Genomic DNA, 113,692 nt, shown 5'->3' with positions numbered 1-113,692 from the left:
CTGCTGATCGGCTTCGCCACCACCATGGCCGAGCCGGCGCTGGTGGCGATCGGCAGCCAGGCCCAGGACGCCTCGCGCGGCAGGCTCAACGGCTCCGCTATCCGCATCGTCGTCGCCGTCGGGGTGGCCGCGGGCATCGCGCTGGGCGTCTACCGCATTCTCGTGGGCGGGCCATTCCACTACTACGTCATGGCGTCCTACGGCGTCGTCGTTGTCCTGGTTTTCCTGGCGCCCAAGTACATTGTTGCCCTCGCCTTCGACCTCGGCGGGGTCACGACGTCGGAAGTCACCGTCCCGCTCGTGACCGCCCTGGGCATCGGGCTGGCGACCGCGCTCGAGGGCCGCGATGCGCTGATGGACGGCTTCGGGCTCATCGCCTTCGCGTCCATTTTCCCGATCATCTCCGTGCTGCTCTACGCCATGCTCCTGGAACGAATTCCCACTCCGCGGAAGGAAACCTCATGAAATTCACCGCCATTGTCGTCATCGCCCCGGACCATCTTGAGGACCGGGTCATCGAACACGCCCAGCGTGCCGGCGCCACAGGTGTGACCATCCTGCCGGGCAAAGGCATTGGCGGTGAATCCAAGCGGACGTTCTTCGGGCTGACGTTCGAGGGATCGCAGTCCGTGCTGCTGATGGTGGTGGGCTCGCACCTGTCCACCTCGATCCTGAAGGAACTGCACACCATCCTGGTCGACGACGGCGATTCCCGCGGCCTCGCCTTCAGCATTCCCATCGAGCACTTGACCGGGATCGAACTGCGCCAAGTAGCCAAATTCGAGGAGCACATGCGCCGTGAAGACACCTGACGTTGAAGAACACGAGATCACAGGAGGAACCACATGCTGACCGTCAAGGATGTCATGGTGCGCAACATCGTCACCATCTCCCCTTACAGCACCCTGCGCGATGCGCTCGCGATGATGAAAGGCCGCCGGGTGAAAAGCCTGGTGGTGGAGCGCCAGCACCCCCACGATTCCTGGGGGCTGCTGACCTACAGCGAGCTGCTGCGCACCGTGGTTGCCGAGGAGGGCGATGTGGACTTGCTCAACGTGTACGACGCCGCGTCGAAACCGGTGATCACCGTGGGCGAGGATCTCTCCGTGCACCAGGCCGCGGCGCTGATGAGCCGCTACCACCTGAACCGGATGGTGGTGGTGGAGGGCAACACGCTGATCGGCCTGCTTGCCATGAACGACATCCTCGCCCGGCTGATGGACGATCTGATTTAGAGGAGCTTAGTGATGAACAGCGCGGCACGGCACCTGCTGGACCGGCCCGGAACCGTCCTCCCGCTGGCAAAGCTCGACGGCGGGATGCTCGCCTGGGTGGGCGGCAAGGCGGCCAACCTCGGCGTGCTCATCGCCGCGGGGCTGCCGGTGCCGGAAGGATTCTGCATTACGACGACGGCGTACCAGCGGGTCGCGGCGGAGGCCGGCCTGGATGCGGTCCTGGCTGAACTGGAGGCGGGCGCGGGTGGCGGGGCAAGCGCCGGCGCGAACCGGGACACTTCCGCCGAAGGCGTCGCCGCGTTGGCCGGGCTGGCGGAACGTGCGCGCGCCGCGCTGGAAGCCGCCCCCATGCCGGACGACATCGCCGATGCCGTACGCGCTGCCTACGCGGAGCTCGGGAACAACGACGGCGGCCGGTTGGCCGTGGCGGTGCGTTCCTCCGCCACGGCCGAAGACCTGCCGGATGCCAGCTTCGCCGGCCAGCAGGACACCTACCTCAACGTGGCCGGCGAGGACGCGCTGCTGGATGCGGTCCGCCGGTGCTGGGCCTCGCTGTGGACGGAACGGGCGGTTGCCTACCGCAGCGATAACGGCATCGACCAGCGTTCGGTGAGCATCGCCGTCGTTGTCCAAGAGATGGTGGACGCCGAGGTTTCCGGCGTACTGTTCACGGCCAACCCGCTCACCGGCCGGCGCCACGAGGCCGTCGTCGATGCGGCATCCGGGCTGGGCGAGGCTGTGGTCAGCGGGGCCGTGAATCCGGACCAGTTCGTGGTGGACACCGCCAGCGGACGGATCCTTGAGCAGACGCTCGGCGACAACCTTGGGCGGACAGCGGGCGACAACCCCTCCGGCAGCGGCGAGGCGTGCCTGAGCGATGAGCAGGTCCTGGCGCTGGCTGCGCTCGGCGCCCGCGCGGAGGAACACTTCGGGCAGCCGCAGGATCTGGAATGGGCCTTCGGGCCCGACGGCGCGATCCAGTTGGTGCAGTCGCGCCCCATCACCACGCTGTACCCGCTGCCCGCGCCCGCCGCTACAGGCCGCGAGGGCAGCAACGGGAACGCGAGCGACGACGGCGGAAGCGACGGCGCCACCCGCGCCTACCTCTGCGCGAGCCTGCTGCAGGGGCTCACCCGGCCGCTGACGCCGATGGGGCTGTCCGCGTTCCAGGTGCTGGCCGACGCCTACCGGCCGGCCGGCGGGACCTACGGCGCGCCGGTCCCCTTCAGCTACAGCCAAGCCGGGCTCCGGCTCTTCGTCGATGTGACGCCGGTGCTGCGCAACAAGGCCGGACGGCGCATTTTCCCTGCCGCGATGAGGGCGGCCGATGCCCGCTCGGTCGGGGCGTTGCGGTACCTGATGGAGGATCCGAGGTTCTCCATCATCCGCAGGCCGAAACTGGGCGCGCTCAAGGGGTCGCTCAGAGGATCGCTGAAGTCCGTGCCGCAACTGGCGATGATTCCCCAAGTACTCAACGGCCTGGTCCGGCCGGCGGCCGCACTGGAACGCAGCAGGCGGGCCGAGCAGGAATTCCACCGGATGCTGGTGCTGCCCGAGCCGGCCACGCCCGCCCGGCGGCTGGACTTCGTCGAACGTACGCTCGGCGGGATGATCACGCCAGGCCTGCTTAAGCAGCTTCCGCCGCCTGCGGCCGGCTACATCTGGCTGGGCATCGTGCGCTGGCTGCTGGGTCCGCTGGTGCAACCCGGTGACCTGCAGGCGGTCCTGCGCGGGCTGCCCGACAACGTGACCACGCAGATGGACCTAGAGCTCTGGCATGCCGCCACCATCATCCGCGACGACGACGAGGCAGCCCGCGCCCTCACGGATGAGGACCCGCAGGAGCTCGCCCGGCGCTATGCCGCAGGCTCACTCCCCGCGACCGCTCAGCACGAGCTGGCCGCGTTCCTGAATAAGTACGGCCACCGCGCCGTGGCGGAGATCGATATCGGCATCCCGCGCTGGTCCGAGGAGCCCGCCCACATCATTAATGTGCTCGCGAATTACCTGCGCCTAAGCGAGCCGGACCAGGCACCGGACCGGCAGTTCGCCCGCGCCGCCGCCACCGCCGAAGCCAAAGCCGCCGAACTGGCCCAGCGCGCGCGGCGCAGAGGCCGGATCCGCGGCAGGCTCGTGTCCTACGGCCTGCGCCGGGTGAGGACCACCGCGGGCCGGCGCGAGTACCCGAAGTTCGGCCTCATCGTGGCCCTCGCCGCCCTGCGCGCCCAGCTCCGGCAGGTCGGAACAGTGCTGGCAGACGAGGGCCGGATCGCCAGCCCCGGCGACATCTTCTTCCTGGACCTCGCCGAAGCCCGCGTGGGCCTGCGCGGCGCAGACCTGCACGAACTCGCCGCTGAACGCCGCCGCACCTACAACCGCGAGCTGCGCCGCCGCCGCATCCCCCGGCTCCTCCTCTCCGATGGCACGGACGTCGAGGCCGCCATGGGCGCCCGCGCTTCCGCAACAACGACGGCGGGAGCGCACCTTCCACCCGGAACCCTCAGCGGAGCACCAGCCTCGGCAGGCACCGTGACCGGCAAGGCGCGGGTCATTCTGGACCCGGCCGGCGCCCACCTGGAGCCTGGGGAAATCCTCGTCGCCCCGTCCACCGATCCCGGCTGGACGCCGCTGTTCCTGACCGCCGGCGCCCTCGTCATGGAGATGGGCGGACCCATTTCACACGGCGCCGTCGTTGCACGGGAGTACGGGATCCCCGCCGTCGTCGGCGTCCCCGATGCCACCACCCGCATCGCCACGGGCGATACCATCACGGTCGACGGTGCGGCGGGCACCATCACCGTCGGAACCTGACGGCCTTTCACAGCCGGTTCATAGAAAGGCCACAAGGACCGCTTAATCGGGCACCGGAGGCTGGGGGACATGACACTCTCATCGCGCTTACCTACCGAACAGTCCGAGGGCCCCGGCGATCGGCCGCCGCCCAAAACACCCCGTCTCGCCGGCGTGGACGCCGCGCGGGGCATCGCTGTGATCGGCATGATCGCCGTCCACGTCTTCAACCTGTACGACGAGCAGACGGGCTCGGTGTCCTGGCTCGCCGCGGTTTTCAGCGGCCGGTCCGCGGCGCTGTTCGCGGTGATGGCCGGAGTCGGGCTGGCCCTGGTCAGCGGAGGCCGGCACGGTCACAGGGGAAGGAATGTTTCAGCCGACCGGCGCGGAATCGCGGCACGGGCCGGCGTCATCGCCGTCGTCGGTCTGACGCTGGGGTTGTTGGAGGTCGACATCGCCATCATCCTCGTCTGCTACGCACTGCTCTTCATCCTTGCGCTGCCGTTCATCACAATGAGCATCCGGCAGCTGGCCGTCTTCACCGCCGCCTGGACGCTGCTCTCCCCCGCCATTGCCTATCTCGTGCGGCCGCTTCTTGATGAGGCTCCCTTCAATGCCTTCATTGACACCGAGCCGAACTGGACCAATCTGGCCGATCCGGCCGCGTTGCTCTCCAGTCTTTTTTTCACCGGGTCGTACCCGGTGTTCCAGTGGCTGAACTATGTACTCCTTGGTCTGCTGCTGGGCCGGTTGGCGCTGGATTCCCTCCGGGTCCAGCTGTGGTTGGCCGCCGCAGGCGCCACCGTACTCGTCGCGGCGCAGCTGACCAGCTCCCTCCTGCTCCAGGGCCTGGGCGGCGCAAATGCCCTGCTGGCCACCGGGGAAACCGATAGCGGGAATCTGGTGGACTGGAATAAACGGCTGCTGCTGGACCTCTCCGATGTGGACCAGACGACATCTCTCTGGTGGCTGGCGGTCGACGCCCCGCACACCGGGACTACGCTGGACCTGCTCAACACCATGGGCAGCGCGGCCATGGTGCTGGGACTGTGCCTGCTGCTCGCCCGCGTTGCCGGCCGCGGACTGCTGGTGCTCTCGGGTCCAGGTGCCATGACGCTAACGCTCTATTCTGCGCACGTGCTGCTGATGAGTTTCATCAACGGCAACGACACCACGGCCACCGAAAGCCTGCTCTTCTGGGGCCAGGTCCTCCTCTTCAGCGCCGTCGGCCTCGCTTACGGGCTTACCGCACGCCGCGGTCCTCTGGAACGGCTGGCATCCGCCGTCAGCAAGGCGGCCCGCGGGCCCATTTCCCTACACAGCACGTTCACAGGTTCGCCATAGCACCCGCTTATGGCCTGGTTCCAGGGTTAACACATGACAAGCAAACATCGGCAGCCCGGCGCACGGGCCATGGCCACGACGAGCGGGACCAGCAGGACCACGGACTTCCCCGGTCCCGAGGGCTCCCCCTGGACGGGGAACCGCGGGCATTTCTGGTCATCGGCGTGGTTCACGTGGACCGTCCTGTCCGTAGGGCTGATCGCCTGCGGCATCTATCTCTGGGTGACGAAAATCGAGCCGGTCATTCCGGGGCTGCTCGAATTCATCACCCAGCCGCTGTAGCTATCAGTCTTGCCGGTCCGAACCGCCCCCTTCGGACCGGCAGCCCTGCGATTCCCGTGCGCACCGCCGGATCGGCCCAACTTCGTCCCGCAGTCCAGCTATCAAACAGCTGGTTTAAGGACGTATCCCACACCGCGGACCGTGTGGATCATCGGCGAACGGCCGGCGTCGAGCTTCTTGCGCAAGTAGGAAATGTAGAGCTCCACAATGTTGTTCTGGCCGCCGAAATCGTAGTTCCACACGTGGTCCAGGATCTGGCTCTTGCTGACCACCGTGCGGACGTTGTCCATCAGGTAATGCAGCAGATCGAACTCCGTCGCCGTGAGCTGGATGTCCGTCCCGGCGCGGGTGACCTCGCGGGTATCAAGGTTCAGGACCAGGTCCCCCACCACCAGTTCGGCCGCCGCCGCTGCCGCCACACCGGAGCGCTGGACCAGCCGGTGCAGGCGCAGCATGAGTTCCTCCATGCTGAACGGCTTGGTCACGTAGTCATCCCCGCCCGCGGCCAGGCCGGTGATGCGGTCCGCCACGGCATCTTTGGCGGTCAGGAACAGGGCGGGCACATTGGGCGAGAATGCCCGGATCTTCACCAGCGCCTCCACGCCGTCGAACCCGGGCATCATCACGTCCAGCACCAGCACATCCGGGCGGACATCGCGGGCAATTTTCACGGCCGACGGGCCGTCGTGGGCTACGTGCACGTTCCAGCCGGCCATCCGCAGTCCCATCCGCACCAGGTCCGAAAGCTGCGGCTCGTCGTCGACCACCAGCGCCCGGACCGGGCTGCCGTCCGGATGCCTCAGTTTGGGCAGCCCGCTGACCAGTTCGGTGGGATCCTGTGCCGCCATTCCTACTCCCCCTGGTATCAAGTTGCGCGGATACTGAGACAACAGTAACTACTACAGTTACTACATCCCATCAGTGCGGCGGTCAGATTGAAAGAGAAGCCCATGCAGAGCGACAAGCGGCCTTCCCGCCCGCCGTCGGCGCCTGCCCCCGGCGACCGGCGCAGCGGCGGATGGCGCCCGTTCCGGAACTGGCAGCTGCGCACCAAGCTGGTCCTGATCACGCTGGCGCTGCTTGCCGCCATCTGCCTCGCAGTGGGCCTCTCCGCGCACGCCGCGATGACCTCGTTCCTGACCGGGCAGTTGGACGAGCAGTTGGCACAGGCCTCCGCCCGTGCCAACCTGTCGCAGGAAGAGTTCCGCCGGGACTCGGATGAAGACCACGAAGAGGACGACGAAGAATACGACGACGGCGGCCAGGATTCGGAAAATGTTGCGACCCGGCTGAACGGACCAGGCTCCCGGGCGGGAACGCTGAATGCCCGCATCGGGGACCGCGGTGTCCGGGGCGCCGGCATCTTCACGCCGGACGGCGGCAGGCAGGACCTGACCAAGGCGGATGAACAGATCCTCGACGACCTCGCCCTGGATGTTCCGCCGGTTGACCGAACGCTCTCGGTGGGCGACTACCGGCTGGTGGCGACTTACAACCCGGACCGCGAGTACACCATCGTTACCGGCCTGCCGCTAATAGCCAAGGAGGAAACTCTGGCCTCCCTGACCCGGACCATGACAGTGGTATCCGCGGCCGGACTGGCCGCAGCGGCGCTGCTGGGAACGCTGATTATCCGCCGCACTCTGCGCCCGCTGGAGCAACTCTCCGGCGTTGCCACCCGCGTCTCCCGGCTGCCCCTGGGTGAAGGCGAAGTCGCCATGGCCGAACGCGTGCCGGCCGGGATTGCGGTCCCGGCCACCGAAGTGGGACGCCTCGGCCACGCCTTCAACCTGATGCTGGACAACGTTGCCGGCGCGTTCAGCGCCCGCCACCGCAGCGAGACCAAGCTGCGCCAGTTCGTCGCCGACGCCAGCCACGAGCTGCGCACTCCCCTGACCGCCATCCGCGGCTACTCCGAAATGATCCGGCTGACCGAGAACCTCAGCGAAGAAGGCCGCTCCTCCATCTCGCGCGTGGAGTCCGAGTCCAAACGCATGACGGCACTCGTGGAGGACCTGCTGCTGCTGGCGCGGATGGAGGAAGGACACCGGGCGGAACAGCACGACGTCGACCTGACCCAGCTGGTGGTTGAGTCCGTCAGCGACATCCGCGCCGCCGCGCCTGAGCACCGGTGGGTCCTGCAGCTGCCCGACGACCCCGTGACGGTGCGGGCCAACCCAGGCCAGCTGCACCAGGTCCTCATCAACCTGCTGACCAACGCGCATAAACACACCAGCGCCGGAACCACCGTGGTCACCTCGCTTGCCGCCGAGCCCGGCGCTGCCGTCCTGACCGTGGCCGACGACGGTCCCGGCATTCCGGCGGACTTTATCGATAAGATCTTCTCCCGCTTCACCCGGGCGGACACCGCCCGCTCGGACCGCAGCGGCACCCACGGCCTGGGCCTGTCCATCGTGGATGCCATCGTGAAATCCCACGGCGGCCGCATCGACGTCAGCAGCAGCGAAGGAAAGACGGAGTTCACCGTCCGCCTCCCGGGCAGTGGCGCCCAGCCCGCGGGATGACTGTCAAGACGAATCTCCCGTATCGTTCTCAGCTGTAAATCTGGGCGTACAAATCCTCGATTTGGCTTGCTGTGGGGACTATAGGATTATTGCCCGGCGACCCGGACGCGAGCGCCTGCTGTGCCATCAGCGGGGTCACTTCATCCCACTTCTCCTGGTCAATGCCGTAGCTCTGGGGTGTAGGCACATCCAGGTCCTTGCAGAGGACAGCAAGGGCTTCGACCAGCTTGTCAGCGGCCAAAGAGTCGGGATCCCCCTGCCCCGCGGCCCCGAAGGCACGTGCGCAATCGGCATATCTGCCAGCGGCAGCATGCACGGAAAACGCTGTAACTGCTGGGAACAGCATGGCATTGGACAGGCCATGGGCCACGTGAAAGTGTGCCCCGATCGGCCGGCTCATCCCATGCACCAAGGCCACACTGGAATTCGAAAAAGCGATGCCAGCCTGCGTTGCGGCAAACATCATGGCTTCACGCGCGTCAAGGTCGGCGCCGTCCGCATACGCCCGACGGATATTCCGACCGATGGTGCGGATAGCGGTCAGAGCCAAGCCATCTGAGAAAGCGTTCGCCTTCCTGCTGACATACGCCTCGACGGCGTGGGTGAGTGCATCAACCCCGGTATCTGCGGTCAGCCTCGAAGGCATCGAGATGGTCAGCTCATAGTCGACAATCGTGGCCACGGGAAGGAAAGCCAGGCCCGTGCACAACATTTTCTCGTCAGTCGCGCTGTCCGTAATGACCGTGAATTGCGTGGCTTCGGATCCGCTTCCGGCAGTTGTCGGGATGGCGATTACCGGCAGGGCGGGGCCGCTGTTGTTCCGCGGCGCCTTGTAGTCGCGCATTTCGCCGCCCTGGGCCGAGAGCAGCCCCAGAGCCTTGGCCGTATCCATCGGGCTGCCGCCGCCGAAGCCGACGAGGCAATCGGCACGGTGGGCAGCAACCGCTTCCAGTCCTCCAATAAGCGAGTCGGTGGTAGGGTCCGGAACGGTTTCGGAAAACACCTCACCCTCCAGCCCCGCGTCCCTGAGGTTGGCGAGTAACCGGTCAGCTGCGCCCGTGCTGACCAGGAACGCATCGGTGACGAGCAGTGGCCGGGAAAGGCCCAACCCGGCTAAAACGCCGCCGAGCTCGCCGGCAGCTCCGCCGCCGATCCGCATGATGCGGGGCAGTGCAATGGAAGAAACCATACAAAGAACCTCTCTGGCTGAAAGTACGCATGCCGCGTGTGACGCCGGCCACGCACTCCATCCTGCCTTCTGAAGCGTCATATGCCCATCCGTCTGACCAAAATGAAGCCGCCGGCGTCTCCTCCTGAGGAGGCACCGGCGTCGTCATTGCTGCAGAAATCGAACAGCCCTTTGGCTGGTGGCGGTCAGCCGTCCGCAGGCGCGCCTAGCCCGAAGTGCATCAGGTCCTCCCCCACCACGAGGTTTCCGGAGAAGCCGACCTGCGCCTTTTCCCATTTCTCCACGGGAGTGTTTCCGGGCACCAGATGGGTCAGGACCAGCGTCTTGACGCCGGCTGCCTCGGCTTGGGGTCCAACCTGTTCGATGGCGGTGTGGGCTGCCAACATGTGCTGCATCAAATTCGGATCCGGTTTAGGTGAGTCCGGCCCCATCAACCCATCCACCCAGTCCATGTCGATGCATTCATGCAGCAGAATGTCGGCGCCCTCGGAGATAGTGACCAGGTTCCGGCAAACCCCGGTGTCGCCCGAGATCACGATCGAGCCGTCGGGAGTGTCGAAGCGGAAGGCGAAGGCAGGAAAAACCGGCCGGTGGTCCACCAGGATCGCGCTTACCCGCACGTTCTCATCCCGGTAGATCTCGAACGGTTCCATCCGCGGAGTGGGATCCCCATTGGGATCCCTTCCGGTATCCGCCGGCAGTTGGATGTCTTCGAACTCGAAGATTTCGCGCAGGTCCTGCTTGGCGTTGTCCCGCATACGGTCGTTAATGTCCAGCGCGTAGGCCTGCAGCAGCCGTTCAGTCGATTCAACCAGCCCGGGAGTCGGGGATTCCGGGTTGAACACTTCCGGCAGGTGTTCGCGCTCTTCCTCCGCGAAGATCGGCGGCAGCATGCCCCGGTCCCCCGGACCGATCACTTTGATGGGCCGCCGCAATCCGTCCGATCCGTTGTGCCAAGCCAGCAGCAGCAGGTTCGGGTAGTCGACCATGTGGTCCGAATGGTGATGGGTGATGAAAACGGCCCGCATGTTGTCCAGGCCCTTCTGGAAACCCGACGGGCCCAGACCGGACTTGCGGAACTGCGGACCCCAGCCTTCGCCGCAGTCGATCAAATAAACGGAGTCGTTGACCGTAATCGCGGTGGAAATTCCGCTGCGGTCGCTGCCGTCCCACCACGGCGGTCCGCCGGCGGTGCCCAGGAGGGTAACCCGGGTGCGGTGTTTGGCGGCTTGCTCTGCGGTCAGCGGCACGTACTGGCTGCTCATGGGATGGTCCTTTCAGCGGATGGAAGCGTGGGATTTGGCGTTTTGGATGAGTTCAAAGATGCGGCTGCGCAGCTTCGCGTATTCGGGCAGCGATTTGGTTGTGACCTGGTGCCGTGGATGTGGCAGCGGTACTTCAATGTTTTCGCTGACGGTGGTGGGCGCGCCGGAAAGTACGATCACCCGGTCTCCGAGATACACGGCCTCGTCGATGTCGTGGGTAACGAAGACGACGGTGGTATCAAAGTCACGCCGGACCTTCAGGACCAGGTCCTCGAGATCAATCCGGGTCTGCGCGTCGACGGCGGCGAACGGCTCATCCATGAGGAGTACATCCGGCTGGTAGGCCAGGCCACGGGCGATGGCGGCCCGCTGTTGCATGCCGCCGGACATCTGCCAGGGATACAGAGCCCCTTTGCCTGCCAGCCCTACCGATTCGAGCACCTGGGCGATCCGCTGCGGACGCTCCGCCTTGGAGAACTTGTTGCGCATTGGCAGTTCAATGTTCTGTTCCACCGTCATCCACGGCAGCAGCGAGCGGCTGTAGTCCTGAAAAACGACGGCGAGTTTGGCCGGCGGTTCCGAGACTTCCTCGCCCTCGAACACGGTACGGCCTCCGCTGGGTTCCAACAATCCGGCCATGCACCGGAGCAGAGTTGTCTTGCCGGATCCAGACGGGCCGACCACACAAACAAATTCTCCGCGGCAGATGCTGAAGTCGACGCCGGCAAGGATCCTGTTCTCGCCGTAATTCTTCTGCAGGTTCTCCAGCTCCAGCAGAACGTCTCGGTCAGTCGATCCCGCTGTCAGGCCGCTTACGGTTGTTTCAGTCATGTTCAAGATGCGCTTCCTGTGCTTGCTCGAAGGCCGGACTGCCAGCGCAGCACGTACCGTTCGAGGCGGGTGAATAGGACGTTGGCGAGATAGCCCAGCAGGCCGAGGATGAGGGTCCCTGCCCAGGTTTCGGCAACCGCGAAGGTTTGCTGCGAGTTCAGGACGTAGTAGCCGATCCCGTTGGTGGACGCGACCATTTCCGAAACCACAATCAGGATGATCGACATCTGCAACGTCGTCCGGAGACCGGCAAAGATCTGTGGGCCGGCGTTCGGCAGGATCACGAAGCGTACCCGCTGGCCGGGGGTCAGCTTGTAGCTGCGGGACATCTCGCCCAATTGCGGGTCCAACGAGCGGACGCCGTCGATTGTATTGAGCAGGGTCGGCCAGATGGCGCCGACAACGATGATCGCAATGTTCATGGACGGACCGATGCCGAACACCAGCAGGCCGATCGGCAGCAGCACCGGCGGCGGCAGCGAGCGCAGGAACTGGATGACCGGCTCGGTGGCCGCCCGCAGCAGCGGGAACATTCCGATCACCAGGCCCAGGCCGATGCCAAGCACGCCGGCGAGCAGGAAGCCCGCCAGGAACTTCAACACGCTGGGCACCAGATGTTCCACGAAACCTGGCCCAAGCCAGTCCTGCTGCAGGGTCTGCAGAATGGTGGCCATGGAGGGGAAGTACAACGACGTGCTTCCGGCGGAGGCCGTCGCCCAGATGACGAGCAGCAGCACAGGTAGCCAGCTGCGGACCAGCAGCAGGCGCCAGCCGGTCAGGGGCGGGCCAGCGGTCCGTTTCTTGCGGCGCGGGCGGGATGCAGCGTGAACCGACCGGGCGGTCACAGGCGTGTCGACAGTGGTCAAAGCTTGCCTTCTTCTCGGATGGACGGATGCCAGAAGAGAAGCGGCTTCTCTCCAAAGCGGAATACCAGGTTGATGCCCAGACCCAGCAGCCCCGCGGCGATGATCAGCGCATACATTTCAGCCAGTGCATTGGCCGACTGCGCTACCACGATGTTCTGTCCCAGTCCGGCGGCACCACCGATCATTTCGGTTACTACAGCAATAACAACGGCGATGGCGGCGGAGATGCGCAGCCCGGTGGTAGCAAACGGCAGCACCGAGGGAAACACGAGCCGCGTCGTCGTCAGCCATGGGCCCAACCGGTAGCTCTTCGCCATATCCTGGGCCACGCCGTTGACTTCCCTGAGCCCGTACACCAACTGGGTCAGCAGCGGCCAGATCGCCCCAAAGACGATCAGGAATAGCTTCATCCCCGGCGAGGGCCCCCACAACAGCAGCCCGAGCGGAATCAGCGCCACAGGAGGGATGGGCTTGAGGAACTCGAGGACGAACCACGTGGATTCCTGCCACCAGCGCGAGAGGCCGATGACCAGCGCGATCGGAGCAGCGATCAGGACAATCAGCACCAGGCCCAGCAGCGCCACGGACAGCGTGTCCCACAGCGCCAGCCAGAAGCCGCCCGATACAAGCTGGGCGCCGAAGGCCACGATGACGTCGCTGGCGGGCGGAATGGATGCGACCGGCAGTATGCCGGTGACGCTGGCCAGCTCCCACAGCAAGAAGAGTACGACGACGGGGCCGGTTCCCAGCCAACGTCGGCTCAGGCCCGCCACGGCCCTGCGCCTGTCACGTGTGGCCGGGGCGGCAAGTGTTTGAATTGCGTTGCTCACGGTCGGATCACGTCCGCTCCCTTGATTGTTTCAGCCAGGAAACCGAGGTCGTGCATGACGCCCGCGGCAGTATCCAGTGCGTCCGGGGAAACACCTACTCCGTAGCCGGGCTGCAGCATGGACGCGGCGATCTCGGGCTTGAGCTTGCCGTACTTGATAAGTACTTCCTGGACTTTCTCCGGATGTTCGGCTGCCGTGCTGCTGCCTTTCTCCAGCGCGGCCACGAACTTTTCCACCAGTTCGGGGTTCTTCTCCACAAACGGGGCGGCGGTGAAGAAGAGTGCGAAGGTGCCGCCGGGCAGCATGGCGTCGGTGTAGGGGTGGGCAATGGCGCGGGCGCCGCTGGCAGCACCGATCGTCGCGAACGGCTCCACTACGCTTGCCGCGTCGATGCGGCCCTGTTTAAGGGCCGTCATCATGTCGGGCAGCGGCATGGCCACGAACGTCACCTGGGACGGGTCGCCGCCGTCGGCCTCAATGCTGCGTGCTGCCGCAATGTGCAGGATCGAGGAGAGCGCGTTAACAGCCACAGTCTTTCCCTCAAGGTCCGCCGGACGCTGAACCGTCGAGTCCTCGCCGACCAGCAGGGCCGAAACGTCCTCGGCAGGGTCTTCGGCAACATCGGCAGCGTTAGCCACCGCTTGAACCGGCAACCCCTTCTGCGCGGCTGCTATAAAGGGCGTCGTGGCGGACGTCCCGAACTGAAGCTGCCCGTTGATCACGGACGGCGCGATGGCGGCCGCGTTCTGCATAACCTGGGTCTGCACGTTCAGCCCCGCTTCGGCGAAGTAGCCTTCCTCCAGGGCGATGTAGACCGGGGCGAAGTCCGCGACCGGTATAACGCCCACTTTGATCGGCTCCCCCGCGCCGATTTCTTTTGCACTCCCCTGGCCGACTCCGCAGCCTGAAAGCAGTAACGCCACCGCCCCAAGCAGCGCGAGGATGATTCTTGCTTGCATGCCCACCTCTCCTTTGAGTTCGTGCAACGACCGCCAAGCGGCCGTGATACTGATCACAAATGAGTGTGACGGAGTGGCACCCATACAGCAAATACTTCTTTTGCAGACAGCCTATATAGAATCTGTATATGAATCTCCGCCAACTGCGATACTTTTTGGCCGTCGCCGAAGAAGGCTCCTTCTCCAAGGCAGCTGCCATGCTGCATATGACGCAGCCGCCACTCAGCCTCGCCGTATCGCAGCTGGAAAAGGAGCTCGGCGCCAAACTCCTGGAGCGGCACGCGCATGGTGTCAGCAAAACCGAGGCCGGCGAATACCTGGTGGCCAACGGCTCCCAACTGATCCTGCGGGCCAGCCGGATAGAGAGCCACGTCAAGGCGCTCGGACAAGGACTCACGGGTCGGCTGCATATCGCCTCTGTTCCCTCCTTCTCCTGGTCCGGGCTCCCGCCGCTGCTCAAGAACTACGCGGAGCAAGCCCCCGGGGTAGAAGTGGAGCTTTCCGATCCTGCTCCGGCCGAAGTCCTCAGTCAGGTCAGTTCCGGCCTGGCCGACGTCGGGTTTGTTGCCACCGGCAATACCGGCAAGTTGCGGGACAGCACCGCGGGGGATCTCTGTGTGGCGCTCGTCCAGGAGATGCCGCTGGTGGCCGTCCTGCCGCCTAGCCACCGAGGCGCCCCGGAAACCATCGATCTTTCAGGCCTGCTGGACGAGATCTGGATGGTTCCACAGCGCTATGCCGGCTTTCCCGGCCTGATCGAACTGATCGAGGACGTTTGGGCCGCGATGGGCACGCGTCCCGCAACGGTACGCACCGTGGCAACACTGCAGACGGCCATTCCCTTGGTAGCGGCAGGCATGGGTATCAGCATCATGCCGAGCGCCGTAGCGGAGCTAGCTGGCGAGAACATTGTCATCCGTCGAATCAGCCAAGTGGTTCACCCGCTCGAGGGCACAATGGTGTGGCCGGAAAACCGGACGCTGACGCCTGCGGCCCAGCGCTTCGTCGACCTGGTCATGTCAATCAGCAGTTAGCCCTGCGGGCCGGACCGCCGTACACTCTACTGGTATGACCCGGCTCACGCGGAGCCCGTTGGCGGGGGTTGCCACGGGAAAATCATCTGTCACGAGACCATCCCAGGGGGTGGTCCGCTTTTCCACGGCTGGCTTGCCCGAGCCGCGCCGCGTGGAACTGTGGGAAAACCATAATGCCCGCTCGCTCATCGGCCTCGGCTGCCGCACGCTCAGCGAAGCGGCGCTCGAAGCAACCGAGCTCAACCTTCAGCTTCCGCGCATCCAGTTCGCGCATGTGGCCGGGAATCCGCACGTGGTTGAGCGCACCCAAAGTTACATCTCTGCGAACCCGGCGGACGCCGTCGTTGTCTATTTCAATCTCGACGGCGAGGCCTTCTTCTATCACCGGGACGGCTGCGAGATGCTGCGCCCGGGCCAAGCCGTTCTGTATGACGCGGACCAGCCGTTCATGCGCGGGTTTTCGCACGGGCTGCGCGAACTCGCGCTCAAGATTCCGCGGTCGGTCTACAAAGAGATTTCAGGGCGAAGCAGCCTGGGTCGCCCACAGATTTTCGACTTCCGCAGCTCCGTGGCCGCCGGGCAACATGCCAACGCGCTGGCCGGCCTGATGCAAAGCGCGCTGGCCGATCGGGAGCCGGACGGCGCCCGGCTGGAAGCGTCGGCCCTGGACCTGTTCCGGATCCTGGTCAACGGCGACGACGGCGGCGGCGTTGGCCACTTCGCGGCGGCCAAATCCTTCATCCTCCAGCGGCTGCGCGACCCACAGCTGTCGGCCCCTTTGGTGGCTGCCGCCATTGGCATCAGCGATCGACAGCTCTCAAGGGTCTTCGCGCAAGAAGGCATTAGCGTGGTGCGGTTCATCCGGGAAGAACGGCTGCAGCTGGCCCGCCGGCTGCTGGCCGACCCGGGCAATCCGCGGCAACCTTTGGCCCGGCTTGCTGCGGAACTCGGCTTCTCCTCGCAGCCGCACTTTTCCCGGGCCTACAAAGAACTTTTTGGCGTCAGCCCGCTGCAGGCCCGCAAAGCCGCACACTGAATCCATCTCTATGAAGCGGTGCCCATCGGGTACCGCCAGCACATCGACCGAGAGCAGCCGGCCATGAAACTGACACTGACCGAGTTCCTTTCCCTGGACGGAGTCTGCCAAGGTCCGGGTTCACCGGACGAGGACACCAGCGGCGGCTTCACCCAGGGCGGCTGGTTCGTCCCGCACATGGACGAGACCTTCATGCAGCAGGCCGCCGATTGGCTGGCGGAGGCAGACGGCTTACTACTGGGCCGGCGAACGTACGAGGAGTTCGCGCAGGCCTGGCCGAACATGACCGATCCAAACGATCCGTTCGCGGAAAAGATGAACAGCGTGCCCAAGTACGTCGTTTCCAACAGCCTCGCCACGGCTAAATGGTCACCCAGCGCAATCCTCTCGGGGGATATTCCCGCAAAGGTAGCGGAACTCAAGGACCAGCCTGGCCGGGAGCTGCAGATCCACGGCAGCGCCAGGCTCGGTCAGTCGATGCTCGTTGCAGGATTGATTGACGAACTGCGCCTGGTCATCGCCCCAGTACTTGTGGGCAGCGGGCGTCGCCTGTTCCCCGACGGCGGTACTCCTGCCGGGCTGAAGCTGATTAGCCATAAGGTGACGCCTGCCGGATTGGCCATCCACACCTACGAAACAACCGGCACCCCGGAGTACGGAACCTACGAGGGCAGCGCGTAGATCGTTCAAACCCGCCAGCCCGTTCTCTGAGGCGTAAATCACACGTATTGTTGAAAGATTCAATGAACTGACGAAGGAGCTGGTTTGAGTTGGGGACCACTTCTGTCACTGCCGTGACGACTGCCTTTTCCACCGCCCGTGTTCCTTTTCAGGACCGTCTGCCCCTTTGGGAGGACTACAACAAACGCTCGCTGATCGGCTTGAGTTGCCGGACGCTGGCGTCCGACGGCCTGGTTGCAGCGCAGCGGAACCTCCGCATGCCGCGGCTGCGCTTTACGGAGATCCAAGGCAACGACCATGTGGTTGAACGCTCGCAGGTGGATATCCGCAATGTTCCGGCGGAAACGCTGCCGCTCTGCCTTCTGCTAGAAGGCAACGCGTTCTACTACCACTCCGGTGGCTGCGAGACATTCTCCGCCGGAGACGCCATTCTTTATGATGCCGACCGGCCATTCATCTACGGCTTTTCGACGAACATGCGCCAGGTCATCCTCGAGGTTCCCCGAAGCCTCTACCCTGAGCGCACCGGACAGTCGGGGCTGACCGCCCCGCTGGTGCTGCGCGCCGGACCAGGTGCCCCGTTCACGGAATATGCACGCGCTGCTGTGACCACCATCCGCCATGCCCTGCAGGCTCCACCCGAGAACCCCCAGGCCATGGAGGATGCCTGCCTTGATCTCTTCGAGCTGATCACCGGCAACCATCCGAGCTCGCTCACCGGGGGCTACATGCTCAGCGCACGTGAATACATCCGCAACCACCTGCGGGAAGCTGATTTATCTGCCTCCCGCATCGCTCACGACATCGGCATCAGCGAACGCCACCTTGGCCGGGTCTTCGCAGCCGAGGACACAACCGTGGGCAAGGAAATTCTGGCCACTCGGCTGCGCCGTGCCGCGGAAATGCTCGCGGACCCGAAACTTCAGTCGGCATCGGTCGGTGCGATCGCCGCGTCCGCAGGTTTTGCCTCTGCCGCACATTTCTCCCGCTCTTTCAAGCAGGCATTCGGCTGCACTCCGCGGGAGGCGCGCGGCGCCTGATTCCCTTGCCTTTTGACCAGGCGGGACAAACAATTTGCCTGTTTCGGACATTCGCGCACTGCCCGCCCTCCCACCGTCAGGATGAGATGCACATCACATCCCCATCGGGCAAAGGAGCAAGCGATGTCGCAAACCGTTACAGAAACCACCGGCCAGCTGCACGTCAGCAGCGAAATTCCTGCGTTGCTGGAACGCATCGAGGAAATTACACCGCTGCTGATGTCCCAGGCCTCGCAGAACGAAGAGTTGGGCTACCTCACCGAGACGGCAGCCCAAGCACTGCATGATGCCGGCGTTTTCCGGTTGGGTATCCCGCAGGACCTCGGCGGCTATGAGGCCTCGCCGCGGCAGGTCATCGAGGTCATCGAAAAGCTGTCCTATGCGGATGCCTCCACCGGTTGGGCGGTCATGGCACTGCAGATGATTACCGGCACCACGGCGGCGTACCAGGGAGCCGAGGCCACCGAGGCGCTGTTCGCCGACGGCGGCTACCACCTGATGGCCGGGCAAGGTACGCGGCTGGGCACGGCCACGAAGGCCGACGGCGGCTACCTCCTCTCCGGCTCCTGGAGCTTTGCCTCGGGATTGCCGCTGGCCAGCCACATCCACACCGCTGCCCTGGTCGAGGAAACCGGCGAGGCCCTGATCTTCACCTTCCCCAAGGCACAGGCGCAGATTGTCGATAACTGGGATGTCATGGGTCTCAAGGCCACCGGCAGCATCGACTACAGCACCACGGATCTGTTTGTTCCGCAGGCTTACACCTACAACGTTGCCACCAAGGACTCGGTCCACGGGGGTGCTTTGTACCGGATGGGCCTGGCAAACATGTCCGGCATCAACCATGCCGGCTGGGCGCTCGGCGTCGGCCGCAGAATGCTGGACGAAATGAAGATGCTGGCGCAGAAGAAGTCCGGCGCCCCGGGCGCCAGCGTGGACACCGACCAGTTCGCCGCGGAATATGCGAAAGCTGAAGCCACGTTGCGTTCCGCCCGTGCCTTCGTCATGGATGTCTGGTCCGACAACGAGGCCACGCTGGACGCTGGCGAAATCCTCTCCCCGGAGCAGGAAACCCTCACCCGGCTGGCACTGAACAACGCCACGTGGTCCGCGCATGAAGTCTGCATGAGCGTCTACAAGTGGGCGGCCACCGCCGCCCTGCGCGATGGCGATTTGCAGCGCTTCTTCCGCGATATGCATGCCGGCACCCAGCATATGACCTCCGGGCCGGTGGTCCTGCAGGCGTGCGGTCGCATGCTCTCCGGACTGGCGGAGGACGCCGAATGGGTCTTCTTCTCCCTCGTTGAGAACGGGGCACAAAAGTGAGCCACAGCCAGACCGTCCAGCGGGTTGCCGAGGGCGCCTTCGAGGATATGCTCTCCGCCGACCGGTTCAAGGCGGCTTTCCGTAACCATCCGGCCGGCGTCGCCGTAGTCACCGCAGACCCCGGCGACGGGCCGGTGGGGCTGACTGCCAGTTCGGTTATCTCGGTCTCCGCAAATCCCCCACTGCTGGTGTTCTCGCTCTCGGCGTTCTCCTCGGCCGCGCCTGCACTCGCCCGGGCAGAGACTGTGGTCGTCCACCTGCTCGGCGCGGACCACGTCAACCTCGCTAAAACATTCGCCACCGCCGGCATCGACCGATTCGCGGACCACAACAGCTGGTCCAGACTGGTCACTGGTGAACCGGTCCTGGCCGATGCCCCGACCTGGCTACGTGGACGCATTGTGGAGCGCATGGAAGCCGGGGATTCGACTGTCGTCGCCGTGCAGGTGCTGCAGGCGCAGACTCCGGAACCTGAGGAAACTCCTGACCCGCTGGTCTATCACAACCGTGCCTGGCACCGACTCGGCGAGCAGTCCGTACTCGTCTAACCCACTCCCGCTGAAAAGGAAAGAACTCATGGCACTTGACCAAGCAACTTTGGGCTTCCTGTCCGGAATGGCGGAAGCCGCCGGCCCGGATGCCAAGCCGATGTGGCACCTGTCCCCCGCCGAAGCCCGGATCGCCAGCAACGGCCTCAAGGACCTCTACGGCGAGGGCCCGGACATGCACCGCAGCGAGGACCACACCCTTATCGGGTACGACGGCGGCACCTTCCAGGTACGTGTCCACGTCCCCACCGCGGAACCCTCCGCAGTCATCGTGTATCTTCATGGCGGCGGCTGGGTTCTGGAAGACATCGCAGGCTATGAAACGCTGGGGCGGCAGTTGGCCGAAAAGTCCGGCGCGGCCGTTGTTCTCGTGAACTACCGCAAGGCGCCGGAGCATCCCTTCCCGACGCCGGTGGAGGACTCTTGGACGGCACTGCAGTGGGCAGCTTCCCATTTGGAGCAGATCGCAGGCAGGGCCGTTCCCCTATTCATCAGCGGGGACAGCGCCGGCGGCAACCTCGCCGCGGTGAACGCGCTGCGTGCGCGTGACCAGGGCGGCCCGGAAATGTCCGGCCAGATCCTCATGTACCCGGTCACCGACTATGACCTCACCCGTGGCTCCTACCTCGAGCCGGAAAACCAATCCTTCCTGACCACCGAGTTTATGGACTGGTTCTGGAACCACTACGTCCCTTCCCCCGAGGACCGGCTGCATCCGGAGGCTTCCCCGCTACGCCATGAATCGCTGGCGGGCCTGCCGCCGGCCTTGGTGCTCACGGCCGAACACGACGTCCTCCGGGACGAAGGCGAGGCCTATGTCGAACGCCTGCGTGAGGCAGGAGTTCCCGTGGAGCACCGCCGCTGGCCCGGCCAAATGCACGCATTCTTCTCCATGGTGAATGTGTTGCCGGCCAGCGCCGAGGCCATGGAACTGGTGGCGGCCAAGGTCCGGGATGGCTGGGCCGCCGCGAACTAAACATTTGGCCGGTGTCGATGCCTCCTGTCATCCCAAGGAGGCATCGACGTCGTACTTTTTGACTTGTTTTGATCGAATCCGCCGTGTTTTTGCTGCTTTCCGCCATGATCCGGATCGCGCATTTAGAACGCTGCTGTGAGCTGCAACACTCGAGGGCAGGGGCTTCCAAGCCCAGCTACTGAACCAAAGGAAAAGCAATGGTGATTTTCAACGACGGGGTCGCTGAGACCGAGACCCCGGATTCCAACGTCGTCGAGACGGACGTGCTGATTGTCGGCTCCGGCCCGGCCGGTTCCTCGGCCGCCCTGTTCCTGTCCTCACTCGGTGTTCCCAACATCATGATCACCAAGTACCGCTGGACGGCCAACACGCCGCGGGCGCACATCACCAACCAGCGGACTATGGAGATCTTCCGCGATCTGGGTATCGAGGAACAGGTCCTCGCCGATGCGACGCCGCATCACATGATCGGCGACACCGTTTTCTGCACCTCGATCGCGGGCGAGGAGATCGGCCGCATCCTGACCTGGGGCAACCACCCGGCGCGGCACGCGGATTACGAGCTGGCGTCTCCGTCGCTGAACTGCGACATTCCGCAGACTTATCTCGAGCCGATCCTGGTCAAGAACGCCACGATGCGCGGCACCCAGACCCAGTTCTCCACCGAGTACCTCTCGCACGCCCAGGACAACGACGGCGTCAGCGTCCGGGTGCTGAACCGGCTCACGGGCAGCGAGTACACCATCCGTGCCAAGTACCTGATCGGTGCGGACGGGGCGCGTTCGAAGGTGGCCGCGGACATCGCGCTGCCGTACGAGGGCCAGATGGACATCGCCGGTTCCATGAATATCACCTTCAAGGCGGACATCGCTGAGCTCGTGGGCCACCGGCCGTCGGTGCTCTACTGGGTGGTCCAGCCCGGTTCGAACATCGGCGGCATCGGCGCCGGCTTGGTCCGCATGGTCCGGCCGTGGAACGAGTGGCTGATCGTCTGGGGCTTCGATATCAATGAGGGAACCCCGGAGGTCAGCGAGGACGACGCCCGGCAGGTGGTCCGCAACCTGATCGGGGTGCCGGATCTCGACGTCGAAATCACCGGCATCTCGCTCTGGGGCAACAATGAGCAGTACGCCACGCACCTGCAGAAGGGCCGTGTCTTCTGCGCCGGCGACGCCGTGCACAAGCATCCCCCGAGCAACGGTTTGGGCTCCAACACCTCTATCCAGGACTCCTACAACCTGGCATGGAAGCTGGCCGCAGTGCTCAGCGGGCAGGCCGGCGAGGAACTGCTGGAGACCTACTCAGCCGAGCGCGCGCCGGTGGCCAAGCAGATCGTTACCCGCGCCAACCAGTCCGGCCGCGAGTTCGTGAAACTGTTCGAGGCGCTCGGCATCGACAAGGCCGAAACCCCCGAGGAAATGCTCGCCCTGATCGAATCCCGCAAGGACAGCACGCCCGAGGGCGCAGCGAAGCGACGCGCAGTGCAGGAAGCCATGGAGATCAAGAACTACGAGTTCAACGCCCACGGCGTGGAGCTCGGCCAGCACTATGAGTCCTCCGCGGTGGTCGCAGACGGCAGCACCAGACCGGCACCACAGCGGGATCCGGAACTCTACTACGAGCCCTCCACCCACCCCGGTGTCCGGCTGCCCCATGCCTGGGTGGGCGACAACGTCAACAAGTACTCCACCCACGATCTGGCACCCTACGGACAGTTCACCCTCTTCACCGGCATCACAGGCGAGGACTGGGCCACCGCCGCCCAGAAGGTCAGCGACCAGCTCGGCGTGACGGTGAAAACCGTAGTGATTGGCCCCGGCCAGGACATTACGGACCTGTACTTCGACTGGGCGAAACTCCGCGGCGTGGAAGAAGATGGTGCCGTACTCGTCCGCCCGGACAAGCACATCGGCTGGCGCGCCGACCGCCTGCCCACGGATCCGGAAGCCGCTCTTCTGGACACCGTTTCCGCCATCCTGAACCGAGGAGCCTGAGCATGAGCCTGAATTTTGAACATGTCACATTGGGACAGCGCGTGTTGTTCGGCTCCGGCAAAGCCGCCGGGAACCTGGCCGCGGAAGTCACCCGCCTCGGCGCCCGGAAGGTCATGGTGATCGCCTCGGAGTTCGAGGCCCTGATCGCGAAGAAGGTCACCGCTGACATCAGCGTGACCCTGGATTACGACGACGTCGCCCCGCACGTCCCGATCGAGAAGGCCGAAAAAGCGCGGGCCGCCGCCCAGGAGCACGGCATAGACTTGCTGGTCTGTGTCGGCGGCGGGTCCACGACGGGTCTGGCCAAGGCCATCGCCCTGACTTCGGGTTTGCCGATTATCGCGGTGCCGACTACGTACGCCGGGTCCGAAGCGACCAACGTCTGGGGCCTGACCGAAGCGGCGCGCAAGACCACCGGCGTCGACGACCGTGTCCTCCCGGCAACCGTGGTGTACGACGCCGAACTGACCCTTTCGCTGCCCGCGGACCTGTCCGTCGCTTCGGGTTTGAACGCTTTGGCGCACTGCGTGGACTCGATGTGGGGACCGCGGGTGGACCCGATCAACCAGGCTTTGGCCGCGGAGGGCATCCGCGCCCTCAACCAGGGCCTTCCCCTGGTCAACCAGGACCCTTCCGGTTTGGAGGGACGTGAGCAGGCGCTCTACGGTGCATACCTCGCCGCGGTCGCGTTCGCCTCGGCCGGGTCCGGGATGCACCACAAGATCTGCCACGTCCTCGGCGGGACCTGGAACATGCCCCACGCCCAAACCCACGCCACCGTGCTCCCGTACGTGTTGGCGTTCAACGCCCCCGAAGCCCCCGACGCCGCGGCACGGATCGCCGCGGCCTTCGGCACCGGCAACGCCGTGGAAGGCCTCAACCGGCTCCGCGCAACGTTGGACGCTCCGAAGGCGCTGAAGGACTACGGCTTCACCGAAGACAACATCGCCGAAGCCGTCGACCTCATCCTGCCCGTGATCCCCGCCTCGAACCCGCGCACCCCCACCCGGGAGAACCTTACCGAGCTGCTGGCCGCGGCGACCGCCGGCACCACCCCCGGCCTCTGACCGGGAAGCACATAGTTTTAGGAGAACCACCATGACCGAAACCACTGAAACCACATCAGGGACCGGCGGCATCAGTCCCGAGCAGCAGGCCGTTGAACAGCAGCTCGTCGAGACTGTGATCGCGTCCTTCGACGCAGCGAAGGACGAGCGGTTGAAGCAGTTGATGCAGTCGCTGACCAAGCACCTGCATGCGTTCATCCGCGAAGTCCGCCTCACCGAAGCCGAGTGGAACAAGGGCATCGAGTTCCTCACCGCCGCCGGCCACATCACCGACGACAAGCGCCAGGAATTCATCCTGCTCTCCGACGTCCTCGGCGCGTCCATGCAGATCATTGCCGTGAACAACGAAGCCGTCGGGGATGCCACCGAGGCAACCGTGTTCGGGCCGTTCTTCACCGAAGACGCCCCCGAAATTCCGATCGGCGGGGACATCGCCGGCGGCGCCGCCGGACAGCCCTGCTGGGTCGAAGGCACCGTGAAAGACACGCAGGGCAACCCCGTCCCGAACGCGCGGATCGAGGTCTGGGAAGCCGACGACGACGGGTTCTACGACGTCCAGTACACCGACGGCCGCGTCGCCGGCCGCGCCCATCTCTACTCCGACGAGAACGGGAAGTACAGTTTCTGGGGCCTGACCCCCACCCCGTACCCGATCCCGCACGACGGGCCCGTCGGCAAAATGCTCGAAGCCACCGGCCGCTCCCCCGTCCGCGCCTCGCACCTGCACTTCATGGTCACCGCGGAAAACCTGCGCACCCTCGTCACCCACATCTTCGTCGAGGGCGACCCGCAGATCGAGATCGGCGACAGCGTGTTCGGCGTCAAAGACTCCCTGATCAAGAAGTTCGACCAGCAGCCCGCCGGCGCTCCCACCCCCGACGGCCGGGACCTCGGGAACCAGACGTGGGCCCGCACCCGCTTCGACATCGTCCTCGCCCCCGCAGAAAACTAAGCGAAGACCGGCGGCAAACCATCCAGCCCGGCTGCTCAATGAGCAGCCGGGCTGAACTGCTGGTGGCAGGCACCTGCAGGCACGTGTCCGAGGAGGCGGCGCTAAAGTAGGTGCAAGCCGCAAATGGATCCGGGTGACGCTGATGGCTTCCGAAACGATCAAACTGTTCCTCGCCGGGGATGTGATGACCGGCCGGGGCGTGGACCAGATCCTGCCCAGCCCCGGGTCGCCGAAACTGCGGGAGGGATATGTCCGCAATGCCCGGGATTACGTTGCACTGGCCGAAGCGGCCAACGGCCCGATCCCCCAACCTGTCGAGCCCGGCTGGCCGTGGGGCGACGCTCTGAAGATCATCGGCGCAGCCGCCCCGGATCTCCGCGTAATCAATCTGGAAACCAGCATTACCAACGACGGCGATTTCGCGCATGGCAAGGGCATTCACTACAGGATGCACCCGCAAAACATTGCTTGTCTCACTATCGCCGGCATCGATGTCTGCGTGCTGGCGAACAACCATGTGCTCGACTTCGGCGTCGCCGGGCTGACCGACACGGTGGACGTGCTGCACCGGATAGGTATCCGGACCGCTGGCGCAGGGCGGGACGTCGCGGAAGCGTGGAACCCTGCGGTGCTGAGCACCGGTCACGGGAGGGTGCTTGTCTGGTCTGCCGGCTTGGAATCCAGCGGCATCTCCCCCGCCGGTGCCGCCGGTAACCACCGGCCGGGCGTGGCCTTCCTGCCGGATCTGTCTGAGGACAGCGCCGCGCTGATTATCGAGCGCGTGCACTCCGCCAAGCGGGACGGCGACCTCGCCGTCGCCTCGCTCCATTGGGGCTCGAACTGGGGCTACAGGGTTCCCCGCGGCCAGATCGAGTTTGCCCATCGGCTGATCGACGGCGGCGTCGACATAGTGCACGGCCACTCGTCCCACCATCCGCGTCCGATCGAGGTCTACCGCGGCCGGCCGATCCTCTATGGCTGCGGCGATTTGATCAACGACTACGAGGGAATCAGCGGCTACGAGCAGTACCGTGACGACCTGCGATTGCTGTACTTCGTCACCATGGACACGGCTTCTCAGGAACTGCGCGAGCTGCGCCTCGTGCCCGTGCGCTCCCGACGCATGCGGCTGGAGCGGGCAACAGTGGACGAGGCTTCCTGGCTGCACCGCGTGCTCGGCGATGCCAGCAGCAGTTTCGGCACCACAATCGGTATGGCCAGTGACGGCACTATGACTGTCGTGGCGCCTTAGGTCTGAATAACGACGGCGCCTCATACAAGAACTGCCCGCGCATGCCTGGGAGCATACGCGGGCAGTTCTCATGGACTGATTACAGGGTTCCGGTGGTGAAACTCCAAATCGTCGTGGCGGCCGGGTTACCGGCCAGGTCCCGCGCGGCGGAGGTGCCGCCCGTCAGCGTCACGGTGTACCTCGTGTTCGAGGCCAGAGTTGCGCCCGGGTTCAGGACCCACTGGTTGGTGGTGCCGTTCCGGGTGACCGTGGCCGTCACGGCCGCACCTGTCGTGGCATTCTTCAGGTTGAACGTCGTCGCAGTGACTCCCTGCATCGGCTCGCTGAACGTGGCCGTGATGTTGTTGGCCCGCCGAACTCCAGTGGCGTTGACCGCCGGCGTCCTTGCGGTCATGGTCGGAGCGGCGCCGGTGATGAAGGACCAGCTGGTGCTTGCAAGCGGAGTGCCAATGGTGTCCCGTATCGCCGTCGTTCCTCCGGTCAGCGTCGCCGTATACCTCGTATCGGCGGCGAGGTTCGCGGACGGGTTGAGGGTCGCGACCCGCGTGGTGGCGTTGTAGCTGACGGCCGCGGGAATGACCGTGCCGGCGGCGTTCTTCAAGGTAAACGTCGTGCCGCTGACCCCAGTGACCGCCTTGCTGAAGGTCGCGGTGATGTCGCCGGCGGACGAGACCGCCGTGCCACCGGATCCCGGCGTCCGCGCCGTGACCGTAGGTGCGGCAGCCGTCGTGAAGGTCCAACTGGTGCTGGCCAGCGCAATGTTCGCGGTGTCCCTGATGGCCGTGGTGCCGCCGGTCAGGCGTACCGTATAAACAGTGTTCGGAGCGAGGTTCGACGTCGGATTCAGGGTTGCCCTTCGTGTCGCCTGGTCGTATGTCACGGTGGCCGGAATGACGGTCCCCGCAGCATTCCTGAGCGTGTAGGTGGTCCCGGAGACGCCCTGCATGAACTCGCTGAACGTTGCCGTGACGTTGCTGCCGATGGCCACGTTGGTCGCCGATACCCCGGGCCCGCGTGCCGTCACCGTGGGAGCCACCGTGTCGGCCGGTCCGATCCGCACCGTCCGGCTCGCTACGGCACCGATGTTGCCGGCTGCATCGGTAGCGCGGACGTCGAAGATGTAGGTGCCGTTTACCTGGGCATCGTACGTCTTGGGGGAGGCACAGGTTGGGTCCCAGGTGGCGTTGCTCGGCAGGAGCCGGCAGTCGAACCGTGCTCCGGTTTCGTTAGACGTGTAGTTGAAGGTGGGTGTGTTGTCGAGCGTAGGAGTGGATGGGAAGGGTGCCACCACCGAAGCGGCTGGCGCAGTGGTGTCCACCGTGAACGTCAGGGTCGGGGAAACCAGGTATTGCGGCACTGCCGGATCTGCCGGCGCACCGGTCACAGGGTCTACGGCGTAGGCGGGATTGACGATCCGGGCCTGTACCTTGTGCACGCCCGCAGCCAGCGCCGTCGCCGGTTTCAGTGAGTAGGAGCCGTTGGTCATGGCAACGGAGGCGGCAGGAGCGCTGGCGCCGTCCAGCATCAGTTCCACAGTGGCGGTGGAAGCCGGGCCGCCAGGGATGTTACCGGTGAACGTCGGCGTGGTGGCATTGGTGATGTTGTCCGTGGTGGAACGGCCGCTGTCGCTCGCCGCCGTCAGGTCCGGCGTGCTGGGGGCGCCGTCGTCGCCGTTGAACACCAATCCTTGGACGGTGAAGGTGTCCACAGTCAGGGTGTCCACGCCCGGTCCGCCGGCGTTGGGTCCGGTGACAATGACGGCGTTCGTGCCGGATGGTGCGCCCGTGACCGGACGGACAGTGTTGATATCGCCAAGGGTGCCGGCGGCTGCCCCGGTCTGCTTCAGGAAGGCAGCGGTGGTCCCCACGGCATAGTCTCCCAGGAAGGCGGCGCCTACCCCCTTCCAGTCGCAGGGAACCAGCGCAGTCGGCGCGCAGACGCCCGAGTCGAGCGTGGTCTTGATGCGCCCGAGTGCTGCGTTCTTGGGGTCGGGCTCGGCGGTGAGCGTGGTGGTGCCGTAGGGGTGCGTCACTGTGTAGGAGGCATTGGGGACCAGGTTCTCGATGATGAAGCGCAGCCGGCCGAAGCCCATCTGCTCACCCTGCTTGACCGGGCCGTTGACGTGAGCCGCTTCCAGCGCTGCCTCGTAGAGCCGCAGGTTCCCGCCGCTGGCTTCCGCCGCGAACCAGAACGCCTCCTCCGGGAAGTTGTCCGGGTAGGATGCGGGTACGGCCGTGTTGGGCGGCTCGGCCAGGCAGCCGGAGTTCGCCATGTAGCACAACTGCAGCTTCACGCTGCCGTCCGAGTACCACATGGGGAAACCGTTCTGCTGATCAACCGGGCCCACGGCGGCAACGTCAGCACTGGCGGGCAGTGCTGCGAGGGGGACCAGGGAGGCTGCCAGCGTCACCGCTGCGGCAAGCGAGGCGAAGGTCCGGCGCCTGGCCGGTTTACTGTCGGGAAGATTAGACACGATGACTCCTTCAGCTGCTGGAAGGAACGCCCCTTTGAGGCCAGGGTCCGTGGGACTCGGCAGCTTACAAGTCCTGCCTAAAGGTTTAGCCTCTTGTTCTTGTTAAAAACTTGGGTCTCACTCACGTCCGCATGCAGTTGCGCTCAGCCAAACCGGCGGCAGAAAGGATCCGCCACGTCATAGTCTCGGCGCACAAGCCGAGGGAAATCTTGGGTTACAGCACCGCGGCGACGAGAGCCACGAGAGGCGGGCCGCCTTGGGCTACGGCACTGCTGATTCCCGTTCCGCGGGGCCGGCTCAGGGCCAGCCGGTCCGCGATAAGCAGCACGATTCCGGACAGGAACATGAACAGGCAGATGTAGACGACCAGCGCCCGGCCCACGGCGACCTCACCGGCAGCCCACAGAATGACACCGAGGATCAGGCCGGCTGCCAGGAAGAGGTTGTAGAAGCCCACCCCGAAAGCCCACAGACGGATGGCCGGAACGTCGACCGCCGGCGTCGAAAAAATGCGCCCGTGCACTCCGGGGCGGCGGAACAGCAGGGCTTCCCAGACGAAGACGAGGATGTGCAGCACCGCGGCTAGCAGGGCGAAGCCCCAAACCACGCCGGTCATGGCACACGCTCCATTCCTTCGACGGTCACGTCGTGGCGCGCGAGCACCTCGCGTACCTGTGCCAGAGTCTCCTCCATTGGCCGGTTGTGCGGCACGGTCGCGTCCAGGTCGGCGTGGAACCTGCCCATGCCATCAGTCAGGCTCACAGTCAGGAACTTGACCGAGGGGCTGAGCACCGTGAAGGTATGCAGGGCTGCCGGCGGGATAGCAACGGACTCCCCCGGCCCCAAGTCGTACCCGTCGTCGTCAATCTGGACGATCATGCGGCCACTGAGTACGTAGTACGCCTTCGCCCAACCGGTGCGGTGCGGCGGTGTGGCCGGGCCGCGCGGGGCATCAACCTCGAAGACTTCGTAGTTTCCGCCAGTGTGTGCGGCGTCGATCTTCACCGTCAGGACGGCGTCCGGCGAGACGAATTCCTGGCCCTCGCCAGCGGCTGTGTGCTGAATAAGATGTGCCATGACTCCACGCTAGAAACCCGCTATGACCGCGTCGATCCCAGAATTAAGGGGATCCGTGCGGTGGCGCCCGGTGGGATACTTTTCTTATGTGGGAGGAGCGGGCCTACCGCGTCCGCAGGAACATCGCGGCACTTGCCGCCACCGGACTGGGCGTCAGCGAACTGCACGCCGAGGCCATCCGCCTGGTGTGCCGGGAGATCAGCACGGAGCTGACCTGCTGGGCCACCATCGATCCGGAAACGCTGGTCATCAGCACCATGGCCAGCGGCGAGACGAGGATTCCGGCAGCGTATGAGCCGCTGCTGGCGGAGGCCGAATATGCGACGGCGGAGCCCCACCGGTTTGCCGCCCTGGCCGCCCGCAAGCAGTCCGTGGCCGCACTGTCCGAACTGCCGGAACGCGAACGCAGGCACAGCATCCGGCTCAACCAGGTGTGGCGGCCGCTTGGCCTGGACCGCGAACTGCGCGTCCTCTTCCTGGCCGACGGCGCATGCTGGGGCGCGGCGGGCATGGTCCGCGCCGGCCGCGACTTCACAGATCGGGAAACGGAATTCCTCGTAGGCGTGGCGCCGGCCATTGCCTCAGCGACCCGGCTGGCGGTGCGCTCCGAACTCCACAGAGCCCCGCCGGGAACCGGCCGGGCCATCGTGATTACCGGGCCGCAAGGAGAACTGCGGTCGGCAACGCCCGGTGCATTGGAATGGCGGAACCGGCTGGACGAGATTTCGCCCGGACGCTTCCTGACCATGATGAGCGTGATGGCCGCCGGCGCCCGCACGTCGTCAACGGGAGAGTTCCGGGCGAAGCTGCGCGACGCCCGCGGGCAGTGGGCGATCCTCCGTGCGTCGCTGTTGCTCGGTGCGGAGGAGTCCTCGACCGCCGTCGTTATTGAGCCGGCCGCCGGACAAGAACTGGTTGCCCTGTTGCTGGCCGCCTACGGGCTGAGCCCCCGCGAGCGGCACATCTGCGCCGAGGTCATCGCCGGCCGTTCGACGGCAGAGATCGCAGACCGGCTCTTCATCTCCGCGCATACCGTGCAGGACCATCTGAAGTCCGTCTTCGCCAAGGTCGGCGTCCACAGCCGCGGCCAACTCGCGGCACGCCTGCGGCCCGACGCGGTGGAGCCCAACAAGGAAACCATCGCGCGCTGAGGCCCGCACCGCCGTCGTACTCTGTTTGCCGCCGTTATGTGGAGGCCTGTCGCCGGGTCCGGTCGGGCCGATCCGCTTCCGCCTTGGCCACCACGTGCTCCCGCAGCGCGGGCATAATGGTCTCACCGTAGACCCGCAAGGTCTCTTCTTTGTTGTCGTGCTGCAGGTAGCCGGCGAACTGGGTCACGCCGAGCGCCTTGAGCTTTTCCAGCTTCTCGATGTGCTGCTCCGCCGTGCCGAGCACGCAGAACCGGTCAACAATCTCGTCCGGGACGAAGGACGTATGAATGTTGCCGGCCCGGCCGTGCTCGTTGTAGTCATAGCTGTCGCGGCCGGCGATGTAGTCGGTCAGGGCTTGCGGCACCGTGGAGTCCGAGCCGTACTTGGCCACAATGTCGGCCACGTGGTTGCCCACCATGCCGCCGAACCAGCGGCATTGATCGCGCATGTGTTCCCAGTCCTGGCCCACGTACATCGGAGCGGCGACGCAGAACTTGACCGCCAGCGGATCCCGTCCGGCGTTGGCAGCAGCCTGGCGGACGGTCTGGATCATCCATTCCGCAATGTCTACATCGGCCAGCTGCAGGATGAAACCGTCCCCCACTTCGCCGGCGAGCTTCAGCGCCAGCGGACCGTAGGCGGCAACCCACACCTCCAGTTCGGACCCTGCGCTCCACGGGAACTGCAGGGTGGCCCCGTTGTATTCGACCGGGCGCGAGTTGGCCAGTTCGCGGATCACATGGACGGCCTGGCGCAGTGTCTTCAGGGTGGTCGGCGCACCGTTGATCACCCGCACCGCCGAGTCGCCGCGGCCGATTCCGCACACGGTCCGGTTGCCGTACATCTGGTTCAGGGTGGCGAAAGTGGACGCCGTGACGGTCCAGTCCCGCGTGGCCGGGTTAGTGACCATGGGGCCCACCTTGATGGTGCGGGTCTCGGCCAGGATCTGGCTGTAGATCACGTAGGGCTCCTGCCACAGCAGGTGCGAATCGAAGGTCCAGACGTAGTCGAACCCGTGCTCTTCGGCCTTCTTCGCCAACGCCACGGTGCGCGCGGCCGGCGGGTTGCACTGGAGGACTGTTCCGAATTCCATCGCTCGCTCCTAGATCAGGTACTGGCTGGGATCACGCCTGAGATACTGCCCGTGCGTCTTGCTGCCCAGGTACTGGTTGTCGTCGACGATGACGCGACCGCGGGACAGGACGGTGTCCACGTGGCCGTCGATCTCGAAGCCTTCCCACGCGGAGTAGTCCATGTTCATGTGGTGGGTCTTCTCCAATCCGATGGACGTATGCCCTTGCGGGTTGTAAATAACGACGTCGGCATCGGCACCGGGGGTGATGACGCCTTTGCGTCCGTACATGCCGAACATCCGTGCGGGGGTGGTGCTGGTGATTTCCACCCAGCGCTCCAGCGGGATCTTGCCGTCCACGACGCCCTGGTAGATCAGGTTCATCCGGTGCTCCACGCCGCCGATGCCATTGGGGATCTTGGAGAAATCTCCCACGCCCATGTCCTTCTGCCCCTTCATGCAGAAGGGGCAGTGGTCGGTGGAGACCATCTGGAGCTCGTTGGTCCGCAGCGCCTGCCACATGTGGTCCTGGTGATGCTCAAGCTTGGACCGCAAGGGCGTGGAGCACACCCATTTGGCCCCCTCGAAGCCCGGCGCACCCAGCTGGTCTTCCAGCGAGAGGTACAGGTACTGGGGGCAGGTTTCGCCGAAGACGTTCTGGCCGTTGTGCCGGGCGGCCGCCAGCTGGGCCACGGCCTGCTTGGCCGAGACATGGACTACGTACAACGGGGCGCCGGTGAGGTTGGCCAGCATGATGGCCCGGTGGGTGGCTTCCTCCTCCATCTGCCAGGCCCTCGCCACCCCGTGGTAGTAGGGATCGGTTTTGCCCTGGGCGAGCAGTTCGGCCACCATGGCATCGATGGCCGGACCGTTCTCGGCGTGCATCATGGTCATCAGGCCGGTTTCGGCCCCCACTCGCATCGCCTTGTAGATCTGCGCGTCGTCGCTGTAGAAGACACCCGGATACGCCATGAACAGTTTGTAGCTGGAGATCCCCTCGCCGGTCAGGCCCTCCATGGCCTTGAGAGAATCGTCGTTCACGTCGCCGATGATCTGGTGGAAGCCGTAGTCGATGGCGCATTCGCCGTCGGCCTTGTCGTGCCAGGACTGCAGCGAGTCCATCACGCGCTCACCGTACTTTTGGATCGCAAAGTCCACAATCGTCGTCGTACCTCCCCAGGCGGCGGCGCGTGTCCCGGTTTCGAAAGTGTCGCTCGCCTCGGTGCCACCGAACGGCATCTGCATGTGCGTGTGCGCGTCGATCCCGCCGGGGACAACATATTTGCCGGCGGCGTCCAGCACTGTGTCCACCGAGGACTTCAGGTCATGGCCCAGCAGGGTCGAACCGGGCGCCAGTACGGCTACGATCTTTTCGCCGTCGATCAGCACGTCCGCTTCGCTGCGGCCTGTCGAGCTGACCACGGTCCCGCCGGCGATCAAGGATGTAGACATCGGGTTACTCCTGCCAAATTCTCGGGGGCGGGCGGCTTACGGCGCGACGATCGGCCCGTAGGCATCAGGGCGACGGTCGCGGTAGAACTGCCAGCTGTTGCGGGCGGTGCGCACCAGGTCCATGTCCAGGTCACGGATCAGCAGCTCCTCTTCGCTGCCGCTGCCCAGTTCGCCCACGTAGTTCCCCTGCGGGTCCACAACATAGGAGGTGCCGTAGAAGTTCACGGCCTCGTCGCCGAACTCGTTGGCTTCCGATCCCACGCGGTTCGGCACCACCACGTAGTAGCCGTTGGCGGCAGCGGCGGTCGGCTGTTCCAGCTCCCACAACCGGTTGGAAAGGCCGGGTTTGGAGGCGTTCGGGTTGAAGACCAAGTGTGCACCGTTGAGGCCGAGCGCCCGCCAGCTTTCCGGGAAGTGCCGGTCGTAGCAGATGTTCAGTCCGACCTTGCCCACTGCGGTGTCGAAGATCGGCCAGCCGAGGTTGCCGGGCCGGAAATAGAACTTCTCCCAGAACTTGTCCACATGCGGCAGATGGTTCTTGCGGTACTTGCCCAGATACGTCCCGTCCGCGTCTATCACCGCGGCGGTGTTGTAGTAGATGCCGGGCTGTTCCTCTTCATAGACCGGAAGGATGATGACCATGTGGTGCTCGGCTGCCAGCTTGGCGAAGCGTTCCGTCAACGGACCCGGCACCGGCTGCGCGAAGTCGTAGTACTTGCTGTCCTGGACGATGCCGAAGTAGGGCCCATGGAACAGTTCCTGGAAGCAGATCACCTGGGCGCCCTCGGTCGCTGCCTTGCGCACGAAGTCTTCATGTTTCCTGACCATGGACTCCTCGTCCCCGGTCCAGGTGGTCTGTGTGAGTGCTGCCCTAACCGTTGTCATCGACTGCCTCCGATATGCCTTAAAGACTGGGCCCAACGTCCGTCACGTGCTGACACAATAGCCCCGCTGCACTGGGAAAACCATGGTTCGAAGTCCGAAACCTCCAATGGAATTTAAATGGGGCCTATACTCGGTCTCGGACCCACCGGTTGCGTATGACCGGCCCGCACGGCCTGGAATTGGGCCGCCGGTCACCGGCTGTCGCCGGTTCCCTTGAACAGCGCCCCGGCGCGCTGGCTGCCAACACCACTGCGCCTGGCCGACGAACCGAGGTCCCATGCGCAATCCCGCCTCGTTACGCTCCGTTTTGCCCCTCCTGGCCGCGGCTTCGCTGGTGCTCGCCGGGTGCGGCAGCCCGGCGCCGGCCGGTTCCGTTCCGGGTGGCTCCGCTGCTGCTGGCTCCGCACCGGCTTCGGGCTTTCCCTTCACAGTGGATAACTGCGGCACCAAGGTCACCTTCACGGCACCGCCGGAGCGTGCCGTGACGATCAAATCCACCAGCACGGAACTGCTGCTCGCCCTCGGCCTGGGCGACAGGATGGTGGGAACGGCCTTCGCCGACGGCCCCGTGCCGGAGCAGTGGCAGCAGGACATCCCGGTGATCTCCGAGCAGTTGCCGGCCCAGGAACCGGTGCTGGCGCTGGAGCCCGACTTCATCTACGCGGGGTGGGAATCCAACTTCTCCGCGGACGGCGCCGGCGAGCGCGAGGCATTGGGCAAGCTCGGCATCAACACCTATGTCTCGCCCGCGGCGTGCCAGCAGCCGGGCTACCGGCCGGCTCCGCTGACCTTCGAGAACATCTTCGCCAGCATCCGGGAAATGGGCCGGATTTTCGACGCCGATGCCGCGGCCGCCCAGCTCGTCAATGAACAACGGGAGCAGCTCGACGCAATAGAGCCGCACGGCAAGGAGCTCTCTGCGCTCTGGTACAGCTCCGGCTCGGACACCCCGTTTGTCGGCGGCGCCAGCGGAGCTCCCCAGCTGGTGATGGAGGCGGCGGGCTTGACGAATGTGGCCGCCGATGTGGACCAGGCGTGGTCCCCGTTGTCCTGGGAAGTTGTCGCGGAACGGAATCCCGATGTCATAGTGCTGGTGGATTCCAGCTGGGGCAGCACCGAGAAGAAGATCGGCGTGCTGGAGGCACATCCGGTGATCTCGCAGCTGGACGCGGTCAAGGAGGGCCGGTACCTGGTGGTCCCTTTCGCCGCTTCCGAAGCCGGTGTCCGCAGCGTCGAAACAGTCCAGTCCCTGGCGGACCAGCTGGCCGAGCTCGATCAGCCATGAGCCTGCGCGAGCACCCAAGGCTCAAGATAACGACGACGGCGCCCGGCACCTTTGCCGGTTCCCTGTCCGGCCGGCGGCCGATGTCCGGTGTGTTGTGGGGCGCAGTCTTGCTGGCCGCGCTCGTCGCCTCGGTGCTAATCACTGTCTCGATCGGCCCTGCCAACCTGTCGCCGCTGCAGGTACTCGGCTCCATACTCCGGCATCTGGGCCTTCGTCCGGAGAGCTTTGGCGCCGCCGTCGAGCTGACCGCCATCCAGGACGGCATTGTCTGGGAGCTGCGGCTGCCCCGGCTGCTCACGGCCGCGCTGGTCGGCGCCGGCCTCGCCGTCAGCGGCGCGGTCATGCAGGCACTCACACGCAATCCTCTGGCCGACCCCTACCTGCTGGGGCTGAGCTCCGGAGCTTCGCTGGGCGCCGTCGCGGTCCTCCTGCTGGGCGCCGCAGTACTGCTGCCGGTGGCGGCGTTTGCCGGCGCGATGGCCGCGATGGTGCTCACCCTCGGACTGGCTTCGGCCCTGGGCGTCATCACCCCCACCCGCACGGTGCTCGCCGGGCTGGCGGTCTCCGCGTTGGCTTCCGCACTGGCCTCCTTCATCATCTTCTTCTCCGCACAGGGCGATTCCTACCGCGAAGTGCTCAGCTGGATGATGGGCTCACTGTCGGCCGCAACCTGGGGCTCCGTCGCCATCACCGGCGTCGCGTTTGCCCTGGCCGGTACGCCGGTAGTGCTGTCCGGGCGGATCCTTGACGGCTTCGCGTTCGGCGACATCGCAGCGGCGGCCCTCGGCCTTAATGTCACCGCCATCCGATGGCTCCTGCTGGGCGGAACGGCCATACTCACCGGGGCCATGGTCTCGGTCAGCGGTTCCATCGGCTTCGTCGGCCTGATCCTGCCGCACGCCGTCCGGCTGCTGACGGGCGCACGGCACCGCGCGCTGCTTCCGCTCTCCGCCCTGGCCGGCGCCCTGTTCATGGTCTGGGCGGACACCCTGGCCAGGACGCTGTTCGACCCGCGCGAAATCCCGGTCGGCATCATTACCGCGTTGCTCGGAGCGCCGGTCTTCATCGTCATGCTCTGGCGCTGGAGGAACGCCTCATGAATCCGGTAACCGGCCCCGTGCAGCCCTTGACCTCGAGCCGGCGTTCCGGCGACGCGGCCACGCCAGCTTCTCCCGCCGCGCCGCCCGGCGTTTCGCTGCAGGGACTGGGCCTGGACTACCGGGCAGGCGGCAAGCTCATTCTCGACGGCGTGGACTGCCACGTCCCGGCAGGCACCGTGACCGCGCTGCTCGGTCCCAACGGCGCGGGCAAATCGAGCCTGCTGCAGCTGCTGGGCGCCGTCGCCGTGCCCCATACCGGTTCCGTCCAGCTGAATGGTTCCAACCTGCATGCCCTGCGCCGCAAGGAGCGCGCCCGCCAGCTGGCCTTCGTGGAGCAAAGGGCAGACACTGACCTGCCGCTGACCGTGCTGGATGTGGTGTTGCTGGGCCGGCTGCCTTACCGTTCCCTGCTGGCAGGCACCAGCGACGAGGACCTGGGCGTTGCCCGGCGCAGCCTCACCGCGGTGGGCCTCGACAGCTTCGCCCAGCGCCGGTACGGCACCCTGTCCGGCGGCGAGCGCCAGCGGGTCCAGCTGGCCAAGGCCCTCGCCCAGGAACCGGAAGTCCTGCTGCTCGATGAGCCGACCAACCATCTGGACGTCAACGCCCAACTGGCCAGCATGGAGCTGGTCCACAACCTGGCAGCCGGCGGAGTGGCGGTCCTGGCCGCGCTGCACGACATCAACATCGCCGCCGCCTACTGCGACCAGGTGATTGTCCTGCAGGAGGGCAAAGTCGTAGCGGCCGGGCCCACACCGGAAGTCCTGACGCCGGACCTGATCCGCCGGGTCTACGGGGTGGACGCCGTGGTGCTGGAGCACCCGCTCACGGGCAGGCCGCTGGTGGCCTTGAGCCCGTTGCCCGAGGCTTCACTGCGCACTGCTTCGGCCCAGCCCTCCTCCCGTGCTTCCACCCGGGCTGCCGCCAGTCCTGCTTCATAACCCTGGCGGTAGCCTTCCCGCCGGCCGGCGGCGAACCCCTCGCGGCGTCCGGCTTCGAGTCCCTCCTGCCGGCCCGCCTCCATCGCTTCCGCCGTGCCCAGCCGGAACATGTCCTGTTCGGCCGACCGGATCAGAGCAGCCGCACCCGCGTAGCCACGGCGCGCGCCGCCGTCGTCGTCGTTATTTGGAGCCAAAACCAGGCCGCCCAACCCGCGCACCACCGCAACGGGGCAGCCGCTGGTCTTGCCCTTGACCAGGTCCGCCGCCGCAGCGACCTCGTCCGCCACGGCGGTGACCGTGGCGCTCAACCGGCGGCCCGCGCTGTCCACGGAACCCCGCAGGTCGGCCAGCGGCGCCAGCCCGGACACGCCGATCGCCACGTCCGTCTGCCCGTTCCGCCATGGCCTCCCGAGAGTATCCGTGACGACGACGGCGACGTTCACGCCGCTGCGCCGGCGCAGTTCGGCGCGGAGCCGGTCCGCGGAGCCGTCCGGATCAACGGGCAGCAGCAGGACGGTCCCCTCGGGCGTATTGCTGGCGTCCACCCCGGCCGCGGCGGAGACGATGCCCAGCCGGTTCTCCACGATCCGGGTTACGCCGTTCGCATGCGCACGCGTCGCGACGACCCGTACCGTTTCCGCCGTTATCGCTTCCTCGCGGTCCGCCGCCGGCCGCATGCGCCCCTCGGCCTTGGACAGGATCTTGGAGGTGACCGCAAGGATGTCCCCGTCCTGCAGCTCGTCGCCGACCGCCTGCTGGATGATGGCTGCCAGATCGTCGCCGGCAGCGATTTCGCCGATGCCCTCGATGGCGAAGACGGACAGTGCGCGCAGGCTCATCGGATCAGCACCGGAAGGACTTTGGCGCCGAACACGTCGATCCACTCGCGCTGGTTGCGGCCCACGTTGTGCAGGTAGATCCGGTCGAACCCCAGATCCGCGAATTTCTGGATGTAGGAGCGGTGCACGTCCGGATCTTCGGAGATGACCAGCCGGCCTTCGAAGTCTTCCGGCCGGACCAGCTTGGCCATCTGCTCCAGCTCGAACGGAGACCGGATGTCCCCCTTGGGGAACTTCATGCCGCCGTTTGGCCACTCGGTCATGGCGTTGGACAGCGCTTCCTCGTAGGTCGGGGCCCAGCTCAGATGCAGCTGGAGCACCTTCGGCATTCGGGACGGATCCTTGCCCGCTTCCTTGGCCCCGGCGTCGAAACGGTCGAAGAGCATCGCCACTTTATCCAGCGGCGCCCCCACGGTTATCAGTCCGCCGGCATGCTTGCCCGCGCGCTTGGCCGTGACCGGGCCCGCGGTAGCCACCAGGATTTCGGGTGGCACCTCGGGCATGGTCCACAACCGGGTGGACTCCATCTTGTAGTAGGCGCCGTTGTGCCGGACATCCTTTCCCGCCAGCGAGTTGGTGAACAGCTTGTTGATGATCTCGATCGCCTCGAACATCCTGTTGATCCGCTCCGGCGGTTCCGGCCAGTACTGCCCGGTGATGTGCTCGTTCAGCGCTTCCCCCGAGCCCAGCCCCAGCCAGTGCCGGCCCGGATACATGGCCGCCAGCGTCGCCGAGGCCTGCGCCACCATCGCCGGATGCCAGCGGAAAGTCGGGCACGTGACGCCGGGCCCGATGTCCCCCTTGGTCCGCTCCCCCAGGGCGGAGAGCACATTCCAGACAAAGGCCGATTCGCCCTGCGCCGGCACCCATGGCTGGAAGTGGTCCGCCGCCATCACGCCGGAGAAGCCCTTCTGCTCGGCATATTCGGAGAGTTCAACTGCCTCGCGGGGGTGGAACTGCTCGAGCATCGCAGCGTAACCGATTGTCAGGGACGTAGTCATGAACGAATACTTCCACCGGAACGTTTGGGAAAACAAGAGTGCTGGTTCAGCACCCTGTTGCCGGCGCCGCCGCTGTGGCACGGTGGAGATATCCATCCCGGCGCAAGGAGCATTAGCATGGCACGGATCCTTATGGTCGTTTCGGCCGCAGACTCGCTCACGATGAAGGACGGCACCGAGCACCCCACCGGCTTTTGGGCCGAGGAACTGGTGGTCTCCCACCGTCTGCTGAGCGAAGCCGGCCACACCGTCAATATCGCGACCCCCGGCGGCAGGAAACCCACAGTCGACGCGGTCAGCCTCACCGCGGAGTCGGCTGGCAGCCAGGAGAAGGCAGACGATTTCGCAGCCTATCTGGAGGAGATCGACGCCGAGCTTTCGCACCCCTTTGTGCTCTCCGAGGTCGATGCCTCCTACTTCAACGCGATTGTGCTGCCCGGCGGCCACGGCCCCATGGCCGACCTCGCCACGGACTCGGACCTTGGCCGGCTGCTGGTCGAGGCTGACCGTGAGGAAATCATCATCGCCCCGTTCTGCCATGGCCCGGCCGGACTGCTCAGCGCGAGGAATGACAACGGCGAGTTCGCCTTTGCAGGCAGGCGTCTGACCGTTTTCACCGACGAGGAGGAACTCGGCGGCGGCACCGGCGACAACACGCCCTGGCTGGTGGAATCTACGTTGCGGGCCAACGGCGCGATCGTACAGGCGGGTCCCGCGTGGGCCAGCAACGTGGTCCTCGACGGCAATCTCATCAGCGGGCAGAACCCCCAGTCCAGCGAGGCCGTGGCCAAGGAAGTCCTCGCGGCGCTCGGGCCTGCTCCCGGCGGAGCCCAGGACGATGAAGCCGAATTCGATGCCGACCGGGACGAAGATGTTCGCGACGATGACTACTGAGCGGCGCAGGGCAGCCGGGCGCAAGGCGGCTGCCGAACCGGAGGCGGCTACACCGTGGGGCTGAAAAGCGCGTTCTTTGCCGCGCGCTACGACTCCGCCACGCGCTTCGCCGAGACCCAGGTGCTCGGTCAGCGCCGGGCGGCGCTGTTGTCCGGCCTACAGGGCAGGGTGATCGATGTCGGCGCCGGAACCGGCGCGAATCTGCCGTATTTCCCGCCGTCGTGCACTGTTGTGGCGGTGGAACCGGACCCGGATATGCGCAAGCGGCTGGAAGCGAAGCGCACCACTGCAAGGGCAGACGTGACGATCGACGACGGCGAAGCGGCCCGGCTGCCAGCCGCGGATTCCAGCGTTGATGCCGTTGTCTACACGCTGGTGCTCTGCACGGTGCCGGACCAGGCATCCGCCCTGGCCGAGGCACGGCGGGTGCTCAAGCCCGGCGGGAAGCTGCTGTTCCTCGAACATGTCCGCGGCTTCGGCGCCCATGCCAGGGTCCAGGATCTGGTCCGCCCGGTGTGGCACTTTGCCGCGCAGGGCTGCAACCCCAACCGCGACACCGTTGGGGCCATGGCTGCCGCCGGCTTTACCGTGAAGCTGGACGAAGAGTTCTTCATCGGGCCGAAATGGCAGCCGCTCAACCCGCTCGTGATGGGTGCCAGCACGCCGAAGTAACGCGGGGACGTGCGCTATGCCTGGAGGAGCGCGTCCTTTTGCTGCCTGGAGATCTCGGTCTGGCCCCCGCAGTTCGGGCATGCTGAGTAGTAGCGCCGGCTAGTGGTGAAGACAGGGATGAAGAAGATGGAGAATTTTCCCGCTTCTTCAATAATGCGCTGCGGTCCAAACACGGCACAGAACGGGCAGGTGCCCGGTCGGGTGGCCAGGACACGCGGCCTCCGGCTGAAGCCGAACAGGATCAGCATGGCAACTCCTCCGTCTGGCAGTTGATGGATCAGGCCGGCCCGACACCCCCAACTATCGTGCGGTGTGCCGGGCCGGAGCTTATTTAGATGGTGGCTGGTGGGTCTGTTGGGTCAGCGGCCGAAACCGCCGAGCTTGTCTCCGAGGCCGCCGAGCTTGTCGCCCAGTCCGCCGGGAAGTTTGCTGAGCAGTGCGTTCACGTCGATCCCGAGGTTGGAGAGCAGTCCGGAATCGCGTTCGGTGTCTACCTGGTCCGGCAGGTCCTTTTCGGCCTGCTCGGCCTTGCCTGTGTCGCCCGTAGACCGGAGGAGGTCGAGGATCTGCCGCTTGTCGATCTGCATGATGTACCCGCTTTCCTGATTGTCCTGCTGTGAGGATGTCTGCGCCAATCCATCAGCACACTTACCACTCTGCCAAGCTCTGCACTGCCCCACAACCCCGCAAGCCGTTTTGCCATCCGGCGCCGGAGGCTAAGCGACTCCGGCGGCAATCGCCGCGTGCCGGACCAGGCCGTCGTAAACGCCAGGCTCGTCGTCGTCGACCACGGGGACTTCGGTGCCGCCCTCACCTTCCTGATGCAGCTCAATCCCCGGATTCACTACATCCGTACCGTCGGCGAGGAAGAAGTGCGGGCTGCCCTGGACATCGTCGCGGTGGGCAAAGTAGGACTGCATCATAGGTCCCCGCGCCTGGCCCGAATCGAACGCCTCGCGCAACCGGTCGACGTCGACTTCCTTGCACCTGACTGCCACGTCGAGAATTTCATGGCGCATGCTGATGCAGCGGCTGTCCCGCCAGAATGCCAGCCGCAACGCCATGTCGAGTTCCTCGGCCGCCGCAAACGATTGTTCTTTAGCGGCATGAACCGCTTCGTTGGCCGGCAGGCTGGTCACCGGCCACTCATAGGGATCGTGCTGCCACTCCGTGAACTCCAGCTCCGGGGCTAACGCGTTGATGACCGGTTTCTCCGGTTCGATCATCCGGGTTGTGAGGGCGGTTCGGTTGAGATCCTCAAGCAGGAACAACTGCAGGTCAACATGCAGGCGCCCGGTCAGTCCGGCCGCGTCGCGCGCTTCGTAGAAACGGTGCAGCGCCAGCGTGGACCAGCCGCACATGACATCGGTGAAGACAGTAACGGTTCCGGGGGAAACATTTGGCCGCGTCATGCCCCAAGGCTAGCCCAGTTCCCAAGGGGACTTACCGGAATGCCTGATTCCGTGCTACTGCCAGCTATTGTCCTTCCAGCCCGTCTCCGCTAGCCTGCCACCAGCCAGTTCTCCAAACAGTCCGCCACAGGCAATCAGCAGCAGAAATGAGAATTCTCATGCGGAAAGTAACCTCAGGCCTCTTCCACTCTGTCGACGGCGTGGTTGAATCCCCGGATCAGTGGCAGTTCGACAGTTTCGATGACGAACTCGGCGCTGGTCTGGGTGATTTCATCAACAGCACATCCACAGTGATCCTGGGCCGGACGACCTACGAACAGTGGGCCGACTACTGGCCCACCGCCTCGGATCCCTTCGGCGACTTCATCAACCCGATCGAGAAGTTTGTTGCCTCCCGGACGCTCACCGGCGACCTCGAGTGGCAGAACTCTCGGCTGATCGACGGCGGACTGGAAGACTTCGTACGCGAGCTCAAGATGGGCGACGGCGACGATATCGCCGTTTGCGGCAGCATCTCGGTTGTGCGCCAACTGCTGTTCGCCGGGCTGCTCGACTCACTGACGCTAATGCAGCATCCGGTCATCGCCGGCAAGGGCAAGCACCTGTTCGAACCCGAGGACCCCACAACGCGGCTGTTCCTGCAGGACTCCCAAATCACCAGCAAGGGCAACGTGATCATGAAGTATGGGCTGCTCGGCGAAAATTTGTACTAGCAGGATCCGGCCATCCGGGCAGGCCAGAGCTACCGCTACCTTTTCTGCGCCTTCTGCTGCCGCTTGTATTCGCGCACTGCAACAAGAGACTCCGGGCTGGTGACGTCGGCGATCGACATCGCGACGTCGCTGCGGCCATAGTCCCCGGCTGCCTCCCGCCAGCCAGCGGCTTCCAGCCCAAACTGCTTACCCAGCAGCGCCAAGAAGATCTTCGCCTTCTGCTCGCCAAACCCGGGCAGCGCTTTCAGGCGTGCTAGAACCTCGGCACCATCCGGATTTCCCGCGGTCCAGATGCCCGACGCGTCGCCGTCGTAATCGTCGACGATTGACCGTGCGAGATCCTGCACCCGGCCGGCCATGGACTTAGGGAATCGATGCACGGCGGGTTTCTGCCGGAATACATCGAGGAACTCTTCAGGATCCATCTGGGCAACCTGCTGCGCATCCAGCCCGCCGAGGCGGTCGGCCATTTTTGCCGGACCGCTGAAGGCTGCTTCCATCGGGATCTGCTGATCGAGCAGCATCCCCGTGAGCAGGGCGAACGGATTGGCGTTCAGCAAATCGTCGGCAACCGGATCTCCGGACAGGTAAAGATCGGCCATGGTCAGGGCTCCCCTCGGAAGAGTTCATTGGCTATCCCTCAAGCTACACCCAGACGCTTTTTGGAACGTCCAATGCGGTCCTTAGACCATTTCGGATCCCTGCAGCTGGCGGCACGGAGACGTAATGAGAACGATTCTCATGTATGCTGGCTGGCATGCACATCACACTCGTCAGTTCTTTGGACGCTCTTTGCCGCGCCCCGGCGCTCCAGCACCTCTCCAGCGGGAAGATGAATACCGCCGTCGTCATCCATGACCTATTGGAAAACGGCACCGTGGTGCGGCAGGTTTTCCATGACGGCCGACTGCTGGAGCGGCACGAAAACTTGCTGGAGCACGGCTGCCTCAGCTGCACGGTGAGATTGGATGTGGCACCGACTGTTGAGCGCTTGCTTGCCGACGGCTACGAGCACATCATCATGGGGCTGCCGCCTACGATGGCGGCCTCCATGGCAGTCCACGGAATCACTCAGGGGGTGAAGAGTCCCTTTACCATCGGCGCAGTCGTCCTGGCGTGCGATCCTTCGTCCTTGGAAGACCAGATGTGGGACAGGCACACACTTTTTGGATCCGGCTACACCGCCGCCCGCAAAGAGGAACGAACCGCGGGCGAGTTCCTCCTGGAAGAACTGAGCTTCAGCGACACGGTCTTCGTGGCGGGGCCTTTCCCTTCCAGTGCCGGGAACCACCGAGGCAGAGGCTTGTTACTGCTGCGCGAACTCGCACCGCATTCCACCCTGATCGAAGCAGGATCAACTCGCTCCCCGGCGCGCCACGATGCCGCCGAGGCCCAGGCACGGTCCCTGCCAGGCAGGGTGCGGATTCCGGCTGCGGACACGTCCACCGTATTCACCACCGTTCTGCACCGGGTCCGCCGGCCACTGCATCCCGGACGTTTCCGGCAAGCTCTGCCCCAACTGGCCGAAGGGTGCGTCTGGTTGCGTGGGCGCCTGTGGATGGCTTCGGCGCCAACCTGCAGGATCGCAATCCAAGGCATCGGTCCGCGTGTATTGCTTGAGAACACCGGCCCCTGGGCGGCTGACCTGCCTGATGCCACCAATAGCCACCCGGCCGGAAGTACGGACGCAATCCTGGACTGGAATGCCGAATCCGGTGACAGGGCGACGGTCATAGCCGTCACCGGCGAAGACATCCAACCAGAAGAACTTCGAGAACTTCTCGATGGCTGCGCCCTAACCCCAGCCGAAATCGCCCAGCATCCGGACGGGTTTCCGGATCCCTTCGGCCTGGATACCAGCGAATCCACAGAAGCAGCAGAAATGGAGCCAAGAAGAAAATGAAGGTCCGCAACTCACTTCGGGCGTTGAAGAAGATCCCCGGTGCGCAGGTCGTGCGCCGACGTGGCCGCACGTTCGTCATCAACAAGAAGAACCCGCGGATGAAAGCCCGTCAGGGCTGAAGCATCAGCCCTGACGTTCCCCTCACAACAGACAGTCCCAACCACCGAGGTATTTTCATATGCACTCCAAACTCCGCCGATCGGCACTAGCCGGAACGGCAGTCCTGGCCCTCGCCTTAACGTCTTGCGCCGGCTCCCGATCCGAAGCGGGCACCCAAGCAGCCGCAGCATCCAGTGACAAGATCAGCATCGTCACATCCACGAACACCTACAGCGACATCGCGGAAACCGTCGGCGGCGGGAAGGTGTCGGCCACGGCGATCATCGACAGCATTAGCCAGGACCCGCACTCCTACGAGGGCACGGCCAGGGACCGTCTTGCTTTATCCGAGGCTGACCTCGTCATCCGTAACGGAGGTGGCTTTGATCCATTCATGGAACAGCTCGCGGGAGACGCGGATGTGGCGGCAGTGATCGATGCATTCGAAGTATCGGGACTCGATGCCGCACAGGAAGACGAGGCGGCGGCACACGAAGCCCACGAAGATGAGCCAGCCGCCGGACATGCCGACGAGCACGAACACGCCCACGGCGCGGTCAATGAACACGTCTGGTATTCGCTCCCGGCCATTGCCAGGATCGCCGATGAGATTGCCGCGCAGCTAGCCAAGTTGGACCCCGAGAATGCTGCCACGTATGAGTCCAACGCGGCGGTGTTCACCGATGAGCTGGCAACCCTTGAAGGTCGCGTGGAGGATCTGCGTGAGGAGCATGGGGGCAGTGCCATCGCCGCCACCGCCCCGCTGGCCGAGCATCTCCTCGCCGACGTCGGTCTTGTCGACAAGACGCCGGAGGAGTTCACTACAGCGATCGAAGCCGGGAACGATGCTCCCCCGACCGAGATCAAGGAAGCGCAGGACCTCCTGACCTCAGGAAGCGTCGTTCTGCTGGCCTACAACAGCCAGGTGGAAGGTCCACAGTCAGAGAGCCTGAAGTCCATGGCCAAAGAGACGGGTGTACCAGTGGTCGATTTCACCGAAACGCTTCCCGAGGATGTCTCCTACGTGGAGTGGATGAACGGCAACATCGACAGGCTCGAAGCAGCCCTGCGGTCCTGAAAACAGAACTTCGTCTGCCGAGGGCAATGCTCCAGTTGGACGCTGGACCATTGCCCTCGGACCTGACCGTTGGAAGGGCAGTTGCTGCTGCCCTTCCTAACCTGCGGCAGGCACCCGGATCAGCTTCTTGTTCACGAATTCGGCCATGCCGTACTTGGCCAGCTCGCGGCCAACGCCGGAGCGTTTAACACCGCCGAAAGGCAGATCAGGCTGTGAATCCGCCACAGAATTGATAAACACCATGCCGGTGTCCAGCCGGTCGGCAACTTCCTTGGCCTTCTCCACATCGGCGCTGAAGACGGCTCCGCCGAGACCATAGGGCGACCCGTTCGCCAGTTCGACGGCTTCCTCGGCATCCCGGACTTTGTAGATGACCGCAGCGGGGCCAAAGAGCTCTTCCGAGTAGGCACGCATCCCGGGCCGCACTCCGGTGAGGACCGTCGGCTCCACGTAAGCTCCCTGTCCTTCGACAAGCTTGCCGCCCGTGAGCAATTCAGCGCCCTTGTCCACCGCATCCTCAATCTGTTCGATCAGTTCTTCGGCAGCAGCCCGCGATGACAGGGGGCCGAAGCGCGTTTCGGGCTTCAGCGGGTCGCCCGGCTCGATCCTCGCCATCCGCTTGGTGAATTTATCCACGAATTCTTCATAGAGGTCCTCGACGATGATGAACCTCTTGGAGGCAGTACAGGCCTGGCCGGCATTGCTCATGCGTCCGCCGACCGCAGCCTTGACCGTTGCATCCAGACCCTCGGAGTCCAGCACAATGAACGGATCGCTTCCGCCGAGTTCGAGCACATACTTCTTAAGGTGGCGGCCAGCCACCTCCGCTACGGCAGACCCCGCACGCTCGCTGCCTGTCAGGGAGACGCCCTGGACCCGGGGATCGGCGATGATTCCAGCGACCTGCTCGTTGGTCGCAAAAATGTTGACATAGGCACCGTCGAGCAACCCGGCGGCACGGAAGATTTCCTCCATCACGAGCGCCGACTGCGGGCAGTTGCGCGCGTGTTTGAGCAGGATCGTGTTTCCCAGCATCAGGTTCGGAGCGGCAAACCGGGCCACCTGGTAGTAGGGATAGTTCCACGGCATGATGCCGAGCAGCACTCCGACCGGTGCCGAACGGACAACGGCCTCTCCGCCGCCGCGGACGATCAGCGGCTCATCTTTCATGAACGCCGGACCTTCGGTTGCGTAGTACTCGTAAATGTCCGCGACCAGTCCTACTTCGCCCCTGGCCTGGCTGATCGGCTTACCCATTTCCAGGCTGATGATTCCCGCCAGCTCATCCCGACGGTCCCGGTAGAGTTCGGCTACGCGCAGCAGCACGGCAGTTCGCTCCGGAACCGCAGTCTGCCGCCATGAGTCGTAGGCGGTCTGTGCTTTCTTGAGTGACGCGGAAATTTCTTCGTCGCCGGCAGCCGGAAATTCCCGCAGCGTTTCGCCGGTAGCGGGATTTATACTCTTGTAGTAAGTCATGCTTTCAAAAATATCGGCAGGAAGACTTCATATCCAGCAAATTCGAGACATTTCTTGATATGTCTTGCGCGGCCGGACGGCTAATATGCAGCAGTGGCGTAAAGTAGAATGATCCATAAGTGATTCGTCGGAAACCCGACATTCAGTTGTCGCTCCGCAGAAGGGAGAGAATCGTGGCATCACCGCCGGCGTTGCAGTCCCAGATTTATCGCTCCCTGCCCGAAAAGGAACGGTCGGAGGCCATCGTCCAGAGGATATCCACGGCAATTGCCCTGGGCATGCTCCGCGTCGGCGAACGGTTGCCCGTGGAGTCCGAGCTTTCCGATATGTTCGGCGTAGCGGGAGCCACCCTTCGTGAAGCCCTCGCTGAACTAAGGGAACGCGGCGTAGTTGAAACACGCCGGGGCCGCAACGGCGGAACGTTCGTGGTCAAGTCACCTGCAGCCCAGGAACAGCAGTTACGGAAATATCTCCGGGACACTTCCATTGCCGATCTGCGGGATCTCGGTGACGAGCAAACCGCCGTGGCCGCAGCAGCTGCCCGCCTGGCATGCGATCGCGCGCATCCCAAGGACCTGGACAGGCTGGAACAGTTGGCCAAGGCACTGGCCGGAGCCGATTCCCCTGAAGCACAGGCAAGGTCAGACAGCCGCTTCCACATTGAGCTGGCAGTGGTCGCCCAGTCTCCGCGGCTAACCAGCTTGGAGATCCGGCTGCAATCCGAGGTTGGCCAGCTGCTGTGGAGCCCGATTGCCGGTGTGTTCGACCCGGCCACGGCCGCCCGTGAGCATGTGCGTATTGTCGATGCGATCAGGGCGGACGAACCAGACAACGCTCAGCGCCTGGTTGTCGAACATATCCGGCGGAACACCTACCACCTCATTGACACCAAGCTCACGCTTGCCCATGCAGGCGATGAACAGGAGATCTCATGACCGCGCCCGCCTCACCCCGCGCCATCAGCAGTGCGACGGCCATCGAGGCATGGCTCAATGAGCTGTACCAGGACCTATACGACGCCGCTCACACGGTGGAAAAACAGCTCGAAGCAAGAATTCCCTCAGGCATAAAAATATCGCCGAAAGACATTACCGGATTACGCAAAATATCTACCGCATTCCTCAATTCCCACGACATTGTTGTCGGCGCTGGAGTAATCTTCTCAATCTCCGCAATCAAAGACGCGGAGGGAGTATTGGAATGGTGGTTCAGAACTGATTCCGGGAATATCGAAAAGCTGGATTTTGATTTAGCTCCCGAGGGCGAACGGTTTTACGACTACGAGCAGCTCCCCTGGTTTTCCATCGCGGCCAAAACCGGCCGGCAATCCATTGCGGGACCCTATGTGGACTATCTCGGTTTCGACGAATACATCATGACCTGTACCGTGCCGACCTATGTCCATGGAACCTTCATCGGTGTAACCGGCTGCGACATCCGGATCCGCGACATCGAAAACAAGTTCATCCCGATCATCCGCCGGATTCCTGGAGATGCCGCCATCCTGAATGGCCAGAACCGCGTGATCCTGGGCAACTCCGGACGTTTCATCGTGGGGGAACGGATCAAGGCAGCGCCCGAGGGATTCTGCTTCATACCGCTGAACGTCCCCAACCTGAACCTGCAGTTGATCTGCGCGGCCGGATGACCGCGCAGATCAACTGATCAGGCGTTGGCCGGCTCCTGCGTCCTGCCCGGCGCAGCGGCCGGATTCAGCCTGCTCTGGCGCACGAACTCTTCGAACAACAGGGACCGATCATTCGCGTCCCCGTCCGAGTCCTCCGGATGCCATTGCACGCCGACCACCCAGGTCTTCCCCGGATGCTCCGTACCTTCAACCACACCGTCCTGCGCCAGAGCGGCAACTCTCAATTCAGCTGCCACGGTTCCCACCGCCTGATGATGCCCCGAGCGCACGGTGACCGTAGGACGGCCAAGGATGGCCGCCACCTTCGAGCCGGGAGCCAGGTTCACCTTCTCGTCCAGGAACATCGGCTGTCCCGGCGCCCCGCGGTGCAGATGCCATGGATCCAGATCAGGGATCAGTGTGCCGCCACAGGCTACGTTGAGCAGCTGTGACCCCCGGCAGATGGCGAGCAACGGCTGGTCCCGCTCCAGCACACCGCGGATCAGTTCCACACAGTACTGATCCGCCCGCAGATCGACTCCGTACGAGTTCGGTACCGGCCCGGTGTGGCCATACAGCGACGCATCCACGTCACCGCCGCCCAGAAAGAGAACTCCGTCGTACTTGGCCAGCTCTGCTTCGGGAGTCAGTTGTTCCGCCGCGCTGTCCACGAGTTCGGCCCGCGCACCGGCCGCCAACAGTGTTTCAAACGCGACACGCGTAAACCGCTCCATCAACTCCAGCGTCTGCTGGGTCATCCCGGGGAACGCTAGTGAAACAACGACGGCGACGCGCGGCGCATCCGCTGGCAGGCCGCCGAAGCCGGCGGGAACTACATCCGCGGGGTTGACCCGCAGCCCGCTCACCGGGCGCCTGCCAGTGCCGTAGCGGCAGCCTTGTCACGGCGCTGCCTGGCCGCATCGACAACCCAGACGAACAGCGCATGGTCGGCGGGATTGGTCTCTGCGGTGTCTTCCGGGTGCCACTGGACGGCGAGCATTGAAGCTCCCGGCACTTCAAGCGCTTCCACCACGCCGTCCGCTGCGGCCGCCGTGACCTGCAAGCCCTCACCGAGCACACCAACGGCCTGATGATGGTACGAGGAAACATCCACCCGTCCGGATCCGACCACTGTTGCCAGCAGGGAGTCTGTCGAGACGGTGACCGGGTGGATCGCATCCTTGTGCTGGACGGTACCCGGTTCCAGATGCTGCAGCAGGGTCCCGCCCCGGGATACGTTGAGCAGCTGCAGGCCGCGGCAGATCGCCAGTAACGGCACTCCCGCTTCGATGCAGGCGGCCATAATGGCCGATTCATAAGCGTCCTGGCCTGAGTAGTCGGTGGGCCAGTAATGTTCGTCCGGTTCTGCTCCATAGAGTTCGGGCGCCACGTCGGCGCCGCCGGGAAGCAGCACGCCGTCGAAACGGGCTACCTGCTCGGCGGCGCTGTCACCGCTTCCCGGGAACATGATGACCGGTTCCCCGCCGGCAGCAACGATGCAGCGCAGCACCTTGGCGGCCACGGCAACGCCATCGAAGCGCAGGCCGTGGACGGAGTTGGACCACATGCCCGGAACGCCGATCAAGGGGCGGCTCATACAGCCACCTCCGCAGCCAGCGCGTACGGCAGGTGCGGCATCCACTTGGTCCAGATCCGCTCCAGCCGCCCGTCTGCCACTACCGTTGCCAGTGCCGTGTTGAGTTCGGCCAGCAGGAAGGGGTTGTCCTTGGCCACGCCGATCCCCCACCGGTTACCTGTGGGGTGGGTAAAAGCGACATCGTACGCCGGGTCTTCACCCAGCGGCACGGTTACGACGTCGTCGTCCACCATGGCATCCACCTCACCGTTGCGCAGAGCCGCCAGCATGTCGCCGAAGACGTCCGCGCCGGTGAAGGCAACCGGTTCGGCTCCCTCGAAGGTGACGGCCAGTTTCATGTTGGCGCTGCCTTCGATGGCCGCCACCTTGTAGCCCGCGAGGTCAGCCGGCGAACGGGCCGGATCGCCTTTGCGCACCAGCACGGTCTCGTCGAACACAGCGTACGGGTCGGTAAAGTTCACCACGGCCTGGCGTTCCGGAATGATGCCCTGGCCGCACCAAACCGCATCCACGCGGTGGTCACGGACAGCGGGCAGCATGTCGTCCCAGTCGAGGTAGGCCCATTCGATGCGCAGGCCGAGCACGGAGGCGACCAGTTCGGCCGCCTCCGGTTCGTACCCGCGGCGGTTGCCGGCGTCGTCAACCAGGTTGAACAGCGGCGGCGCCTCGGAGTCGATGCAGGCCAGGCGGAGGACGCCTGCCGAAACAGTCTCAACATGGCTCACGGAATGGTCTCCCAGTACATCTCGCGGTCCCATTCGGTGATGGCGCCGCAGTAGCGGGCCCACTCCTCCTGCTTTAGCTGGGTGTAGATCGATACCAGGTCCGCCGGCAGCGCCGAGGTGAGGTAGGTATCCGAGACGAAGGCGTCGATTGCGTCGCCCAGGGTGAGCGGCAGCTGGCCGCCGAGGGCCGGAACGTCCGCACCGCCGTCGTCGGGCATCCCCGGATCCAGCCGGCGGTTCAGACCGTCCTCCATGGCGGCGATAAGCAGCGTATGGGACAGGTACGGATTTACTGCCGCGTCCGGTACCCGGTACTCCATCCGGCCATTGGAGGAGATGCGCACCAGGCAGCCGCGGCTGTCCAGGCCCCAGTTCGCCGTGCTGGGAGCGAACTGGCCTGCGTCCCAGAACCGCTTGTAGGAGTTCACGGTGCTGGCCATGACCGCCATCGAACCGGGGGCGTGCGTGAGCAGGCCGCCGATGGCGTGCTTAGCCGTCTCGGAAACGTGCAGTTCCACCCTGCCGTCATCTTCGATCACGTTGGTGTCGCCGTCCCAAAGGCTCAGGTTGTGGTGGCAACCGTTGCCCATCTGGCCGTTGTAGGGCTTGGGCATGAAGCTGGCGGTGACGCCGAACTCGCGGGCAACCTGCTTGCAGATCTGGCGGTAGGTGACCAGCCGGTCGGCGGTGTTTTCCACCCGGTCGTACATCCAATTGAGCTCGAGCTGCCCGTCGTCTTCGTAGTCGCCCTCAATCATGTCCAAGCCCATGGCCTTGGCGTAGGTGACCAGCTTCTTGTAGATCGGACGCATGCGCTCCAGGTTCTCCACCTGGTAGGCCGGGCTGGTGCCGGGCTTCTTGACCACCTCGAGACCGGGGCCCTCCCAGGTCATCTCGGGTTCGGTCCCGGAGCGGACCTCAAAGCCTGTGCGGGCGGTGAAGGCTTCGTGCGAGCGGATCAGCAGCGAGCGGGTGTCGATCGGCAGCACGCGGCCGCCGACCTCCGGCAGGTGCGGGGGCTCGTAGGCCGTGCAGAAAATCCGCGCCACGGACGTGTCCCATGGCAGCACCACGAACGTATCCGGCTCCGGCAGCGCCCAGAACTCGCGCGCCTCGATGCCGCCGCCGATCAGGTTGCCGTGGCGGTCATTCTGCAGGTCGGACAGCGCCGTCCGGTGGAAGCAAATGCCCTTTTCCAGGTTGCGCTTGAAGTGGTTGGCCGGGACCATTTTGGCCACCATGCGGGAGCCGATGGTCGGCAGTGCGTAGTACACGTACTCGACGCCGGCCTCCTCGATCTTGCGGCCGAGCTCGCGCACGGTTTCGGGACGCAGGTTGCGCTCCTGGTGCCGTGCGAAGGCGCCGCGGTCATTGAGCGATTGCTGCAGGTCGATGGCGGCCAGGTCGGGCCGCACGGGGGTGAGTGTCATGATGGTCTTCTCTCTCGTCAGTGGGCGAAGCCGGTCAGACGGCAGCCAGGTCGGCGCCGGCGTGGATGCCGGATTCGTTCACGAGCTTGCGGTAGTGCAGTTGGCGGTCAGCCGGCAGGGCGGCGGTCACCGCGCCGATCAACCGGCCGTCGCGGTAGTAAGCCACGGCGGTTCCCTCCCAGGGGCGGGAAGGGTCGCCTTCGAGAACCTCGATGGTGTCGGCCAGGGCGGGGCTGCCCACCCCTTGGATCCGGGTCTTGAAGATGTCGGACCAGAACGACGGCAACGGTGCCGCCGGCTCCGGAACAACGTCGCCCTGGAGGGCCGCCACCAGTGCCGGCGCGGCGATTTTGGCCGTATCGGCGGGAGTGGCCCAATGCTCGACGCGGCGGGCAGGTCCCCCGGCTCGGCGGTCCGGGTAACGGGCTACGTCGCCCACCGCAACCACGTGTTCCGCTCCGAGCACCTGGAGGTGTTCGTTGCAGAGCACGCCGTCGCTGAGGTCCAGCCCGTTTCCCGCCAGCCACTCGACGTTCGGCAGCGAGCCGACGGCCTCAATAACGACGTCGGCGGCTACTTCCGTACCGTCCTCGAGCCGGACACCTGCACAGCGCCCGGCTCCTTCCGTGTGGGTGCCGGACATGTCGAGGAACTCGGTGACCCGTTTGCCGGCCACACAATCAATGCCGTGCGCCTGCAGGAAGGTGCGGATGCCGGCGCTCAGCTCGTGACCGAGCGGGCGTTCCATCGGGCCACCGGTCCCCTCAATGAGCGTGACCTGGCAGCCCAGACCGGCCGCGGTCGCGGCAGCCTCACAGCCGATGAAACCGGCGCCGATCACCACCACCCTGGTTTTGGGCTTGAGCTCGCCATGCAGGGCCATAGTGTCCTCGAGACGGCGGATCACATGGCGGCCGGCGGTGGGTCCGGGAACCGGCACCCGCCGCGGGCGCAGGCCCGTGGCAATCACCAGCCCGTCGTAGGCTAACTCTTCCCTGGTACCCAGCGTCAGCGTGCGCGCCGCCAGGTCCGCCGCGACAACCGCGGATCCGAACCGCCATTGGATATCGGTGGCCGTGCGGCGTTGCCGAAGCTGTACCGCGGCAAGCGCTTCCTCTCGGGAACCGGGCGCGGCGAGCAGGTCCTTGGACAGCGGGGGCCGGTTATAGGGCGGGTGGATCTCATCGCCAACGACGACGATCTCTTCCTCCCAGCCGGCCGCGCGCAGCTGTTCGGCGGCGCGCAGTCCTCCCATCGAGGCTCCTGCGATGACAATTCTGCGGCTCATGTCAGTCCTTGAGGAAGATGGCCTGGACCGGGCAGACGTCGATGGCTTCCTCCACCTCGTCCAGCAGTCCGTCGTCGAAAGTTGCCTCGTACTCAAGCTCGCCGTCGGCATTCATCCGGAACACATCCGGCGCGGCGATGGCGCACTGGCCGTGGTTGTCGCAGAGGCTGCGGTCTACGTCGATGGTCTTCATCAGTTTTGTCCTTCCTAAAATGTCTGCAAGTTTCCAGGGCCGCTAGGACCGTTTGGTGAAGCCGATGGGCAGGCGGATCGGACCGGTGTTGCCTGAGTCAGGCAGCCATTCGTCCCCGCCGGTCAGGTGCGGCTGGGCAATGCGGCTGGCCAGCAGCGGCAACGCCTCGCTCATGTCCGCGCGGGCCACGAAGTGCCCCAGGCAGTGGTGAACGCCGCCGCCGAATCCATAGTGCGGAGCGTGCTCGCCGAGCAGGTCCATCTCCGGATTCGGGAAAGCCTTCGGGTCGGTGCCCGAGGACTGCGTGAACAGGTGGACGGTGGTGCCCTTTTCAATGAAGAGGTCCTGGTAGGTGAAGTCCTCGACTGCTTCCCGTGTCACCCAGGTGACCGTGGGGTTGATCCGCATGACTTCCTCTACCGCCTTGCCGCCCAGATCCGGACGTTCAGCCAGCAGCTCCCACTGCTCCGGGTTGTGCATGAATGACTGCATGGCCAGTCCCAGCTGGTTGCGCGTGGTGTCCATGCCGCCGAAGATCAGCAGCACCAGTGCGTTGCGCAGCTCCTCGTCGCTGAGCCGGTCGCCGTCGCGGTTGGCCAGTACCAGGCGGCTGACGAAGTCCTCGCCTGGGTTGGCCTGGCGGTCCTTGATCAGCTCCTCGGCGTATTCGTAGAGCTCGGCGACGGCGGCGTCCACCTTTTCCAGGTCTTGCTTGAAGGTCACGCCCAGTGCCAGTCCTACGGTGGAGGCCAGCCTGGCAATCGTCGGCCATTCGCTTTCCGGAATGCCCAGCAGGATGGTCAGCACCCGCGTGGCGTACGGTTCGGCGAAGTCGCGGATGAACTCGCATTCGCCCTTGTCGATGAAGGCGTCGATCAGCTCGTTTGCCAGGGCCTGGAAGCGCGGCACCAGGTCCTCGATCAGCCGCGGCGAGAAGGCCGGGTTGAGCAGGCGCCGGATCCGGTGGTGGTCCTCGCCCTCCAGTACCAACAGGTTCTTGGTCCACCAGTCGAAGAAAAGCCCGCCGTGGACGCCGTTGTGCGCCGGCCACTTGGCGCTGCCCTGCGAGAGCTTGGGGCTCTTGAGCAGCTTGCTGACCTCGTCATACCGCAGCACGGCGATGCCGTAATTGGTCCGTGCGTACCAGCTCTGCTCCCGGGCTGCGCGCAGTTCTTCGGACTGCATGGCAAACGATGGATCCGAGATGTTCAGGTAGGGAACCTGGACGGTAGGCGTACTCATGATGTGGAACCTGTTTCTTTCTTTGCTGATGGAACTGAAGGGCGCGGCAACCGCGTCAGGGCTTGAGGGAATGTGCCGGCGCGGAGGGGACCGCGTCCCCGAAGGGTGCGTCACCCTTGAGGTAGGGCTTCTTCCACGCCATGTAGACCAGGCCAATAACGACGACGCCGACCGCCGAGATCAGCACGATGTAGTTGGAGAACCAGCCGGCTTCCGGGGTCCGCGGCCAGGCCATGTTGACCATGCCGAGCACGCCCCAGGCCAGTGCGGCGACGTAGACCGGGGTGCCCCAGGCGCCGAGTTGGAAGGCACCGCGCGGCTTCCAGCCTTTGAGCCGTGCCCGCAGCGCGGCGAGCACCACCATCTGGAAGCCCATGTACATACCCATAGCGGCGAAAGAAATGATGGTGATCAGGGCATCCTCAGAGACCTTGGAGCCGATCACGATCAGCGCCGGGACCAGGCCGGCCAGCAGCAGGGCATACGGCGGAACATGGCGGGATTCGCTGAACTTGCTGAGCAGATTGCTGGCCGGAAGAATGCCGTCCCGGGCCATCGAGTAAGCCAGGCGGGAGGACGCAGCCTGCAGGCTCAGGACGCAGGAGACAAAGGAGATGAGTACGACGGCGAGCACTACCTTGAAGCCGACCGGTCCGAAGGCCGAGAGCAGTACGTTGCCGACCGGATCGGCGTCGGTGCCGCTGATCACTGCGCCGAAGTCGGGGACGGCAAGGATCAGGGACAGGCAGACGAACATCGCTGCGAAGCCGCCGATGTAGATGGTCATGCGCATGGCCTTGGGGATGGTCCGCCCGGGGTTCGGGACCTCTTCGGCGACGTCGCCGCAGGCCTCGAAGCCGTAGTACTGGTAGATGCCGATGAGGCCGGCCGCCGCAAAGGCAATGAAGTAGTTGCTGCCTTCGCCTGCCCCGAAGCTCTGGAACAGGACGCCCAGATCGTGTTCGCGGGCCGCTACCATCAGCCAGATGCCGACCACCAGAGCGCCGCCGAGTTCGGCGAGCAGGCCGAGCATGGCTACCTTGTTCAGGACTTTGGTGCCGCCGAGATTCAGCACGGTGGCCAGCAGGATGACGGCCAGGGCGGCCATGATCACGGAGTTGACGCTGCTCTCCATGCCCAGCAGAGAGCTGAGGAAGGGCCCTGCGCCGTAGGCAACACTGGCGATCGTTGCCAGCAATGCGCACAGGTACACCCAGCCGTTCATCCAGCCCCATTTGCGGCCCCAAAGCCGGCGGGACCAGGGGTACACGCCCCCGGCCACCGGGTAGTTGGAAACGACTTCGCCGAAGACTGTGGCGACCAGCAGCTGGCCGACGCCGACAATAATCAGCGACCAGAACATGGGCGGCCCGGCGATGCCCAACGAAGCCGCGAACAGCGAATAGATACCGACAACGGGGGACAAATAAGTGAAGCCCAGAGACACGTTGCCCCAGAACGTCATTTCACGCTTGAATTGCTGATCGTACGAATAGCCAAGGCTGGCAAGGTGCGCGGCATCTTCATCGATGCCGGCCTCCCCAGCGGGCTTCGTCATTTCGGCAGACATTGCTCTCCTTCTTGAACGGTGAGTCAAAGCAGTAAGTCGGATGGAAGCGGTCGGTACGTCAACGCGGAACCCCCATGTCCCCGCCGTGATACACCTCACGTGACCGCGATCACTGAAAAACTCTACTAATGGATGTTTATTCTGGCAAGGGGTTCGCGGCGGCCATTTTGGCGGCAACTAAGTCGGTCGCTGTAAACCCCGTGAAATCAAAGGTATTCGCGGTATGGTTCTGGCAAACATGCCGTGGATCACAAATCCTGTAAACAGCAGAAAAAGCTTTGTTTCCAATGTATTTCCGTCGGACAGCAACAGAACGCCGCCAAAAACTGGTCAGAGCAGCGGCCAGGCGCGGCGGCTCAGATCATAGGCTCCCCACGCGCGGGGAACGAGGTCGAACGCGGCGTCGCAAATACGGCGGAGCTGCCCCATGCTCCCGGCCGGAAGCTGCTCCGGGCCAGGCTCACGGCCGGGGTTGGGATAGCTGTTCCCGATGGCAGTGGCCCACTCCAGCCCGTGGGAATATCCGCTGCAAAACTGCCAGACAAAGATCAGCTCGGCCGGCACATCGCCGTCGGAACGCAGGTCCTTCAGGATGGCCGTCTGCGTGCGGTTCTTGGTGGCGTAACCCCAGTTGCCGCTCGCCTTCCGGCTGAAGACCGGTGGCAGCTGCATCGACAGCGCCGCGTCATTGACCGCCCGGCGCAAACCATCGAAGTACTCCACGGTGCGCGCATGCTCGCCGGGACGGAACTCTTCCAGATAGGCATCCCAAAAGGATGACGCGTTGAAGACCTCCCGGGCGATGAGCACCAGGCTGCGGCGGGAACGTTCGCGTCCATCTTCGGGCAGCAGCGCCCAAAGAACCGTCGTCGCGCATTCGATTATGGTGCGCACCAGCGAATACGGCGCATGCGTGTTCTGCCGGTAATAGACAAGGCCACCGGGGTCTTCGACGAACATCAGCCGCCGCAGCGCGTTGGCATTGTCCGTGACCGCGGCCAGTGACTGCCGGACTATGCGGCCAACACTGTGGGAGGGGGCGAAGCGCTCGTCGAGCAGGAACAACGGGGGCTTGGGTTCGATGTGGTCGCCATCCGGGTCCCGGCCAAGCAGGGGCGAAAGGTCCTGCAGGCGTGCCAGGATGGCCCGCGCAGCGAGGCTCTCCGCGTCAGCCCCGTCCAGCCGGCCCGCACAATCAGGAGGAAACTGCGCGTCCTGCATGGGCAAGATCCTAGTCCGGCCGCTGCTGGACCAGGACATCGACAGGGGAAGCCACATCTACGTTGTGCAAACCATCTAAGGCCTGGATGGGATATCCGATGCTGCTTCCCGACAGCCCTTCCTACACTGGACGCCAGTCCCATAGCCGTCGCGGCTGCGCCGGTTGTTTTCCGCTCGAAAGGGTCTCAATGCCAACCCAGCACCTCCCGCCGTCATCATCGCAACGGCCCTTGGACGGCATCCTTGTCGCCGACTTTTCCCGTGTCCTCGCCGGGCCGCTCGCCACGATGACGCTGGCCGATCTCGGAGCCCGGGTGATCAAGGTAGAGCGGCCGGGCACCGGAGACGATACGCGAAGCTGGGGACCGCCATACTCCCCCACCGGCGCCACCTACTTCGAAAGCGTGAATCGCAACAAGGAATCCGTCTGCCTGGACCTGTCCAACCCGGAAGACCTCAAGCTGGCCCGGGAACTGGCGCGGCGAGCGGACGTGCTGGTTGAGAACTTCAAGCCTGGCGGCATGGCGAAACTCGGTCTTGGTTACGAGCAACTTGCGGCGGAGAACCCGGGACTGGTCTACGCCTCCATCTCGGGTTTCGGCTCTGCGGGCGGAGCGGACCTGCCCGGGTACGACTTCATCGTCCAGGCATTGGGCGGGCTGATGAGCATCACGGGCGAGGCGGACGGCTCCCCGTACAAGGCCGGAGTCGCGCTAGTAGACGTGCTGACAGCCAAGGACGCGACCATCGGCATCCTTGCAGCGCTCAACGCGCGGCCTGCATCCGGACGCGGCAGTCACTTGGAGGTGAATTTGCTCTCCAGCCTGCAGGGCGCTCTGGCCAACCAGGCCCAGGCCTACCTGGGCGCCGGCAAGGTGCCGAAGCGGATGGGCAACGAGCACCCTTCAATCGTTCCCTACCAGCTGCTCGAGTGTGCCGACGGACCGCTCGCAGTAGCTTGCGGCAACGACGGCCAATTCCGGCGGCTCACCGAGGTGATCGGGGTACCGGCGCTGGCCTACGATGGCCGCTTCGCCACCAACAATTCACGTGTGGAGCATCGGACGGAGTTGATCCCTCTGCTCGAAAATGCACTCGCTGCGGCGTCGGCGGAGGTTTGGCGGGACAAGCTGGCCGGCGTGAGCGTGCCGGTCGGACCCGTTGCCTCCATCGACGAGGGGATCGGGTACGCCGAGTCCCTGGGATTGAACCCGACGATCGAGGTCCAGGACACCACGGGGAAGTCAGTCGGTCGACAGATCCGCCATCCGATTTCCTGGTCCCCGGCTTTCGAACCGAGGTCCAGCGCTCCGCCGGCCTTGGGCGAGAACACCGAGAGTGTCCTTCACTGGCTTCGCGGGGACGGCTAGAGCCCGCGCCGCCGCAGCGCGAGCCACAGGTGGGCGGCGACGTCCGGATCCTCGATGCTGATCCCCAGCAGTTTCTCCGCCACGGCCATCCGGTGCCGCAGGGAGTTCCGATGTACGTCCAACGCCCGCGCGGTTTCTTCCCAGTGCCCGCGATGCCGCAGATACGCGGCAACGGTGCCAAGCAGGTCTGCGCGGTTGTAGCCGGCAAGCGTCTCTGCCCAGCGGTCCGCCCGGGCATCGTCGTCGCCTGAGGTTCCCACCAGTCGCCCGGCTGGCGCGAGCAACGCGGCTCGCCGGACGGCGGCGAATTTTCCGGCGACCTCGGCCAGCTGCAGCGGCCCGGTCCACGCTGCGCCGGTTTCTGTGGCAGGTTGGACCTGCCGCCCGGACGTCGGCCACGCAGATTTCCGGGCGGTGCCCGGTTCTGCCACCGCTGCCGGGGATTGCGCCCATGCGAGCAACTCGCCGTCGTAAATTTCGTCCTCCTCCCCCGCCACGGCGCTCTCCGCGCTCAGCGTGGCTGCGTCGATGAGGAAGTAGGCGACACCATCCTCAATGAATCTAAGCTCACAATCAGTCAGCGCCGGCGCCGGCAGGAGGGAGCCGTCCTCGACGTCGAATCCCGCAACCGCGTAAGCCGCGGATGCCAGGTCACGAGAGGCAGGGCCCATCCGGACTGCGAGGACGTGCACACGCTCGGGCAGCGGAGGAAGGCCCACGTCCGTAGCCAGTAACCGCGCGGCCTCGCTGTGTCCGCGGGCTACGAGCTTGGCGGCGGCGGATCCCAGCGCTCCGGCAGTACTGGAAAGTTCTTCCTGCTGCTGGGCCCGCATGGCCAGCAGCACGCAGACGGTCATGATGATCTGCCGGTCCGCCTTGGTTAGCGTGCGTCCCGAGCCGATGGCCAGAAAGCCCTCGATCTTCCGCCCGACAAGGATGGGATATTCGACCACCGGCGTGCCGTGCAGCCAGAACGTTGCTGCGGAGTGCGTTCCCGCCATATTCAACCGGGTGGTCTCCTCACGCAGGTGGGGCAGCAGTGCCGTGGAGCCAGCCGGCCAAATGGTCGCGGCGGCGCCGTCGGCCGGGAGATACGCAGCCCAGCCCCCGAGGGCTTGGGCGAGCCCCTGCACAACGGACGGAATCGCGTCCTGCCGCATCGCCGCCCGTGCCAGTGCCGTTTGCGTTCCGAGGCTCGCGATCAGGTCTGCCTGACCGCTCCTGGCGGCCAAGTCCCAGAAGGCGCGCGACACATCCAGGAACGGGACACCGTCGGGAACTACCAGCAGTTCGATCCCGTCGGCGGAGCAAGCCTCCACGAGTTGCGGCGGCACAGCATCGAGCCCCTCGCCCAATCCGAGGCCAAGGCCGGCCACGCCCTTGGCAGCCAGCCGTCCCACATAAGCAGAAACCGTGGACGCCGTGCCGCCCAGGGGTATCCCCGTGGTAAGCAACAGTTCGCCGCCCTCCAGATAGGCGGTGGGATCCTCGAGTTCCGAGACGTGCACGCCGGTGAGCTGAATGCCGGACACGCTTCCAGGAGTAGCGCGACGTAATGAGTCACCCAGTTCGGTGCTGAGTTGTGCCAAGGAAACCATGGTCTGATTATCCAACACCGGCGAAAGTTTTGGATGGAGCATCCAATGACCAATGGCTTGCACGGACATTAGCGTTGTCCCATGACTTCCAGCCTCACTCCGCTCCCCCAGTCCCGCCACCTGGCCACCGCCATCCCCGGCCCGCGTTCACAGGCCCTGCATGCCGAACGCCAGGCCCACGTGACCGACGGCTTCGGCATCGCCCTGCCGGTCTTCATCGACCGGGCCGACGGCGGCATCCTGCAGGATGTGGACGGCAACCGGCTGATCGATTTCGCCTCCGGCATCGCAGTAACCAGCATCGGCGCCAGCAATCCGCGCGTCCGCGAGCGGGTGGCCGCCCAACTGGAGCGCTTCACGCACACCTGCTTCATGGTCACCGAGTACGAGTCCTTCACCCAGGTAGCCAAGTGGCTCAACGAGCACACGCCGGGAGACTTCGAGAAGCGGACTGCACTCTTCTCCACCGGCGCCGAGGCCGTGGAGAACGCGGTCAAGATCGCCCGCTCCGCCACCGGCCGCAGCAAGGTCCTGGTCTTCGACGAGGCCTACCACGGCCGCTCCCTGATGACCATGGCGATGACCGCCAAGGAGAACCCGTACCGGCTCAACTTCGGCCCGTTCCCCACCGAGGTGGTACGCGCTGCCTCCGCCAATCCGCTGCGCCCCGCGGCCTCTGCAGCCGCAACCAACGACGACGGCGTTCCCGCCTCCGGCTCGGACGTCGCCGCCGCGGCACTCGCCTCCGTCGAAGCAACGCTGGCCGAGCACGGCGCGGAGAGCTTCGCCGCCATGGTCATCGAGCCCATCCAGGGCGAGGGCGGCTTCATCGTTCCCGCACCCGGCTTCCTCAAAGGCCTGCGCGAGATCGCCACGAAGCACGGCATCGTGCTGGTGATCGACGAAATCCAGGCCGGCATGGGCCGCACCGGCACCCTCTTCGCCAGCGAGCACGAAGGCATCGCCGGCGACATGACACTCAGCGCCAAGGCCCTCGCCGACGGCGTCCCGCTCAGCGCAGTCACCGGCCGGGCCGACCTAATGAACGCGGTCCACGCCGGCGGCCTCGGCGGCACCTACGCCGGAAACCCGCTGGCCTGCGAAGCGGCGCTGGCCGTGTTCGAGGCCTTCGAGGACGGCACGCTGCTGGCCAACGCCCGCGCCATCAAAGCCACCGCCCGCGAAGTGCTCGAACCGCTGGTCGCGGAGACCGAGGTTGTCGCAGAGTTCCGTGGCCGGGGCGCCATGCTCGCCCTCGAGTTCGCGGACCGCGGCACGCTGGAACCCCGGGCCGACCTGGCCAAGGAGATTTCCGCCCGCTGCCACGCCCAGGGCGTGCTGACCCTGACCTGCGGCACGTACGGCAACGTGATCCGGCTGCTGCCGCCCCTGGTCATCAGCGACGAACTGTTCCGCGACGGGCTGGCGGTCCTGCGACAGGCCATCGTCGACGTCGCGGCCGGCCGCGACGCAACCACAGCGGAAGCCGCCGCTCCGGCACTCGCCTGACACCCGCCGTCGTACGTCCCTAGACTCTGCTTAAAAAAGGAAAACCATGTCCCAGGATCATGACCTGATTGCCCTCGACTCCCTGCTGACCGAGGAGGAGCGGCTGCTGCAGAAGAACGTCCGCTCCTTCGTGGACTCCGCGATCAAGCCGAACATTGCCGGCTGGTACGAAAAGGCCGTGTTCCCGCTGGAAATCGTTCCCGAAATGGCCAAGCTCGGCCTGCTCGGCATGCACCTGAAAGGCTACGGCTGCGCCGGCCGCTCCGCCGTGGAATACGGCCTGGCCGGCGCCGAGCTCGAAGCCGGCGATTCCGGCCTGCGCACGTTCGTCTCCGTGCAGGGCTCGCTGGCGATGAGCGCCATCTACAAGCACGGCTCCGAGGCGCAGAAGCTTCAATGGCTGCCGCAGATGGCCGCCGGCGAAGCGATCGGCTGCTTCGGACTCACCGAGCCCACCGCCGGTTCGGATCCCTCCAGCATGAAAACCTTCGCCCGCCGCGACGGCGAAGACTGGATCCTCAACGGCTCCAAGCGCTGGATCGGCCTCGCCTCCGTCGCCAAAGTCGCCGTCATCTGGGCCCAGACCGAGGAGGGCGTGCGCGGCTTCGTGGTCCCCACCGAAACCGCCGGATTCAAGGCCACCCCGATCGAGCCCAAGCTCTCCATGCGCGCCTCCATCCAGTGCGACATCGAACTGACCGACGTCCGCCTCCCCGCCGACGCCGTCCTGCCGGACGCGAAAGGGCTGCGCGGCCCGTTCGAGTGCCTGAACGAGGCCCGCTACGGCATCATCTGGGGCGCCATGGGCGCGGCCCGCGATGCCTGGCAGGCCGCCGTGGACTACTCGAAGGAACGCCTGCAGTTCGACAAGCCGCTGGCCGGCTACCAGCTCACCCAGGAAAAACTGGTCAACATGGCACTGGAGATCAACAAGGGCTTCCTGCTCGCCCTGCACCTGGGCCGGCTCAAGGACGCCGGACAGCTGCAGCCGCACCAGATCTCCGTGGGCAAACTCAACAACTGCCGCGAAGCCATCGAGATCGCCCGCGAATGCCGCACCATCCTCGGCGGCAACGGGATCACGCTGGACTACTCCCCGCTACGCCACGCCAACAACCTCGAATCGGTGCGCACCTACGAAGGCACCGACGAAGTCCACACCCTCATCCTGGGCCAGAAGATCACCGGCGTCCCCGCCTTCCGGTAACCACCCGCCGCTGAGGGTTGCCCGGGCTCCACTTGCCGGGCAACCCTCAGTATTTGGCAGCAGCCTCCAGTCCCTGTTTTCCCTCCGCTACTTCAAGGAGCGCGCATGACCTCCCCGGTACAGCTTCAGCACTACATCGACGGCGCCTGGGTGCCCGGCACCGGCTCCCCCATCACCAGCTCCAACCCGGCCCGCCCGGACGAAGTTGTCGCGCAGGGACTGCAGGCCGGACCGGCCGAGGTGGAGCAGGCCATGTCCGCCGCCGTGGCAGCCAAGCGCGAGTGGGCGCGCACCCCGGCACACGAGCGCGGCGCCGTGCTGCTCCGCGCCGCCGTCGTCATTGAGCAGAATGCGGAAGCCTGGGGGCTGGAGCTGGCCCGCGAGGAGGGCAAGACACGGGCCGAGGGCCAGGGCGAGGTGCTGCGTGCGGCGCAAATCTTCCGCTACTACGGGAACGACGGCGACCGCACCGCCGGCGAGATCTTCTCCTCTCCGCGACGCGGCGAGAAGATCCTCGTCACGCGCAAGCCGCTGGGCGTGGTCGGCGTAGTCACCCCGTTCAATTTCCCCATCGCGATCCCGGCGTGGAAGATCGCCCCGGCCCTGGCCTACGGCAACACCGTGGTCTGGAAACCGGCGAGCACCGTGCCGCTGCTGGCGCTGCGGCTGGCCCAGGCGCTGGATGCCGCGGGCCTGCCGGCCGGCGTGCTGAACCTGCTGATCGGACCGGGTTCGATGGGCAACTCCATCGTGGAACATCCGGCGCTGGACGGGCTGACCTTCACCGGCTCCACCGGTGTCGGCCGCCGTTTGGCCGCCGAGGCAGCCGGGCGGGGCGTTCCGGTGCAGGCCGAGATGGGCGGCAAGAACGCCGCCGTCGTCCTCGCCGACGCGGACCTCGATCTCGCCGCGGAACAAGTCATGCTCGGTGCGTTCCGCTCCACCGGGCAGAAGTGCACCGCCACCTCGCGGCTCATCGTGGCCGAGGCCATCGCCGACGAGTTCCTCGCCACCCTGGCCGAACGCGCCAACGCGCTGGCGGTCGGCGACCCGGCCGACCCAACCGTCCAGATGGGCCCGGTGGTCAACGACGGCGCCCGCAAGTCCATCAGCGACGGCATCGACACCGCCCTCTCGCAGGGCGCGCGGCTGATCGCCGGCGGCCAAAAGTACGACGACGACCTCGCCTCCGGTTACTTCATCCCACCAACCATCCTGGAGCTCCCCGCGGATCAGGAGCTCGACGTCTGGCGCGAGGAACTGTTCGGGCCCGTGCTGGCCGTCCGCCGGGCTGCCACCGTGGAGCAGGCGTTCGAACTGGCCAACGACAGCGAGTTCGGGCTCTCCGCCGCACTGTTCACCCAGGACGTCACCCGCGCACTGGACGCAATCGACGACCTTGACGTCGGCATCCTGCACGTGAACTCCGAATCCGCCGGCGCCGACCCGCATGTGCCCTTCGGCGGCGCAAAGAAGTCCGGCTACGGCCCCAAGGAACAGGGCGCCGCGGCCAAGGAATTCTTCACCCACACCACCACCGTCTACCTGCGCGGCGGAACGGCCGGAGTTTAAGGAACGCATGAATCCCTCGATCGAGAACATCAAGCACATTCTGGTCATCGGCGCCGGCGCCATGGGCTCGCAGATCGGCATGGTCGCCGCCCTCGCCGGCTACCGCGTCACCGTCCAGGACATCGCCGAGGACATGCTCGCCCAGGCCAAGGAACAGCTGACCTCCCGGATGCAGGCCAACGTGGCCAAGGGCCGGGCCAGCCAGGCGGACGCCGACGCCGCACTCGGCCGACTCGCCTTCAGCACGGACCTCGCCGCCGCAGCCGCGGATACCGACTTCGTCATCGAGGCCGCCACCGAACGGCTCGAACTCAAGCAGCACATCTTCACCCAGCTCGGCGAACTCGCACCGGCCCACGCCATCCTCGCCACCAACTCGTCCACCCTCGGCTCCTCGAAGGTCGCCGAAGCCAGCGGCCGGCCCGAACAGGTCTGCAACATGCACTTCTTCAACCCCGCGCTGGTAATGAAATGCGTGGAAGTCGTGCGCAACGAGGCAACGTCGCAGGCCACCGTGGACACCACCCTTGAACTTGCCCGGCGCTTCGGCAAGGAACCCGTCCTGATCAACCGCGAGATCCCCGGCTTCGTCGCCAACCGGCTCATGGGCGCCATCCAAAAGGAAGCCCTCGCCCTGCACACCGCCGGCATCGCCACCCTCGAAGACATCGACACCACCGCCAAAACCGCGCTCGGACACCCCATGGGACCCTTCGAACTCATGGACATGGTCGGCCTGGACGTCATCGACTTCATCGCCCAGGCAACCTACGCCGAAACCAACAACGACGCCGACCGCCCGGACCCCGCCATCACGAACCTCGTCGAACAAGGCCGCCTCGGCCGCAAGACCGGCCGGGGCTGGTACGACTACAGCTAAGGACCGGAAGCCAGCAGATTGGTCCTCCGCTAGGCATATCGCAATCCGTCCCTGACGTGTATCGTATAACCGCACGCACTACGTGCATTTGGGGTTATCAAGTTTGGGGACTTGTCATGTTGGGGAAACTTCTTGCTGCCGTTGTGGCAGCCCTTCTTCTGGTTGCAGGACTCGCCGTTCCGGCCGAGGCAGCCACCGTTTATAAGGCATCGCTGCGATCGGCTGCACGTGCACTGCCGGTAGCCGTTGAGCGGAACACCGGTTATGACCGGGACCGCTACTTCGGCTCCTGGAAGGACACGAACCGGGACTGCCAGAACACCAGGGCCGAGGTCCTGATCCAGGAGTCCAAGGTCCGGACCAAGTACACCACTTCCAAAGGGTGCACGGTACGCACCGGCAAATGGGTAACCAGCTGGGACAACCGCACGCACTACTCAGCGTCGGCGGTCCAGATCGACCACCTCGTCCCGGTGCATGAAGCCTGGGGATCCGGCGCACGCACTTGGTCGCAGACCCGTCGTGTCGCCTTCTACAACGACCTCGGCGACGGCCGGGCACTCAGTGCCCAGACGTCCGCTCTGAACTCGGCCAAACAAGCCAAGGGTCCGGAAGCCTGGATGCCGCCGAAGAACCGCTGCAAGTACGTGGCGGACTGGGTTGCGGTGAAAATCCGCTGGGGGCTCAAGGTGGATAGCACCGAGAAGAAGGCCCTGATCAAATACGCAGATTCCTGCGCCGCGACAACCATCACCGTCGCCAAGGTTTAGACCGGAGCCTCGAACCGGCGGCGCGGCTACTGCTTTGTTGCCGGTTCGAGGGACGGACGGTCCAACTGCACTATGGACCAGCGCATGAAGAACTGCGTGAACGGTCCGATCAACAGCGCGTAGGCCAGGGTGCCGAAACCGACGATGCCGCCGAGCAGCCAACCGGCGCCCAGGACAGCAAGCTCGATGGCGGTGCGGACCAACCGCAGGCTGAGTCCGGTGCGCTGGTGCAATCCGGTCATGAGCCCATCGCGCGGCCCGGGGCCGAACTGGCTGCCGATGTAGAGCGCTCCGGCCAGCCCATTGAACACCAGCGCCACTGCGAACAGGCCCCACTGGCTGAGGGGATGATCTGCCACGGGAATGAAATGCAGGCCCACGTCCGTGGCGACGCCGATCCAGACGACGTTGGCGACAGTGCCGAGACCCGGCCATTGCTTCAGCGGGATCCAGAGCAGCAGGACCAGGAAACCCACAATAATGACCACGGTTCCGAGGCTGAGGTTGATCCGTTCGGCGATGCCGTAGTGGAACACGTCCCAAGGATCAAGCCCGACGCCGGCGCGGACAAACGCTGCCATCGCCAGCCCGTACAGGCTCAGGCCGATGAACAGCTGCACCAAGCGGCGCGGCAGGCGCCCCGCCTTGAGCTGCTCAAGCGGGCTGAGATTGCTGAGCTGGATGCTGCCGCCCCTGAAGCGGCGCTTAGCTGCGGCCGGCGTCGTCGCCGTTGGCTGGATATCTTGGTCAGTTGTGGTGTCGGGGCTTGCTTCCGTGCTCATGCCATCAATACTCGCGTAAAGTGGCCTTCAAAAAAATAGCCAATTGCGAGACAATGGCCACATGGACGTCCAGAACCGGCGGGTCTCCGCCACGCGGCTGCACTCGATGATCGGTCCGCTGGTGGAGGAAGGACCTGCCTATGCCTCGCTGGCCCGCGGCATCCGCCGGTTGGTGACCAATGGGCGGATGCTCCATGGGACGGTCCTTCCAAGCGAGCGCGAACTGGTCACGGAGTTGGGGCTAAGCCGCACCACGGTTTCGCGGGCCTACTCGGAACTGCGGGACCGCGGCTTCGCTACCGCACGCCAGGGGTCCGGCACCGTCATCACGGTTCCCGGCGGTCCGGCAGCGGGCGGCCAGGAACCGATGCCCGACGGCGGTGTCGAGCTGGAAGCAGCCGGCCGCCATGCGGTGGATCTGACCTGTGCGGCGCCATCCGCCCCTGTCGGCATGGTGGAGCACTACGAAGCTGCCATGGCTCAGCTGCCCGCCTACATTTCCGGCATGGGCTACTTCCCTCTCGGTTTGCCCGAACTGCGCAACGAAATCGCCCAGCTGTACCGGCGGCGCGGACTGGAGACCTCGCCGGAACAGATTGTCGTTACCAACGGTGCCTTGGCCGGCTTTGCCGCCGTGATCCGCGCGGTATTGCCTCCCGGTTCCCGGGTGCTGGCGGAAAGTCCCAGCTATCCCAACACCATCGCATCGCTGCGGCACCACGGGGCACGGGTGTCCGCCGTTCCCATCGGCCCTGAAGGAACCGATCTGGAGGCGGTGGGCCAGGCGCTGCGGCGGGTCCAACCGGCGGCGATGCTCTGCCTGCCCGATTTCCACAATCCCACCGGAACCCTGCTGGACAACGAAGGCCGCGAACGCTGGGCATGGCAATTGGACGCGGCCAAGACCGTAGGCATCGTCGATGAGACCGCGGTCGATCTCTGGTGGGACGCCGAGCCCGACGTCAAGCCGATGGCCATTTACTCGGATCGCATCGTCTCCATCGGCAGCGCCAGCAAATCCCATTGGGGAGGGCTGCGGCTGGGCTGGCTCCGCTGCCCCAGGTCACTGCAGGGTGCGGTGACCACCATGCGCACCTCGCTGGACCTCGGTGCTCCCGTGCTCGAACAGCTGGTCCTCACCCGGATGCTCCAGACCGGGAATGGATTACCCGGCGAATCCCGCACCCGTATCCGCACGGAACGGGACTGGCTTCATGCGACGCTCAGTGAACAGCTTCCCGGCTGGAAGGCTAACGTGCCGCCCGGCGGACTCTCGCTGTGGTGGAATCTTCCCGCGCCCCGCTCGACCGCCTTGGCGGAGGCAGCCGCACGTCATGGAGTCTTGCTGGCTCCTGGATCTGTGTTCGCCGTCGAAGACCATGGATTGGAGCACTGGATCCGCACTCCGTTTGCGCTTGCGCACGAGGAGCTGGAACGGGCCGTTCCTGGCATCGTGGCGGCCTGGCATGAGGTGGCCTGACCATATGAGGTCTCCGGGCCACGGGACTGCGTTGTGTGCCCGCATGGTCCGGAGGAACATATAAAGTACCGCCGCCGCTGGGGGCTCCGGCACGGGAAGTCATCAGTCCGCCGACCTGATCGGCACGGCCTCGAAGGACAATCCCATGACCACCACACAATCCGGTGTACAGACTTCCGGGGCACCGGGAACTGCAGCTTCGAAACGGGCAGCGGCCATCGCAGCCATCCCGTCGTACCAACTGATCAACTCGTTCCTGAACAACTCGCTTTATGCGCGCCGCAAGTTCGAGCCGACCGCTTGCGATTTCGGCTTCGGCAATCCCCATCAGATGCCCCAGGAAGAGTATGTGACTGCGTTGCGGGACGTGCTGACACCGCGGAACAACGAATGGTTTGCGTACAAGACCAACCTGCCGGAGGCGCAGGATGCTGCGGCAGCTTCACTGCAGCGGCTCCTGGACGTGCCCTTCGAGCCCGAGCACATCTATCTCTCCACCGGAGGCTTCACTGCCATCGCACTGGCGTTGAAGGCCGTGACCGATCCCGGTGACGAGGTCATCTATAGCCTGCCGCCGTGGTTCTGCTACGAGCCGATACTCGTGGAGTCCGGGCTGACGCCGGTGAAGGTCAAGATCAACACCGAGACTTTTGACCTCGACCTAGACGCGATCGGCGCGGCCATCACACCGCGGACGCGTGTGGTGATCGTCAACTCCCCCAACAATCCCACCGGCCGCATCTACCCGCCGGAACTGTTGATGAAATTGGCCGCCCTGCTGGAAGATGCCTCGGCCCGGAACGGCCGCCGCATCTATCTTGTCTCCGACGAGGCCTACAACCGGATCGTCTACGACGGCCTGCGCTTTCACAGTCCGGCGGAGTTCTACCCGTTCACAATGTTGGCCTATTCGTATGGCAAGACCCATCTCGCTCCCGGCGAGCGGATCGGCTACCTGGCGCTTCCGCCCACGATGCCCGACCGGGACCAGCTCCAAGCTGTCATCCAGGCGCTGCAACTGGCCACGGGCTGGGTCTATCCCAACGCCACCCTGCAATATGCGCTGCCGCAGCTGGAAACGTTCTCCATCGACGTCGGCCGGTTGCAGCGCAAACGTGACGTCATGGTGGATGCCTTGGCGGGGATGGGGTACAAGGCGAAGAGGTCGGAAGGAACTTTTTACCTCTACATCGAATCCCCTGTGCCCGACGACGTGGCTTTCACCGAGAGACTGGCAGCCAAGGATGTCTTCGTCTTTCCGGGCATCATGTTCGAGACGCCGGGCTTCTTCCGCATATCCCTGACGGCCAACGAAGACATGATCGAACGCAGCCTGCCGATCTTCCGCACAGCTCTCAAGGAGGCGGCTTCCACCGGGTAGCAGCACCGCATTCCACGCGGCATGCACGGAATGCGGTGCTGGTCTGTTTTCACCAATCCCAAGCTTTAGTCATCTGAATTCACCCTTTCGAAGGGTCCGGGGAGACCGCGGGACGATATCCCACTAGATGTTTAGGGGTCCGCTTCGAGAGGCGGATGAGAATCGATTGCCGCCGAAGCACGTCGGGCAAACGGCCAGTACGGCTGTAAACCAGAGGTCAGGAGCGCACGATGTAGCGATGGACGGATATCCAGGGCTTCAAAAAACACTGCCAGGGGGAGGAAGGGTTAGCTGCTCAGACCGGCTGGGGCGACGACATGGCGGCGGGCGCTAGGGACCGCGCTGCAGAAACCGGTCGCCAGAAAACCCGGCGCAGCACAAAGCAGATCAGCCAGGCGTGGAGCCGGGATCAAAAGCCGGCGATGCGGGCAGAGCTGTAGATTCGGCCGTCAGGACCAAGGCAGCGGCAAGCCACTGGTGCCGGCCGCCCGCTATGTAGGCATCCGCCGAACCGTGGCCGGCAGATCCACCGCCACCACCAGACGAACCACCGTTCGTGACCGGGAACGTCACCGAAATTGGTCCTGCCGTTGGGGAAGGAACTTCAGTGGCCCGGCGGATGCTGGCAGCACTGACGGGTGCCGGGAGCTGCATGATCTCCAAGCTTGGAGACTGGCCTTGTCCGAGAGACTGAGCCTGCAGATCCACGGCCTCCGCAGTCACGACGAATTCCTCTGGACCAGCCGATGGGAGGGGCGCCTCTTCGACGCCAGCCGAGCCAAAGTGCTCCTTCGGGTTCGCCGTGGCTACGGTCGGTGTCGTCTCAGCAACCTGCGGGGCAGGTTCTGCCTGGGTAGGCACCGGCTCCGTCGGTGTCGGCTCTGCGGGGGCAGGCTCCGCGTCGGTGACCGGAACTGCTGGAGATCCGGGCAGAACCGGGGCAGCAGGGCGGAGTTCGTTGGTCACCGGTTCGAGCACCTGCTCAACAGGAGCAGTGACGACCTCGATGGGGGCGGTGACAACGTCAACGGCTTCATCCAACCGGCCGACGACGGCGTCAGTGACGGTCGTAAGGGGCTTCTCCGGCAGGACGGAGGGCAGCCCCGCGTCCTGCACCGCAGCGTCGAGGTGCTCCACCGTGGCATCCAAATCCTGGACCACGGCCTCGATTTCCTGAACTACACCAAGATCAGCCGGAGCCGGCTGGGGCGCAGGTGCCACAGCCGCGGTCAGGCCAGAAGCGGCATGCCCGACCACCGCGTCGACGGCTGCAGCTGCGGGGTCAGCCAATTCGACGGCCGGGGTCTCCACTGTTTGAACCGTCGTTTCGAGCGCCGGTAGACCTGCGGACTCGTCGGAGGCAGCCGCCGTCGTTGTTGAAAGGAACGTCCATCCGAGAGCGCCGAGACCGGCGGCGAGGAAAACACGGGCAGAGACAGCAACTGGCTTCCCCAGGCGGTTTCCCATGGCTGTCCCCCTCCCCCAACATGGAACGTGCAATCAATGTAAGCATGCTTCTCATGTGATGTAAACAACACTTATAGTGGCGGGAGCTTTTGGGCCCAAGGGCGGGCCTGCTCTACGGCAGCGCCGATGCGGAAGACCGTGAGGTCGTCATAGGGGTGGCCGACGATCTGCACGCCGGTGGGCACACCGACGTCGGACAGTCCGCTGGGGACGGCGAGCACCGGGCAGCGGTTGTTAATGTTGAACGGCGCGGTCATGTGCGCCTGCCAGTAGTGGTCCAGGTGCACTCCCCCGACGTCAATCCCGTCGAGGTAATCCTCGTCAGCCTTCAGCGCCGAGACCGCGGACGCGGGACAGACCAAGGCATCGAACCCGGCCATGGCTGTGGCGAGTTGCGCCTGGATGCGGGTCTCGGCCTTCAGCCCGTCGAGCAGGCTGTTGCGCGTTGCGGCGGCCCGGGCATCGGCCATGAAGCGGCGGGTATAGGCGGCGAGCTGGTTCTCGCTGTCTGCGGTCGCTTCCTCCATGGCGGGGCCGAGGAGGTGGCCGAAGTGGGTGAAGATGGTTTCGCTGATCTCCCGGCTGGACCAGGGCAGTTCAATTTCGACGACGACGGCGCCTGCTGCTTCCAGCGCAGCGGCGACAGCGCGCGTGTTGGCTTCCACGTCGGCCATGACCGGGTAGTCGCCAAGCCGGAGACACAGGGCGATGCGCATCCCGTCGACGGGGCCGAAGTCCAGCGGCAGCGGCTCGGCCGGCCCCACGGTGGTGTGGTCGATGGGGTGCGGTCCGGTCATGACGTTGGTCAGCAGCGCGGTGTCCGCGACCGTGCGCGCCATCGGTCCGTCGCCGCGGTACCAGTCGGCGGAGAGCGGCGGCATCCCGGGGATCCGGCCGTACGGCGCCTTGTACCCGACGTTCCCGGTGAAGGACGCGGGCAGCCGGGTAGACCCGGCGATGTCCGACGCCGTGGCAAGCGTGGCCATGCCGGCGGCGAGCGCGGCGCCGGCCCCTCCGGACGACCCGCCCGGCGAGTACTCCGGGTTCCAAGGGTTCCGGGTGACACCCCACATCGGGCTGTGCGTGATGGTGGCGCAGCTGAACTCGGGCGAGGTGGTCCGGGCATGGATGATTCCGCCCGCGGCCTTGATCCGCTCGACCACCGGGTGGTCGGCGTCAGCGGTATCGTCGGCACAGGACAACAGGCCCTGACTCAGGCTGCGCCCGGCGATGGCGTGCTTCTCCTTGGTTGCGATGGGCAGGCCCAGCAATGCGGAACCGGCAGCGGAACCCGCGGCCCCGGCGTCGTAATCCCTGCGCTGGTAGCGCTGCTCGGCGTCTCGGGCGGCGGCGAGGGCGTCGTCGAACATGGTCTCGGTGAACGCGTTGATGGTCCCGTTGGTTTCCGCCGTACGCTCGACCACGGACTCCATCAGCTCCACCGGGGACAGTTCGCGGGAACGGAACAACCGCAGCGCCTCAACCGCGCTCAGGTAATGCGGCTTGCTCATGAGTTGGCTCCGGCGGCAGAGGTAGCATCGCCTTCGGCGGCCCGGACCGAACCTTCGTCCTCGAGCAGCGCGCCGTTGACCAGCTCAGCAGCAACCGCGGTCAGCGCGTCGAGGCCGGCCAGCATGTCCGCGTCCGTGGTGAACTCCCGCTCGCAGTGCGAGACGCCGTCCACGGACGGGATGAACATCATCACCGACGGGACAATCCGGTTCATTGCGACCGAATCGTGGCCGGCCATGGTCTGGATCCGGCGCACGCCCAGGCCCAGGTTGGCTGCCATCTTCTCGGTCAGCTCCACCCCGGATTCCGGGTAGTACTGGTTGGCGCGGATGTCGAAGTCCTTCACGTTGATCTTGATGTCGTGCTCCTCGGCCAGCGCGGCGATGTCCGCCAGCAGGCTGTCGCGCGCGGACTTTACGATCTCGGGGCTGTTGGAGCGCAGGTCCGCGACCAGGTGCACGCGGCGCGCCACCACAATCGGCGAGTTCGGTTCCAACGTCAGCTGCCCCACCGAGGAGACCAGCGCCTCCTCCTCGAAGTTCCCGGTGACATCGTGGACCATCAGGACAATCTTGGACGCCGCCACCAGCGCATCGTGCCGGTCCGCCATCGCGGTGGCGCCGGTGTGGGACTGCTCGCCGAGCACCTCGATGTCCAGCTTCTGCGTGTACCAGCTGGAGTCCACGGCGCCGATGGTCAGGCCCTCGCGCTCCAGGATGCGGCCCTGCTCGATGTGGATTTCCGCGTAGCTCACCGGCTCCGGCGCCTCGTCCGTGCCGAGGTAGCCGATCCCGGCGAGCGCCTCGCGCACCGAAACGCCCTGCAGGTCCCGCACGTCCAGCATCTGCTCGCGGTCCATGATCCCGGCGTAGACCGAGCTGCCCATGATGGAGGGGGCAAACCGCCCGCCCTCCTCGTTGAACCAGTTGACCACTGCCAGGTTGAACGGCGGCAGCTCACCGCCGGCACGCACCTTCGCCTCGATCCGGGCCGCGGCGTGCAGCCCCGCGAGGACGCCGTACGCGCCGTCGAAGCGCCCGCCCAGCGGCTGGCTGTCGAGATGCGAGCCGATCAGTACGAACTTCGCCCCTGGCCGGAACTCCAGCAACGCGAACATGTTGCCGATGCTATCCACCCGCACCTCCCAGCCGTGCTCGGCAGCGAACCCGGCGAACCAGTCGCGGGTCTGCCGGTCCTCGTCGGTGCCGGCCTGGCGGTGCACCCCGTTGTTCGGCGTCGCGCCAATGGTGGCCACGTGGTGGAAGTCCTGGAGGAAGGCTTCGGCTGTCATGGTGGAACTCCTGGAAGGCTGAGGGCCGGCCGCACGGGTCGGCGCAGGCGATAAAGGCGAAGGCGATAAAGGCGAAGGTGATAAGTGCGTTTGCGAAGAACGACAGCGGAAGGCGGGCTTCCGCCGTCGTTCTTGGTTAGCCGAGGCGGCCGCGGGTTTCCGGGACCTTGGTCAGCGTGAGCAGCAGGAACACGATGACTGCCGCACCGCAGAGCCAGAACGCTGGCGAGAAGCCGATGCCGGTGGCGGTGACCAGGGCGGTGCCGATGAACGGGGCCGTGCCGCCGAAGAGCGCGTAGCCCAGGTTGTAGCTGACCGCGGCGGAGGTGAAGCGGGTCTTCGTGCTGAAGATTTCCACGAAGAACGTGTAGCAGCCGCCGCCGTAGATGCACAGCGGGACCACGAAGAGCAGCTGCCCCAGCATCGCCAGGCCGAAGGAACCGCTGGTCACCAGCATGAAGCAGGGGAAGGCCAGCAGGGCGATCGCGGCGGACCCGGCGACCAGCATCGGCTTGCGGCCCACCCTGTCGCCGATGATTCCGCCGATCGGCAGCAGCAGCGCGTAGAACAGCATCGCCGCGGCGTTGGCCATCAGGGACGCCTCGCGGCTGAGGTTGCCGGTGGTCTGCACGTAGCCGACAAAGTAGCCGGAGAGGAAGTAGAAGCCCATGGCGGTCAGGCCCATGACGAAGATGACCTGCAGCATCCGCACCTTGTTCTCGCGGAACGCGTCGCGGATGGGGCTGTATTCCTTCTGCTCGGCCTTCGCGGCCACCTGCTTGAAGGCCTCGGACTCCTCGGTCTTGGAGCGGATCCAGACGCCGAACAGGGACAGCGGCAGCGCCAGCAGGAACGGAATGCGCCAGCCCCAGGCGAAGAAGGCGTCGTCGGACAGGCTTTGGCTGAGGATCAGGATCATCGCGCCGGCCACCACGGACGGCAGCGCGGTGGCGGCCAGCGTGATGTTGAGCCAGAAGCCGCGGCGGTTGACCGGGGCGTGCTCGAATACGAAGGCCGGGGCGCCCACGGATTCACCGCCGGCTGAGAAGCCCTGCAGCAGCCGGCAGAGCACCAGCAGCGCCGGGGCGAGGGCACCGGCGGCGGCATACGGCGGCAGCAGGCCGATCGCGGCGGTAGCTCCGCCGATGGTGACCAGGGTGATGTAGAGGACCTTGCGCCGGCCGATCCTATCGCCCAGCTGGCCGAAGAACAGGCCGCCGATCGGGCGGGCCACAAAGGCGACGCCGAAGGTGGCGAACGTGGCCAGCAGTCCGATCAGGGCGTTCTCGCCCGGGAAGAACAGCTGCGAAAGAGTGACGGCGGACAGCCCGTAGAGGGCGAAGTCGTAGAACTCGATGAACTGCCCCACGCTGCCGCCGGCCAGGACGCGTTTCTGCATCCCGGTGGTCTTGCCGGACTGGGCGAAGGCCGTTGCGCTGGCCGCTCCGGGCCGCGTCTGGGTTTCGTTGGTGGTCATCGCTGCCACCCTTCGGGGCGTGGATTGCCGGGGCCGGCGGGGTCGTGCATGACGTGGCGGAAACATGACTGGTGAACTCGCACTGCGGTTCCTCCTGTGTGTTTTTGCTGAGGCCGGGCCGGTCCACGGCGTCGTTGCCGGAATTCAGGACCGCCGCTGGGAAGACCTCTTCGGGATGCCTTCCAGTCTCTGTGACAGCGCTCACAGCTGTCTAATTCATTATTTCTGCAACTCTTATCGATGTTCTCGATGCGAAGAACGACGGCGAGGGCTCGCCTACCGCTCGGCGCCGTACAGCTGCTTGCACACGGCTTCGAATGCCAACGCGCGCCGGGTCGGCCGCATTCCCTCCGGCCGGACCAGCACCACCTCTATGCCCGGCACTTCGTCCACCAGCCGCAGCGGCACCACGCGTCCGCCGGCGTAGGTCAGATCGTGGTGCAACCGCTGGTTCAGCAGCGAATACCCGTGCCCGCGGGCCACGAAGGAGCGCACGGTCTCGTAGCCGGACACCCGGTGCCGGACGTTCGGCTTCACCCCGGCCAGCTGGAACAACTGCAGGTAGTACTCGCGGGTATGCGGCAGGTCCAGCAGGATCATCGGCTCCTCCTCCAGGTCCCGCAAAGCCACCTCCTGCTCCGGATTCGCCGCCAGCGGGTGCTCCTCGTGGACCAGCACGTGAGCCGGAACGCGCTCCACCAACTGCGTGCTGACACCTCCGCCGAGCCCCAGCGTGTACATCAGCGCCAGCTCGCAGTGCCCCTCCAGCAGCGAACGGCGCAGGAACTCCTGGTCGCCCTCGAGGAAGGACACATTCACGTCGGGATACTGCCGCTCGAAGGCCTGCAGGATCACCGGTGCCCGGAAAGGCGCCAGCGGGGCAAAGATCCCCACCTTCAACTCGCCCGTCAGGTTCTCCGCGAGCCCCCGGGCCGACTCGTACAGCGAATCCACGTGCTCCAGGAACGCCGGCAGTTCCTGCGCAAACTGCCGCCCGGCGGGACTCAGCCTCAGCCCCCGCTGCGAAAGCCGGATGAACAACTGCACCCCCAGCTCCTGCTCCAGCTGCGAAATCGCGTTGGACAGCGCCGACTGCGTGATGTTCAGCCGCTGGGCAGCGGCCGTCATGTTCTCGGTCTCGGCGACCACGGCGAAGTAGCGCAGCTGGATTAGCGTGAAGGGCTTGGGCATGCGGTTATTTCGCCTTCAGCCCGGCCAAGTCCTCCATGACCGAGCGCCCGGAAACCGGCGGCAGCCCGGCTCCCACCAGGGCGGCGATTTCCTTCCCGACTCCCGCGGTGTCCGTACCCATTCCCGGCGCGGAGAGCTCCGGCAGGCCGGCGAGAACCTGGACGGCAGCGGCTTCAATAGCCAGCGCAGCGTCCTGCTCGCCCAGCTGCGCCAGGCACATGGCGGTGGAGAGCACCGCGCCCACGGGATTGGCCCAGCCCTTGCCAGCGATGTCCGGGGCAGAGCCATGGATCGCTTCGAACATGCTGGGTGCGGAGCCATCCAGGTTCAGATTAGCGCTTGCGGCCACGCCCAGCCCGCCTTGGATGACGGCGCCGAGGTCGGTAATGATGTCACCGAAGAGGTTGTCCGTGACCACAACGTCGAAGCGCTCCGGCGCCACGGGCAGATGGAAGCACATGGCGTCCACGTGCACGTAGTCCACCTCGATCTCCGGGTACTTGGCGCTAAGATCGTCCACGGTGTCCTGCCATAGGTTCCCTGCCTCGATCAGGATGTTCTTCTTGTGGCACAGCGTCAGCTTCCCGCGCCGACTCGCCGCCAGACGGAACGAATAGTCCACCACCCGTTCGATCCCGGGACGGGTGTTCACCGATTCCTGCACGGCGACCGCATAGGACGTGCCGGCGTGGACCGTGGAGCCTTGGCCCACATACGCGCCCTCGGTGTTTTCCCGCACAATCACCAGATCACAACGCTCCGGAGTGAGCCCGGCGATCGGCGTCGCGACCCCCGGATAGAGCTTGACCGGCCGCAAGTTCACCGCCTGTTGAAACGCCTTCCGCATGGCAAGAATGAACCCGCGTTCCAGAATCCCGGGTTTGACGGCGGGATCGCCCATGGCTCCGAACAGGATGGCGTCCTGGCCGCGCAGCCGCTCTTCGAGTTTCGAAGTCCACAGCTCGCCCGTGCGCAGGTAATGCTGTGCCCCTGCCTCGTACTGTGTCAGTTCCGCGGTGAAACCGAACGCGCTTTCCGCGGCCGCCAGCACCATCAGGGACGCGTCCATCACCTCGGGGCCGATGCCGTCTCCGGGGATGACGGCGATGTTATGGGTTCTCACTGGGGCTGCCTTTCCTGCTGCATCATGATGTCGAGTTGTTGGGCCAAGTACGTGCGGATGTGCCGTTCCGCCTCGTCCGGCGCACGCTGCCGCAAGGAATTTACGACGGCGGCGTGGGCACCTACCGTTTCCAGTGCGGCTTCCGTGGTGAGCCCGTAGCGCGGACGGAACACTTCCTCCGTCATCCGCACCAGGCTCAGGTGCTTTTGCAGATAGCTGTTGCCGGAGGCTTCGAGCAGGACGGCGTGGAAGCGCGAAACCAGTTGATGGAAGCGCGGTCCGCCAACCCTCCGCTGCTCGTCGACCAGCCGGTCCAGTTCCGCCAGTGTTCCGGGCGTGAGTCGCGGGCACGCCAGCCTGCAGGCGGCCGTTTCCAACGCCTCGCGGAAGGCATAGGCGTCCTGAAGCTGGGCAGGGGTCGCCGTCGCCACGGATGTGCTCCCTGCCGAATCGAGGACAACAATCCCGTCCTGTTCGAGCAGCCGCAGAGCTTCGCGCAACGGGGTCCGGCTGAGCCCGAGCTCGGCGGAGAGCCCGGTCTGCGTAAGCCGGTCCCCCGGCCGGTAACGGCCGGCGAAAACCCGCTCACGGATCAACGCCGCCGTCTCCTCCACCAAGGAGACACTGCTGCGCCATGCCGAAGTCATCGATACCGTCCGTGGAGTCGGCTGGATCATCCGGGGAAGGTCCGGGATCCAGAAGCGGGTTGTTGGCTCCGACTGTTCCCGCCCAGCCGACACTTGTCAACGGTTGCAGCAAAAATGACGCCAAGCCCCACGAAAATCGGGAAACCGATTGACCGCGTGGTCCTGCTCTGGCTAGCCTTGAACATCTACTGGTCAGACCAGCAGGAATTAGACCAACTCCTCAACGGCGAAGGCAGGAACGGTGTCCCCCTACTTGAACGCGTATCCGGACGGACTCCCCGTAGGCGACGGCTGGGCGCCCTGCGAAGACAGCGCAGACGTGCTCTTCCCCTTCGACGGATCGGTGGTCGCCACGGCACCGGTGGGCACGGTGGACCATGCGCGGCTGGCACTCGATGCAGCGGAGAAAGCCTTCGCCGAAACCGCCAAGCTCAGTGCCGGCAAGAAGCGTGCGGTCCTGATGGCGGTTCACGATGCGCTGGCCGCCCATCGCAGCGAACTGGAAGAGCTCCTCGTCCTGGAAACGGGCAAGCCCTTGGTCGACTGCCGTACCGAGGTCGCCCGGACCCTGACCACCTGGGCCGCAGCGGCAGAGGAAGTCGCCCACACGCACGGCGAAACCGTGCCGCTGGATCTGCAGCCCCTCGGCGAGGGCATGGTGGGGTACTGGACGCGGCGGCCCGCCGGCGTCGTCGTTGGTATTGCCGGTTTCAACTACCCGCTGTTGCTGGCCAGCCACAAGCTCGCTCCGGCCATTGCCGCCGGCTGCCCGATCATCATCAAACCGGCCCCGAACACTCCCCTGGCCACGCTGTGGGCGGTGCACCTGATCCGCGAGGTCCTCGCCGACTACGGCGTCACGTCCGCCGCCGTGCAACTGGTCACCGGCGGCATCGAGGTGGGCGAGACGCTCGTGGCGGACCCGCGCGCCGCCGTCGTTTCCTTTACCGGCTCCGCCGCGGTCGGCCACCAGATTGCCAGGAACGCCGCACCGCGCAAGGCCGTGCTGGAACTCGGGTCCAATACCGGCTTCATTGTTGCCGCCGACGCCGTCATCGCCGATGCGGTCGATGCGGTGCTCCGCGGCGGCTTCTATGCCAACGGGCAGGCGTGCATTTCCGTCCAGCGGATTGTCCTGGAGCAGCCGATCGCGGCCGAATTCGAGCAGGCCCTGCTGGCCAGGCTGGGTGAAGTCACCGTCGGCGATCCCCGTTCGGCGGACACCCGGGTTGCCCCCGTCATCAACGAGGCCTCCACGAAACGCATTCTGGGCTGGATCGGCAGCGCCACCGCCCGCGGTGCACAGGTGTTGGCCGGCGGCGAACTCAGCGGCGGCAGCATCCAGCCCACCGTAGTCACCGGCGTCCCCGCCGATGCAGAGCTGTGGTGCGAGGAGATCTTCGGACCCGTGGTCTGCCTGCAGACGGTCCCGGACGTGGACGCGGCGATCCAGCTGGTCAACCAGTCGCGCTACGGCCTGCAGGCTGCGGTCTTCACCAAGTCGCTGGAGACCGCCTTCCGCGCCGTCAACGAGCTGGAGGTGGGCGGCGTAGTCGTCAATGAAATTCCCGGCTTCCGCTCCGACATCATGCCCTACGGCGGGGTGAAGGATTCCGGAATCGGCCGCGAGGGACCGCGTTTCGCCATCGAGGAATTCACCGTGACCCGCATGGCCATGATCAGACCGTAAGCACCAGCTCTCCACGAAGGACCCACGAATGGACTACACCCAGCTCTTCCAGTTTTCCGGCGACCGCGTCCTGGTGATCGGCGCCGGCAGCGGCATCGGCCGCGAAGCAGCGCTTGCCCTTGGCGCACACGGCGCCGCTGTAGTGTGCGCCGACAGGGATGGTACGACGGCGGCCGAGACCGCCGCGATGATCGGCGGCTCCGCGACCTCTACCGAGCTGGACGTCCTGGACCTCGACGCGGTCCGCGCCGCGGCGGATGAATTCAGCGACATCTCCGCCCTGGTCTTCACCGCCGCCATGAACGTGCGCAAGCGGATCGCGGACTACACCATGGAGGATTTCGACCGCGTGGTGAACCTGAACCTGCGCTCCTCCTTCGCGCTGATCCAGGCCTTCGCGCCGAAGATGGCGGCCAACGGCGGCGGGTCCATCATCGGCTTCGCTTCCATCCGGGCCTACGTGGTGGAGCCAGGGCAGGGCGTCTACGCGGCAACCAAGGCCGCGCTGGTGCAGCTCGCGCGGACCGCCGCCGCCGAATTCGGCCCCGACGGCGTACGCGTAAACGTGATCGCGCCTGGCGTGGTCGAGACGCCGCTGACCGCCCAAATCAAGAACAACCCCGAGTGGTATAACGCCTATGCCCAGAAGGGTGCCTTGGGCCGCTGGTCCAAGCCCGAAGAGCTCGCCGGGGCCGTGGTCTACCTGGCCTCGAACGCCTCCAGCTACGTAACCGGTTCGGTGCTCATGGTGGACGGCGGTTGGACCGCGGTGGACGGCCGCTTCGACCCGCCGAATTCCTAGGCTTGGATCAGGCGCTTTCAGGGAGGGAACGCTGATGGGCGAGACACCACCAGTACAGTCGGCACCGAAAGTCCGAGCTTTCGAAGCGATCGTCCAGCACGTAGAACAAGCTGTTCTCAGCGGTGAGCTCAAAACCGGTGACAGGCTGCCCGGCGAACGCGAACTCGTCACCCGTTTCGAGGTCAGCCGCTCCTCGGTCCGCGAGGCCATGCGCGTCCTCGAAAGCAGCGGCCTGGTAGCTGCCCGCCCCGGCGATCCGCGCGGCGCCGTCATCCTCGCGCCCACTTCCGCACCGCTGCGCAAGCTCATGACCCGGCTGACGCAGGCGTCCTCGTCCAGCCTGTCCGATCTGTTGATCTACCGCATGACCCTTGAGTCCGCCGCGAACTCCCTGGCGGCAACCCGGCGCACGGAGGCGGACATGCTGCAGCTGGAGAAAGCCATGGCCCGGATGCGCCAGGCCCGGCAGCAGGGCCAGCAGGCCTTTAGCCAGGCAGACCTGGACTTCCACGATGTAGTGGCCCGGGCCAGCGGCAACACGATGATCCAGATCTCCGGCGAGGCCGTCCGTCAGTCCATCGAGGAACTCATCACCTCTTCCATCCAGGAGAGCGGGGATGACCGCGAGCTGATGCTGCGCACCATTGCCCACCACAGCGATGTGTTCGAGGCCATCCGCGACCGGGACGCGCACCGGGCCGAGCACCTGGCCCGCAGCAGCCTGTTCGAGTACTACGGGCACCTGCTCCAGGACGCAGACCGCGAGGCGCTGGCCGCGCTGGCCTCCTTCGGTACGCCGGAGTAGGTTGCTTCACCTCCCGGTAGGCGCGCTGATTGTGCCGGATCGCAAGCCTTGTCAGGGTCTGGATTCAGGCGCAAACTGTTGCATCGGCAGAACTAGAGTTAGGTGCGACCATGCCAAGCTTCGCTCAGTTCGTCGCCATCCGCGACGATCTCTTCCTTCTTCCTGACCCGGCAAACAACTCCATCAATGACCTGCACATCAAGAACATCGACTGTCATGGAGTTGAAAGGAGCCGCTCTGCGCTTCTCCTCTTTCGGCTCAAGGTCAATAATGTGGTTCGTTTACTGATGCACTTCAACGACCACGAACACATTGTCGACTACAACTTTGATCCCCCGGAGCCGGAAGCCACTCGACCGCGGTCATGGCATGAGGTTATTCCCGGAAACCATCTGAAAGACACTGACAACGTGCTGACAATCGCGGTCCAGGGCGAAGGGAGCGTCGAAATTTCAGATCTAGTGGTCGTGTACCACTCCCGCTGACGCGGCCGCCGCTGTTGAGAGCTAGTCGCGCCTGCCGCCAGGCCGGTGGTTAGTCCAGGCTGCTCCAGTCCGGCACCGCCCCCACGGGACGCACACTTTCGTACCAGGCCGCCGCGCGCAGCACGTCGTCGTCGGCTCCCAGCCGCCCGGACAGTTGCACGCCGATCGGCCGGCCGTCGGAGGTGAAGCCGCAGTTGACCGTTGCCGCCGGCTGGCCGGACATGTTGTACGGGACGGTGAAGGCGATGTGCGCCATCGTCTGGTCGGGGTCGTCCACCGGCATGGGCTGCTCGGCGGGGAAAGCGGCCATCGGCGCGACCGGCGAGATCACGACGTCGTACTCGGCCGTGGCGGCGATGGTGGCCTTCTGCATCTGGTCGATACTGCCGAAGTTGCGGATGGTTTCAGCGCCGTCGAACTGCGAACCGCCCTGGCACCAGCGGGCAATGTACGGCAGGACCTTCTCCTGCTCGGCAGCGGACAGTTCCCGATAGTCCGCCCAGGACCGCGTCCGCCAGAACCGGTCCAGCCGGTCCAGCATGTCCTGGTTGATGAACGGCTCCAGCCGTTCCACGTGCGCGCCTGCGTCGGCGAACTGCCGGGCCACGGCCTCCACCGCCGCGAGCACTTCAGGATCCACCGCAGCTCCCGCGTTCGCCTCCGTCTGCAGCGCCACCTTCAGCGAGGACACATCGCAGCCGTCCACTGCCCAGTCCATGGCCGGGTAAGGCCGGGCGGTGTAGTCACGGATGTCCGGCTGGGCAAGGATGGTCATGAACAGCGCGGCGTCGGCCACGGTGCGGGCCATCGGACCGGCGGCCCGGCCGATGTAGGGAACGTCCAGCGGAATCAGGCCGGCGCTCGGCTTCAGCGTGGCGAGGCCTTGCCACGCACCCGGCAGCCGGATGGATCCGCCGATGTCCGTGCCTACATGCAGCGGGCCGTAGCCTGCCGCGGCCGCGGACCCGGCGCCGGCGCTGGAGCCGCCCGTAGTCCAGGCCGGGTTCCACGCGCTGCGCGAGATGCCATGCAGGCTGGAAACCCCGGAGGAGAGCATGCCCCAGTCCGGCATGGTGGTGGAACCGACGATCACTCCCCCGGCTTCGAGAATCCGGTCCGTGATCGGCGAGTTGTTCTGCGGCACCTTCGGGTTGGACAGCGCCGTTCCCGAGGGCATCGGCACTCCGGCCCGGGCGATGTTTTCCTTCACCGACATGGGCACGCCGTCCAGCGGGCCGCGCTGGGATCCTTCCAGCCAGCGCCGTTCACTGGCCTTGGCGTCCTTGCGGACAGCCTCCGGCTCGAACTGGTAGAGGGCGTTGAGAACCGGCTCCCGCTCTTCGATCCGCTCGATCACCGCATCGGCGACGTCCACCGGAGAGAGTTCCTTGGCGGCGTAGGCATCCCCGAGTTCCCGGGCGGAAAGGTTGTGGAGCGGCGACGAGGATAGCTGGGACATGGGTGCCTTCCGGAGTGTTCAGCGGGACAGCGCGGCTTCGCGCGCGGCAAGTTCTGATCGAAGGGACATGGAGGAGTTAACGAGCGTACGGGTGTACTCGTGCCGGGGCGCCTCGTAGATCTGCGCGGTGCTGCCGCTTTCCACGATCCGGCCCTTGTTCATGACCACCACGTTGTCGCAGATGTAGCGCACCACGCCCAGATCGTGCGACACGAACACAAGGGTCAGCTGGTATTCGTCCACGAGGTCGGAGAGCAGATTGAGCACCTGTGCCCGCACGGAGACGTCCAGTGCGCTGACCGGCTCATCGGCCACCAGTACGCGCGGCTGGCAGATCAGCGCACGGGCGATGGAAATGCGCTGGCGCTGGCCGCCGGAGAACTGGTGCGGGAACCGCTCGGCAGCGTCCACGGGAAGGCCGACGGCGGAGAGCATCTCCCCCACCAGCTTGCGCTGCCTGGCACTGTCCACTTTCTGCCCGGGGGCCAGCAGCGGCTCGGCGATGATGTCCTGCACCCGCATGCGCGGATCCAGCGAACCCATCGGGTCCTGGAAGACAATCTGGAGCTGCTGTCGCAGCTGGGCCAGCTCGCTTTCTTTCGCCCCGGCCACTTCATTGCCGGCTACCCGGACGCTGCCGGACGTCGGCTGGTCCAGCCCGGCCAGGATCCGCAGCAAGGTGGACTTCCCGGAACCGGATTCGCCGACTACACCGAACCGCTGTCCGGCGGCGACGTCGAAGGAGACGCCGCGCAATGCCTGCACTTCGGTGGGCTTGCCGAACAGGCTCGTGCGCCCGCGCTGGTACGTGCGGACCAGGTCCTTGACGCTGATCACCGGACTAACGACGGCGGCGGCAGGCTCCGCGATGGATGGTTCCGTTCGCGCCGGCTCACCGAGGCTAACCGCTGCCTCTGCAGGTTCAGGGGTAACAGCGGCAGCCGGAACCGAATCCTGTGCCCGCGCAGCAGTCCCAGCTTCCGGCACGTGCAGGGCAGCCTTCGGCACCTCGGCAACAACCTGCTCCGGCACCGGAGGCACATATGCCGCCGCGGAGGCCACGGTGAAGAGCCGCCCGTCCGCGTCGGTTGCGTCCAAGTCCGAGGCGGCCAGCAAGCCCCGCGTGTAGGGGTGCTGCGGCCGGGAAAACACGTCTTCGGTACTGCCCTCTTCCACTACCTGGCCGTTGTTCATGACCAGCACGCGGTCGCAGACGTTAGCCACCACCGACAAATCGTGCGTGATGAAGAGCAGGCCGGTTCCGCGCTGCTGCACGGACTCAAGGATCAGGTCCAGCACCTGCCGCTGCACCGTGACGTCCAGCGCCGTCGTGGGTTCGTCGCACAGCAGCAGCGCCGGGTCATTTGCGAGTGCCATGGCCAGCATGACCCGCTGGCGCTGCCCGCCGGAGAGCTGGTGCGGATACGCCTTAGCGGCCTCGCCCGGATCCGGGAGCTTCACTCCGGCCAGCAGCTCCACCGCCTTGGCACTTGCCGCTGCCCGTCCGGACACCGACTTGTGCTTGAGCATGATCTCGGCAACCTGGGGGCCGACCTTCATCAACGGATTCAGCGCGGTGAGGGGTTCCTGGAAGACCATGGTCATGTCGTTCCCGCGTATCCGGCGCAGCTGTTTATCCGACGCGGTGACCAGGTCGCCGTCGTGCCCCGCCAAGCGGATGGAGCCGGTAGCCCGGACGCCTTCGGGCAGCAGGCCCATCAGCGCCGTCGTCGTCATGGATTTGCCGGAGCCGGATTCGCCGATCAGCCCCACCCGCTCGCCGCGGTCCATGACCAGGTTGAAGTCCGAAACCAGGGCGCGGTCCTTGGTGGCCACGGAAAGTCCGGCTACTTCAAGCAGCCGGCTGTTGTTCGCAGTGCTGTCCATGCTCAGCGCTCTCCGTTCAGTTTCGGGTCGAACTTATCGCGCAGTCCGTCGCCCAGCAGGTTGAAGCCCAGCACCGCCACGGCGATGGCCACGCCGGGCCAGACGGCCAGCATCGGGTAGGTGCCCAGGAACTGCTGGGACTCCTGCAGCATTCGGCCCCAGGACGGCACCGGCGGCGGCGTCCCCAGACCAAGGAAGGACAGGGCGGCCTCGGCCAGCACCGCGATCGCGAAGGAAACCGAGCACTGCACCACCACCATGCCCGCGATGTTCGGCAGCACATGCCGCCGGGCGATCCGGAACGCGCTCTGGCTCGAGGCCTTCGCCGCCAGCACATACTCGGTGCTCATCACCTGCAGGGTGCCGCTGCGGGCCACCCGCGCGAAGCCGGGGATGGACCCGATCCCGATGGCCAGCATCGCCGTCAGCGTGCTCGCACCGAAAACGGCGCCGAACATGATGGCCACCAGCAGCGCGGGAAAGGCCAGCAGAATGTCCGCCCCGCGCATGGTTACTTCTTCGGTGGCGCCGCCGCGCATGCCGGCCAGGATGCCCAGCGGCGTGCCGATCACCAACGCAATGCCGACAGCGATCAACCCCACCAGCAGCGTGATCCGCGCCCCGTACAGAATCCCGGAGAACACATCGCGCCCGTAGCGGTCCGTGCCCATCAGGTGCTCGGCGCTGGAACCCTGCAGCCGGTCGGCCGGGAACGCCTGCACCGGATCGTAAGGCGTCCAGACCAGGGAGACCAGCGCGGCCAGCACCACCAGGGCAACCAGGGACGCCCCGATCAGTAGGGTGGGTGCCGGCTTGCGCCGGGAACTGCGGACGACGACGGCGGACTCGGCTGTCATTACGCCTTCTTCCGGATGCGGGGGTCAAGGACGGTGTAAAGCACGTCCACCACCAGGTTGATGATCAGGGTTATGGCCACCAGCACCATCACCACGGACTGCACGGTCAGCAGGTCGCGGTTGCCCACCGCGTCCAGCAGCATCGAGCCCAGACCGGGGATGACGAAGACCCGTTCGATGACCACGGCGCCGATGATCAGCGCGGCCAGCTGCACGCTGGTCACGGTCAGGACCGGGATGGAAGCGTTGCGCAGGCCGTGCTTGACCAAAGCTTCCAGCTTGCCCAGGCCCTTCGCCCGGGCGGTGCGCAGGTAGTCTTCGCTCATCACTTCCATGACGGCGGAGCGCACGTACCGGGTCAGGATGGCGCCCTGCACGGACGCCAGTGCCAGCACGGGGAGGAACACCCGGGACAAGAAATCGCCGAAGTCTTCCCCCGGCGGCGTCCAGCCGTTGGCCGGGAACCAGCCCAGCCCCACAGCGAAGACCACCACCAGCAGGATGCCGGCCAGGAAGTTCGGCAGCGCGACGCCGAGCTGGCTGATCCCGCTGATCACAATGCCGCTGGGATTGCGGTGCTTGACCGCGGCGTAGGTGCCGAACGGAATCGCGATCAGCAGCGCGACGATCATCGCCAGCACCACCAGGATCAGGCTCACCTGCACCCGGTCCAGCACCAGCGGGCTGATGTCCTGCCGGGTCACATAGGAGATGCCGAAGTCCCCGAAGGGCAGTCCCAGAGCCCAGTCGAAGTACTGCACGATGAGGGGCCGGTCGGTGCCGAATTCCGCCCGGGTCTGGGCCAGCAGCTCCGGCGTGGCGTTCACGCCCAGCGCGATCTGTGCCGGGTCGCCCGGGATGGTGCGCATGAACAGGAACACCAGCACCGTAGCGGCCACGTAGGTGACCACAAACCGGGCCAGGTTGATCAGCAAACGGATTGCCACGCCGGCCCCTCCTTACTCGAGGTTGTAGAGCTTACTTCCAGCCGATGTTGGTCAGGTCCAGCGCTTCGGTGACGGAGTTCGCCGGGATGCCGGTCACGTTCGCATCCGCCACCACAATGTTGGGGAAGATGAACAGAACGTTGGCAGCGGCGTCGTCGACAATGGTGCGGACCACGTCCTGCATTCCGGAGACGTAGCCGGCCTCGTCCGCGGCGTCGGCCTCGGCAGCCTTGTCCTTGATCTTGGAATTGTCGTAGCCCAGGTAATAGTCCGGGTTGTTGAACATCGAGAGCACGTCCCGGCCCTCCACGGCCAGCACCACGGACATCTGGTAGTCCTGCTTGGTGAAGACCTCATCCAGCCACACTGCCGGGAATTCGGAGGACTCGATCTTCGCGTTGATGCCCACTTCGGCCAGCTGCGACACCACGATCTCGGAGACGGCGGTGGCATAGGGACGGGTGGGAACGGTGAAGGTGATGTTCAGGTTCTCCGCGCCGGCTTCCTTCAGCAGTTCCTTGGCCTTGGCCGGATCGTACGGGTAGACGTCGTTGAGGTCCTCGTAGTACGGGTCCGTCGGCGGAACCGGGCCGCCGACCACCGTGCCGTAGCCGTTCCACGCGGTGTCCACAACCGCCTGGCGGTCGATCGCGTGCATCACGGCCTGGCGGACGCGCACGTCGTCGAACGGTGCCTCGTTGTTGTTCATGGACAGGACAATCTCGCCGTTGGAGGTGCCCTCCAGGACCTGGAACTTGTCGTCGCTTTCAAAGCTGGAGAGCAGCTCCGGTGCCTGCATGTTGTAGACCACATCCACGTCGCCGGACTGCAGGGCGTTGGTGGTGGCGACGGCGTCGGCGAAGTAGCGCAGCGATGCGGTCTCCACACCCGGCTTCTCGCCCCAGTAGTCGTCGCGGGCCGCCAGCTCGATGGACTGGCCGCGGTTCCACGCCTCGATGGCGTACGGGCCGGTGCCGATGGCGGTGTTGGCCAGATCGTCCACGCCGCTGGGATCGAACATCGCTCCCACCAGTGTGCCCATGTCGAACAGCCAGGCGTTGCTGGGCTGCTTAAGGGTGACCGCGACTTCGGTGTCGCTGACCACCTCAACGAAATCCACCACGTCCATCTTTGCCTTCAGGCTGGAAACCCACGCGTCGGACTGGACGCGCTCAATGCTGAACTTCACGTCTTCTGCGGTGAACGCCTCGCCGTTGGAGAACTTTGCCCCTTCGCGCAGCTTGAAGGTGTAGGTCTTGCGGTCCTCGCTCAGTTCCCAGGACTCCGCCAGCAGCGGCTGGATTTCGCCATCCTGGTCGATCTCCACCAGCCCTTCGTACACGTTGGACATCAGCGCCTGGGGAATCGCCGCGCCCGCCGTCGTGGTGAAGTCCAGGTTCACCGGTTCTCCCGTCAACGCCACGGTGACGGCGGTATTCTCCGCAGCGCCGTCGGCTGTAGAGCCCCCGGACCCGGCCGAGCAGGCAGTCAAGGACAGCGATCCGGCCAGCAGTACAACTGCCGCACGGCCGTAATTCTTACTCAGGCGCATAGCGTTCTCCATCGATTAGGAACGACACTTCAGTGATGTGATCTATCCAACACCATCCCATGTCTATATTTCTACCTAGTTACATGGTCTTACCAGTTGCGTAAAACTGCTTTCGGGGGCAATCTTTACTGACGGAGGCGCGCTCAACGGCAGTATGCTTGCCGAAAAGCCCCAAACGTACGACGACGGAAGGCACCTCATGAGCAAGCTGACCTTCACGCCGGCCGTGCCCACGCTGACTTACGAGCGCGTGGTGCAGCAGATCGAAGAGGCGATCCTGTCCAGGGAGATCGAGCCGGGCCAGCATCTTCCCAGTGAACGCGAGCTCATGGTGCAGTTCTCGGTCAGCCGCCCCACCATCCGCGAAGCCCTGCGCGTTCTGCAAAGCCAGGGCCTGATCGCGTCCCGTCCCGGTGGACGCAGCGGACCTGAGGTTCTCGCCGTCTCCCCCGACAGCCTGGGACGTTCCTTCACGACGATGGCGCGGATCGCCTCGCTGTCCCTGTCCGAACTGGTGCAGTTCCGCATCGTGCTGGAGAGCTCCGCCTGCCAGTTGGCCGCGGCCCTGCACACGGAGGAACAAGTCGAGAAAATGCGCGACGCGGTCGAGCGCATGGAAGCGGAAGTCGCCAATGGTTCGGACAGCTTCAACCGCGCGGACCTGGACTTCCACGCTGCAGTCTGGGAAGCCAGCCACAACAGCCTGCTGCGGATCTGTGGCGAAGCGGTCGCCGGCTCCATCCTCAACCTCATGAACGACCGAATGGAACGCTCCGGCAATTCCACCGCGGCCATGGAAGGAGCCGTCGAACGCGACCGCGCAATTTTCCAGGCCATCGCCGCCGGCGATGCCACGGCCGCCGGCACCACCGCCCGCAATGCCATCGCCGCCTACTTCGCCGAATACCTTGACGAAGAAGGCGCACGCGGCCTTAGCGCCCTGACCGGGGCGGAGCGCCCGACACCCTAAACCCGCGGCGTGGCTCCACTTTCCATTTTTACAACTTAACGGCGCCGATCTGCTGCAGCAGTTTCAGCATGTCCGTCGCTCCCCAATGCTCGACTACTTGGCCGTCCTGAACACGGATGATGTCGATGCCGCCAAATTCCACAGTGTTGCCGGTGGGGGCAGTCCCCATCAGTTCGCCCTGGTGGGTCCCGGTGAGGACCACGCGGGCCGCCTCCAGATCCCCATCGGCCATTGTGGGTTCGATAGACTTCGCCTTGATGTCGGGGAAAGCCTTCCTGAATGTGTCGACGTAGAACCTGATGCCGTCCAGACCTGACGGCTGCCCGGGCATGGGCTCCTCGTGGTCCGTGTAGCTCTCACTGCCCAGCTGGTCGATCAGGTCCAGGTTCCCTCCCTCCATGATTTCCCGGTAGAACCGCTCGATAATTCCCGATGCGCGTCCCATGATCCGCTCCTTCGCTGGCTGCAAATCCCCTGATTCGATGATCCCACCGGGGCTTTTGCGACACGCCGCCACAGGGGCGCGCTTTCAGCAAGCAACTGCCAGCGGAACGGCCTTCGGTCCCCCTAGCCGTTCGGCGACACGAAGTCCCCGACCACCACGCGTCCCAGTACCTCAGTGAGCAGATCCACGCCGGCGAGCATGTCGTCGTCGTTAGTCAGTTCCTTCTCATTGTGCGAGATGCCCTCGACGCTGGGCACGAACAGCATGATGGTCGGGACGATGTCCTTCATGTTCGTCGAGTCATGCCCGGCCAGCGTCCGGACGGTGCCGTACGGCAGTTCCAGCGCCTCCGCGCTTTTGGCTGCCAGGCGCATGCCGGCCTCGTCATAGGCCTTGGCGGCCCAGACATGCTCGGCACCGCGCTCGATCCGTACGCTCGCCTTCCCCTCGATCTCGGCCACACGGCGGTGCAGTTCGGCGTCGGCGGCGGCCAGCACATCGGGGTCCGTGCTGCGCACGTCGACGAGCAGCTCCACCCGGCTGGCCACCACCACTGGCGAGTTCGGGTAGACCGTGAACTCGCCGCAAGAGGTGATGACGGAATGCTCCTCGGTACTGAACTCGTCGGCGATCTCACGCGCGGCAACCACCAGGGAGGACGCCCCGAGCAGCGCGTCGTGCCGGTCGGCGATCACGGTGGCGCCGGTGTGCGCCTGCTCGCCGTGCACGACGAACTCGTACTTGTTGGCGCCCCAGGTGGATTCGACGAGGCCGATGGTCAGCCCGGCGTCCTCGAGCGAGCGGCCCTGCTCAATGTGGATTTCCACGTACGCGGCAAGATCCAGCGAGAAGTCGCCGATGGTCCCGATGGCCTCCAGCGCCTCGCGGACGGTGGTGCCGTGCGGGTCGGTGGTGGCCAGGACCTGCTCGGCGGGCAGCTTGCCCGTGAAGACGGAACTGCCCATCATGGAGGGCTTGAACCGGCAGCCTTCCTCGTTGAACCAGTTGATGACGGCGATGTTGAACGCCGGCTCCGTGCCCTCTGCCGCCAACCGCTGCTTCAGCCGGACGGCCGCGTGGGCACCGGCCAGCACGCCATAGGCGCCGTCGAACCGCCCGCCCAGCGGCTGCGAGTCCAGGTGCGATCCGACCGCGATGTACGGGGCGCCGGGCGCCAGCTCGAGCAGCGCGAACTGGTTCCCCACCGCGTCGTAGCGGACGTCGAAGCCATGGCCTTCCACCAGGCCGCGGAACCAGGTCCGCGTCTGGCCGTCGACGAATGTTCCCGCCTGGCGGTCCACTCCCCCGCCGGCCGTGGCCCCGAACGTGCTCATCGAGCGGAAGTCGTGCAGGAAGGCGCGCGCGTCGTCACCGGAGACGGCCGGGGCGGACTGGGCGGAGGTGGTGGTCATGGATGGAATCCTAACGGCTCGGTCTGACGTATAGATGTTCAGCGAACGACGGCGGCGTCCGGCTCGGGCGCGAAGAGAGACTCGGCTGCGGGGCTGGCAGCAGCGCCGGAATCCAGCCGATCGAAGCTGAATTCACCGCCAACGATAGTGGCCAGCACCTCGAGGCCGGAGATATCCGGGGCGTCCAGCGGCGACCCGGAGAGCACGGCGAAATCCGCGAGCTTACCCCGGCGCAGGGTACCCTTCTGGTCGGCGGTGCCGGTGGCCCGGGCGGCCCAATCCGTGTAGGTCCGCAGTGCCTCCTCGGCGGTGAGGCCCTCGGCCGCTCCCCCGAGGATCTTGCCTTGCTCGGTTCGCCGGTCCACCCAGGACTGCATCGCGCGGAGCACGTTGTTGTCGGCCACCGGCAGGTCGGAGCTGCCGGCCACGAGAATGCCGGCGTCCACCAGCGAACGTCCCCGGTACAGCCAGCCTTCGCGCTCGGGCCCCACCAAGGCGGCAAACTGATCACCCAAAGGACCGATGAACGCGGCCTGCGGAGCCACGGCGATCCCGGCCGCAGCCACGGGCGCCAACTGGTCCGGCCGGGCGATGCCGAAGTGCTCGATCCGGTTGGGCAGGTGGTTGCGGCCGTAGCGCTCCTGGCAGCCGACGATGATCTCGGTGGCCAGATCGATGGCCGCATCGCCGATCGCATGCAGCGCGATCGGCCAGCCGGCGCGGTAGGCGGCGTCGACACGTTCGCGGTAGGCCTCGGGTGAATCCAGCAGGTAGCCGGTGTTGTGCTGGTGGCCGCAGTAGTCCTCGGTCACCGCCGCAGTCGCGCCCAGCAACGAGCCGTCCATGAAGACCTTCACCGGCCCCAGCGACACCCACTCGTCGCCGAAACCCGCAACGGCGCCAAGGTCCAGCCCACGGCCGGAGCCCGTGCCGTGCATATCCACGGCGTTGGCCTCGATCGGCCGCAGCGAATCAAGCGCGGGCATCAGCTGGGCGCGGGCGTGCAGCTTGCCGGCCCGCTGGGCCGTCAGATACGCCTGAACTTCCACCGGGCTGTGCCCGATCCAGCCGCCGCCAATACCGGCTTCGGTGAAACTGGTGATGCCTTCGGCTGCGTACCGTGTCGTCGCCGCGTCCAGCGCCTCGACAATGCGCTCCACCGGATACGGCAGCAGCAGGTTCTGGATCAGCTGCTGCGCGGACTCTTCGACCACGCCCGTCGGGTACCCGTCGGCCCCACGCAGCAAGGCACCGCCGGTGGGATCGGCAAAGCCGGGCTCGACGACGCCGGCCAGCCGCAGCGTGGCGGAGTTGGTGATGGACAGGTGCCCGGAGACGTGCCGCAGGTAGAGCGGCCGGTCGCCGGTGATCGCGTCAAGCCGGCGGATGTCAGGGAAGGCCCCGCCGTGGTGCTTGTGGTTGAAGCCGGTGCCGTTGACCCAAGCGTCGGGGGCGCCGCCGGGCAGCGCATCCAGCCTTTGGACCTCGGCTTCGAGCAGCGCATAGAGTTCCTCGAGGCCTCGCGCCTGCTCCAGTTCGACGGCGCCCAGACCCAGCCCCCACCAGGTGGTGTGGCAGTGGGCGTCGATGAAGCCGGGGACCACGGTGGCGCCGCCCAGCGAGACTTCCCGCTCGGCCGTGCACCCCTCAAGCTCCTCGTCGAAGCCGGCGATCCGCCCGCCCAGCACGCCCACAGATGTTGCCCGGGGACGGTCGGCCTCGAGGGTGATTATGTCGGCGTCGCGCAGGATCAGGTCCAACTTCATCGCGCGCCCTCTTCCACGGCAACCTCGGCCAGCTCTTCCGGCCCATTCGCGGTGCCCGGCGGCATCGTCTCCGGATCGGTCACCAGGTGCAGCAGCGCCAGCCGCCCGCTGGCCAGCGCACGATCCAGCGCGGGCCCGAACTCGGCGGTCGTCTCGACCCGTTCGCCGTGCCCGCCGAAGCTGCGGATCCAGTCGGCGAAGTCCGGGTTGAACATCGAGGTGCCGGACGGCCGGTCCGGGTAGTGGTTGCGCTGGTGCAGCACAATGGTGCCGTAGATACCGTTGTCCACCACGATCACCAGCGGGGCGGCACCGTGCGCCGCCGCCACGGCCAGTTCCTGCGCGTTCATCAGGAAGTCGCCGTCGCCGCAGACCGCCACCACCTGCCGCTCCGGCTCGATCAGCGACGCAGCAACGGCGGCCGGGACGGCCAGCCCCATGGCCCCGTTGCGCGGCCCGATCAGCGAGCCGAACCCGTGGTGCGTCAGGTAGCGGTGACCCCAGAGCGTCGCGTTGCCGGCGCCGTACGTGACCACCTTGTCCGCGGGCAGCCGGTCTTCCAGCACGCCGAAGGCCACGCCCAGGTCCACGCCGGGGCTGTTATCCGGCCGCGGGGTGGCGTACCGGCGCTGGTCCTCGGCGAGAGCTTCCATCCAGCTGCTCCCCCGGCTCCCGCGCGCCTCCGCGGCGGCCGGCAAAGCCGCAACGAACGACGACGGCGGCACGGCCAGATGCAGGTCGATCCGGCCGGAATGCGTCGCGGCATCCGGGTCCGGCAGCACCAGCACGGTCGGCGCCTTGAATCCCTTGGTGTAGCCGTCGCTGAGCACATCGGTCCGCCCGCACCCGACAAACACCAGCAGGTCCGCCTCGTCCAGCCGGGCAGCCAGCGTGTCCGCGCGGCCGTAGCCCAGCCAGCCCGCCCACGCCGGAGAACCATGCGGAACGACGTCGTACGCCCGCCAGTCCGCGGCCACCGGAACCTGCGCGTCAGCCGCCCACCCGGCGAGCTTTGTACCGTCGTCGCCCCAGCCGTCCCCGCCGGCCACAATCAGCGGCCGGTCGGCTGCGGCCAGCCGGCCGGTCAGTTCCTCCATCGCGGCCCGCGGCGGCACCGCAGTTGCCAGCGCGCGCGGCGGAACCACGTCGGCGTCGGTCAGCCGGACCAGCACGTCCTCCGGCAGCCCGATCACCACCGGCCCGGGCCGGCCGGAGACCGCCAGCTGCATCGCCTCGGCCACGGTCTCCGCCGCGCGGTGTTCGTCGTCGAGCACCACCACACGCTTGGCCGTCGTCGAGAACCAGCCCTCCAGGCTGAACTCCTGGAACGAATCCCGGCCCCGGTCCGCCACCGGGATCAGCCCGACGAAGAGCACCAGCGGCGTCGCGTCCTGCCACGCGGTATGCACGGCGATCATCGCGTTCGCCGCGCCCGGACCGCGGGTGACCATCGCGATCCCCGGGATGCCGGTCTTGCGCCCCTCGGCCAGCGCCATGAACCCGGCGCCGCCCTCCTGGCGGCAGACCACCGTGGACACGGGCGAATCGTGCAGCCCGTCCAGCACGTCGAGGAAGCTCTCCCCCGGGACGGAATACACGCGGCGGACGCCGTGCGCCTCAAGCTGGCGGACTATCAGGTGGCCGGCTGACTGGGACATAGTGTGGAGCTCTTTCATCAGGAAGGTCGACGCCGGAAGCGGATCGAGCCTCGGCGGCAGGTCGTCGTCGTACGTTGAATTTAGTGCTTGAAGCCGGGCAGGTCCACGCTCATGCGCGGGGCCACGGCACCGGCGACGGCGGTGAACAGGCTCAGGAACACCAGCATCGCGGCGGCCGGCCACCAGTGGTTTCCGGCCGCGGCCACCATGCCGGTGGCCAGCAGCGGCACGAAGCCGGAGAGCATGCCGGCGGTGTTCTGCGCGAAGCCCACGCCGGTGTAGCGGGTGCGGGCCGGGAACAGGCCGGTCAGCACCGTGCCGGAGGCGGCGTACGGGAAGGACAGCGTTGCCACCGCGAGGACCATGCCGATGACCACCAGCACGGGGTTGCCGCTGGCCACCAGCATGAAGGACGGAACTGCGGCAATGGCGGAGGCGATGCCGCCCACCAGGATCACGCGGCTGCAGCCGAACCGCTCGCCCAGCCGTCCGCCCAGGATCAGGATGGGGATTTCCACGATGGCGGCGATCATGCCGCCCAGCAGCATCAGCCGGGGAGAATAGCCCAGGATGGCCACACCGTAGTAGACCACAAACGCGGTCACCAGGTAGAAACCGCCGACGCCCAGCAAGGCCGCGGCCATGCCGATGATGATGTGCTTCCAGGACTCCCGCAGCGTGGTGCGAATCGGGGCTTTCTCCACCTGGTCGTGCTCCATCAGCTCGGTGAAGACCGGGGACTCTTCGAGCCGGCTGCGGATGTAGAGAGCAATCAGGAGCATCGGGATGGCGGCCAGGAACGGGATGCGCCAGCCGAACGAGTTGAAGCTCTCCTGCGAGAAGAACAGCGTCATCAGGAAGAAGCCACCCGAGGAGAGGATGGTGCCGATGGGCGAACCAATCTGCGGCATTGCCGCGTAGCGGGCACGGCGCTCCAGCGGCGCGTTCTCCACCACAATGGTCATCGCACCGGACCACTCGCCGCCCACAAACAGGCCCTGGAACACGCGCAGCAGCACCAGCAGCACCGGAGCAGCAATGCCGATGGCAGCGTAGGTCGGGAGCAGGCCGATCAGACCGGTTACCGCGCCGATACCCACAATCGTGACCATCAGCGTCTTGCGGCGGCCGATCCTGTCACCCATCGCACCGAAGAACATGCCGCCCAGCGGACGCGCCACCAGGCCCACGCCGAAGGTGGCGAAGGAAGCCAGCGCCGCCGCCGTGGCGTTCTCGTTGGCGAAGTACTGGACGTTGAACACCAGCGCAGCCGCGGCGCTGAAGAGGAAGAAGTCGTACCACTCCATCGCGGTGCCGATGAGGGCGCCCATGGAGACCTTCATCGCCTCCTTGTCGGTAATCTTCCGGGTAGCCCCGGCCTCGAGGTTCAGGGTCTGTGACATGGTGCCTCCACGCTTGGTGTACGGACGTGCCCGTTGCGCCGAACGGTGCGCAACGGACTGGGAATGCATCCAGCCTGCCAGAGTGCGCCGCATCACACCCGCACGAAAAGTCGCGGGTTTCGACGGCTAGAATGTGCAAAAGCACAAAAATCGGGGCGGATAACACCATGGCAATACCCAGGAAACAAAAGAACGACGACGACGCCGCGTCGGCCGCCCGCTGGAACGGCCTGCTCGACCAGCTCTCTGTGGACGTGCTGACGGACCAGTTCATCGAGCGCGTCCTGCAGCTGGACGACTACCGGGACGGCGTCCTGCCCGCCAGCGAGATCCGCCGCACCGGCGCCGCCTCGTTCGCCTCGCTGATCGAAAGCCTGCGCCCGGGTGCGGACAGCGACCGGCTTGTGGCCGAGCGGCAGAACATCTCCCTCGACGTCGGCGTCTCCCGCGCCCGCGCCGGAATCCCCGTGGAATCGCTCATGACGGCCATCCGGATCGACTTCACCGTTATCTGGGGCGAGCTCATGGCTCTGGCGGATCCGGGCGACGCCGAGCTGCTGGTCCGCCGGGCCGAGACCGTGTGGCAGGTGGTGGACTCCTACGCCGCCCAGACCCAGGCCACCTACATCGCCGAGCGCCAGCGCATGGCCCAGGAAGCATCCTCCGTGCGGCAGGGCCACGTCGCCACCATGTTCGGCCCGGTCAGCCCGGCCCCGCAAATGCTCACCCGCATCGCCAACGAACTCGGCATCGACGAAGACGCTCCCCTCGTCGTGGCAGCAGCAACAACGGACGACGCCGCCGCCCTCCGCGTCGTCATTGCCGCGGCTTCCCGTCGTGGCACGGAGGTATTCACCCACCCGCTGCCCGACGGACTGGTCGCGTTTTGGGCAGCTGACGACCGCCCCGGCAGCGCAGTCCGCGAAGCCATCGAGCAGGTTCGGCAGATCAGGTGCGGCCTGGTTGAACAAGTCCGCGGACTAGCTGACCTGCGCGTCGCCGCCCAGGCAGCCCGGGCTCTGGCTTCCCTGGTTGAAGACAGCGACCAGCAGGCGCTCACTATGCGCAACGCCTGGGCCCGACTGGCCCGATACCGCCTCTCGGAAACCGGCGTCCCCGTCGTCCCTGACGTCGAATCGGCGCTTGCTCAAAGTGGACCGGTGGAACGGACTCGGCTGGAGGAAGCAGTCCGCTCCTATCTAACCACCGGCAGCATCGCCCAGTCCGCCGACCAGCTCTTCTGCCACCGCAACACCCTTATGAACCGGCTCCGCCGCTTCTCAGACCTCACCGGCATCGACGTCACCATCCCCCAACAAGCCGCCCGCCTCGTCGTCGCCTGGTCCTAGCCGCGGAACGCCGAATTTGCTGTCGGGCCGCGAATATGAAGACCACCGCGCGAACCGGCATCCTTCACCAGAATCCGCGGCAGCGACTCTCCGGATGATGCCGAAAGTCCATAGCCGCGTCAGCAGTTTTCCCGCTCAGCGGGATCTTCCTAGAGGTGCGCTCCTGTGACATACGACACTCTTGGGACAGGCTTTCGAGGTCATTCTGGAGAGGTTCCAACTGGTCCTCCCACTCCTTAGCCGGTTTCTTATTCCATACGTCTTCAGGAGCGAACATGACAGAGACGATGCTGGCAGCAAGGATGCACGATGTCAGCGCACCGATGTTGCTTGAGCGAATACCGACGCCCGAGCCTGGTCCGTCGGATGTGCGGGTTCGAGTCAAAGCCTGCAATATCGTGCCCAATCTGGCCAATGTCCTGCAGAACTGGACGACCTGGTTTCCACAGAATCCGCTCCCCTCTTTGCCCGCCATCTTCGGACTGGATCCCGCGGGTGTGGTGGACGCGGTCGGTACAGATGTGAAGGGCTTTAAGCCCGGTGATCGCGTTTATGTCAATCCCGGCCGCTACTGCGATTCATGTCGTGAGTGCCGGTCGAATAATCGCATGCACTGCCAGAACTTTGCTTTCTCCGGATACTTCGGTCTGACCCCGTCCAGCGGAATCATGCTCGACCGGTATCCCTACGGCGGCCTCGCCGAATACACCATCGCACCGCAGTATTCGCTGGTGCGCTTGCCCGAGAGCATCAGCTTCGAGACCGGAGCCCGGCTGGGATACCTAGGGACGGGCTTTGCCGCCCTCCGCAAGGCGGGAGTTGGGCCGACGACAACTGTCCTCATCAACGGAATCAGCGGGACTCTAGGTTTAGGGGTGGCGCTGTTCGCATTGGCGTTGGGGGCGCCCATGGTTCTAGGTACCGGCCGCAACCGGGAACTGCTGGACGAGGTGAAAGCCTTGGATCCACAAAGAATCCACACTCACTCGCTGGCAGACGGACCGGTGGACGGCTGGGTCAAAGAACTCATTGCCGAAGGCGTCGACGTCCATATTGACGCCCTCGGCCCAGGCGCGGACCACTCCGTCTTCAATGAAGGACTGAAGTCGCTGAGAAGGGGTGGAGTCGCGGTAAACATTGGTGCCACGGCCGGCCCTGTGCCTATCGATGTTCATCACATGATGGACCAGCAGCAGAAGCTCATCGGGTCCTGCTGGTTCAGCGCCGGTGAGGGGCAGGCAATGGTTGATATGGCCGCGTCCGGAGCGGTCGACCTCTCAGTCTTCGAGCACATCGTGTACCCGCTCGAACAGGTCAACGACGCCATTTCGGGCATCTCAGTCCGAAACGGCGGATTCAGCAATTTCATCATCTCCCCCTCCTGAACGGAACATGCCATCAGCAGCTAGGAGGCTGTAATGGAACAAAACGGAACAAGAACACTGCGAGTAGAGAGCCGGCAGTACGAGGCCGACGGCGTCGTTGCCCTTTGGCTGACCGACAGCGAGGGACACGACCTGCCAGCGTGGTCACCTGGGGCGCATATCGAACTCGATCTGGGGTCCGGCATCCTCCGTCAATACTCTCTGTGCGGCCCGGTTAGTGACCGTAAGCGCTGGCGCATATGTGTCCTCCGGGAAGAGAACGGACGGGGTGGCTCCCTTCGCGTATGTGACGACCTCAAGGCTGGCGATCACATCGCAGTGCGAGGCCCACGGAACAATTTCGAACTGAAGCCAACTGGCAGGTATATCTTCATCGCTGGGGGAATCGGGATAACCCCGATCCTGCCCATGATCGAACAAGCAGAAGCCGAAGGCACTCCTTGGACTCTCACATATGGAGGAAGAAGCCTGGTCAGCATGGCGGAGGCGGCGCAGCTCCAAGATCGCTATTTGGACAAGGTAGTCCTGTGGCCACAGGACGAAAAGGGGCTTCTGGACCTGCAGGGCATTATTCGTACGGCAGGAGACGATGCGCTGCTATACGGCTGTGGACCCGAGCCGATGCTCAAAGCCCTCGAGTCGGCCACGCAGGCAGCTGGGGTTGACCCCGTTCGGGTGCGGACCGAACGGTTCGCGCCCAAGGCGATCGAGGAAACGGCCCGCGACGACGCTTTCGAGGTCGAATTCGCCAAGTCCGGAATCACCCTCAACGTCGGCCCAAACGCTTCCATTATGGAAGTCGCGCGCTCCGCTGGCGTGCCAGTGCTTTTTTCCTGTGCTGAAGGCACCTGCGGAACCTGCGAAACCCCGGTCATCTTCGGGAAAGTTTGCCACCGGGATTCGGTACTGACGCAGGAAGAGCAAGACGGGAACGAATCTCTGATGATTTGCGTCAGTCGTGCGGCAGGTCAGCGGCTGGTGCTCGACCTCTAAAACCACTCCGGATCCTTGCGATCCATTCCACCGAAGACAATTTCACCTCGAGTACAAGGACGTACACCATGACTACACAATCCACATCGAACGCCGCCCCAGCAACAGGACGTTGCCCGTTTGCCGGCGGAGCGGGCAATGAGTTTTCCTTCTTCAAGGGTGGCTATCAGCAGGATCCCGCAGGGTCTCTGAGTTGGGCCAGGGCGAATGAGCCCGTTTTCCACGACGAGGAAACCGGATACTGGGTCGTTACCCGGCACGAAGACGTGAAGAAGGTATTCAGCGACTCCGCGTCCTTCTCGGCCGCAATTACTTTGGCTCCCGTGACACCGCCATCGCAGGAGGCAGGCGAGATTCTGGGGAAATATGCATTCGGGCCCACACCGGTGCTCGTGGATTCAGACCAGCCGGTGCACCGCAAAATCCGGCGGCTTAATGCGCCCGTCTTTATGCCAGAGAATATCGATCCACTGGAAGGTTTTATCAGGGACACGACCAACACCTACATTGACCGGTTCGTCGACCGCGGACACGCAGATCTCATCGCCGACCTGCTCTGGGACCTGCCCTGCCTCATCGCCCTCGAATTCCTCGGAGTCCCTGACGAGGACGTCGACACGGTCCGTCTCCTGGCTACTTCGATGACGGAGTTCCTTTGGGGGCAGCCGTCGCCGGAGGACGAGTTACGCGCCGCAGATGGACTGGGTAAGTTCTGGGCAATGGGCGGGCGGATCGTCGAAAAACTGAAGGAACTGGAAAACCCGCCAGGCTGGATCGGGCACACCATCAAACTTCAGCGTGAGTATCCGGACCTGTTTCCCGACTCGTATTTGCAGACAAATGTGATGGGCGGAACCATGGCCGCCCACGAAACCACAACAAACGCGACGGCGAATGCGTTGGTAACGCTGCTGCGGAACCCTGAGCAGTGGGATGCTATCTGCCGGGATCCGTCGCTGATTCCCAGTGTCGTCGAGGAATGCCTGCGTCACAGCGGCTCAGTGGTGGCGTGGAGGCGGAAAGCCAAGACGGACGTCGAGGTCGGCGGCACAATAATCCCGGAAGGTGCCAAGGTCCTCATGGTCATTGGGTCCGCGAACTATGACGAGCAGGTCTTCGACGCGCCGGACGATTTTGATCCGGAGCGTCCGAACAACGGTGAGCACGTGGCCTTCGGCCATGGACCACACATGTGCCTAGGCAATCACTTAGCTCGTCTGGAAATGCGGGTATTCCTGGAGGAATTGACGCGCCGCCTCCCTGGGATGCGGTTGAGTGACCAGGAATTCCGTTACATGGCGAACACTTCTTTCCGCGGTCCTGAGGAACTTCGGGTCAGCTGGGATGTGGCGCCGGCAGCAGCCAGGGGTTCGGCAGATGCGTGATCTGGTGCCCGCGCAGAGAACGAGAGTCCGTAACAGGGCTAGGATCAGACCCGTCGAGCCATTGATGTCTCGAACTGACTGTGGGGTGTTTGGGGGAAATATGGCTGGGAACAGCGCAATGCCGGGTCAATCAGTTGTCAGCAAAGTTGTAGCAATTCTGATGGCATACTCCGGGGACCGGATCGAGCTGAGCCTGACAGAGATTTCGCGGGCGTCGGGGTTGCCAACCAGCACCGCACACCGGCTAGTCCAGGATCTGGTCGAGTGCGGCGCCTTGGAACGCACGCCCTCCGGACAGTACGTCGTGGGGTTGAACCTGTGGGGCATCGCGGCGCACACGCCGCACAGTTTCTCCCTCGGCGAGGCAGCCATGCCCTACCTGCAGCAACTGCTGGATGCGACGGGCGGCCATGTCCACCTTGCCGTACTGCATGGACCTCAGGCATTGGTGTTGGAAAAGCTGTCCCCACCCGAAGCGGACGAGAGAATTTCCCGCGCAGGAAGCCATCTTCCGTTACACGCTACTGCTGCCGGACAAGTCCTCCTCGCTTACGGCCCCCGCGGCCTGGCGGACGGGATCCTCCGGACTCCGCTGGACGTTTACACCGCCAAAACCCTCACGGACCCCGGTGACCTGGATAACCGATTAGCTGTCGTTCGCCGGCAAGGAGTGTCTAGGTCTTGCAGCGAGTTGGTCACCGGCTTGGATGCCTGTGCCGCGCCTGTTTTCGGGGAGCGCCGGACGCTGGTGGGTAGCATTGGCGCCATCATTCCTGCTGGGTCAGCGTCGTTACAGGACGTGGAGCGGTCAGTCAGGGCAGCAGCCAAGGAACTGACGGTGTTCCTCAACGGTCCTGCCCGGGAAACCTTTTCAGGGCCCTTGTTCCGTCCGGTGCTGCGCCATTGGGATCGGAACGAGACGAGGGACCGTGCCGGATGACCGACACCGGCCAAACTGATGGCGTTATCAGGACCAGTACTCACAACGAACAGGAGGTAAGGATGCAACGACGGGTAGTGACCGGAGTCGACGAGTCCGGAAAATCGATAGTAGTGAAGGACGGACAGCCACCGGTATCCCGCAACTACGTACACACTCCAGGATTTGCCGATGCACTCATCTGGCGGACAGATGCGAGCGTCGCCCCGGCAACCGAAAGCGTCGACAGGCCCTTGGCCTGCTTCGTACCCAGTGCCGGTGAGACTGTCGCGTTGACCATTACCTTCCCTCCGGGCACGGTCTACACAGACCCAGCCTTCGATCCGGAGGCTGCCAGCTCCGAAGACCAGGCGATGAACCCGGGCCTCTACGAACTCTTCGAGGCCGACGCCCCGGGGATGCATACGTCTCCAACAGTCGACTACGCGGTCGTGACCCACGGCGAACTAGTCCTGGAACTAGATGACGGCGTGACAGTACCACTGACCGTTGGAGACATCGTGGTACAGAACGCGACCCGGCATGCATGGCGAAACCCGACGGACGCACCGGCGACGATCTTCATCGTGCTAATGGGATCTGCCGTCGTCAACTGACAAGTCCGCACACAACAAGCCATGGGCAAACCCACCCTATAAGGGCGGATCGAGCAAAGCTGCGCCCTGAAAGCCAAAAACGAGGAGTATCAAATGAAACTAGTGTCCTACACGCATAACGGTGAAGAGTCGTTCGGAGCCGTTATCGGCGAGAACGTAGTGGACTTGCGTGGACCATCCAGCTGCGGAAACCTGGCCGAGTTCGTAGGCAGTAATGCCTTCGCCAATCGAGAGGAACTGATTAGGGGCATAGATTCGACACCGCTAAATCAGGTAACCCTCCTGCCTCCAATCCCGAGGCCGGAGAAAATCGTCTGTGCGGTGCGGAATTACATGGACCACCATAAGGAAGTGCTGGCAGCAGGAATGCAGCGGGAACTCACCGAGTATCCGCCGATTTTCCTGCGCGTGTGGAGGTCGCAGTCGGCGCATGGCCAGCCAATTGTTCGTCCACGGGCCTCCGAATCGCTGGACTGGGAGGGCGAACTCGCCGTGATCATCGGCAAGGAAGGCCGGGATATTGCAGAGGACGATGCTTGGGATCACGTTGCCGGTTACAGCTGCTACAACGACGCCAGCGTACGTGAATGGCAATTCCATGCGAAGCAGATAGCCGCTGGAAAAAACTTCGAGAACACCGGCGGCTTCGGTCCTTGGCTGGTGACTGCCGATGAGGTAGTTCCCGGACAGACGCTGAAGATCACCACCCGCCTGAACGACGAGGTCGTCCAATCCGGGGATACCAGCCACCTGATCTTTTCCGTTCCGCAGCTGATCAATTACGCGTCCACCATATTTACTCTTGTACCGGGCGATGTGATTGTCACAGGCACGCCCGCGGGCGTGGGATGGAGCAGGAAACCCCAACGATTCATGAAACCCGGGGACACTGTCGAGGTTGAGATCGAATCGATCGGGATCTTGAAGAACCCTGTTACGGCCCAAGGGTGAGTGACCGGTGACCCTGTACGAAGTCCGTAAACGATCTCTGTCAATCGAAACCGTATTCCACGAAGGTGGACCCGCACCCGAAATCCCGGTGCGGATGGGCGCGGCCTGCGCCGTCGTCAGCAACCCGTACGCCGGGCGCTATGAGAAAGACCTGCTGCCCTTCATGACCGAACTGCGAGCTTTGGGTACAGAACTGGCTACGGAGCTGGCGGACGCAATGGGCGGGCCGGAACGGATCGAGGCCTATGGAAAAGGCGCCATCGTGGGCGTTGGCGGTGAGACCGAGCACGGTGCAGTCTGGCACGAAGCCGGCGGCTGGGCTATGCGGCAGGTCCTGGGTGACCCGCCGGCGATGGTCCCCTCCGCCAAGGCCGTCGCGTCCGCAGGCTACCGGCTCATGGTGCCGATGCACTACATCCGCGCCGCATACGTACGCAGCCACTACACCGCTATGGAGATCGGGCTCCAGGACTCCCCCCGGCCAGCGGAGATTTTGTTCGCTGTGGTGATGGCCGACGGCGGCCGGATCCACTCTCGGTTGGGTGGACTAACCACCGATGCCGTGAGCGTCCATGATGGTCAACGCTAGTTCGCTGTCCCACGATTAATCGAGAAGGAGAAGCAATGCCTGAATACACACCCGCGCTGTCGCACTTCGGCGTTTTCGTTCACGACCTCGACCTGATGTCCAAGTTTTACTGTGATGTTTTCGGAATGGTCGTCACGGACAGCGGAGAGGGGCAAACGATGCCTTTCACCATCGCCTTCCTCAGCGGCAACCCCACCCAGCATCATCAACTCGCTCTAGCAACAGGGCGCGACCCTAACCAACCGAGCACTGTCATGCAGATTTCGTTCAAGATCAGCGAGATCGACAACCTGCGCGAGGCACGGCAGCGGGCCTTGGAACGCGGCGCAACCCAGATGCGCGGGCTTAACCATGGCAACGCCCTGTCCATCTACTTCGCGGACCCCGAGGGCAACACAGTTGAGGTGTACCTCGACACGCCTTGGTACGTAGCCCAGCCACACGGGGAGCCCCTAGACCTCGAGAAAGATGACGTGGAGATCTGGTCGGAAACAGAGCGAATCTGCCGCGCGGATCCCACTTTCAAAACTGTCGAGGAATGGCAAGCGGACTTCGCAAAGGTCTGAGCAGGCGGCACCATCGGTTCGCGATCGAGTGCAGGTGCCGGGACAGTACATCCGGGCACCTGCATCGCCATACTGAATCTCCTTGGCTCATGGCCCTGACACGCCTCACAGAGATGAACCCTTGTACGGAACGATGCAGAACATGTTGCTCTCCATCGCTCTTAAAAGAGCACGATAAGGCTACTCGGCAACCCCCACCAGATGCCGTCGGCCAAGTACGTTGACACGCTGCGGGAGGCGCTCACTCGGCGGAGTCCCGAGGGGTCTACCTACAAGACCAACCCCCAAAGGCGCGGTGGGCGGCGGCCGCTTCTCTGTAGCGGCTCCTCGCCTTTAGCCCGCCTAGCTAACGCAGCCGGCCACTCAGCTTTCCGCGTCGCGTTCGTCGTCTTTGATAGCCTGACGGAACGCCCGCACCCCGTTGGAGAGTCTGTCCTTCGTTGATCGGACTCGGTCGAGTCCTTCGTTGCCGAGGTTCACGGCGGCGCCGACGCCCTCTGCGCCTGTCTCAAGCATCTTGTCCTTCGCCCCTACGACCGCATCTCGCCAACGCTGCGCTTCTAAGGACTCGCGGCCAGTCTCGATCCCAAGCCTCTCATGGAAGTCGATGACGCCGGTGGCGACGTAGTTGCTTGAATGCACTATCGAGCGGGAAGAATTCGGGTGTAGCAGTACCTTAGTATTGGCCCATTTGGCGGCCGCATCGATCCGAGCCAACATATGCTCGGTGCTCCGCGAGATGAGTTCCAACCGGTTCTGCCGCGCAGCCCGGAGTCCGATGCGATGCCGGTCCAACTCATCTGGAGAAGCATCCAGCACGCGGTCGAGTTCCAGCAAGGCGATCGCATCCTGCAGTTGGAAGCAACGCGCCAGAACGGCGAGCCATTCCTGGATCTTGGACTCGACTTCCTTCGACACCTTCGCGAGATCGCCGATCTTGGCCTTGTGGTCCACCTTCTCGGCGAGTGCGTCAAGCTGACGCAACGCGTACCCCTGAGTCCGCGCAATCGTCGCCGACGTGGCCTGAACCTTCGACCACGTGACCTCGGAGACCCGGCCAGTCTTGTTTCGGACGGTCATGGCCTCCTCGATGAGGAAGTCCACACCGATCATGTCCGCCAGTACGGCGTCCCTCTGGGTGCGGAGAATGTCGTCGACCTTCTCATCGATCGCGGCGAGATAGTCGGTGATCTCGTCCATGGCCTGTTGCATCGCAGCCTGCTGCATGATGCCGGCGGCACCAGACAGAATCGCCGGGTTGGTCAGAAGCGATCCGGGCGTGTTCACCACTTCGAGGATGCCCTTGATCTTGCCATTCTCCGTCAACACTGCACGGCTGAAGCCCGTCTCCGAACCCTTCATAAGATTGTGTTTCTTAGCAAGCTGCGCAGACTTCTCAGTCAACTTCACCCAGCGACCTGAGTTCGCTGCAATCTCAGACCCTGCCTGTACCACTCCAGACGCGGCACCGATGGCAGGTCGGAGCCGTTGCAGCCCGAGTTCCCTCGATGGCAATCCCTCCGAGACGAGAAAGCGTTCAACAGCCGTGGGGGCCCCGATGACAGCGAGGCCATCGCCGTCGCAGATCAGCTCAATTTCGTTGTCCACCATCGAAGACACTTCGGTTCCCCCAACTAAAAATGAATTGTTTGACCCCCTCAGAGTACAAGCCGACAGCGACAAAATGGCTGTCGAACGAAAGGTGACTACAGCGACGGCACCAAATGCGCCCAAGGCTTGAGCTGCTCGACGGCGATAGCGGATACGGAAGACAGTGTGGTCGTCGAAGGGGGTCCGACGATCTGCACGCCGGTGGGGATGCCGACGTCGGCGAGGCCGCTGGGGACGGCGAGTACCGGACCGTCTGTGGAGTTGTTACTTGCGGCCATCCGAATCGACTTCATCGTTATCTGGGGTGAGCTCATGGCCCTGGCCGACCCGGGCGACGCCGAGCTGCTGGTGCGCAGGGCGGAGACGGTGTGGCAGGTGGTGGACTCCTACGCCGCCCAGACCCAGGCCACCTACATCGCCGAGCGCCAGCGCATGGCCCAGGAAGCGTCCTCCGTGCGGCAGGGCCACGTCGCCACCATGTTCGGCCCGGTCAGCCCGGCCCCGCAAATGCTCACCCGCATCGCCAACGAACTCGGCATCGACGAAGACGCTCCCCTCGTCGTGGCAGCAGCAACAACGGACGACGCCGCCGCCCTCCGCGTCGTCATTGCCGCGGCTTCCCGTCGTGGCACGGAGGTATTCACCCACCCGCTGCCCGACGGACTGGTCGCGTTTTGGGCAGCTGACGACCGCCCCGGCAGCGCAGTCCGCGAAGCCATCGAGCAGGTTCGGCAGATCAGGTGCGGCCTGGTTGAACAAGTCCGCGGACTAGCTGACCTGCGCGTCGCCGCCCAGGCGGCCCGCGCCTTGGCCTCCCTCGTCGAAGACGACGATCAGCAGGCGCTGACCATGCGAAACGCCTGGGCACGCCTAGCCCGACACCGCCTCTCGGAAACCGGCGTCCCCGTCGTCCCCGACGTCGAGGCCGCGCTCGCGCAGAGCGGACCAGTGGAACGAGCACGACTGGAGGAGGCAGTCCGCTCTTACCTAGCCACCGGCAGCATTGCCCAGTCCGCCGACCAGCTCTTTTGCCACCGCAACACCCTCATGAACCGCCCCCGCCGCTTCACCGACCTCACCGGCATCGACGTCACCATCCCCCACCAAGCCGCCCGCCTCGTCGTCGCGTGGTCATAGTTCACCCACTCGTTAAAGGGGCGACTAAGCACATCAGAAGGAATCCGTCGATGGCTAGGACTCCTACTTGATGGAACGGCTAACCTAAGGATGAGTATTGGAGGCCTATAAATAACCGAGAACAGAGGCGCGACGCCATGGCAGTGGACTTTATCCAACTACCCATATCTGATTTGACAATAGACGCGCAGTTTAGAGGCGGCACATCTGGTCATGTTGGTGATGATCCAATTTCCAAACTAATGGGAGTCGGCAATCAGGGCGGTTTTCGACTCATGGGTACAGGACGTGCTCGATTGGCTGTGCTCGTCACCAACTCTTCTGACCCAGACTGGCCTGACGGACTAGATCCTGAGACGGGAATTTTCACCTACTTCGGAGATAACAAGGCGCCAGGCCGAGACCTGCATGGGACTCCCAGGCGCGGAAATTCCTTCTTGAGAGAGCTGTTTACAGCGTACGAAAAGCCTGCCGCCGTTCGTAAGCTCATGCCACCGGTCTTCTTATTTGAATCAACGGGAGTTGGCCGCGATGTTCGTTTCCTTGGTCTCGGGGTGCCTGGTGTCAACGGATCAACGACTGAAAGTTCGCTCGTTGCTATCTGGCGAACTAAAGACAATCAGAGGTTTCTGAATTACCGGGCTCAATTCACTGTACTTAATGTGGAACGCATCGAGCGGCGGTGGCTAACCGAGCTTCAGTCCGGCGTGGCCTTTGAAAAGCAGCAATTCATGCCTGCGCCCTGGGAACGCTGGATTGAAAACGGCATTCGAATACCGCTGGAAGCGCCTAAGACGGTGCGTTATCGCAGTAAGAACGCTCAGCTCCCTAATGAACCCAGGCAGAAGAATCTCATACATACGATCTACCATCACTTTCGTGAGGATCCGTACGCATTTGAGGACTTCGCTGCTTGGATCGCTAAATTGCATTTAGGAACGGTGGTTTCGTACGACGTTACGAGGAGGCATCGCGACGGGGGGCGAGACGCTCTAGCCAAGTTCCGAATAGGTCATGGTGACGGCGCGATATTCGTTGACTGCGCCATCGAGGCAAAATGTTATGAGTTGTCTAATGGAATCGGTGTCCGCGCCGTCTCTAGGCTCATCTCAAGACTTCGTCATCGGCAATTCGGAGTACTTGTCACGACGTCGTATGTCTCCAGCCAAGCTTATGAAGAAATAGTTGAGGATGGCCATCCTGTCGTGATCGTCGCGGCCAGGGATGTGGCGAAGACACTTATACAGGCAGGGTACAGCCGGTCAGAACACCTCTTGGAGCTCCTCATGAATGAGTTTCCGACGATCGAGGGCTCGATTTCTCATCCGAGCATATGACCGCGTGGTCTGTATGCAGCATCTGCAGGGCGCACGACCAGTTGGTGAATATCTCTTTTCGTCTTGAGTCGCACATACTCGGTAGCCTGACGCTAAGCATGGGATTCAAAAGGCCCACTCCAAATCGGAATGGGATTCTGCCGGCTGACGAGATCTGCCGCACCAGTGCCGCCTCGTTCGCCTCGCTGATCGAAAGCCTGCGATTTGGGACAGCTGTTAGCTATGGCGGATCCAGCGTGCAAACCACTGGCAGCATTGCCCTGTCGTCTAACCAGCTCTTCTGTCACTGCAGCACCCTAGAAACGTCTCCTCCGATTGACGCATCTAACAGGCATCGACGTTGCCCGCGCCGTTCAAGGCGCCTTCCTCGTAGTCGGGTAGTTTGTCTGCTTCTATCGCGTTTCTCATTGGATATGATGCCGGACGTACTCCGCTCTTGGCCTCGGCTCGGTACGATGCCATTATGCACCGGCTCCAGAAGCGCGACCACAGGGCGGGTGAGTGGAACAACCAACCAACCAACGCTTTGATTACGAACACAGTGCGCTGCCAGCCCTGACCGTATTATGGACAACACCCCGCACCCAAAGATGTCCCTCAGGCGACCAAATTGGATGTTGCGCAACTTTCCGGCAAGATCATCTGAGGCGTAATCGGTAGTTCTAATCTACCGATCTAGACAGGGGGGACACAATGAGCACGAACGTTATGACACAAATACACGCACTACTGGAGGACTGTGTATTACGCACCGTTTCACGACTCAGTGCTGAAGATACGCACCGCCCTTTTCACACCGCTCTTCTCACGAATGAAGTCGTCTTTTGGAGCCGATTCGAGCGCTCCTTCTCTACGTCCTTCGGACAGTCGGTCATCGAAAAAATATCGCGGCTGGTGGCCCTAGGTTCGGGAGCCACGGTCGCTGAGACGCAACACGACACCCATGTAACTCTAACTACGGTTCAATGGGAAGCGATCGAAGATATTGTTAGATCTTCAAGAGTCGCAGGCAACCTGTACCTACCAAATTGGCAGAATGACCTGGGCAAGGTACTTCAAGCCGGCGCGTACGGATCCCCGGATACACGACGGGTACGATCCGACCTCTACTGGGTCAAGGATGGCATCGAGAACTACATGAGCATCAAGACGGTCAAACCCAATATTGATCAGACTGCAGAAGCAAAGCGTGACCTCCTCAAATTGGGCGGCGAAGACTCCACTAGAAATGTGTACTTTGGCTTGTACTACAATCCCTACGGCGAAAGCCGATCCACCTACTCTTGGACCCCTCCCCTACGCGTATTCGATTTCTTGAACGACGAGCCGGTTCTCATTGGAAGGGACTACTGGGATACGCTCGGTGGCCCAGGTACGTACGAAAAGGTGCTGAGCGTAGCTGAACAGGTCGGTGCACAGACCAAACTCATCATAGAAAAGTACGCTCTCACGAAGTAGCCCAACGGCGAGTATTCATCGGCGTGCCAGAGAACGGCAGCTGTTGCATCGCCTGTGATTTACATCCGCGATGACGACACGCACGGCCAGGTGCCGCGGCACGCCCTGGTGTCGGTATAGCGTAGGTTTCGTGACCGAAACTTCTAGAAGTCCCGACGACTTGATCTCAGTTGCGGAAGCAGCTGATGTGCTCAAAGTTAGCCCGCAAAGAATACGCACCCTCCTTAGAACCGGTGAACTTGGAGGCCGACGCATTGGCCGCACCTGGGGAATAGCCGCCAACGACGTGCGGCGTTCGGCCCTAGAGCGCGGAACCCTTGTTATGCCTAAATCGCATCCGGAAGAACAATTGGATAAGGAAAAAATGAAAGTACTCAGTTTCTTTTCTGGAGCTATGGGACTAGATCTCGGATTAGAGAAAGCTGGACTCGAAACGGTTCTTGCGTGTGAATTCGACAGAACTTGCCGTCAAACGATTCAGTACAATAGACCTGATTTACCACTTCTCGGTGATATCTGGCAGTACTCGGCCGCCGACATACGAGCCATTGCAGGCCTAGGAGCCAACGAGGAGATTGATGTCGTCGCCGGCGGCCCGCCCTGTCAAGCATTTAGCACTGCAGGTGCGCGCCGTGGATTCGAAGATATCAGGGGTAACGTCTTTCTACACTTTATTGACTTGATTTCCGAACTCAACCCTAAATATGCGGTGCTAGAGAACGTTCGAGGCCTACTGTCTGCCGCGCTAAAACATAGGCCTCACAATCAGCGTGGCCCTGAATTCCCACCACTATCTGAAGAGGAGAAGCCAGGAGGCGCCCTTGCTTATGTGGTTCAAAAGCTTCGCGAGGCTGGCTATTCCGTTTCTTTCAACCTATACAATGCAGCTAATTATGGTAGCGCGCAAGTTCGCGAAAGAGTCATATTGATTTGCACTCGGGATGGGGAACGCGTGCCTTTTCTGAGCCCCACGAATTCCAACGATACTTCATTTGGCTTACCGCGTTGGAAAACTTTCAGAGAATCCGTTGAAGGCTTAGATGAGAATGATCTGAATCATTTGGAGTTTCCCGAAAACCGCCTCCGCTATTACAAACTACTCGGGCCAGGACAATATTGGAAACATCTGCCAGAAGAGCTGCAGAAGGAAGCGATGGGCAACAGCTATTTCAGTGGAGGAGGGAAGACCGGTTTCTTCAGACGCCTGGCTTGGGACAAGCCGTCCCCTACTCTTGTGACGCATCCGACAATGCCTGCCACAGACCTAGCGCATCCGGTGGAAAACCGGCCTCTAAGTGTTGAGGAGTACAAGCGGCTCCAAGATTTTCCCGATGACTGGATACTCCAAGGCAACTTAGTGTCGCAGTACAAGCAGCTAGGAAATGCTGTACCCCTGAAGTTGGGAGAAGCTATCGGAAAAGCTCTCCTAAATCACAATGCTGGCATATCCTGGACGGAACCTAGTGGATTCCCCTATTCAAGATACAAGCGAACCAGCGATAAAGATATACTTCTCGCTCCGACTGATAGTCGCACTCTGACGAAGGTCTAGGACGTCATCG

The 113,692-nt window shown here is 64.7% G+C and carries 105 protein-coding genes and 1 pseudogene (1 of these 106 running past the window's edge); 56 read left to right on the top strand and 50 right to left on the bottom strand.

The features are described 5' to 3' along the window. The 6 genes from J5251_RS09220 to J5251_RS09195 form a co-directional block, all read left to right on the top strand. Positions 1–465, top strand: partial view of a DUF1538 domain-containing protein gene (locus tag J5251_RS09220; RefSeq protein ID WP_208575879.1) — the 3' portion only. Its footprint begins 1,014 nt before the window's first position; only the last 465 of its 1,479 coding nucleotides appear in the window; its start codon lies beyond the left edge, outside the window; its stop codon occupies positions 463–465. Continuing rightward, positions 462–812: a P-II family nitrogen regulator gene (locus J5251_RS09215; protein ID WP_139005061.1), complete on the top strand. Its 351-nt coding sequence runs from the start codon at positions 462–464 to the stop codon at positions 810–812. Before J5251_RS09220 ends, J5251_RS09215 begins: the two co-directional genes overlap by 4 nt. A gap of 33 nt (positions 813–845) precedes the next feature. Next, the gene (locus J5251_RS09210; RefSeq protein WP_139005060.1) at positions 846–1,235 is read left to right on the top strand and encodes a CBS domain-containing protein; all 390 of its coding nucleotides are present in this window, start codon (positions 846–848) and stop codon (positions 1,233–1,235) included. A 12-nt stretch (positions 1,236–1,247) separates the two neighbouring features. Beyond that, positions 1,248–4,046: a PEP/pyruvate-binding domain-containing protein gene (locus J5251_RS09205; RefSeq protein ID WP_208575878.1), complete on the top strand. Its 2,799-nt coding sequence runs from the start codon at positions 1,248–1,250 to the stop codon at positions 4,044–4,046. A gap of 69 nt (positions 4,047–4,115) precedes the next feature. Continuing rightward, positions 4,116–5,369, top strand: coding sequence for a heparan-alpha-glucosaminide N-acetyltransferase domain-containing protein (locus J5251_RS09200; protein WP_208575877.1), 1,254 nt, complete (start codon positions 4,116–4,118; stop codon positions 5,367–5,369). Between the two features lie 33 nt (positions 5,370–5,402). Further along, positions 5,403–5,651 carry a hypothetical protein gene (locus J5251_RS09195; protein WP_208575876.1) on the top strand — a complete coding sequence of 83 codons (249 nt, stop codon included), beginning with the start codon at positions 5,403–5,405 and terminating at the stop codon, positions 5,649–5,651. A 101-nt stretch (positions 5,652–5,752) separates the two neighbouring features. Here J5251_RS09195 and J5251_RS09190 read toward each other — a convergent pair whose 3' ends face one another. Beyond that, complete coding sequence (locus tag J5251_RS09190; protein WP_208575875.1) at positions 5,753–6,499, bottom strand: response regulator transcription factor; 747 nt, start codon at positions 6,497–6,499, stop codon at positions 5,753–5,755. A 102-nt stretch (positions 6,500–6,601) separates the two neighbouring features. Here J5251_RS09190 and J5251_RS09185 point away from each other — a divergent pair, with 102 nt between their 5' ends. Then, complete coding sequence (locus J5251_RS09185; RefSeq protein ID WP_208575874.1) at positions 6,602–8,176, top strand: HAMP domain-containing sensor histidine kinase; 1,575 nt, start codon at positions 6,602–6,604, stop codon at positions 8,174–8,176. A gap of 28 nt (positions 8,177–8,204) precedes the next feature. On the opposite strand, the gene J5251_RS09180 is transcribed toward J5251_RS09185, so the two are convergent. The 6 genes from J5251_RS09180 to J5251_RS09155 form a co-directional block, all read right to left on the bottom strand. After that, on the bottom strand, positions 8,205–9,365 hold the full coding sequence (locus J5251_RS09180; protein ID WP_208575873.1) for an iron-containing alcohol dehydrogenase: 1,161 nt from the start codon (positions 9,363–9,365) through the stop codon (positions 8,205–8,207). Positions 9,366–9,550: 185 nt separating this feature from the next. Continuing rightward, positions 9,551–10,630 carry an MBL fold metallo-hydrolase gene (locus tag J5251_RS09175; protein WP_139005048.1) on the bottom strand — a complete coding sequence of 360 codons (1,080 nt, stop codon included), beginning with the start codon at positions 10,628–10,630 and terminating at the stop codon, positions 9,551–9,553. A gap of 12 nt (positions 10,631–10,642) precedes the next feature. Further along, complete coding sequence (locus J5251_RS09170; RefSeq protein WP_139005047.1) at positions 10,643–11,461, bottom strand: ABC transporter ATP-binding protein; 819 nt, start codon at positions 11,459–11,461, stop codon at positions 10,643–10,645. A gap of 2 nt (positions 11,462–11,463) precedes the next feature. After that, positions 11,464–12,327, bottom strand: a complete 864-nt coding sequence (locus J5251_RS09165; protein WP_244250874.1) for an ABC transporter permease — start codon at positions 12,325–12,327, stop codon at positions 11,464–11,466. After that, positions 12,324–13,157 (bottom strand): ABC transporter permease, encoded by an 834-nt coding sequence (locus J5251_RS09160; protein WP_244250873.1) that lies wholly within the window; start codon positions 13,155–13,157, stop codon positions 12,324–12,326. Before J5251_RS09160 ends, J5251_RS09165 begins: the two co-directional genes overlap by 4 nt. Beyond that, the gene (locus tag J5251_RS09155) at positions 13,154–14,116 is read right to left on the bottom strand and encodes an ABC transporter substrate-binding protein (protein WP_208575872.1); all 963 of its coding nucleotides are present in this window, start codon (positions 14,114–14,116) and stop codon (positions 13,154–13,156) included. Before J5251_RS09155 ends, J5251_RS09160 begins: the two co-directional genes overlap by 4 nt. Before the next feature lie 128 nt (positions 14,117–14,244). Between J5251_RS09155 and J5251_RS09150 the strand changes: the two genes are divergently transcribed. The 11 genes from J5251_RS09150 (at position 14,245) to J5251_RS09100 (ending at position 26,022) form a co-directional block, all read left to right on the top strand. Beyond that, entirely contained in the window at positions 14,245–15,150 is a 906-nt protein-coding gene (locus tag J5251_RS09150; RefSeq protein ID WP_139005045.1) for a LysR family transcriptional regulator, read from the top strand. A 34-nt stretch (positions 15,151–15,184) separates the two neighbouring features. Beyond that, entirely contained in the window at positions 15,185–16,186 is a 1,002-nt protein-coding gene (locus tag J5251_RS09145) for an AraC family transcriptional regulator (RefSeq protein WP_139005044.1), read from the top strand. 63 nt (positions 16,187–16,249) lie between these two features. Beyond that, positions 16,250–16,867, top strand: a complete 618-nt coding sequence (locus J5251_RS09140) for a dihydrofolate reductase family protein (protein ID WP_208575871.1) — start codon at positions 16,250–16,252, stop codon at positions 16,865–16,867. Positions 16,868–16,956: 89 nt separating this feature from the next. Further along, positions 16,957–17,907 (top strand): helix-turn-helix domain-containing protein, encoded by a 951-nt coding sequence (locus tag J5251_RS09135; RefSeq protein WP_208575870.1) that lies wholly within the window; start codon positions 16,957–16,959, stop codon positions 17,905–17,907. A 123-nt stretch (positions 17,908–18,030) separates the two neighbouring features. Continuing rightward, positions 18,031–19,233, top strand: coding sequence for an acyl-CoA dehydrogenase family protein (locus J5251_RS09130; RefSeq protein ID WP_208575869.1), 1,203 nt, complete (start codon positions 18,031–18,033; stop codon positions 19,231–19,233). A gap of 47 nt (positions 19,234–19,280) precedes the next feature. After that, positions 19,281–19,781, top strand: a complete 501-nt coding sequence (locus tag J5251_RS09125; RefSeq protein ID WP_208576094.1) for a flavin reductase family protein — start codon at positions 19,281–19,283, stop codon at positions 19,779–19,781. A 28-nt stretch (positions 19,782–19,809) separates the two neighbouring features. Next, positions 19,810–20,757, top strand: coding sequence for an alpha/beta hydrolase (locus J5251_RS09120; protein WP_244250872.1), 948 nt, complete (start codon positions 19,810–19,812; stop codon positions 20,755–20,757). A 197-nt stretch (positions 20,758–20,954) separates the two neighbouring features. Further along, positions 20,955–22,751: an FAD-dependent oxidoreductase gene (locus tag J5251_RS09115; RefSeq protein ID WP_208575868.1), complete on the top strand. Its 1,797-nt coding sequence runs from the start codon at positions 20,955–20,957 to the stop codon at positions 22,749–22,751. A 2-nt stretch (positions 22,752–22,753) separates the two neighbouring features. After that, positions 22,754–23,818 carry a maleylacetate reductase gene (locus J5251_RS09110; RefSeq protein ID WP_208575867.1) on the top strand — a complete coding sequence of 355 codons (1,065 nt, stop codon included), beginning with the start codon at positions 22,754–22,756 and terminating at the stop codon, positions 23,816–23,818. A 31-nt stretch (positions 23,819–23,849) separates the two neighbouring features. Then, complete coding sequence (locus J5251_RS09105; RefSeq protein WP_208575866.1) at positions 23,850–24,770, top strand: dioxygenase; 921 nt, start codon at positions 23,850–23,852, stop codon at positions 24,768–24,770. Positions 24,771–24,912: 142 nt separating this feature from the next. After that, positions 24,913–26,022, top strand: coding sequence for a CapA family protein (locus J5251_RS09100; protein ID WP_208575865.1), 1,110 nt, complete (start codon positions 24,913–24,915; stop codon positions 26,020–26,022). 79 nt (positions 26,023–26,101) lie between these two features. Here the strand turns inward: J5251_RS09100 and J5251_RS20335 are convergent, their stop codons facing one another. The 3 genes from J5251_RS20335 to J5251_RS09085 form a co-directional block, all read right to left on the bottom strand. Next, complete coding sequence (locus J5251_RS20335) at positions 26,102–28,495, bottom strand: Ig-like domain-containing protein (RefSeq protein WP_244250871.1); 2,394 nt, start codon at positions 28,493–28,495, stop codon at positions 26,102–26,104. Positions 28,496–28,709: 214 nt separating this feature from the next. Next, positions 28,710–29,111 (bottom strand): DUF1304 domain-containing protein, encoded by a 402-nt coding sequence (locus tag J5251_RS09090; protein WP_139005037.1) that lies wholly within the window; start codon positions 29,109–29,111, stop codon positions 28,710–28,712. Beyond that, positions 29,108–29,572: a cupin domain-containing protein gene (locus tag J5251_RS09085; protein WP_208575864.1), complete on the bottom strand. Its 465-nt coding sequence runs from the start codon at positions 29,570–29,572 to the stop codon at positions 29,108–29,110. Before J5251_RS09085 ends, J5251_RS09090 begins: the two co-directional genes overlap by 4 nt. Before the next feature lie 86 nt (positions 29,573–29,658). On the opposite strand from J5251_RS09085, the gene J5251_RS09080 reads away from it, so the two are divergent. Next, a complete protein-coding gene (locus tag J5251_RS09080) occupies positions 29,659–30,723 on the top strand; it encodes a helix-turn-helix transcriptional regulator (RefSeq protein ID WP_208575863.1) in 1,065 nt (354 codons plus the stop codon). Between the two features lie 34 nt (positions 30,724–30,757). On the opposite strand, the gene J5251_RS09075 is transcribed toward J5251_RS09080, so the two are convergent. The 3 genes from J5251_RS09075 to J5251_RS09065 are packed head-to-tail and all read right to left on the bottom strand — an operon-like array spanning position 30,758 to position 34,132. After that, entirely contained in the window at positions 30,758–31,816 is a 1,059-nt protein-coding gene (locus J5251_RS09075; protein WP_208575862.1) for a TIGR03842 family LLM class F420-dependent oxidoreductase, read from the bottom strand. A gap of 9 nt (positions 31,817–31,825) precedes the next feature. Then, positions 31,826–33,247: a dihydropyrimidinase gene (gene hydA / locus J5251_RS09070; RefSeq protein ID WP_208575861.1), complete on the bottom strand. Its 1,422-nt coding sequence runs from the start codon at positions 33,245–33,247 to the stop codon at positions 31,826–31,828. Positions 33,248–33,283: 36 nt separating this feature from the next. Continuing rightward, positions 33,284–34,132, bottom strand: a complete 849-nt coding sequence (locus J5251_RS09065) for a nitrilase-related carbon-nitrogen hydrolase (RefSeq protein ID WP_139005032.1) — start codon at positions 34,130–34,132, stop codon at positions 33,284–33,286. A gap of 277 nt (positions 34,133–34,409) precedes the next feature. Here J5251_RS09065 and J5251_RS09060 point away from each other — a divergent pair, with 277 nt between their 5' ends. Genes J5251_RS09060 through J5251_RS09050 form a run of 3 tightly spaced genes read left to right on the top strand, consistent with a single transcriptional unit; the run spans position 34,410 to position 37,458 of the window. After that, positions 34,410–35,417: a putative F420-0 ABC transporter substrate-binding protein gene (locus J5251_RS09060; protein ID WP_208575860.1), complete on the top strand. Its 1,008-nt coding sequence runs from the start codon at positions 34,410–34,412 to the stop codon at positions 35,415–35,417. Further along, positions 35,414–36,517 carry a putative F420-0 ABC transporter permease subunit gene (locus J5251_RS09055; RefSeq protein ID WP_208575859.1) on the top strand — a complete coding sequence of 368 codons (1,104 nt, stop codon included), beginning with the start codon at positions 35,414–35,416 and terminating at the stop codon, positions 36,515–36,517. Before J5251_RS09060 ends, J5251_RS09055 begins: the two co-directional genes overlap by 4 nt. Then, complete coding sequence (locus J5251_RS09050; RefSeq protein WP_244250870.1) at positions 36,514–37,458, top strand: ABC transporter ATP-binding protein; 945 nt, start codon at positions 36,514–36,516, stop codon at positions 37,456–37,458. Before J5251_RS09055 ends, J5251_RS09050 begins: the two co-directional genes overlap by 4 nt. Before the next feature lie 104 nt (positions 37,459–37,562). Here J5251_RS09050 and cofE read toward each other — a convergent pair. Next, positions 37,563–38,297 (bottom strand): annotated as a pseudogene (cofE, locus tag J5251_RS09045) (coenzyme F420-0:L-glutamate ligase); the annotation flags it as partial. Next, positions 38,294–39,298, bottom strand: a complete 1,005-nt coding sequence (locus J5251_RS09040; RefSeq protein ID WP_208575857.1) for a TIGR03557 family F420-dependent LLM class oxidoreductase — start codon at positions 39,296–39,298, stop codon at positions 38,294–38,296. The gene J5251_RS09040 and the pseudogene cofE, both read right to left, overlap by 4 nt. A 117-nt stretch (positions 39,299–39,415) precedes the next feature. Here J5251_RS09040 and J5251_RS09035 point away from each other — a divergent pair, with 117 nt between their 5' ends. Continuing rightward, positions 39,416–40,192, top strand: a complete 777-nt coding sequence (locus J5251_RS09035) for a type 1 glutamine amidotransferase domain-containing protein (RefSeq protein WP_208575856.1) — start codon at positions 39,416–39,418, stop codon at positions 40,190–40,192. A 54-nt stretch (positions 40,193–40,246) separates the two neighbouring features. Then, on the top strand, positions 40,247–40,864 hold the full coding sequence (locus tag J5251_RS09030; protein WP_208575855.1) for a class I SAM-dependent methyltransferase: 618 nt from the start codon (positions 40,247–40,249) through the stop codon (positions 40,862–40,864). Between the two features lie 14 nt (positions 40,865–40,878). On the opposite strand, the gene J5251_RS09025 is transcribed toward J5251_RS09030, so the two are convergent. The 3 genes from J5251_RS09025 to J5251_RS09015 all read right to left on the bottom strand — a co-directional run bounded on the left by J5251_RS09025 (position 40,879) and on the right by J5251_RS09015 (position 42,276). Next, positions 40,879–41,112: a zinc-ribbon domain-containing protein gene (locus J5251_RS09025; protein ID WP_139005025.1), complete on the bottom strand. Its 234-nt coding sequence runs from the start codon at positions 41,110–41,112 to the stop codon at positions 40,879–40,881. A gap of 111 nt (positions 41,113–41,223) precedes the next feature. Then, a complete protein-coding gene (locus J5251_RS09020) occupies positions 41,224–41,499 on the bottom strand; it encodes a hypothetical protein (protein WP_240793040.1) in 276 nt (91 codons plus the stop codon). 81 nt (positions 41,500–41,580) lie between these two features. Beyond that, positions 41,581–42,276 (bottom strand): DsbA family oxidoreductase, encoded by a 696-nt coding sequence (locus J5251_RS09015; protein ID WP_208575854.1) that lies wholly within the window; start codon positions 42,274–42,276, stop codon positions 41,581–41,583. A gap of 158 nt (positions 42,277–42,434) precedes the next feature. Here J5251_RS09015 and J5251_RS09010 point away from each other — a divergent pair, with 158 nt between their 5' ends. Continuing rightward, positions 42,435–42,989 carry a dihydrofolate reductase family protein gene (locus J5251_RS09010; protein WP_208575853.1) on the top strand — a complete coding sequence of 185 codons (555 nt, stop codon included), beginning with the start codon at positions 42,435–42,437 and terminating at the stop codon, positions 42,987–42,989. Positions 42,990–43,024: 35 nt separating this feature from the next. Here J5251_RS09010 and J5251_RS09005 read toward each other — a convergent pair whose 3' ends face one another. Continuing rightward, a complete protein-coding gene (locus tag J5251_RS09005; protein ID WP_208575852.1) occupies positions 43,025–43,591 on the bottom strand; it encodes an HhH-GPD-type base excision DNA repair protein in 567 nt (188 codons plus the stop codon). A 155-nt stretch (positions 43,592–43,746) separates the two neighbouring features. Between J5251_RS09005 and J5251_RS09000 the strand changes: the two genes are divergently transcribed. Genes J5251_RS09000 through J5251_RS08990 form a run of 3 tightly spaced genes read left to right on the top strand, consistent with a single transcriptional unit; the run spans position 43,747 to position 46,069 of the window. Beyond that, positions 43,747–44,892 carry a GTP-binding protein gene (locus J5251_RS09000; RefSeq protein ID WP_208575851.1) on the top strand — a complete coding sequence of 382 codons (1,146 nt, stop codon included), beginning with the start codon at positions 43,747–43,749 and terminating at the stop codon, positions 44,890–44,892. Then, positions 44,889–45,011 carry a type B 50S ribosomal protein L36 gene (ykgO, locus tag J5251_RS08995; RefSeq protein ID WP_133409460.1) on the top strand — a complete coding sequence of 41 codons (123 nt, stop codon included), beginning with the start codon at positions 44,889–44,891 and terminating at the stop codon, positions 45,009–45,011. The genes J5251_RS09000 and ykgO overlap by 4 nt, the downstream gene beginning before the upstream one ends. 59 nt (positions 45,012–45,070) lie before the next feature. After that, on the top strand, positions 45,071–46,069 hold the full coding sequence (locus J5251_RS08990) for a metal ABC transporter solute-binding protein, Zn/Mn family (RefSeq protein ID WP_208575850.1): 999 nt from the start codon (positions 45,071–45,073) through the stop codon (positions 46,067–46,069). 96 nt (positions 46,070–46,165) lie between these two features. Here the strand turns inward: J5251_RS08990 and J5251_RS08985 are convergent, their stop codons facing one another. Continuing rightward, complete coding sequence (locus tag J5251_RS08985; RefSeq protein ID WP_208575849.1) at positions 46,166–47,545, bottom strand: NAD-dependent succinate-semialdehyde dehydrogenase; 1,380 nt, start codon at positions 47,543–47,545, stop codon at positions 46,166–46,168. Positions 47,546–47,718: 173 nt separating this feature from the next. Between J5251_RS08985 and J5251_RS08980 the strand changes: the two genes are divergently transcribed. Together J5251_RS08980 and J5251_RS08975 are read left to right on the top strand one after the other, a co-directional pair. After that, on the top strand, positions 47,719–48,480 hold the full coding sequence (locus J5251_RS08980) for a FadR/GntR family transcriptional regulator (RefSeq protein WP_208575848.1): 762 nt from the start codon (positions 47,719–47,721) through the stop codon (positions 48,478–48,480). Continuing rightward, complete coding sequence (locus J5251_RS08975; RefSeq protein WP_139005013.1) at positions 48,477–49,193, top strand: cache domain-containing protein; 717 nt, start codon at positions 48,477–48,479, stop codon at positions 49,191–49,193. The genes J5251_RS08980 and J5251_RS08975 overlap by 4 nt, the downstream gene beginning before the upstream one ends. 17 nt (positions 49,194–49,210) lie before the next feature. Here the strand turns inward: J5251_RS08975 and J5251_RS08970 are convergent, their stop codons facing one another. From J5251_RS08970 to J5251_RS08930, 9 genes are all read right to left on the bottom strand, one after another. Beyond that, the gene (locus J5251_RS08970) at positions 49,211–50,038 is read right to left on the bottom strand and encodes a gamma-glutamyl-gamma-aminobutyrate hydrolase family protein (RefSeq protein WP_208575847.1); all 828 of its coding nucleotides are present in this window, start codon (positions 50,036–50,038) and stop codon (positions 49,211–49,213) included. Next, complete coding sequence (locus J5251_RS08965) at positions 50,035–50,769, bottom strand: gamma-glutamyl-gamma-aminobutyrate hydrolase family protein (RefSeq protein ID WP_208575846.1); 735 nt, start codon at positions 50,767–50,769, stop codon at positions 50,035–50,037. The genes J5251_RS08970 and J5251_RS08965 overlap by 4 nt, the downstream gene beginning before the upstream one ends. Further along, on the bottom strand, positions 50,766–51,494 hold the full coding sequence (locus J5251_RS08960) for an ABC transporter substrate-binding protein (RefSeq protein WP_244250869.1): 729 nt from the start codon (positions 51,492–51,494) through the stop codon (positions 50,766–50,768). The genes J5251_RS08965 and J5251_RS08960 overlap by 4 nt, the downstream gene beginning before the upstream one ends. Continuing rightward, complete coding sequence (locus tag J5251_RS08955; protein ID WP_208575844.1) at positions 51,491–52,924, bottom strand: glutamine synthetase family protein; 1,434 nt, start codon at positions 52,922–52,924, stop codon at positions 51,491–51,493. Before J5251_RS08955 ends, J5251_RS08960 begins: the two co-directional genes overlap by 4 nt. A 34-nt stretch (positions 52,925–52,958) precedes the next feature. Beyond that, on the bottom strand, positions 52,959–54,212 hold the full coding sequence (locus J5251_RS08950) for an NAD(P)/FAD-dependent oxidoreductase (protein WP_208575843.1): 1,254 nt from the start codon (positions 54,210–54,212) through the stop codon (positions 52,959–52,961). Position 54,213: 1 nt separating this feature from the next. Beyond that, a complete protein-coding gene (locus J5251_RS08945; RefSeq protein WP_074699483.1) occupies positions 54,214–54,405 on the bottom strand; it encodes a ferredoxin in 192 nt (63 codons plus the stop codon). A gap of 42 nt (positions 54,406–54,447) precedes the next feature. Beyond that, the gene (locus J5251_RS08940) at positions 54,448–55,647 is read right to left on the bottom strand and encodes a cytochrome P450 (protein ID WP_208575842.1); all 1,200 of its coding nucleotides are present in this window, start codon (positions 55,645–55,647) and stop codon (positions 54,448–54,450) included. Positions 55,648–55,702: 55 nt separating this feature from the next. Beyond that, positions 55,703–57,217, bottom strand: a complete 1,515-nt coding sequence (locus J5251_RS08935) for an APC family permease (protein ID WP_208575841.1) — start codon at positions 57,215–57,217, stop codon at positions 55,703–55,705. Between the two features lie 330 nt (positions 57,218–57,547). After that, on the bottom strand, positions 57,548–58,438 hold the full coding sequence (locus J5251_RS08930; RefSeq protein ID WP_208575840.1) for a hypothetical protein: 891 nt from the start codon (positions 58,436–58,438) through the stop codon (positions 57,548–57,550). 188 nt (positions 58,439–58,626) lie between these two features. Between J5251_RS08930 and J5251_RS08925 the strand changes: the two genes are divergently transcribed. Continuing rightward, positions 58,627–59,808 carry a CaiB/BaiF CoA transferase family protein gene (locus tag J5251_RS08925; protein WP_208575839.1) on the top strand — a complete coding sequence of 394 codons (1,182 nt, stop codon included), beginning with the start codon at positions 58,627–58,629 and terminating at the stop codon, positions 59,806–59,808. On the opposite strand, the gene J5251_RS08920 is transcribed toward J5251_RS08925, so the two are convergent. Continuing rightward, complete coding sequence (locus J5251_RS08920; RefSeq protein WP_244250868.1) at positions 59,805–61,340, bottom strand: PucR family transcriptional regulator; 1,536 nt, start codon at positions 61,338–61,340, stop codon at positions 59,805–59,807. The genes J5251_RS08925 and J5251_RS08920 overlap by 4 nt on opposite strands. A gap of 147 nt (positions 61,341–61,487) precedes the next feature. Between J5251_RS08920 and J5251_RS08915 the strand changes: the two genes are divergently transcribed. The 5 genes from J5251_RS08915 (at position 61,488) to J5251_RS08895 (ending at position 67,344) form a co-directional block, all read left to right on the top strand. Beyond that, positions 61,488–62,915, top strand: coding sequence for an aminotransferase class III-fold pyridoxal phosphate-dependent enzyme (locus tag J5251_RS08915; protein ID WP_208575838.1), 1,428 nt, complete (start codon positions 61,488–61,490; stop codon positions 62,913–62,915). 46 nt (positions 62,916–62,961) lie between these two features. Then, complete coding sequence (locus J5251_RS08910; RefSeq protein ID WP_208575837.1) at positions 62,962–64,122, top strand: acyl-CoA dehydrogenase family protein; 1,161 nt, start codon at positions 62,962–62,964, stop codon at positions 64,120–64,122. A gap of 105 nt (positions 64,123–64,227) precedes the next feature. Continuing rightward, positions 64,228–65,694, top strand: a complete 1,467-nt coding sequence (locus tag J5251_RS08905; RefSeq protein WP_208575836.1) for an aldehyde dehydrogenase family protein — start codon at positions 64,228–64,230, stop codon at positions 65,692–65,694. Positions 65,695–65,701: 7 nt separating this feature from the next. Further along, positions 65,702–66,574: a 3-hydroxyacyl-CoA dehydrogenase family protein gene (locus J5251_RS08900; protein ID WP_208575835.1), complete on the top strand. Its 873-nt coding sequence runs from the start codon at positions 65,702–65,704 to the stop codon at positions 66,572–66,574. 143 nt (positions 66,575–66,717) lie between these two features. After that, the gene (locus J5251_RS08895) at positions 66,718–67,344 is read left to right on the top strand and encodes an HNH endonuclease family protein (protein WP_244250866.1); all 627 of its coding nucleotides are present in this window, start codon (positions 66,718–66,720) and stop codon (positions 67,342–67,344) included. Between the two features lie 26 nt (positions 67,345–67,370). On the opposite strand, the gene J5251_RS08890 is transcribed toward J5251_RS08895, so the two are convergent. Beyond that, entirely contained in the window at positions 67,371–68,126 is a 756-nt protein-coding gene (locus tag J5251_RS08890) for a YczE/YyaS/YitT family protein (protein WP_244250864.1), read from the bottom strand. A 61-nt stretch (positions 68,127–68,187) separates the two neighbouring features. Between J5251_RS08890 and J5251_RS08885 the strand changes: the two genes are divergently transcribed. Together J5251_RS08885 and J5251_RS08880 are read left to right on the top strand one after the other, a co-directional pair. Beyond that, a complete protein-coding gene (locus tag J5251_RS08885; protein WP_208575833.1) occupies positions 68,188–69,606 on the top strand; it encodes a PLP-dependent aminotransferase family protein in 1,419 nt (472 codons plus the stop codon). A gap of 145 nt (positions 69,607–69,751) precedes the next feature. Further along, the gene (locus J5251_RS08880) at positions 69,752–70,987 is read left to right on the top strand and encodes an aminotransferase class I/II-fold pyridoxal phosphate-dependent enzyme (protein ID WP_208575832.1); all 1,236 of its coding nucleotides are present in this window, start codon (positions 69,752–69,754) and stop codon (positions 70,985–70,987) included. A gap of 387 nt (positions 70,988–71,374) precedes the next feature. On the opposite strand, the gene J5251_RS08875 is transcribed toward J5251_RS08880, so the two are convergent. The 7 genes from J5251_RS08875 to J5251_RS08845 form a co-directional block, all read right to left on the bottom strand. Beyond that, the gene (locus tag J5251_RS08875) at positions 71,375–72,454 is read right to left on the bottom strand and encodes a hypothetical protein (RefSeq protein WP_208575831.1); all 1,080 of its coding nucleotides are present in this window, start codon (positions 72,452–72,454) and stop codon (positions 71,375–71,377) included. A 71-nt stretch (positions 72,455–72,525) separates the two neighbouring features. Further along, a complete protein-coding gene (locus tag J5251_RS08870) occupies positions 72,526–73,965 on the bottom strand; it encodes an amidase (RefSeq protein WP_208575830.1) in 1,440 nt (479 codons plus the stop codon). After that, the gene (locus tag J5251_RS08865) at positions 73,962–75,257 is read right to left on the bottom strand and encodes a M20 family metallo-hydrolase (protein WP_208575829.1); all 1,296 of its coding nucleotides are present in this window, start codon (positions 75,255–75,257) and stop codon (positions 73,962–73,964) included. The genes J5251_RS08870 and J5251_RS08865 overlap by 4 nt, the downstream gene beginning before the upstream one ends. A 136-nt stretch (positions 75,258–75,393) precedes the next feature. Beyond that, positions 75,394–76,734, bottom strand: a complete 1,341-nt coding sequence (locus J5251_RS08860) for an MFS transporter (protein ID WP_208575828.1) — start codon at positions 76,732–76,734, stop codon at positions 75,394–75,396. Positions 76,735–77,010: 276 nt separating this feature from the next. Further along, entirely contained in the window at positions 77,011–77,925 is a 915-nt protein-coding gene (locus J5251_RS08855; protein ID WP_208575827.1) for a LysR family transcriptional regulator, read from the bottom strand. 4 nt (positions 77,926–77,929) lie between these two features. After that, the gene (locus tag J5251_RS08850; RefSeq protein WP_208575826.1) at positions 77,930–79,048 is read right to left on the bottom strand and encodes a 3-isopropylmalate dehydrogenase; all 1,119 of its coding nucleotides are present in this window, start codon (positions 79,046–79,048) and stop codon (positions 77,930–77,932) included. Continuing rightward, positions 79,045–79,695, bottom strand: a complete 651-nt coding sequence (locus tag J5251_RS08845; protein ID WP_208575825.1) for a GntR family transcriptional regulator — start codon at positions 79,693–79,695, stop codon at positions 79,045–79,047. Before J5251_RS08845 ends, J5251_RS08850 begins: the two co-directional genes overlap by 4 nt. 241 nt (positions 79,696–79,936) lie before the next feature. On the opposite strand from J5251_RS08845, the gene J5251_RS08840 reads away from it, so the two are divergent. From J5251_RS08840 to J5251_RS08825, 4 genes are all read left to right on the top strand, one after another. After that, positions 79,937–81,385, top strand: a complete 1,449-nt coding sequence (locus tag J5251_RS08840) for an aldehyde dehydrogenase family protein (RefSeq protein WP_244250862.1) — start codon at positions 79,937–79,939, stop codon at positions 81,383–81,385. Between the two features lie 28 nt (positions 81,386–81,413). Next, positions 81,414–82,187, top strand: a complete 774-nt coding sequence (locus tag J5251_RS08835) for an SDR family NAD(P)-dependent oxidoreductase (RefSeq protein WP_208575824.1) — start codon at positions 81,414–81,416, stop codon at positions 82,185–82,187. Positions 82,188–82,221: 34 nt separating this feature from the next. Then, entirely contained in the window at positions 82,222–82,992 is a 771-nt protein-coding gene (locus J5251_RS20475; protein WP_208575823.1) for a FadR/GntR family transcriptional regulator, read from the top strand. Positions 82,993–83,102: 110 nt separating this feature from the next. Then, a complete protein-coding gene (locus J5251_RS08825; RefSeq protein ID WP_208575822.1) occupies positions 83,103–83,477 on the top strand; it encodes a hypothetical protein in 375 nt (124 codons plus the stop codon). A 49-nt stretch (positions 83,478–83,526) separates the two neighbouring features. Here the strand turns inward: J5251_RS08825 and J5251_RS08820 are convergent, their stop codons facing one another. The 5 genes from J5251_RS08820 to J5251_RS08800 are packed head-to-tail and all read right to left on the bottom strand — an operon-like array spanning position 83,527 to position 90,179. After that, positions 83,527–84,936, bottom strand: coding sequence for an amidase (locus J5251_RS08820; RefSeq protein ID WP_208575821.1), 1,410 nt, complete (start codon positions 84,934–84,936; stop codon positions 83,527–83,529). An 18-nt stretch (positions 84,937–84,954) separates the two neighbouring features. After that, positions 84,955–86,823, bottom strand: coding sequence for a dipeptide ABC transporter ATP-binding protein (locus J5251_RS08815; protein WP_208575820.1), 1,869 nt, complete (start codon positions 86,821–86,823; stop codon positions 84,955–84,957). 2 nt (positions 86,824–86,825) lie between these two features. Continuing rightward, positions 86,826–87,680 (bottom strand): ABC transporter permease, encoded by an 855-nt coding sequence (locus tag J5251_RS08810; protein ID WP_208575819.1) that lies wholly within the window; start codon positions 87,678–87,680, stop codon positions 86,826–86,828. Next, the gene (locus tag J5251_RS08805) at positions 87,680–88,627 is read right to left on the bottom strand and encodes an ABC transporter permease (RefSeq protein WP_208575818.1); all 948 of its coding nucleotides are present in this window, start codon (positions 88,625–88,627) and stop codon (positions 87,680–87,682) included. Before J5251_RS08805 ends, J5251_RS08810 begins: the two co-directional genes overlap by 1 nt. Positions 88,628–88,658: 31 nt before the next feature. Then, positions 88,659–90,179, bottom strand: coding sequence for an ABC transporter substrate-binding protein (locus J5251_RS08800; RefSeq protein WP_208575817.1), 1,521 nt, complete (start codon positions 90,177–90,179; stop codon positions 88,659–88,661). Between the two features lie 199 nt (positions 90,180–90,378). On the opposite strand from J5251_RS08800, the gene J5251_RS08795 reads away from it, so the two are divergent. After that, complete coding sequence (locus J5251_RS08795; protein ID WP_208575816.1) at positions 90,379–91,149, top strand: FadR/GntR family transcriptional regulator; 771 nt, start codon at positions 90,379–90,381, stop codon at positions 91,147–91,149. Between the two features lie 28 nt (positions 91,150–91,177). Here J5251_RS08795 and J5251_RS08790 read toward each other — a convergent pair whose 3' ends face one another. The 5 genes from J5251_RS08790 to J5251_RS08770 all read right to left on the bottom strand — a co-directional run bounded on the left by J5251_RS08790 (position 91,178) and on the right by J5251_RS08770 (position 97,833). After that, a complete protein-coding gene (locus tag J5251_RS08790) occupies positions 91,178–91,594 on the bottom strand; it encodes an ester cyclase (RefSeq protein WP_208575815.1) in 417 nt (138 codons plus the stop codon). A 122-nt stretch (positions 91,595–91,716) separates the two neighbouring features. After that, positions 91,717–93,006 carry a M20 family metallo-hydrolase gene (locus J5251_RS08785; protein WP_208575814.1) on the bottom strand — a complete coding sequence of 430 codons (1,290 nt, stop codon included), beginning with the start codon at positions 93,004–93,006 and terminating at the stop codon, positions 91,717–91,719. A gap of 38 nt (positions 93,007–93,044) precedes the next feature. After that, positions 93,045–94,772 (bottom strand): amidohydrolase, encoded by a 1,728-nt coding sequence (locus J5251_RS08780; protein ID WP_208575813.1) that lies wholly within the window; start codon positions 94,770–94,772, stop codon positions 93,045–93,047. Then, on the bottom strand, positions 94,769–96,430 hold the full coding sequence (locus J5251_RS08775) for a thiamine pyrophosphate-dependent enzyme (protein ID WP_208575812.1): 1,662 nt from the start codon (positions 96,428–96,430) through the stop codon (positions 94,769–94,771). Before J5251_RS08775 ends, J5251_RS08780 begins: the two co-directional genes overlap by 4 nt. Positions 96,431–96,510: 80 nt before the next feature. After that, positions 96,511–97,833, bottom strand: coding sequence for an MFS transporter (locus J5251_RS08770; protein ID WP_208575811.1), 1,323 nt, complete (start codon positions 97,831–97,833; stop codon positions 96,511–96,513). A 167-nt stretch (positions 97,834–98,000) separates the two neighbouring features. On the opposite strand from J5251_RS08770, the gene J5251_RS08765 reads away from it, so the two are divergent. From J5251_RS08765 to J5251_RS08725, 9 genes are all read left to right on the top strand, one after another. Further along, positions 98,001–99,182: a helix-turn-helix domain-containing protein gene (locus tag J5251_RS08765; protein WP_208575810.1), complete on the top strand. Its 1,182-nt coding sequence runs from the start codon at positions 98,001–98,003 to the stop codon at positions 99,180–99,182. Positions 99,183–99,457: 275 nt separating this feature from the next. Continuing rightward, positions 99,458–100,567, top strand: coding sequence for an alcohol dehydrogenase catalytic domain-containing protein (locus J5251_RS08760; protein ID WP_208575809.1), 1,110 nt, complete (start codon positions 99,458–99,460; stop codon positions 100,565–100,567). A 33-nt stretch (positions 100,568–100,600) separates the two neighbouring features. Further along, complete coding sequence (locus tag J5251_RS08755) at positions 100,601–101,560, top strand: PDR/VanB family oxidoreductase (protein ID WP_208575808.1); 960 nt, start codon at positions 100,601–100,603, stop codon at positions 101,558–101,560. Positions 101,561–101,628: 68 nt separating this feature from the next. Further along, entirely contained in the window at positions 101,629–102,945 is a 1,317-nt protein-coding gene (locus tag J5251_RS08750) for a cytochrome P450 (RefSeq protein ID WP_208575807.1), read from the top strand. Next, positions 102,905–103,885, top strand: coding sequence for an IclR family transcriptional regulator (locus J5251_RS08745; RefSeq protein WP_348272971.1), 981 nt, complete (start codon positions 102,905–102,907; stop codon positions 103,883–103,885). Before J5251_RS08750 ends, J5251_RS08745 begins: the two co-directional genes overlap by 41 nt. Positions 103,886–103,947: 62 nt before the next feature. Continuing rightward, positions 103,948–104,481 carry a cupin domain-containing protein gene (locus tag J5251_RS08740; RefSeq protein WP_208575805.1) on the top strand — a complete coding sequence of 178 codons (534 nt, stop codon included), beginning with the start codon at positions 103,948–103,950 and terminating at the stop codon, positions 104,479–104,481. Between the two features lie 93 nt (positions 104,482–104,574). Next, positions 104,575–105,432, top strand: a complete 858-nt coding sequence (locus J5251_RS08735) for a fumarylacetoacetate hydrolase family protein (RefSeq protein ID WP_279633614.1) — start codon at positions 104,575–104,577, stop codon at positions 105,430–105,432. 7 nt (positions 105,433–105,439) lie between these two features. Then, the gene (locus J5251_RS08730) at positions 105,440–106,021 is read left to right on the top strand and encodes an amino acid synthesis family protein (RefSeq protein ID WP_208575803.1); all 582 of its coding nucleotides are present in this window, start codon (positions 105,440–105,442) and stop codon (positions 106,019–106,021) included. 35 nt (positions 106,022–106,056) lie between these two features. Continuing rightward, positions 106,057–106,587, top strand: a complete 531-nt coding sequence (locus J5251_RS08725) for a VOC family protein (protein ID WP_208575802.1) — start codon at positions 106,057–106,059, stop codon at positions 106,585–106,587. A gap of 363 nt (positions 106,588–106,950) precedes the next feature. Here the strand turns inward: J5251_RS08725 and J5251_RS08720 are convergent, their stop codons facing one another. Together J5251_RS08720 and J5251_RS08715 are read right to left on the bottom strand one after the other, a co-directional pair. Continuing rightward, the gene (locus J5251_RS08720; RefSeq protein WP_208575801.1) at positions 106,951–108,198 is read right to left on the bottom strand and encodes a hypothetical protein; all 1,248 of its coding nucleotides are present in this window, start codon (positions 108,196–108,198) and stop codon (positions 106,951–106,953) included. 95 nt (positions 108,199–108,293) lie between these two features. After that, entirely contained in the window at positions 108,294–108,476 is a 183-nt protein-coding gene (locus J5251_RS08715; protein ID WP_208575800.1) for a hypothetical protein, read from the bottom strand. Between J5251_RS08715 and J5251_RS08710 the strand changes: the two genes are divergently transcribed. The 4 genes from J5251_RS08710 (at position 108,454) to J5251_RS08695 (ending at position 113,682) form a co-directional block, all read left to right on the top strand. Continuing rightward, on the top strand, positions 108,454–109,335 hold the full coding sequence (locus J5251_RS08710; protein WP_208575799.1) for a helix-turn-helix domain-containing protein: 882 nt from the start codon (positions 108,454–108,456) through the stop codon (positions 109,333–109,335). The two genes, J5251_RS08715 and J5251_RS08710, sit on opposite strands and share 23 nt — an antisense overlap. A 137-nt stretch (positions 109,336–109,472) precedes the next feature. Then, positions 109,473–110,672, top strand: coding sequence for a restriction endonuclease (locus tag J5251_RS08705; protein WP_208575798.1), 1,200 nt, complete (start codon positions 109,473–109,475; stop codon positions 110,670–110,672). A gap of 693 nt (positions 110,673–111,365) precedes the next feature. After that, positions 111,366–112,130: a TdeIII family type II restriction endonuclease gene (locus J5251_RS08700; RefSeq protein WP_208575797.1), complete on the top strand. Its 765-nt coding sequence runs from the start codon at positions 111,366–111,368 to the stop codon at positions 112,128–112,130. A 130-nt stretch (positions 112,131–112,260) separates the two neighbouring features. Beyond that, positions 112,261–113,682, top strand: a complete 1,422-nt coding sequence (locus J5251_RS08695; protein ID WP_208575796.1) for a DNA cytosine methyltransferase — start codon at positions 112,261–112,263, stop codon at positions 113,680–113,682. The last annotated feature ends 10 nt before the right edge of the window (positions 113,683–113,692 follow it).

This window comes from Arthrobacter crystallopoietes, assembly GCF_017603825.1.
Classification (GTDB): Bacteria; Actinomycetota; Actinomycetes; order Actinomycetales; family Micrococcaceae; genus Crystallibacter; species Crystallibacter crystallopoietes_B.
Note: the sequence above shows the minus strand (reverse complement) of the source record. Positions and strands in the feature narration are given on the sequence as shown.

What these genes read in the sequence shown, in the direction of transcription:
- J5251_RS08935 (WP_208575841.1), bottom strand. Translation starts at nt 57,217, where the DNA reads ATGTCTGCCGAAATGACGAAGCCCGCTGGGGAGGCCGGCATCGATGAA.
- J5251_RS08755 (WP_208575808.1), top strand. Translation starts at nt 100,601, where the DNA reads ATGGAACAAAACGGAACAAGAACACTGCGAGTAGAGAGCCGGCAGTAC.
- J5251_RS08795 (WP_208575816.1), top strand. Translation starts at nt 90,379, where the DNA reads ATGAGCAAGCTGACCTTCACGCCGGCCGTGCCCACGCTGACTTACGAG.
- J5251_RS08765 (WP_208575810.1), top strand. Translation starts at nt 98,001, where the DNA reads ATGGCAATACCCAGGAAACAAAAGAACGACGACGACGCCGCGTCGGCC.
- ykgO (WP_133409460.1), top strand. Translation starts at nt 44,889, where the DNA reads ATGAAGGTCCGCAACTCACTTCGGGCGTTGAAGAAGATCCCCGGTGCG.
- J5251_RS08855 (WP_208575827.1), bottom strand. Translation starts at nt 77,925, where the DNA reads ATGCCCAAGCCCTTCACGCTAATCCAGCTGCGCTACTTCGCCGTGGTC.
- J5251_RS08820 (WP_208575821.1), bottom strand. Translation starts at nt 84,936, where the DNA reads ATGTCCCAGCTATCCTCGTCGCCGCTCCACAACCTTTCCGCCCGGGAA.
- J5251_RS08955 (WP_208575844.1), bottom strand. Translation starts at nt 52,924, where the DNA reads ATGACACTCACCCCCGTGCGGCCCGACCTGGCCGCCATCGACCTGCAG.
- J5251_RS09010 (WP_208575853.1), top strand. Translation starts at nt 42,435, where the DNA reads ATGCGGAAAGTAACCTCAGGCCTCTTCCACTCTGTCGACGGCGTGGTT.
- J5251_RS09115 (WP_208575868.1), top strand. Translation starts at nt 20,955, where the DNA reads ATGGTGATTTTCAACGACGGGGTCGCTGAGACCGAGACCCCGGATTCC.
- J5251_RS08790 (WP_208575815.1), bottom strand. Translation starts at nt 91,594, where the DNA reads ATGGGACGCGCATCGGGAATTATCGAGCGGTTCTACCGGGAAATCATG.
- J5251_RS09080 (WP_208575863.1), top strand. Translation starts at nt 29,659, where the DNA reads ATGTGGGAGGAGCGGGCCTACCGCGTCCGCAGGAACATCGCGGCACTT.
- J5251_RS09155 (WP_208575872.1), bottom strand. Translation starts at nt 14,116, where the DNA reads ATGCAAGCAAGAATCATCCTCGCGCTGCTTGGGGCGGTGGCGTTACTG.
- J5251_RS09125 (WP_208576094.1), top strand. Translation starts at nt 19,281, where the DNA reads ATGCTCTCCGCCGACCGGTTCAAGGCGGCTTTCCGTAACCATCCGGCC.
- J5251_RS09205 (WP_208575878.1), top strand. Translation starts at nt 1,248, where the DNA reads ATGAACAGCGCGGCACGGCACCTGCTGGACCGGCCCGGAACCGTCCTC.
- J5251_RS08965 (WP_208575846.1), bottom strand. Translation starts at nt 50,769, where the DNA reads ATGAGCCGCCCCTTGATCGGCGTTCCGGGCATGTGGTCCAACTCCGTC.
- J5251_RS09170 (WP_139005047.1), bottom strand. Translation starts at nt 11,461, where the DNA reads ATGACTGAAACAACCGTAAGCGGCCTGACAGCGGGATCGACTGACCGA.
- J5251_RS08700 (WP_208575797.1), top strand. Translation starts at nt 111,366, where the DNA reads ATGAGCACGAACGTTATGACACAAATACACGCACTACTGGAGGACTGT.
- J5251_RS09085 (WP_208575864.1), bottom strand. Translation starts at nt 29,572, where the DNA reads ATGGCACATCTTATTCAGCACACAGCCGCTGGCGAGGGCCAGGAATTC.
- J5251_RS08910 (WP_208575837.1), top strand. Translation starts at nt 62,962, where the DNA reads ATGTCCCAGGATCATGACCTGATTGCCCTCGACTCCCTGCTGACCGAG.
- J5251_RS08845 (WP_208575825.1), bottom strand. Translation starts at nt 79,695, where the DNA reads ATGACTTCGGCATGGCGCAGCAGTGTCTCCTTGGTGGAGGAGACGGCG.
- J5251_RS08875 (WP_208575831.1), bottom strand. Translation starts at nt 72,454, where the DNA reads ATGGGAAACCGCCTGGGGAAGCCAGTTGCTGTCTCTGCCCGTGTTTTC.
- J5251_RS08735 (WP_279633614.1), top strand. Translation starts at nt 104,575, where the DNA reads ATGAAACTAGTGTCCTACACGCATAACGGTGAAGAGTCGTTCGGAGCC.
- J5251_RS08815 (WP_208575820.1), bottom strand. Translation starts at nt 86,823, where the DNA reads ATGGACAGCACTGCGAACAACAGCCGGCTGCTTGAAGTAGCCGGACTT.
- J5251_RS08945 (WP_074699483.1), bottom strand. Translation starts at nt 54,405, where the DNA reads ATGAAGACCATCGACGTAGACCGCAGCCTCTGCGACAACCACGGCCAG.
- J5251_RS08715 (WP_208575800.1), bottom strand. Translation starts at nt 108,476, where the DNA reads ATGGCCGCAAGTAACAACTCCACAGACGGTCCGGTACTCGCCGTCCCC.
- J5251_RS09190 (WP_208575875.1), bottom strand. Translation starts at nt 6,499, where the DNA reads ATGGCGGCACAGGATCCCACCGAACTGGTCAGCGGGCTGCCCAAACTG.
- J5251_RS08985 (WP_208575849.1), bottom strand. Translation starts at nt 47,545, where the DNA reads ATGACTTACTACAAGAGTATAAATCCCGCTACCGGCGAAACGCTGCGG.
- hydA (WP_208575861.1), bottom strand. Translation starts at nt 33,247, where the DNA reads ATGTCTACATCCTTGATCGCCGGCGGGACCGTGGTCAGCTCGACAGGC.
- J5251_RS09040 (WP_208575857.1), bottom strand. Translation starts at nt 39,298, where the DNA reads ATGACTACGTCCCTGACAATCGGTTACGCTGCGATGCTCGAGCAGTTC.
- J5251_RS09180 (WP_208575873.1), bottom strand. Translation starts at nt 9,365, where the DNA reads ATGGTTTCTTCCATTGCACTGCCCCGCATCATGCGGATCGGCGGCGGA.
- J5251_RS09100 (WP_208575865.1), top strand. Translation starts at nt 24,913, where the DNA reads ATGGCTTCCGAAACGATCAAACTGTTCCTCGCCGGGGATGTGATGACC.
- J5251_RS08725 (WP_208575802.1), top strand. Translation starts at nt 106,057, where the DNA reads ATGCCTGAATACACACCCGCGCTGTCGCACTTCGGCGTTTTCGTTCAC.
- J5251_RS08780 (WP_208575813.1), bottom strand. Translation starts at nt 94,772, where the DNA reads ATGAAGTTGGACCTGATCCTGCGCGACGCCGACATAATCACCCTCGAG.
- J5251_RS09110 (WP_208575867.1), top strand. Translation starts at nt 22,754, where the DNA reads ATGAGCCTGAATTTTGAACATGTCACATTGGGACAGCGCGTGTTGTTC.
- J5251_RS08865 (WP_208575829.1), bottom strand. Translation starts at nt 75,257, where the DNA reads ATGACAGCCGAAGCCTTCCTCCAGGACTTCCACCACGTGGCCACCATT.
- J5251_RS08720 (WP_208575801.1), bottom strand. Translation starts at nt 108,198, where the DNA reads ATGGTGGACAACGAAATTGAGCTGATCTGCGACGGCGATGGCCTCGCT.
- J5251_RS09105 (WP_208575866.1), top strand. Translation starts at nt 23,850, where the DNA reads ATGACCGAAACCACTGAAACCACATCAGGGACCGGCGGCATCAGTCCC.
- J5251_RS09120 (WP_244250872.1), top strand. Translation starts at nt 19,810, where the DNA reads ATGGCACTTGACCAAGCAACTTTGGGCTTCCTGTCCGGAATGGCGGAA.
- J5251_RS08950 (WP_208575843.1), bottom strand. Translation starts at nt 54,212, where the DNA reads ATGAGCCGCAGAATTGTCATCGCAGGAGCCTCGATGGGAGGACTGCGC.
- J5251_RS09200 (WP_208575877.1), top strand. Translation starts at nt 4,116, where the DNA reads ATGACACTCTCATCGCGCTTACCTACCGAACAGTCCGAGGGCCCCGGC.
- J5251_RS09055 (WP_208575859.1), top strand. Translation starts at nt 35,414, where the DNA reads ATGAGCCTGCGCGAGCACCCAAGGCTCAAGATAACGACGACGGCGCCC.
- J5251_RS08810 (WP_208575819.1), bottom strand. Translation starts at nt 87,680, where the DNA reads ATGACAGCCGAGTCCGCCGTCGTCGTCCGCAGTTCCCGGCGCAAGCCG.
- J5251_RS09000 (WP_208575851.1), top strand. Translation starts at nt 43,747, where the DNA reads ATGCACATCACACTCGTCAGTTCTTTGGACGCTCTTTGCCGCGCCCCG.
- J5251_RS08940 (WP_208575842.1), bottom strand. Translation starts at nt 55,647, where the DNA reads ATGAGTACGCCTACCGTCCAGGTTCCCTACCTGAACATCTCGGATCCA.
- J5251_RS08825 (WP_208575822.1), top strand. Translation starts at nt 83,103, where the DNA reads ATGCCAAGCTTCGCTCAGTTCGTCGCCATCCGCGACGATCTCTTCCTT.
- J5251_RS09060 (WP_208575860.1), top strand. Translation starts at nt 34,410, where the DNA reads ATGCGCAATCCCGCCTCGTTACGCTCCGTTTTGCCCCTCCTGGCCGCG.
- J5251_RS08885 (WP_208575833.1), top strand. Translation starts at nt 68,188, where the DNA reads ATGGACGTCCAGAACCGGCGGGTCTCCGCCACGCGGCTGCACTCGATG.
- J5251_RS09130 (WP_208575869.1), top strand. Translation starts at nt 18,031, where the DNA reads ATGTCGCAAACCGTTACAGAAACCACCGGCCAGCTGCACGTCAGCAGC.
- J5251_RS09050 (WP_244250870.1), top strand. Translation starts at nt 36,514, where the DNA reads ATGAATCCGGTAACCGGCCCCGTGCAGCCCTTGACCTCGAGCCGGCGT.
- J5251_RS08890 (WP_244250864.1), bottom strand. Translation starts at nt 68,126, where the DNA reads ATGAGCACGGAAGCAAGCCCCGACACCACAACTGACCAAGATATCCAG.
- J5251_RS08975 (WP_139005013.1), top strand. Translation starts at nt 48,477, where the DNA reads ATGACCGCGCCCGCCTCACCCCGCGCCATCAGCAGTGCGACGGCCATC.
- J5251_RS20475 (WP_208575823.1), top strand. Translation starts at nt 82,222, where the DNA reads ATGGGCGAGACACCACCAGTACAGTCGGCACCGAAAGTCCGAGCTTTC.
- J5251_RS08740 (WP_208575805.1), top strand. Translation starts at nt 103,948, where the DNA reads ATGCAACGACGGGTAGTGACCGGAGTCGACGAGTCCGGAAAATCGATA.
- J5251_RS09035 (WP_208575856.1), top strand. Translation starts at nt 39,416, where the DNA reads ATGGCACGGATCCTTATGGTCGTTTCGGCCGCAGACTCGCTCACGATG.
- J5251_RS08870 (WP_208575830.1), bottom strand. Translation starts at nt 73,965, where the DNA reads ATGAGCAAGCCGCATTACCTGAGCGCGGTTGAGGCGCTGCGGTTGTTC.
- J5251_RS09150 (WP_139005045.1), top strand. Translation starts at nt 14,245, where the DNA reads ATGAATCTCCGCCAACTGCGATACTTTTTGGCCGTCGCCGAAGAAGGC.
- J5251_RS08900 (WP_208575835.1), top strand. Translation starts at nt 65,702, where the DNA reads ATGAATCCCTCGATCGAGAACATCAAGCACATTCTGGTCATCGGCGCC.
- J5251_RS08745 (WP_348272971.1), top strand. Translation starts at nt 102,905, where the DNA reads ATGTGGCGCCGGCAGCAGCCAGGGGTTCGGCAGATGCGTGATCTGGTG.
- J5251_RS08880 (WP_208575832.1), top strand. Translation starts at nt 69,752, where the DNA reads ATGACCACCACACAATCCGGTGTACAGACTTCCGGGGCACCGGGAACT.
- J5251_RS09210 (WP_139005060.1), top strand. Translation starts at nt 846, where the DNA reads ATGCTGACCGTCAAGGATGTCATGGTGCGCAACATCGTCACCATCTCC.
- J5251_RS08760 (WP_208575809.1), top strand. Translation starts at nt 99,458, where the DNA reads ATGACAGAGACGATGCTGGCAGCAAGGATGCACGATGTCAGCGCACCG.
- J5251_RS08750 (WP_208575807.1), top strand. Translation starts at nt 101,629, where the DNA reads ATGACTACACAATCCACATCGAACGCCGCCCCAGCAACAGGACGTTGC.
- J5251_RS09025 (WP_139005025.1), bottom strand. Translation starts at nt 41,112, where the DNA reads ATGCTGATCCTGTTCGGCTTCAGCCGGAGGCCGCGTGTCCTGGCCACC.
- J5251_RS09215 (WP_139005061.1), top strand. Translation starts at nt 462, where the DNA reads ATGAAATTCACCGCCATTGTCGTCATCGCCCCGGACCATCTTGAGGAC.
- J5251_RS08785 (WP_208575814.1), bottom strand. Translation starts at nt 93,006, where the DNA reads ATGACCACCACCTCCGCCCAGTCCGCCCCGGCCGTCTCCGGTGACGAC.
- J5251_RS09175 (WP_139005048.1), bottom strand. Translation starts at nt 10,630, where the DNA reads ATGAGCAGCCAGTACGTGCCGCTGACCGCAGAGCAAGCCGCCAAACAC.
- J5251_RS08915 (WP_208575838.1), top strand. Translation starts at nt 61,488, where the DNA reads ATGACTTCCAGCCTCACTCCGCTCCCCCAGTCCCGCCACCTGGCCACC.
- J5251_RS09090 (WP_139005037.1), bottom strand. Translation starts at nt 29,111, where the DNA reads ATGACCGGCGTGGTTTGGGGCTTCGCCCTGCTAGCCGCGGTGCTGCAC.
- J5251_RS08905 (WP_208575836.1), top strand. Translation starts at nt 64,228, where the DNA reads ATGACCTCCCCGGTACAGCTTCAGCACTACATCGACGGCGCCTGGGTG.
- J5251_RS08705 (WP_208575798.1), top strand. Translation starts at nt 109,473, where the DNA reads ATGGCAGTGGACTTTATCCAACTACCCATATCTGATTTGACAATAGAC.
- J5251_RS09015 (WP_208575854.1), bottom strand. Translation starts at nt 42,276, where the DNA reads ATGACGCGGCCAAATGTTTCCCCCGGAACCGTTACTGTCTTCACCGAT.
- J5251_RS08775 (WP_208575812.1), bottom strand. Translation starts at nt 96,430, where the DNA reads ATGTCCCAGTCAGCCGGCCACCTGATAGTCCGCCAGCTTGAGGCGCAC.
- J5251_RS09140 (WP_208575871.1), top strand. Translation starts at nt 16,250, where the DNA reads ATGAAACTGACACTGACCGAGTTCCTTTCCCTGGACGGAGTCTGCCAA.
- J5251_RS08860 (WP_208575828.1), bottom strand. Translation starts at nt 76,734, where the DNA reads ATGACCACCAACGAAACCCAGACGCGGCCCGGAGCGGCCAGCGCAACG.
- J5251_RS09005 (WP_208575852.1), bottom strand. Translation starts at nt 43,591, where the DNA reads ATGGCCGATCTTTACCTGTCCGGAGATCCGGTTGCCGACGATTTGCTG.
- J5251_RS08835 (WP_208575824.1), top strand. Translation starts at nt 81,414, where the DNA reads ATGGACTACACCCAGCTCTTCCAGTTTTCCGGCGACCGCGTCCTGGTG.
- J5251_RS08990 (WP_208575850.1), top strand. Translation starts at nt 45,071, where the DNA reads ATGCACTCCAAACTCCGCCGATCGGCACTAGCCGGAACGGCAGTCCTG.
- J5251_RS08770 (WP_208575811.1), bottom strand. Translation starts at nt 97,833, where the DNA reads ATGTCACAGACCCTGAACCTCGAGGCCGGGGCTACCCGGAAGATTACC.
- J5251_RS09075 (WP_208575862.1), bottom strand. Translation starts at nt 31,816, where the DNA reads ATGGAATTCGGAACAGTCCTCCAGTGCAACCCGCCGGCCGCGCGCACC.
- J5251_RS08930 (WP_208575840.1), bottom strand. Translation starts at nt 58,438, where the DNA reads ATGCAGGACGCGCAGTTTCCTCCTGATTGTGCGGGCCGGCTGGACGGG.
- J5251_RS09195 (WP_208575876.1), top strand. Translation starts at nt 5,403, where the DNA reads ATGACAAGCAAACATCGGCAGCCCGGCGCACGGGCCATGGCCACGACG.
- J5251_RS08925 (WP_208575839.1), top strand. Translation starts at nt 58,627, where the DNA reads ATGCCAACCCAGCACCTCCCGCCGTCATCATCGCAACGGCCCTTGGAC.
- J5251_RS09145 (WP_139005044.1), top strand. Translation starts at nt 15,185, where the DNA reads ATGACCCGGCTCACGCGGAGCCCGTTGGCGGGGGTTGCCACGGGAAAA.
- J5251_RS09185 (WP_208575874.1), top strand. Translation starts at nt 6,602, where the DNA reads ATGCAGAGCGACAAGCGGCCTTCCCGCCCGCCGTCGGCGCCTGCCCCC.
- J5251_RS09065 (WP_139005032.1), bottom strand. Translation starts at nt 34,132, where the DNA reads ATGACAACGGTTAGGGCAGCACTCACACAGACCACCTGGACCGGGGAC.
- J5251_RS08800 (WP_208575817.1), bottom strand. Translation starts at nt 90,179, where the DNA reads ATGCGCCTGAGTAAGAATTACGGCCGTGCGGCAGTTGTACTGCTGGCC.